Source organism: Acetobacter orleanensis, from assembly GCF_001581005.1.
Lineage (GTDB): Bacteria > Pseudomonadota > Alphaproteobacteria > Acetobacterales > Acetobacteraceae > Acetobacter > Acetobacter orleanensis.
On the sequence record NZ_LHZV01000065.1, the window covers coordinates 1 to 115343 of the forward strand.

Here is a 115343-nt window from a genome sequence, read left to right on the forward strand (position 1 = left end):
GGTCTCCACAGCCCTGCCCGCCACTCATGCGCCAGCCCTGCTTGTGCCAGATACAGTGCCGCAGCCTTCGCGGACTTTGCGCAGTCAGCCCTCAGCAACATTGCTCCCACTGGGCGCTGTTCCGCCGCCGGGCCAGCGGATTGCACTGGCGGATGATGCCGCCTTCTCATTTCTATACGGCCATCTGGCTTTGTTCTGGCGACAGGCCGGGGCGGAACTGGTGCCGTTTTCTCCGCTGGCGGATGAAGCGCCTGATCCATCCTGTGATGTCTGCTGGCTACCCGGAGGGTATCCAGAACTGCATGCTGGCAGGCTGGCCGCCGCAGAGCAGTTTCGGCATGGTCTCGCCGCGTTTGCCAAAACCCGGCCTGTACACGGGGAATGCGGGGGCTTTATGGTGCTGGGTGAGGCGCTGGAGGATGCTCAGGGCACCCGGCACCGAATGGCTGGTCTGCTGGGCCATGCCACGTCCTTCGCAAAGCGGAAGCTGAATCTGGGCTACCGGGAGGCCACGCTACTGGGCCCGTCCGTGCTTGGGCAGGCTGGCACCATTCTGCGCGGGCATGAATTTCATTACGCAACGGTGCTGGACGCCGGGGTGGACGCTCCGCTGGCGCATTTGCGGGCAGGGGATGGTATGGACCTTGGCCCGTGCGGTGGACGTCGCGGGATTGTGTCCGGTTCATTTTTCCATGTGCTGGCTTGTGGTGCTTCGGCCCCGCCCCCACATTCCCCCATGTCTCGTAGCGGGTCTGCCTGAGGAGAGAAACATGGCGCAGTCTTTCCCTGTTTTGTTAGTGCGCCACGCACCCGTTATGGTGCCGGACGGTGTGTGTTATGGGCGGCAGGATGTCGCCCTGCGTCCGGGGTGGGAAGGGGTGACGTCCGGGCTGGCCGTTCTGGCGCAGGGTGCGGTCTGCCGGGTGCTCTATACGTCTCCCGCCGCACGATGCCAGCAGATGGCCCGCAAACTTGCCGCCTCCGCAGGGATGGAGTTGCGGGTTGATGCGCGGCTGGCGGAAATGGATTTTGGGGAATGGGAAGGCCAGCCATGGCACGAGATTGACCGTGGCCTGCTGGATGCATGGGCAGCAGACCCGGAAGGCTTTGTGCCACCGGGTGGGGAGAGTGGTCGTGCATTGTGCCGTCGTGTTCTGGCGTTCTGGCAGGATGTGCAGCAGGAACGCACACCGGTCTGTGTGCTCTCCCACGGTGGTCCGCTGCGGGTACTGAGCGCGCTAGCGGCTGGCACGCCACCCGCTTTGCTGGCTCCATCCATGCCGCAGGGCTTTGCCAGATTGTTTATGGTCAATGCGTCCACGGGCCTCCTGCCCGAAGTACCGGATGGTGCCGAGCCTGTGGCCAAAGTTCAGTCCGGCATTGTACCGCTCTGGACAACGACGCATGAGGCTCGCCTGACACAGGCTGAAGCCAGCAGTGCATTTGCAAAACCCGATACAGGATCAGCCCTCTCATGACGTCTGCCGTGCCACCCTCTCCAGAAAGTGAAGCCGCTCGCCATCGCGAGAAAATGCAGAAGCGCAAAGCCGTGCAGGATCAGGAAGTGGCTGGCAAGCAGATCGAAAAGGGCCTGCTGATGGTTCATACCGGGCCGGGTAAGGGTAAATCGACCGCTGCCTTCGGTCTAGCTTTGCGCACAGTGGGTTACGGCCGCCGCGTGGTGGTGGTGCAGTTTATTAAAGGCGCGTGGGACACGGGTGAACGGCGCGCGCTGGAACGGTTTGGAGACCTTGTGGCGTTCCACGCTCTGGGCGAGGGCTTTACATGGGAAACACAGGACCGCGCACGGGACATCGCCGCTTGCCAGCAGGCATGGGCCGTAGCGAAAGAGGCGCTTTCCCGCCCGGATGTTGCGCTTGTGGTGCTGGATGAATTGAATATTGCTCTGCGATATGATTATCTGCCGTTGTCCGACGTGCTGGCGGCTTTTACAGCGCGCCCGCCCGGCCAGCATGTGGTGGTGACAGGCCGAAACGCCAAACCGGAGTTGATTGAGGCGGCGGATCTGGTCACGGAAATGGCTCTGGTCAAACATCATTTTCGGGATGGTGTGCGGGCGCAGCAGGGCGTGGAGTTTTGAGCGCACGTGTTCTCATGGTGCAGGGAACAGGCTCAAGTGTCGGCAAATCAACTCTGGTTGCGGGTCTGGCGCGGGCTTTTACCCGGCGCGGCCTGCGCGTGCGGCCTTTTAAGCCGCAAAATATGTCCAATAATGCGGCTGTTACCGCAGATGGCGGAGAAATAGGCCGCGCACAGGCGCTTCAGGCCCGGGCCTGTGGTGTGCGCCCTACTGTGGATATGAATCCGGTTCTGCTCAAGCCTCAAGGCGAGACTGGCGCACAGCTTGTTGTGCGCGGGCAGGTGCGCAGCAGCTTAGGTGCACGGGATTATCAGAATCGCAAGGACACGCTTCTCCCCGTTGTGGTCGAAAGTTTTCAAAATCTGGCGGCACAGGCGGATATTGTTCTGGTGGAGGGGGCTGGCTCAGCGTCTGAAGTCAATCTCCGCGCGCGGGACATCGCCAATATGGGCTTTGCGGAAGCTGTCAACGCACCAGTTGTTCTGGTAGGCGATATTGATCGCGGTGGAGTTATTGCCAGTCTGGTTGGCACACAGGTTGTGCTGCCCCCGGAGGATTCTGCCCGTATAAAAGGTTTTATTGTCAATAAAATGCGTGGTGATCTCTCCCTGTTTCATGATGGAATGGATTTTATCGCGCAGCGCACTGGCTGGGCGGCTCTCGGTCTGGTGCCGGACCTCCCATCTGTCCGCACACTTCCTGCGGAAGACGCCGCCGACCTGCTGACCAATCTGAAAGCAGCCAGTGCAGCGCGTCCGGTTGCGCGTTCCGCACCCAGTCCAGCCGCAGCCCGCTGCGTGGTTTCCTCAGTTGGGAACGCAGAAGAGCCTTACACAGCCTCTTCCAACGCAACGCCTGTGTACAGTCCTGTGCATAACGGGGGTAAGAGGCCAGAAAGCCCCTTGCGCATCGCTGTGCCACTCCTACCAATGATTGCAAATTTTGACGATCTGGACCCGCTCTGTTCAGAGCCGGGTGTGCTGATCCTTCCCGTGCCGTGCGGAGAACGTCTGCCGGAGTGTGATCTTGTCCTGCTTCCCGGCTCCAAAGCCACACTGACGGACCTCGCAACCCTCCGGGCAGAAGGTTGGGCGGACGCCATAAGGGTGCATGTCGCCCACGGCGGGCATGTGATGGGGATATGCGGAGGCTATCAGATGCTGGGTCAGAGCGTTGCGGATCCGCACGGCACGGAAGGGCCATCCGGCACTGCCCCCGGCCTCGGTCTGCTAGCCGTGGAGACCGTGCTGAGCGCGACGAAGCACCTTCAGGACATCTCCGGCACACTTGCAGGCACGGACCTTCCAGTTTCTGGCTATGAAATCCATACAGGCCACACCACCGGCCATGACCGCAGCCGCCCGCTGCTGGTTCTGAACGGGGTCGGAGAGGGCGCGGGTTCCACCTCGGGTCAGGTTTATGGCACGTATCTGCACGGTATTTTCGGGCATCGTGCGGCCCGCATGGCCCTGTTGGCCCGCGCTGGCGGGGCGGCGTTTCGGCCCGGCGGCGTCTGGTATCAGGCTAGTCTGCCCGAGCATCATGATACACACGTGGAGCAGGCGCTTGACAGGCTTGCCGACCATCTGGAAGCCCATATTAATCTGGATGTGCTACTCTCCCTTGCAACCGTGCCCGACTATAAGAGGCTGTTTCAAAAATCTCCAAGGTCAGTCTGACAAATCTTTGCCTGTCGGAATATGGTGCTTTTTTGCCCTATGCCACAGTATCGCGGCTGTAAGACCGCTCGTGCAGTATCAATCTCCTGCCAGTCGTCATCTTGCGTGTCGTCAGTTCTGAACTGTTGTCGTAGTGCTCAAGGCTGATGTATCTGGAAAAAGCGATCTTGTTACAACAATTTGCGCCACACAGAGGTTTTTCGTCAGGCAATGGCGAGATGCAATGACGCGGCCAGAGCATAAAAAAATGCGACCTCTCGTGGAGAGAGGTCGCATTTCAGAGGATAACGGGTAACACGCCTGTCCGCCCGTATGCAGGTTTCAGGCGTGTCTGTCTCCGGGTTTCAGGGTGCTGACGCTGCGCGGGTGTTTGTGCCCAGACGATAGCCTTCACGCTTCAGAACCTGAATCGCCACTTCTGAATATTGCCCAGTCAGCGGTGTGACATTGGCAGGCGCACACCAGAAGCTGAGTGTAACGGCAATATTAGCTGGCTGCGGTAGGAAGCCAACAGACGGAGCCGGAGTTTTCAGAACCAGCGCATCATTTTCAACCGTGCTGAGCAGTAGGGCACGGGCTTTATCAAGATCATCATTATAATCAATCAGCAGCGTGACAGAGGTCTGAAGCTGGGTAGACTGAGAACTATTCACCACAATGTTGTTGGAAAGTGTGCCATTGGGCACATAAACCATCTCATTTTTTGCATCCCGCAGAATGGTGCGGAACATCTCGATGGATTCCACGGTGCCCGCGCTGCCACCAGCCACAATGGAATCACCCACCTTGAAGGGGCGGAACAGCAGGATCAGAACGCCACCGGCAAAGTTGGCAAGGCTTCCCTGCAACGCCATGCCCACGGCCAGACCCGCAGCACCTAGCACGGCCACGAAAGACGTCGTGGCAATTCCGACCATGGAGGCTACGCTGATCAGCAGCAGTGCCTTCATCAACAGGCCCGCAACACTCAGCAGAAAGCCCTGCAATGTCGGTTCAATATGGCTTGCCATCATCATACGGCCCATGGCGTGGGTGACCATGTTGATAATTTTCCAGCCAACCAGCAGCACAATAAGCGCGAGCACAACCTGCCCCGTGTAACTTAATACTGTCGGGAGCCAAGTGTTAAGCTGAAGCCACAATGAATTAACCTGATGTTCCATAATCGTTCCTGAATGATTTGTTCATAACGCGCGTGCCTTGGCGCACTTCCCTTCTTAGTCCTATGTATTCTGGGTAATTTCAAGGCGAGATATGGGGATAGTTTTTCTGGAGAGACCGGCTGGCGCGCCCAAGACTTCGAGAAAGTCGGGTTTCGTTTTTTTAACGACTAAAGTGATAGGCTTCAGGAAGACCTGAGTTAGTCTGACCTTTGTTTATACACTGGACAGATAGCCAGTTTCGTAACGGTCAAAATGATGCGACCAGTCACGAAGCGTTTATTGAGGCCACTCTGTTTTTTCGTCCAGTTCAATAAAAAAGGCGCGGCCTTTGGCAGGACACGCCTTTTTTAAATCAGATGAGCAGAAAATTATTTCTGCACAGCCCAGCCTGTCTCACGCAGGCGGAAGGACAGAAGGATGGCCACGACAATGCCAATGACCAGCGGGAGGAAGGCCCGGTGGAAGACGGTCATTGTGTCACCGCCGCCACCCATCAGGGCAGATACCATGGGGGAGAGAATACCCGTCGTGCCAAACACAAGGAAGTTCATCACACCTGCGGCTGTCCCTTTGACTTCCGGCGGGTTGACTTCCTTCATGGAAGAAAACGGGATCATCGCGGCACCAGACGCAATGCCCATCACCAGTGCGACAGAATAACGCGGCATGACACCCACCGGCACATACAGTGCGCAGAGAGAAGCGGCCAGCAGCACAACCGCGCCGCCAATCAGCACTGGTTTGCGGCGGCCGATCTTGTCGGAAATCCAGCCCAACAACGGGCAGCCAATCACCCAGCCAATCGGCACCATGGAAACGTCGGACGCAGCGAACGCCATGGAGACATGCTCACCCTTGTTGAGCATGGATGCGCCCCAGCCCAGTGCGCCAATGGTTGTTGGCACAAACAGCAGGCCACCAATAATCCCGGCATACCAGCTTTGCGGGTTTCCAAAAATGATCTTGAAGGGTTTTAGCAGGTTTTCAGCAGAGAGGTGTCCATGGTGCGCCGCGCTATCTCCGGAATCCCGCGGCATGACAAACCATGTGGCGATGGCCAGTGTCACACCAATCACACCAAAGCCCAGCCACACGGTCTGCCACGGCAGGTGGAAGGAACCGGCAGGGTCAATCAGAATACGGGTCGGTTTGGAGCCAAAAGCAGCCCCGGCCATACCAAGGCACTGGGTCAGCCCCACAAACAGCGCCAGCGTACGGGCAGGCAGATACCGCGCGGCAACGTAGGAGGAGCCCACAAAAGCGCAGATGGCTCCCAACGCCTGAATGACATACCCGCCGAGCCCAGCGGCCACACTCCCTTGTGCAAAAATCAGGCAGCCAACACTGGTAATGGCAATACCCACCGGCATGGTGGCATGTGCGCCGTAACGGTCCAGCAGAACACCCACGGCGAGTGCCGCCAGCGCATAAACAATGTAGTAAGAGGCAATCATCAGGCCGAGATGGCTGTTGCCCCAAGCCTGCGTCAGTTCATCCTGCATAATGCCGGGGGCAGAGCGGATGGCATACTGGTAGAAATAGAACAGGGCGCAAAGAAACCACGCCAGCACATAAAGTGGCTGTATTTTTTGCGGCTGGCCTGCCGACGCGCTTTGCGACTGCGGGGCCGCGCTGGGTCTGTTGGAAGCCGACATTGAAAATCGCTTTTCAAAAAAGTGCCGGCTACACCCCTTCTTTAGAGGGGCGTAGCCATGCAGGTTGACTTATTTTGCAGGCGGACGGCCGTTTGCTGTGGCCACATGGCGGCCCCATGAAATCAGCTCGGACGTGCAGTCATCACGCGGAATCACGCATTCGATCAGGGTCGGGCCTTCCTTGTTGTCCAGCGCGACCTTTACCGCATCAGCCAGTTCCCCCGCTGTTTTTGCGCGCAAGCCAATGCCTTTGCCATCTTCAGCGTTAAAGGTGTTGATGATGTTGGCGTAATCCCAGTTTTTGATGTTGTTGTACGGACCATCATGAATTTCAACTTCGATGGTGTACCCAGCGTTGTTGATCAGGAAGATGATAACCGGCAGTTTGCGGCGGATCATCTGCGCCACTTCCTGCGCGGTGAGCTGGAAGGAACCATCACCTACCATCAGAATGGTGCGGCGTTCCGGAGCACCCACGGCGTAACCAAAGGCTGCCGGAACGGACCAGCCAATATGGCCCCACTGCATTTCCAGTTCCACGCGGGCACCATGTGGCAGATTTGTCCGCATGACGTTAAACCAGCTATCCCCGGTTTCACCCAGAATGGTCGTGTCTGATGTTACAAGGCTCTGCAACGTCTGCTGGATGTCCGCGCGGGTCAGAACGTCATCACCGCTGCCGGTGGTTTCCACCGTTCTTTCGGTGTGGACGCGCTTATACTGAACCAGCGTGGAGTCTTTTTTAGGCTTGTTCTGGAAATAGGTTGCCAGACCTTCCAGCAGTTCCTTCAGATGGATATTATCAAAGGAATAACCAGCAACTTTAGAGATATTCTTGTCCAGAACAGCGACGTTCGGGCCTTTGGGCCAAGCTGTCCAGCCTTCGGTGGAGTAGTCGTTAAAAATGGGAGCCAGCGCAATGATGCTGTCCGTCCAGTTGAAGATTTCATTCACACCCGGTGTGGAGGCGCTGCCCCAATAGGTGCCCACATAAGCGGGGTGATCTTCCGGGAAGAAGCTTTTGGCAGCAGCCATGGTCGCCACAACACAGCCCAGAGCGTCAGCCAGTTTGACAGCAGCTTCTTCCGCGCCAGCAGCGCGCAGGCGGCTGCCGACCAGAATGGCGGGCTTTTCGTGCTTTTCAATGAACTCCGCAACAGCTTTTACGGCTGCATCCAGCGTGTCCTTGTCGGAAGCCGGAGCATCCACAACAGCACTGATGGGGCCGGGTGCGGCACAGGGTTGTGCGGACACGTTGCAGGCAATTTCAATATAAGCCGGTTTTTTCTCACGCAGAGCGGTGCGGATGGCGTGATCAATTTTTTCCGGCGCATCCTCAGCGGATGTGATGGAAACGGCAGCGCAGGTCAGCTTTTCAGCAATCTGGAGCTGGTAGGAATAATCCGTCGTGCCAATGGTATGGTGCAGGATGTGCCCGCTACCATGGTCATTGGAGTTCGGTGCACCGGAAATCAGGATAACCGGCAGGTTTTCCGCATAAGCGCCGCCAATGGCGTTCAGGGCGGACAGTGCGCCAACGCTAAAGGTCACAACCGCAGCGCCCGCACCGTTTGCGCGGGCATAGCCTTCGGCAGAGAAGCCGCAGTTCAGCTCGTTACAGCAGTAAACCTGCTCACAGTCTTTATTCATCAGAAGCTGGTCGAGCAGAACAAGGTTATAATCCCCTGCCACTGCAAAATGATGCTTCAGACCAATCTGGGCAAGACGCTCAGCAAGATAAGTGCCAACTGTATAAGACATCGAGTTCTCTCTCCTTTGGCGAGTATTTTGCAATTCCAGATTATTGGAACGGCAAATATCGGAAGGTGACGTAAACCGTGTTGCCCGATGTTGTCGGGTAGACACTGTTGTCGTGACCGTCATTGCCTCTGAAGGCAAACTTCCGGATATAGGTATATTGCAGGCCGCCCATCACGCTGCCGTAGCGGCCTTCAACAAAGTGCCACCAGCCACCGGCGGTCAGGGAGGCCAGCGTGCGGGTCTGGGCGTTACAACTGCCGAATTCCACGTCGCATCCGCCCAGATTAAGGTCATTCACCCCGTAGCCATACTGGGCGCCATCAGCCCCCATGTAGCGCTTGCGTCCGGCTGTCTCGATACCCCCGTAGGTGTAGAGCAGCACGGACTGGGAGGGGTGGCCGATAAGGCCGAGTGAGCCCATCAGTTCCGGCACGGGGGAAAGCACCCCGCGGGCATTGGGTGTTGTGTCGGGAATCAGGCTCGGCCCGTAGCGGCCAATGCCTTCCCCTGCCAGAATATTGCCTGCCATCTGGAGTTTTTTGGTCCCCAGCGGTGTTGTCATGCCCGCGCCAACGCCGCCACCAAACGTCGTGTGCTTTTTGGTAGTGGTCATGCCCGGTTCTACGGCAAGGGAGCGGAACCAGCGCGCCATGCCGAACACTTCATAATGCCCGAAGGACGTATCCACCGCCCCTTTCAGGATAACGTCTGGTGCGGGGTTGTAGGTGTATTGCGCACCCGGATTCAGCAACACACCGCCGCTGTTGGAATAATAAATGCGTGCGCCTGTTTTTTCTCCGTACGCCGCAGGCAGGGTGCTGCCGGAAGAGAGCGGGGAAGAAAAAGCGACGGTTGCCTGTGGGTCTTCCACTGAGAGGCCAAGCCAGTATTTTTCGTGCCAATCTTTCCCGATGCGAATTTGCGGCACACGGGTAAAGGTCACACCCGGAATCTGGTTGTTATCCGTAACCGCAGGGAGTTGTTCCTGCCGTGGGAGCAGACCTTTGGCGTAATTGGTGGACAGGCTCCATGCCTGCCCCATCAGGATATGGAGCCCCCAGTCTTTCTGGGTGAAGGTAAAATACCCCTGCCGCATGCGCGGTGTGTAACCGCTAATCTGCACACTGTTACTGGTGCCGGCAGCGCCAGCAAAATCGCTTTCCACATAAGCTTGCAACCGCACGGCTTTGGAAGGGTTAGCCTCCATCAGCACAGACATCCGGCTGAGCTGGGCGGACATACGCTCCTCGCTCAATCCATGATTGGGGCTGTTGGCGTAAGGGAAGTTGTTCCATGCCGTGGCGGGGCCGCTGGTCATATTGGAACTGCGCCAGATGTTGGAGAACTCTACAAAACCACCAAGCTTTACGGAAATGCCGCCGATGCTGAAAATCGGGGGCAGGCGATCCACATCTGTCTGGGTGATGGAAGAGGGGCTGGAGGAACTGAGGTCAATGCTTGACCGGGCAGAGCCGTTCTGCGGCTGCTGTGGCATCCAGCGGAACCCGGCAAAGCCTGACCCGCTATTAACAGGCGCGTGCTGAGTAGGACCGACCTCAACAGGCTGCGCACCACCGGAGAAGAGAATACCGGGGTCCGCTGGGCCATTTGTTTGCAAGCCGTAAGGTGCCTCTGGATAGGTATTCTGTGCGCTTGCCGTTGAATGGTTGCCTGTGGCGGCCAATTTTGTGGCATTAGGAACATGGGATGCGGCACCAGACCGCGCCGCCGCAACCTGATGTCCCTTTTGCGGGTGTTTTAATGCCTGCCGGTGTTCAATTGCCTCTACCTGCGCGGCCAGTTTACGCATCTGTTCTTTAATGGCGGCGAGTTCCTGTGCATCATCCGCATGCGCCAGCGAGGGGTCGCTCAGAACACAGGCAAGCGCAGTACCAAGCAGAAGCCGGGTATCCCTCTTTCTGGTGTCGCTAGAACCCCGGGGCACAGGCGGTTTCACACTCAATCCTCAGAAAATTATCAAACTTTATTATAGATAGGATTGTTTTCTGTGGAACGAGTAGAAGTCTCAATGATTCATATCAATATTACAGAGTGTTAATTATATCAAAAATAGCAGAAATTATTTTGCACGATATGATTTATAAAAACTGAGTATATACCAAAAAACCTTAAAATAAACTTTAGTGTCTTGTGACGCTTTGAAAACGAAGGAAAGAGGAAATTTAAGAGCGGATCAATGTGTTTTTAGAGTCATTTTCAAACGCACGAAAAGCTTTGAATTGATAGAGAATATTCATAAAACGTCAAAAATCTGTCATGCTCTCGCAGGGCACACTCCCTGCAAAGACTCGCATATTTTTTGCCATGCTGGGGCATTACGCGGCACACTCTTAAAAAATCCCGGCCGCATGTAGAAATTTCAGCGGTTAATCCACTGCCTGCGGGCCGGGTTGCGCTGTTCCCATCCACGTCGTTCCAGTTCGGGCGTGTCGGCTTGCTCTGCTGGATAACCGACGCACAGATAGGCCAGAAACTGCCAGTCTGGCGGCATGCAGAGTGTGCGGCTGGCCTCTGCGGGGTCCAGAATGGAAACCCACCCTAACCCGACCCCCTCCGCCGTGGCCGCCAGCCAGAAGGTGTGAATGGCCATAACGGCGGACCATACGGTTGTTTCCGGCATGGTGCCGCGCCCCAGCCCGCGCCCCTGCGCGGGGTTGGTATCACAGAACACGGCAATCTGATGGGGGGCATCATCCAGCCCGGCCAGCTTGAGTGTGGCGTAACGCTGGGCGTTGTCTCCGCTATGGCCGGTCAGGGCCTCCGCATTACAGCGGGAAAAATTTTCTCGGATGGCTGTTCTGCGAACCGGGCTGTCCACACGGACAAAGCGCCAAGGCTCGCTCAGCCCGACAGAGGGTGCCAGACAGGCGGTTTCCAGAAGGCGTAACAGTAAGGCCTCCGGCACGGGTTCCGTGCGGAAATGCCGCACATCCCTCCGCCATGTAAAAAGCTGGTCCAGAGAGGCACGAAAAGAAGGGGAAAAGAGCGGGGCTGTCATGCTGTGATCATGAAGAGAAGCGCGCCTATCAGCAAGCCTCCTCTCAGAATAAGGCAGGCACGCCGGTATAGCACCAGCCCCTTGTCCAGATCTTCCACCGTTGCGTCTGGCGTACCATCGCCCATCCACGCATCGTCCACCCGCACATCTTTATAGAGGCGTGGACCGGCCAGCCGTAGGCGCAGGACTCCGGCCATTGCCGCTTCTGGCCAGCCCGCATTGGGCGAGCGATGGCGCGGCGCATCCCGCCGCACAGCCTCACGCGCAGCAGTCCGGCGCTCTGCCGGGGCCGCTAGAATGAGACAGAATGCCGCAAGGCGGGAGGCAGGGAGGTTGACCGCATCATCCAGCTTTGCGGCGGCCCAACCAAAGGCGGCGTGGCGTGGGGCGAGGTGGCCAATCATGCTGTCTGCCGTATTGACGGCCTTGTAGAACACTGCTCCCGGCAGACCGAATATGGCAGCCCATAGCAGGGGGGCCACAATGCCATCTGAGAAGTTTTCGGCCAGACTTTCCAGTGCTGCTCGCACAATGCCCGCTTCATCCAGCGTGGCAGTGTCTCGCCCGACAATTTGCGCCACGGCCAGCCGCCCACCGGCCAGCCCATTCTGCCGCAGAGCAATACCCACAGCGCGCACATGCTCCCACAAGGATTTTTGCGCGACCAGCGTACAGGTTGCCACGGCCTGCACCCCTAGCATGAGAGGAGCGGGTAGAATCTGATAGCCCAGACCAAGGATTGCTCCGGTTATCCAAAGCGGTACGCCCACAATCAGCGTCAGCGCCAGCACACCCATCCAGCGGCGTTTCTGCTCGGAAAATTCCGGGCGGTTGAGTGCTGTGTCCAGCTTCTCTATTAGCGCGCCAATCCACATCACCGGGTGCCCAATGGCAGCCAGCAGGGCAGGCGGATACCCACAGGCGGCTTCCAGTAAGGCGGCAAGGGCTGCTACGGGAAAGGTGACGGAGAGAGGGAACATCATGCGGGCAGCAGACTCACTAAGCGGGCAGGCCGGAATAGACCCGACCGGAAGTACGCAGGGCAGGAAGCAGACCAAGAGGCAGGCCCGAAGCCCACAAGCCAGCCCGCAGACTACCACGCAAGCCCCGCTTGCGGCCATGACTACCTGCGTAGTGCCGCCCAAGTTTCCAGAATTGTCATCTTCTGGTTTGGCGGATGCTGCGGCTTTGCAGCCTTCCGTGTCTGCGCCTTTATCAGCCCCATCGCCCGTTACGCTGCCCGTCTTGCCGTCAAACCTGCCGCTGGAGCGTGTCCCTCTTCCTTCTCATGGCGGACAGGTGCGTGCCGTCATGGTACATTTTCCGACAGCGCCCCAACCATATTATGATCTTTCCACCGGCATCAGCCCCTATCCTTATCCTCTTCGTATGCCGGAAGTGTCAGTGCTGGCCCGTCTGCCGGAGGAGGAGGAAGAGGCCGACCTTCAAGCCGCCGCCGCCTTTGCTTACGGCCTGACACATCCCGACATGGTGGTGGCCGGGGCGGGGAGTCAGAGCCTGATCGCTCTCTTGCCACGCTTGCTGCCCGCGCAGCGCGTGTGCCTGCTGGGGCCAACCTATTCGGGCCATGCACAGGCATGGTATTTACAGGGGGTGCCAGTGCAGCAGGTGACGGACCCAAGCGCGCTGGAACACGCGGCCGAGCAGCCCGGCACCGTCTGCGTGGTCTGTAATCCGAATAATCCAGATGGGCGACTGATTGCATCTGAGTGGATGCATAGGCTGGCCGATCGTTGCGCGGAACACGGCAGTTTTCTGGTTGTGGATGAAGCCTTCGCGGATTTTGAACAGGAGAGCATCGCGCCCCTGCTGCCGCATCCCGCGCTGGGCGTGTTACGCTCATTTGGCAAAACCTATGGCCTGCCGGGTGTGCGTCTGGGGTTTTTGCTTGCCAACCCGGAGCGGGCAGCACAGGCGCGCGCGCTCCTTGGCTCTTGGTCGGTGGGGAGTCTCGCTCTGGCTGCCGGACGGCAGGCGTTACGAGACACCGCGTGGCTGCATACCGCCCGAGCGCAGGCCCGCGCGGCCCATACTCGCCTGACAACCCTTCTGGATGCGGCGGGCTTACCGCACACCGGGCAAGTCAGCTTGTTTACATTGGTGCTGCATCAGCTGGCGCCAGCACTCTGGCAGCATTTCTGCACATACGGCCTCGTGACCCGTATTTTTGCAGAGCAACCGGGGCGTCTGCGGGTCGGCCTGCCTGCGTCAGAAGCGGCATGGGCCCGGTTGGAAACGGCTTTGCAGGCATGGACTGCTTTACACGCAGGTGGCGCACCATGACAGTTCATTTGGCTTATCGGACTATCCGGCTTGTCTGCCTCACAACCAGTCTGCCAGACGCTATCACACAGGGCCGTATTCCACCCCGTGAGACCCAGAGCATAGCCCACATTCCAGCCGAAGCGGAGGCATTCTCTTTTCCGCCTTTGCGCACACCGCTACGTTTTACACACATTATTCTGGCGGAGGATTGCAAAGCGGTAGGTTTGCCCAGTGATTCCGCAGTGCCCATCACACGCACCACGGCCCTAAAGGATCGTGATTACGGCACATGGCATGGGCAGGCCTTGCGTGATCTGCCCTCCGAAGCACTCAGCGCATTGCTACAGGATATGGATTTTGCACCCCCCGAAGGAGAGAGTCAGCGTCAGTTTCAGGAGCGGGTCGCCCTATGGCTTGCCCTTTTGATACGCCCCGAGGAGGGAGAAGCTCAGGCCCAGCCGGCTGCAGAAGGAACCTTATTACCGCACACGCTCACGCTACTGCTTATCACCCGGCCCGCCGTGGTGCGTGCGATCGCGACCCATATTCTGCACGGCAGCCCGGAGATGGCTGCCCGACTGGACATTGCGCCCCAGACCAGAAGCTTGTTCACCCATCATGCTGGTCTGGGGCGTGTGCGGATGCTGGGTGCGCCGTAAAAGAGGCGTCAGGGTTGCGTCGGAGTGCTGCGTTCTGCGGACGCTGGATGAACGCTGTTATTTTTTACGGGTTTTAGCGCGGTAGAGAGACAGGACCAGCAGCAACTGCGTTCCAACGAGCCCGCCTTCCAGCAGCCCTCTTTCAAAGTCTGCAATTGGCAGGTTGACAACAAGGAGTAGCAGCATCGGAGCGAGGGGGATAAAAAACAGGGTTTTCAAGGGCGTGTGTTCAACAGCTTTTGCTTTGCACCGTGTATGCATTTTCCAGATCCTCTGCCGGCAAACGACTCACTAACAAACCGTAATAAAAAAGCTGGCATATCCGTTCTCACGGCGCAAGAAGATTTGTCTTCCGCTGTGTCAACGGCTCTCATGCTCCCGTAAGGCGCAACGCAAACTTGGTTCCGTCCCGATATACGGCAAATTTTGGTGTTTCATGCACAAGGTTGGCGGGTTTCAGCAGGGAGCGGGCAGCCTCCCATTCTTCAGGGGTGTGTTCGCGACTGTCGACACCCACCTGCCGGAGGCGGGCATAGCCAAACAGGGCATCGTCACTTATCTGCTGGCGTGGCAGAAGCTCTGCAAGATAGGGCATGCCTGCAATGGCGTTTTGCACAATGGGAGCCTGTGCCTCCGTGCCATAAACAAACAGATCATCCCCTTTCTGGAAACCGGCATCATCCAACTGGTTTGCCAGCCGTTCCGCCTGTGCTCTCTGGAACTGCTCTTGCGCCGTCATTGTGTTTCCAAAGCTGAAGGAAACCACATAGAAATAGAGGAGCGGAATAATAGCCAGCCAGCGGAACCTCTGGCCTACAGCGGTCTGAATGAAAAACAGATTGGCCAGAATGACGCAGCCCGAAAAAGCCATGAAAATGCGGGGCGAAAGAACCGTGTTGACTAGAATCAGCACAATGCCCGGCACAAGCAGCAAAAGCAGGAACGGCACACTCACCAGCACCACTCCATTCAGTTTTGCTATTATCCCTCTCCGCCGCATGGCGGGCAGCACGTCCGACCAGACACAGAACGCTCCAAGCACATAGAAGGCGCACAGGATAAGTCCCGGACCGCCATGCAGGAGAGATGCCAGAAGGAAAAACGCCTGCTGCACATTATCCCACAGTAAACCATGGAGCATGTTGTGCAGGCTCATGGTTTCACTACGAGGTGCGGCGTAAGAGCCACCTACAAAATGCCGGACAATGAGTACGTGATATGCCGCATAGGCTACACCCAGTGCGCCGACCCGCAAGCCCATGCCGCGCCATGCCGCCTTATCCTGCGCCTGTTGTGTGTCACTCATAAACAGCAGGACGGAGAGTGCTAGAAACGTGTTGAGCGCTGGCTGATAAAAACATAGGAGGGCAAACAGGAAAGCCGAGCAGGTGGCAAAATTCCGTCGGCCAGACCAGCCTTCCGGCACAAGTGCGGCCAGAACAGCGCAGGTCTGGGCCATAAGCATGGGCAATGCGTCGAATTTATAAGACAGATTTTCGAGAAAAAAAGGTTGGACCGCAAGAGGCAGAGCACACAGGCAGACGGACAGATCATCCATTCTGCGACCGCGCAGCAACCGTGCGGCCAGCAAGGCGCCGCTTCCTGAAAGTGCGAGTAAACCCAAAATCTGCCCCAGCGGGGCAAGATCGGGAATATTATGCGTGCGCAAACTCAGCGCGTTCATCAGGGCTGTCGAGAAAATTCGTCCGCTGTGGCTCCATGTGTAGCCATACAAAGCGCGGGCATTGTCATCCATATATGGCGCGTTGGCCAGAAAAATGGGGAGAGCAAACAGGCAGCTTAAAATGAAAAGCAACCAGACATGTCTGGTATGTAGTTTAGGCCAACTCTGGTCCATACCAGTCACGCGGCTCCTCTGGTCCGTAGGGTGCCGCTATTTGTTATCGCATCGTGAGTTGTTCAGAAAGAGCAGGAAGAGGGTGGCAGCCCTCTTCTGCGGTCGGGATGGAAAAAAGCCCTTAACTGCGGGCGCGTGTTGCCAGAAGGGGCGTGGCGAGTGCCCCGAAAATCAGCCCCATGCTGCCCCATAACACACATTGCATGCCAAGGGCGGCTTCTCGAAAGCGCCAGAGCACCACAGCCGGAAATCCATCCGGTACCTCATTCACATCCGGCAGACCAAACTGCACCAGTGCGACGAGCAGGATAAACACTGCTCCGCCACACAGCCAGCCGGTCCAGCTATCGCGCATCTGGGCCGCTTTTTGACCAATCAGGCAGGCAATGGCGGCCACACAGATGGAAAGGGCAATCATGACGAAATAGGTTTCCGTCCGCAACGCCAGTGAGGCCGGATTACCCACAGCGGGCGGGTTGGGCGGATATTTCAGGTCAGGTACCAGCACAACGGTCACAAAACCAGCAACCGCCAGCAGAAGCGCCAGCACACGGGGGGATGAGATGGACAACCGCCCATACGCAAAGGAAAATACCAGAGCAAACAGCCCGCCAAAGCCCACGCCATAAAGCAGTGTGGCTGTAGCCAGACCGTAGCTGGCCTGCACGGACCGGCTGACGAGCTCCGGTTCCGGTGTAATCCCTTCCGCCGCACTCCGGGCGGCCTCAAAAGCAATGGCTAGCGCAACCTGCGGTTCCCCAAAAATACGGGCAAATGCAAAGGCAAGTGCAGCCGCAAGGCACCCGGCAATCATGCCGCGTGCCAGCAAACGTCCAGCAATCATTAGAAAAAACCCTGCGGTTCAGTGGCAGGGAAAGCCCAGCAGATGGCGGCCATCATGCACAAACTCATGCACCTCATGGCCAGAAATCAGGGAGATAGCGCCTTGTTCAGCCCCGACAAAATACAGCATCAGCACGGATACCAGCAGGCCGAAAACGGCCCATGGCAGCAACGCGCCAACCGGAATGGCCACGGGGGCAGGGGCCGCAATGGCGCGTGCGCGGGGGGAGGAAGGGTGCATCATCAAACAGGCTCCGCTGGTAAAAACGCGTTCCGCGGTGGAGGAAAACAGGTGGCTGGAGGTCTGACTTCCCACGTTCAGAACGCGGATTACAGTGGCGCGACCGTGCCGGACTTGCACCGGCTTCTCCTTACTGTGCCATAGTGTGGCGGTGGCCTGCCGGACTGTCAATTTATTCAGTCGCCCGTTCGGCCTTGGTGCTGGTCAGGTCCCGCAGCAGTGCCACTCCCCGGCGAGGTATTTTTCGCCCGGAATTCTTCACAGCAGCGTCGTGAAACTTGCCAGAACAAAGCACTCGGTCAGAACGGCCACGGCTCCCAGCACATCGCCAGTATAACCGCCCAGCAACCGCCGGGCTGCAACCGTCACCAGCCCGCAGGCTGCAAGCGTGGCGGCAACAGACAGAAGCCCGATGTGCAGCACCATCAGGCGCGCATCATAAAATCCGCTTGCGTGAGGCCATATTTGGCGGGAGAGCGACAAAATTTTCCCAGAGGGCTGGATGCTGTTCCAGAGAGACATGACGCATGGACCGTCTGCCCATAGCCACGCCAACGCCCCAACACTTGCCCCGGCCAAAATCAACCCCAGCCAGAACGGTGTGCGCGGCAGCGGGCTGAGTGAGCGGGCCAGACCGTCTGGACGGGCAGGGGTCAGGAAGGCAGGCAGAACCAGTAACGCTGCCCGCGCCAGACAGCCGGACACGACCAATGCCAGCAGAACCATGCCAGCCGGAAGGGCCGCTAGAGATGAAGCACGCACCAGCAGGCTCAGGCTGAGGGCCAGCACACCGTAACTGCCAATCCGGCTATCCCGCATGATTTCAAGCCGACGCTCCCGCGAAGGCCCACCGCAGCCATCTGCCAGATCAGCCAACCCATCTTCATGCAGGCCGCCTGTCAGCACACATTGGACAGCCAGCGCCAATCCCGCCGCAGGCAACGGGGCTACATGCCCTAGCCGGAGGAGGCAGAAGATTGCGCCAATGAGAGCGCCGATTACAGCGCCAATCAGCGGCCAGCACCAGATAGAGCGCCCCATTGGCCAAGGCGCGGTGCTCACCCGTTGAGCGGGAGAAAGGAGCCAACCAGTGGGCAGTTGGGTCAATAAACTCAGTCCGCAGGCCATATCCAGCCGAAGTCGTGCACTAAAGGATTCAGCCGGACCGGACATGCTCATGCGCGGCCTGATACTGCTGCCTGCGCAAAAGTTGCCATCCCTGCATGGCACGCAACAGCCGCCCGCAGCAGCGGTACCGCCAGCGCCGCTCCGGAGGCTTCCCCCAGCCGCAGGCCAAGGTCTAGCAATGGGGCTAGTTCAAGCTGTGCCGCCAGTCGTGCATGGCCTGCTTCCGCAGAACAATGGGAGAGGCGGGTATGGTCCAGCCCACCAGATGCCGACGCTCGCTGTGCTCCAGCCATGAGGCGCGCGAGCGGTGCCACCGCCGCCGTGCAGACAAACCCATCTAGCAGCACCGGAATACCAAAATGTCGCGCAGCCAGTGTTGCCCCCAGTAAGGCGGCAAGTTCATATCCGCCCAGTCTGCGCGCAACCTCAAGGGCATCAAACTGAGGTGGTGTCCCATTTGTTGTCATGTCTGCTTTGTGGTGCGCCAGAGCAGCGTCAATCACCCGTGCTTTGTGTGCCACGCCGGAGGCATCCAGCCCGGTGCCGCGCCCAGCCCATTCCGAACCGCTCCCGCCGAACAGTCCTGCCGCCAAGGCTGCGGCCGCTGTGGTGTTGCCAATGCCCATCTCTCCCACACACAGCAGGTCACACTTGCGCGGCACGGCGTTAAATCCCGTCTGCACAGCTTCCAGAAAAGCCTCTTCCGTCATGGCCGGAGCCATCGTGAAATCTGCTGTTGCGGTGAGGTGCTGTACGGGTACCACGCGCAAAATCGCCCCTGCCACGGTGGCTAACTGGTTGATTGCAGCACCCCCTTGTTCAAAGTTCTGCACCATCTGAGCGGTCACAGTCTGAGGCCAAGGTGAGACCCCTTGCTGAACCACACCATGATTGCCCGCAAAAATTAGAACCTGCACCTGCTCAAGCCGAGGCAACGCCCGCTTCTGCCATCTGCCCAGCCATTGTGTCAGGTCTTCCAGTCGCCCCAGACTGCCCGCTGGTTTGGTCAACTCAGCCTCGCGCAGGGCAATTTGCTGTTGCACGGCGGTATCTGGCTCCGGCAGCGCAAGACAGGCCGCCCGCAGGGCCGCGAGTGACGAGAAAGAACCAGAGGATGAAGGGAGAGAGGTTGGTGGCATGACCCGCAATATATGCTGTTATAAGCGCCATACTGACATGGCAGCAGGAAAGCGGATAGCGCATGAACACCGTCACGCTCAAGGCAGACGCCGCTCGTCCGGCTGAGGAACAGCCGTCTTCTGCCCTTCCGTCTTTGGCTGTGCCGGGGGGGGAAGGGGCAGATTTTTCCGCAGGTCTACCCGGCACAACGCTGGTGTTGGGCGGTGCCCGGTCCGGCAAGAGCCGCCATGCGGAAGCTTTGATAATGGCCCTGCCTTCTCCGTGGATCTATCTAGCTACGGGCCGCGCGTTTGATGCGGAAATGCAGGAGCGTATCACCCACCATCGCACCAGTCGCGCGGAAGGCTGGCAGACGGTGGAAGAACCTTTCGCGGTGGCCGATGTTCTGCGTACGCATGCCACCCGTCCGCTGCTACTGGACTGTCTGACATTGTGGCTGACCAATCTGTTACTGGAAGAACGCAGCATTCCGGAGGCGACACAGGGGCTTCTTGCCGCGTTGGCGGAGCGTCGTGCTCCCACCGTTCTGGTGGGGAACGAGGTCGGTCTGGGGATCGTGCCGGAACACAAACTCGCCAGACAGTTTCGGGATGAGGCAGGCTTTCTCCACCAGCGTCTGGCCGCACAGGTGGGGAAGGTCCTGTTTATTGCAGCAGGTCTGCCGCTTGTTTTAAAGGCGCCGCCACCGGGTTGAGGCGGCGGCGCATAGGTTCAGATCTGGTCGACGGCTATACGGCCAATCGCCGGATCATCCGTAAAAAATCCGTCCAGCCCCATATCAAGATACCGGCGGATTTCCGCAACAGAGCCGGGCACGTTGCGGGCCGTAAGTGCATCGCCATTGCGGAGCTGGCGCGGCAGGAAATAGTTTTCCGGGCGGCAGGTATAGGCATGCACCAGCAGGCCAGCCGCATGGGCATCCGTCACCAGAGACGTCGGCTCAAGCCACCCCCCCTGTGCATCGCGCGGGATCAGATCGGTCAGGGAAGGGCCGATAACATCCGCATAACGCCGCACGGATTTCAGGCCCGCCGGGGTCATCAGGTCCCCAAAGGTGGTTTTGTCCCCTTTGGCGGCTAGATCCGGTGGGACGTCCGTGCGTTCACCCAGCAACAGCATCAGCCGCGCCTGCGGGTTGATGGCGCGGACATCCGCACCAATGCGCTGAAGGTTTCCGGTCTCGAAGGACTGTACTTCCAGCGGTGCGGTGCGGGTGTATTCATGGGCTGCAATGGTGCGGAGGAACAGGGCTTCCGGGTCAAACCCCAGCGCGTGGAAATGCGTGGAATGTTTGATTTCAGGAATAAGTCCCAGAATCCGGCCACGTGTGGCGGATTCCGCCGCCACAAAATCAATCATTTCCTCAAAGGTCGGAATGTCAAAATGCCCGTCGTAGCGGGTATTATGCACACGCAGGCTGGCCAGACGTTCTTTGGCTCGCAGAGTTTTTAATTCCGCGAGGGTAAAGTCGGTCGTAAACCAGCCGGTGGCTGTTCTGCCATCAATGGTTGCAGTGCGCTTGCGGCTGGCAAATTCCGGCCGCTGCGCCACGTCTGTTGTCTCGGCAATATTGGTTTCATGGCGGCAGATCATCACGCCATCTTTGGTCATGACCAGATCAGGCTCGATAAAATCCGCGCCATCCGCAATGGCTTTGGCGTAGGAGGCCAGCGTGTGTTCCGGCCGCTGGGCAGACGCCCCCCGGTGTGCGAACACCAGCGGACGTGGCGCGATGGAAGGAGCCGCATCCGCCCGCCGTACCCCGCCGCAGAATGCGGCGGCGCAGGAGGCAACCAGAACGGAACGGCGAGAAAAATGCTGCATCAGACCGCCCTTAGAACGTGGTGCTCAGCGTCAGGAAATACATCCGTGGCGCAATGGGGAACGCCGAATACTGGCCAGAGGCGTTGGTGGTGTTCAGCGTAGACCAGCCTTTTTCATTTGTCAGGTTGGTAATGTTCCCCTGCACATGCAGCGCGCGGATGTGGGGAATACCCTTAAAGTCATATCCGGCATTCAGGCTGAACAGCGCGTAGGCGCTGGCATGCAGATCGTTGGTGAAGGTCGTGTAGCGTTTACCCACCACGTCACCCACAAACTGCGCGTCAAAATTGCCCCAGCGGGTGGAGGCCACGAATTTTTCCGTCCAGTTGGGCACGCCCGCCACGTTCTTGCCGGCGGTCTGCACCGTCGTCGTGCCGTTCAGGTAGTTATCGTTGTAGGTCGATTTGTTATAGGACAGCGCGTTGTAGAAGGAGAAATGTGGGCCAAACTGCGCGGTGAAGGAGAAGTCCATCCCATCGGTGGAGACCGAGCCCACGTTGGTCAGCGTGGTGGCGCTGCCGATAATGGAAGAGAGCGTCTGCGTTGTGGCGACGGCCAGCAGACGGTTTGAGAAATGCACGTGGTAATATTCAAGCTGGCCGCTGATATTGGTCAGAGGGCCGGCGTTCAGGTGGCGGTTGGTCCGGAAACCGGTTTCATACGTCCAAGATGTTTCCGGCTTGCCATTTTTGCGGAATTCATCAAACGCCTGCTGGCTGGTCACACCCCACGGGGTGGCGTTGCCATAACCTGCGGCTTCAAAGGACCGCATGTTTTCCTGAATATTGGCAAACCACTGTTCATGCGGGGTGATATTCCACAGCGCACCAAACGCGGGCAGGAACGGTTTGACGGAGGCAATGGTGCCACCGGGCACGGTAATGGCGGTTTTGGGAGAAAGTGACCCCGGCAGACCTGCCACCGGCAATGTACCATTGGTATAAACCAGCTCGGACTTAAATCCGGCATTTAGCGCGAAATTCTTGCTAACCTGCCATGTGTCCTGCAGGTGCGTAGTCCATGTGTTGGTGTAAAAATTGTTGGTGTACTGGTCAATTAGTGCATTCTGCTGACGATCATACGGGGTGGTGGGGTTGCTGGCGCTAAACGGATACCAGCGGCGCGCCTGCGTGTTGTTGTTGCGCTCATACCAGCCGCCCAGTTCAATAGTGTGGTGGCCCAGATGGTAGTGCAGGTTGGTCATGATCCCGCCACGGTTATCCCAGTATTCCGTGGTACGGGTTGCAATGCCAGTGCCGCCAAACACGTTGGAAAGCTGGGCGGAGCTCTGGTTGGGGAAGTAGGAGGAGAATAGGGCCGGCAGACCCGCCGCAGTAATGGGGCCAGCCACCACGCCTTCACCCAGATCATGATGGTAATAGATCTGCGTGTCCCATTTCAGATTTTTTGTGAAATCATGGGACCACTTGGTGTACATTAAATAGTCTTCGCGCTGGGCTGCGGAATAGTAGTTTCTGTAGTTCAGGCCAGCATTTTTATATTGAGGAGAATTATTATAGTAATTGATGGCTTCCGACATGTTGGGATACATGAAGGGGCGGACATACAGGGAGCCGCCATTGGGCATTACAATGCTGTCTTCGTTCGGCTCGACCTTCTGTGCCCAGTCGAAAAACACGCTGATCTTGTTTTTCTCGTCTTCATGCACGAACTTGGCGTTGACCTGATTGCCCCCCTGATGCCCGGCAAAATCCCACGCCCGCGCATCCTGACGCCCCCATGAGACATAGGCGGAATTGCCGTTGCCAAAATCTCCAGTGTCAATTCGCGCAAAGGTGCGGAAGGTGGACCAGCTTCCGAAGGTCTGGTTCAACTGCCCACCAGCATGATGCAGCGGGTCCTGCGTGGTAAACTGCAACGTGCCGCCAAGGTTACTGGTGGAGGCCGTGCCCAGCGCGCCAGCACCTGTCGCCACGGAGGCCGAGCCGATGTTTTCACTAATGGCGGCGCGCTGTGGCGTCAGGCCGTTATAATTGCCATAATCCTGATCTCCCAGTGGCACGCCATCCAACGTATAGCCAAGCTGGTTTTTTGAAAAACCGTGGATGAACAGGGCGGAGTTTTGCTCGTTGTTGCCCCATGGGTCCGCATTGGTGAAGACAACGCCCGGCAGAATTTCCAGCGCCTTAAGCGGGTTGATACCCGGCAGGAGGCGCTGCATTTCCGCATGGCCTACTGTCTGTTCAGACCGGCTGTGACGGCCCGTGGCAATAATCTGTTCCGATTCCTTTGCGCGCGCCGGGCTTGATGTTTTCGCTGTCCGTCGTGGAACGCCAGTAACGCGGGGTGCAAGAGCCTGTGTTGCGCCATGCGTTGCCTTGACTGGCATAGTTTTTGCGGAGGCATGCTTTACTGCATGGTGGCTTTTTGAAACCGGCGCAGCATAGCCGGTTGAAAATGCCAGAGGAGAGCAGAAGAGCCACAGGGCGGCCCGACGAGACACAGGGAAAAGACGCATGGAGATATGACAATCCTGAAAAGGTTGGTGGATCCCGAATGGTCTCTTAAGAGAAAGCTTCACGCGATTGTGTTACAGTTTTATTGTAATGTTTTTTAAAATTCATTTTATATATTGATTGCTATTATTTCCGTTTTTGCTATTTTTATTCTGGTTTCTATGCTGCATTAAAGCCGATACAATTAAATTAACAAATGTTAATTATTTTTGTAAGCTGTATTTAGCAGAATTTTAGATACAAAATTTTTGAGTCTTTTATTTAGGTGACTTTCAATCTTGTCCGAAACAGCCACCCCCGTTCTTTCCAACGCCTCCGCACCGCAGGCTGATACTCCGGCTCAGGTGGTGTCGTCTGCGCCTGCTCAAACTGTGGCACAGTCATCAGGTACGCCCTCTCCGGCGAGTCAGCCTGCTTACCTCGCGCCTCCTGCACAGTTGGCGATGGAAGGTCCGCATGGCATTCGCTATGATTTCAACCTCGGGGCGCGAGTCTTTGTGCCTGAGCGGAAAGAGGGGAAATGGCGGGTCATCCTGCGGGATATGGATACAGGGAATATTCTCTTCAGTCATGAAGCCAACGGGGCTACGATTGCGTCCAGCAAACGCTATTATATCCGCTTCAAGATTGAAGTGATTGATATCGGGGCAGATGGTGTTGAGAGACCGGTTTTCGAGCATGAGTATGATGCGCGCGGTCAGGATGTTATCATCCAGCTACCGGTCGGCACGCTGGGAGATACGCTGGCATGGTTCCCCTATGTGGAACGGTTTGCGGAAGTGCGCGGCGCAAAGGTCACCTGCCTGCTCTCAGGTCTCATTCTCCCGCTGTTGAAGGACGCGTACCCTAATCTCACTCTTATGACCTCCGCTGATGCAGAGCAGGCAGGGATTGCAGCCAAATCTTACGCGACCTACTGCATCGGCCTGTTTTTTGATGATAAAGATTGCATCCAGCAGCCTACAGATTTCCGGTTTGTTGGCTTGCATCGCACAGCGGGTTACATTCTGGGTGTCTCTCCGCACGAGGAAGCGCCCCGTCTCCATCTTCCAGATGAAAGCCGGCCGATTGCAGAACCGTATGTCTGTATTGCGGTGCAGGCCAGTACTCAGTGTAAATACTGGAATAACCCCACCGGTTGGCAGGATGTCATCGCGTTTCTGAAGGAAAAAGGCTACCGGGTTATCTGTATTGACCAGAAATCGGTGCATGGCACAGGGCTTATCTGGAACCATATTCCACATGGCGCGGAAGATGAAACAGGTAATCGTCCACTGGCTGAGCGCGCGCGCTGGCTGAAACATGCGGATGCGTTCATTGGTCTCAGTTCCGGTCTTGCGTGGCTTGCATGGGCTGCGGGGACTGAGGTTGTAATGATTTCAGGCTTTACTCATCCCACCAATGAGTTTGAAACACCGTACCGCGTTATAAACTGGCATACCTGCAATTCCTGCTGGAATGACCCGAAGGAACGGTTTGACCATCACAACTTCTTGTGGTGCCCTCGTCATGAAAACACACCGCGCCAGTTTGAATGCACGCGTCTCATTACCAGTGAGCATGTTATCAATAAACTGAAAAAGCTGTTCGCCTGACAGTGTGTGGGGCACGCTACGTGCCTCTTGCATCCCTCTCGTGATGATGCTCTCTCCTTAAAGATCATAAGGCAACGCGATGTTGGCTTGTGCGTTGTTCCAAAAGGGGAGAAGCGCAATGTCACAGGATTTTATCAACACACAGCTTCTGGTGGCCGGGCAATGGCAAGACGCGGCGGATGGCCGCACTTTTTCTGTCTTCAACCCTGCAACCGGTGAGGGAATCGGTAAAAGTGCTCATGCCTCCAAGGCAGACCTCGCCTGCGTAACGGCAGGTGCCGCTCAGGGTTTTGCTGCATGGCGGGCCCTTACAGCGTGGGATCGCTTTGTCATCATGCGTAAAGCCGCCAATCTGCTGCGTGAGCGGGCAGAGAGTATTGGCCGCATCATGAGCCGCGAGCAGGGCAAGCCACTTGAGCAGGCCATTATCGAAATCAACGGAGCGGCTGGCGTTATAGAGTATTTCGGTGAGGAAGGTCGCCGCCTTCATGATACGCTTATTCCTCCGCGGGTGCCTAATGTGGAACAGCGCGTCCTGCATCGCCCGGTAGGGGTGGTCGCTGCGTTTACGCCATGGAATTTCCCCGTCAATCAGATAGCCCGGAAACTGGGTGCTGCTCTGGCTGCTGGATGTGCGGTGATTGTCAAGGCACCGGAAGACACCCCGGCCTCCCCTGCGGAATTGCTGCGGGCGTTCTGTGATGCTGGCATTCCTGCCGGGACTGTCTCTCTGGTCTATGGCGACCCGGCTGAAATTTCCGAATATCTTATTGCTCATCCCGTTGTACGCAAAATTTCTTTCACAGGGTCCACACCTGTTGGCAAACATCTCGCTGCTCTCGCGGGTGCGCAAATGAAGCCTGTGACGATGGAACTGGGTGGCCATGCCCCGGTGATCGTGTGTGAGGATGCGGATCTGGACGCTGCGGCACAGCGCCTGTGCGCAGCTAAATTCCGCAATGCCGGGCAGGTGTGCATCGCGCCGACGCGCTTCCTGCTGCATAAAAATATTGCCGCCAGTTTTGTGGACAAGTTCAAGACGCAGATGAACACGCTCAAAATCGGCTCTGGTCTTGATGCGGGTATCACCATGGGGCCAGTCATCAATGAACGCCGCCTGAAAGCTCTGAACGATCTGGTAGCTGATGCGCGGGACAAAGGGGCCACTCTCTGGCAGGCCGATGTGCCTCTTCCTAATAAAGGGTTCTTTTTTGCCCCAACACTGGTGCTCAACCCCAATTTGTCCATGCGGATGATGCAGGAAGAGCCGTTTGGCCCGATTGCCATAATATCTGAATTTACGGATCTGAAAGACGCCGTGCAGGAAGCTAACCGTCTGCCCTATGGTCTGGCCGCTTACGCCTATACTCGTAATGAGCGGACAGAGCGCCTGCTGGGTGAACAGGTGGAGGTGGGGATGATTGCCATCAATCATCATGGGCTGGGTGTGCCGGAAGTGCCTTTTGGTGGCATTAAAGAATCCGGCTACGGTACGGAAGGCGGCCCGGACGCTGTGCGGGCACACACATTGATTAAATTTGTCTCAACAGAGCAAGATAACAAGGCTCTGTAATCTGCACAATTCTGCTGTATTTTCAGCATAAAAAAGACCTCTTGAGGGGGCATTTCCACACACAGATCATGTGGAGCCATCCGTTACTTTGTAAAATAGTCCTGCTGATTTAAATTTTTAAAATCAGCAGGATTTTTTTATCCTGAAAACTCTCCAGACACCCTAACTTTCCCAGAGTGCTGATCAACTCTGGGTATGGAAAGTGTTTGTAAAGCAATCAGGCGTTATTGGAGATCAGATGGTATTTAAGTCGAGGAATGAGTTGATTGGATGATTTACACATTTTTTTATAACGAGCGGGAAAATTTTTTTCCTATCTATGAGAAAATTCTTATATCTCGGAAGGTGTTTTTTGGAAACCATCAGGAATGGCTTCAGGCCCTTCGGGTGGACCCGCAGGAAGACCGTTACGACCGCGACTGGAATCCGTTTTATATCGTTTCGATAGAAGAGGCGACGGGTACTATCGCCTCGGTTCGTGTATTGCCAACCACTGGCCCGACTATGTTGCGGCAGGATTTTGCCCGTTATTTTCCGGGCTGTCCTGATATTATCAGTCCTGATGTCTGGGAGCTTTCCTGGTTCTGCACCACGGCGGATACAGCGTCTCCGGTTGGCCGGAACTTGATGCTTGATGTCTTGAAAACTCTGTGTGACTACGCTCTTGCTAACGGGGTGAAGCAGGTTATTGGAACATACCCCCAGTCCAGACTGCGCCTTTATAGGCGTCTGAAAATATCTCCCTCTGTTATTCGCTGTGGTGATATTAATGGGCATGAGTTCTGCGTTAGTGTTCTGGACATCAACCTGCTGACATTGCGGCACCTGACGGAACTCCGGCTCAGTCCTTTTTGAAGATCCCTGCGTATTTGTAATGATCGAGCGATGATATACAGACGTATGCTGCTTATCTGGCCAAGACTATAGGATTAGAAGCAGCGCCATGACACGATTTAAACAGACGGCACCGACGTTCATACTGCCAAGAGTGTTGCAGGATCTTGTCTGGGCCATTACACAAGCCCAGACGCTTGAACAGCTTTCGGCTGTCTTGCTCTCAATTCCAGAAAAATGCAATATGCTTCATGTTGTTTATTATTTTTCTGGGTTAGGCGATAAATTGCTAAACCCGAGCAATTTTACCTGCACCAGCTATCCTGTAGAATGGCAAAAGCGTTACTATATGCAGGATTACATGCATGTGGACCCGGTCATGCAGCGGAGTCTGCAAAGCAGTCTGCCATTTGAGTGGCAACAGCTTGAAATTGAAAAAATACGCCGGGTTATAAAGTTTTAGCAGAAAGTTTGGATTTTGGCTTGGGTCAGGCTGCCCTGAGCGTTCCTTTGACAGGAGTGGACGGCTCGCGCGGGCTGTTTGTCATTACCAGTGCGGACCCGCATAAATTTGAAGGGCTGGCCCGTGTCAGCGCTGCACGGGATTATCAGATGTTGGCCAATTATGTGCATGAGGCCTATCTGCGGATCACGTCCTTTCGGTCTACTGGTGTGATAGACCTATCTGATGATGAAAAGTCCTGTCTGAAACTGGCGGCAGAAGGATTTCTGGGTAATGAAATTGCGCGAAAACTCAAGCTGTCAGAGTCGGTCGTGCGACTGTGTCTGCGCGTGGCCCGCCACAAGCTGGGAGCAGCCAGCACTGACATGGCAGTCCTCAACGCCATTCAGTTTGGTGTGCTTTAAACATGCTGCAAGTGCCTTAGCACTGGTCAGACTGTTTTAAGGTTTTTGTAGCTTTCCAGCGCTATGGCCCGCGCCTGCTTCAGGTCTACAATCGGGTGAGGATAGGTTGTGCCGGGCACAAAACGCAAATGGCGGCTAAGAGCCGCATCTATTTTCCACGGAGTATGAATCAGCTTATCCGGTAGGGCCGTCAGTTCTGGCACCCATGTGCGGATATAAGCGCCTGAAGGATCAAATTTTTCCGATTGCCCAACGGGGTTAAAAATACGGAACCAAGGGGAGGCATCAATGCCGGTTCCCGCACACCACTGCCAGTTCATGGCGTTTAGTGCCGGATCCGCATCCACCAGCCGTTCATAAAACCAGCGCTCGCCTTTCCGCCAGTCTGTTAGCAGGTGTTTGGTCAGAAAAGAGGCGACGACCATTCGTACCCGGTTATGCATGGTGCCGGTAGCGAGGAGTTCCCGCATTCCCGCATCGACCAGCGGGTAGCCGGTGCGTCCTTCCTTCCATGCGGTAAAGGCCTCTGCATCATTCTGCCACGGCATCTGGTCGAATTCGGAGCGTAGATTGCGGGTCGGCATATCGGGTTGATAGAAAAGTTGCATCCACCCAAAATCCCGCCAGCACAGTTCGGACAGAAACTTTTCCGTATTTGCATGGTCGCCACTGCGGGCTTGCGCCTGCCGCGCAGCGTGCCAGACCTGCCGGGGGGAAATCAGTCCGGCGCGCAGATAAGGGGAGAGGCCAGATGTGCCTTCTTGGTCCGGTCGGTCCCGACTTGTTTCATACTGCTCCAGCGTGTCTTCCAGAAAATTATCCAGACTGGTGCGCGCATCCTCCTCACTGCACGGCCAGTATTTTTTCGCCTCTGTTGCGTCGTTCGGCAACGTGGGTTGCAGCAAGGCTGCCGGAGCCAGATTTTTTTTAAAAGGCTTCGGTATCGGGGCAAATTCAATGGTAGGCGGGGCAGGCAGGGGGCGTCCGGGGTCGCCCAGTTCCCGCGCGGCTCGCCACCATGCCGTAAAAATTCGGTAGGGCTGCCCGGCTCCGGTCCTTACGGCCCATGGTTCATGGAGTAAACGGGCGGATAGCGAGTGGACGGTAACACCGTGTTCCGTCAGCGCGGCTTTCAGGTCCGTATCAATTTTTGTTCCGGTTGGATCATAGCGTCTGTTCCAGAAAACGTCTGTTACCTGAAAGGATTTCACAAGGTCTAGTACAACGGGAAGCGTTTCTCCGTGCGGGGCAAGTAGGGGCCCACCGTAATTATGGAGCGCGGTGGTTAATGCCTGAGCAGCCTGCGCAAGCCACCAGCCAATCACCCCTCCGGGCATGCAGGCCTCGTCCTGCACAGTGGCACAGAGCACGGGTTGTCCAGTGGCGCAGGCGGCATGCAGGGCCGGATTATCAGTCAGGCGGAAATCGTCCCGAAACAGGACAAGCACAGGGCGTTGGGAGGAAGATGTCATATCGGCAGAGTGCCGTCCTTCTTCTGTTTAGGCAACGGTTGGCGCGGGTCGTGGGAGAAGGGCTCGCCTAATGCAACCGTTTGTCGTTCCTGCCGTTAAAATCCTCTTCGTGCAGCGTGTGGAAAAATCCGTTAGAATACGGCAGACCCTCTCCATAAATAGCCAGAAGAAAAAGGAGTACTCCGCGCATGACCCAGTCCTGTTCCCCCACCGGATGTGGTCCGCTTACACCAGAGCAGGAACATATTCTTAAAGACCACGGTACGGAATATCCGGGGTCTAGCCCGCTGAATCATGAAAAACGTCCCGGCCTGTATCATTGTGCAGGGTGTGGCCAGACCTTGTTTGAGTCCGAGACCAAATATGAAAGTGGTAGCGGCTGGCCGTCTTTTTATGATGCCGTGCCCGGTGGTGTGGAAACCACGCAGGACACGCGTCACGGCATGGTGAGGACGGAAGTGCACTGCGCGTCCTGCAAAGGGCATCTGGGCCATGTCTTTCCAGACGGCCCGCTCCCCACAGGTCTCCGTTATTGCATGAATGGTCTGGCGCTTGATTTTCAGCCCTCTTGATTCCCGATCGGGCCATCCTATGTCCAGACCTATGACATATGCTCATACTATGGCCGGAAACGGCTCACATCACGCCGGGCCGCATACTGCGGAGGATGTCGCGCAGCGCCTGCGCCGTATCCGACGTCTGGCTTGGATTTTGGATGCCGCTTTCCGTTTACCGGGCACGCGTTTCCACGTGGGGGTCGATGCTCTTGTCGGCCTGCTGCCGGTTGGTGGCAGCGTGGTGATGGGCTGCGTCTCCCTTTATATCGTGTGGGAAGCGTGGCGTTTGCGCGCGCCGACAGGCTTGCTTGTTCGCATGATGGCAAACGTGCTGCTGGAAACGGCCGTTGATACCATTCCTGTGGTGGGGGATCTGTTTGACGCCGCTTATAAGGCCAATCTGCGCAATGTCGCTCTTCTGGAGCAGTATTTCGGGCATACACCCGGCCACACGTCGTAAAAACGGCGGATTTAGTGCGGTTGGGCTCCTATACCCCGGGTAAATAGGGCCCAAGCCTGCTCAAAAAAACTATTGCGTGCCGTAGCACTCTCTAGCGCCGTCATACCCAACAGATGCTGTTCTATCGCCCAGCCGGTTAACATACCCGTCCAGAGGCGGGCCGTAATGCAGTCGGCATGCCCGGCTTCAATCTGCCCGGCGGTTTCTGCCGCCTTCAGTAAGCGTATAAAATTCGCGTAAAACGGCTCGTCAATGTTTTCAACCGCATAGTCAATCAAGTTCGGATAGCGGTATCCATCTGCAATCAGAATACGATACGTGCTGAGTGCATCCGGCTGCAACACAAAGTCGAGCATCAGACGGCTGACATGCTTCAGTTCCTGGAGTGGGTCCTTCAGGGGTGTTTCCGACATGCTGCGCAGCACGGAGGCACAAAGATTGGTAATCACGGCTTTGAACAGCGCTTCTTTGGAGGCATAGCGTCGGTAGAGAGTCTGTTTGCTGGCGGACGCCTTACGGGCAATCTGGTCCACGGATGTCCCGGCGTAACCGTGTTCAACAAACAGGCTGGCGGCTACTTCCAGAAGGTGCTGGTCCAGTTGCTCCGTTCCGTAAGGCGTGGGCCGCCCGCACCGACGCTTCTTTCCCTCAAGGCAGGGATGCTCCATGTCCAGATGACTGGCAGCGTCAGATTTTGTCATAAAGCAACGGGCCTCAGGGAGCAGACGGGAAAAGCGTATCATATTATTTCGGAAGAGTGCTTACTCGCGTGTTTGAGCGCGAAACACAAGGCAGTGACTGCCTATCAGCCATCTTTTTCTATCATGCCCGGATCTGCCATGCTGATAAAGCTTTTCCTCACTTTGTCAGGTATGTGTGACATTTCACTCTCTCGCGTAGCGGCATAAAGCGGCGCAGGATCACGCAAGGCTGCCTCGGCATCTGGTAAGAGGGGCCGGGCAGCAGGAGAAGCACAACACCATGGCGCCGCCCCTTTCAGAAACACAGGATATATCAGGCAGTCCTGCCGCTCCCGCTGCGCCACCCACAGGCCCGCACCCTGCTCCGCCTGTGGGTGAGCGGCCCTCTGCGTCTGAAATCCCTGCTCTTGCTGCAATACAGACACTGGAGCACACGCTGGCGCGGTTTTACCGGCTTGTTGTGGTGGTTGTTGTGTTGGCCGTGCTTGGACTTATTATCAGCACGGGCGGTCCGGTGTTGATGGTTGTCTGTGCGTCCGCACTGGTAGCGGTGGTGCTGCATGGTGCGGCCCGTTGGATTACGCACCTCTTGCGTTTGCCAGAATGGCTGTCCGTACTCCTTTTGGTACTGGCTTTGATCGTGGCGGCCTCCGTGCTTGTTAAGGTCTTCGGGCCGGAAATTATGGTGCAGGCCGGGCATTTGCGCACGGCGTTGGTCTCACAGATCAGCACTTTGCATGACCGCCTGAATGGGGGCGCTTTTGGCCGTTTGATTTTGGACCATGTGCCTCAGTCTCTGGGTGGAAACCAGAGCGGGGCCGGTGGCCGCACGCAAGGGGTGGATTTTGCGGGGTCCATGACCAATGTGCTGACGTCCACTTTCGGCTCCGTCGGCACTATGATCGTCATTGTCATTGCCGGGATCTATTTTGCGCTTTCTCCACGGCTGTATGCCAACGGGATATTGAGGCTAACCCCAGAGAGGCACCGCTCATTGGTCCGCTCTCTCCTGCAAACCATTGCGCACACCCTTTCCGCATGGGTCGCCGGGCAAATGCTGGATATGACGGTGGTTGGCGTGCTGACATGGCTCGGCCTGTGGACCATCGGCATGCCTTTGGCTTTGCCTCTTGGGCTGGTAGCGGGCACAGCCAACTTCATTCCGTATTTAGGGGCATTTGTGGGCGCTATCCCTGCTTTGTTGATAGGCCTCTCCGTCGGCACACAGGAAGCGTTAATGGTGCTGGGCCTTTATACGGTCATTCAGGCGTTTGAAGGGTATATTATGTCTCCCTTTATCCAGAAGCGTGCTGTTAGTATGCCGCCAGCACTCACCATTCTCTCCCAGACCATTTTTGGTGCCTTTCTTGGCCTGTGGGGTTTTATTTTTGCCTCGCCCATTACGGCAGTTCTGCTAGCCGTCGCAACGCGCCTGTCCTCTCCGCTCAAAGAAAAAGATATGCTGTAAATCGCCCCTTTCTCCGCCTGCGTGCATGCTGCATAGGGAACGCGGACGACCGTGCAAAAGGGATAAACCGGCATGAACACGCGCAAGCCATTGGATGCAAAAGCCACCACCTTGATGGTAGGACTGTGCTTCTGCTTTGGTCTGCAACAGGTCGCCCTCAAAGCCTCAGCGCAGGATATGGCTCCGGTCCTGCAAATTGCCTTGCGTTCCGGCTTGGCTGCTCTGCTTGTGGTAGCCCTCATGCTTTCACGCCGTGAACGGTTTGTGCAGGTTGCACAGACATGGAAGCCCGGTCTGGCCGTGGGAGTGCTGTTCTTTCTGGAATATCTGTTTCTGGGGCAGGCCTTGCACTATACCTCGGCCTCCCGCTCCGTTGTCTTTCTTTACACTGCGCCTATTTTTACGGCGCTCATCCTGCATTTTCTGGAAGTCTCGGAACGAATGGCGCCTCTCCAGTGGGCGGGTATTCTGTTGGCTTTTGGCGGGATTGGCACCGCATTCTTTGGCCACCATACTGTAGCTGATACTGGGGGCGGGCAGGAGGCAGCTTTGTCATGGCTGGGAGATGTGTTGGCCCTGCTGGCCGGAGCAAGTTGGGGCGTTACAACCGTTGTTATCCGTATGTCCGGTCTTGCGAGAGTGCCCGCCAAGCAAACCCTGCTGTACCAGCTTGTGGGGGCATGCCTTTTACTGTTTCCAGTCGCTTTGTTGCTTCATCAGACAAGTGTGACCGTAACACCCATTCTGTTGCTCAGTCTGGTGTATCAGGTGTTTGTTCTCTCTTTCGTGGCGTTCCTGCTGTGGTTCTGGCTTTTGCGCCATTATCAGGCGTCGCGCATTGGTGTTTTATCTTTCATGACGCCCTTATTCGGCGTGTTGTTGGGAGCGGTGTTGCTGCATGAACCTGTGGAGCCGGGCTTTGTGTCTGGTGCGGTGCTGGTTGTTGCCGGGCTGGTTTTGGTCAGCGGGTATGGGTGGATTAGTCAAAGTCTGAGAAAAATCAGACTGGCCGGTAAAGGCTAAAAGAAAGTATCACATCGCTGAGACATGGCCCGATTTTTGCCCTGTATCTGTGCATAAAGGTGGTAATCGGCGCTTTTTTGTGCCTGTTTACTCTCTTTCTCGCCTTACCCCTGTTTCAGGAACCGGCCATGACCCTTCCCTCCGAGTATGCAAAATTCAAAACCCTCAGTCCGTTTGAGTTGAAAGATCAGCTTATCAAACTGGCATCCGGTCGGGCACAGCGCGCCATGCTGGATGCAGGGCGCGGCAACCCCAATTTTCTGGCTACACTTCCTCGGCAAGGGTTTTTTCAACTTGGCCTTTTTGCGAGTGCGGAATCCGAACTTTCTTTTTCCTATATGGCAGAAGGCGTTGGTGGCTTCCCCAGACGAGACGGAATAGAGGCGCGTTTCAACGCTTTCGTGGCAGACCACAAAGATGCACCCGGCGTTGCCTTCCTTCGCCGTGCACTCTCTTACGTGCGGGATCAGCTTGGTCTTTCTGCTGAAGGCTTCTTGCAGGAAATGACAGCGGGTATTCTGGGGTGCGACTATCCCACACCGCCACGGATGCTGAAATATTCGGAGCAGGTCGTGCGGCATTATCTGCTGCGCGAAATGGCAGGCGGCACCATGCCAGATGCCACAACGGATCTCTTCGCGCTGGAAGGCGGCACGGCGGCCATCAGCTATATTTTTGCTTCCTTGCGCGAGAATGGTCTGATCAGCCCCGGTGACAAAGCCGCCATCGGCATGCCTGTTTTTACGCCGTATGTGGAAATTCCGGAGCTTCGGGACTACCAGTTGCAGGAAGTTCCGGTTTACGCTGCGCCAGAAGCAGGATGGCAATATCCAGACAGCGAACTGGACAAACTGCTAGATCCAGCCATCAAGGTTTTTCTGGTGGTCAACCCCAGCAATCCGCCCTCGGTCAAAATGAACGATGCCGGGCTGGCCCGTATTGCAAACATTGTGAAAACCAAACGCCCAGACCTTATCATCGTCACGGATGATGTTTACGGTACTTTTGCAGATAATTTCAGGTCTCTTTATAGCGTATGCCCAGAAAATACCGTTCTGGTCTATTCTTTTTCAAAATATTTTGGCTCTACCGGCTGGCGACTAGGCGTTGTCGCCACGCACACGCAAAATGTGCTAGATCGCGCGCTGGCGGCTCTGCCTGAAGAGGAGAAGGAGGCGCTGGACAAGCGCTATGCTTCCCTTACACCGGATGTGCGTGGTCTGAAATTTATTGACCGTCTAGTAGCTGACAGCCGTAGCGTGGCGCTTAATCACACAGCAGGCCTTTCCACGCCCCAGCAAGTGCAGATGGTGCTGTTCGCTCTATTTGCTCTTATGGATGGGAGGGAAGCTTATAAAACCGCTTTGAAAAACCTGCTGCACCGACGCGAAATTGCACTTTACCGAGACCTCGGCGTCCCTGCACCCAATGATCCCGGCAGCACGCATTATTACACGCTGATAGACCTTAGCAACGTTGCCACCCAGCTTTACGGCACCCGCTTTGCCCGCTGGTTGATGACCCGCGTGGATTATCAGACAATCCTGTTCCGCATTGCGGAAGAAACCGGCGTGGTTCTGTTGCCGGGCGTTGGGTTCGCAGTGCGTCGCCCTTCAGCCCGCGCGTCTCTTGCTAACCTGAACGAATATCAGTACGCGGCCATTGGTGCTGCTCTTCGTCGTATGGCGGACGAGTATTACGAACGCTATAAACGTGAAAAAGCGACTGATGGAGCAGAACATAAAACAACAGGTCAGGACGTATCCTGACCTGCTATTCTGGTAAAAAATAAAAAAATTAGTGTCTGAAGTGTGAGTATTTTGAATACGCTTCAGAGTGAAAAAGCGCCACTCCCGTAAGAGTGGCGCTTTTTTAGTGGCTTAAGCGGAGAGTGCCATTGCCTGAGCTGTCAGTTCAGGCTCAACGCGATAAGCTTCAGCTGCATGTACTGTAATGATCAGCATACCCATTTTACTCTGTGTCTGTGCAGACAGCGGCAGCAAGGCATTGCCGTCGGTCCAGACAGGAGCGTTCTGACTGTTGCTTTCATACCAGCCATCCTGCGCGGCAGTTAGATGAGTCGTGATCCGACGCTGAACCGTGCTGCCAATGAAGCGGATTGTGCTGACAGATACGCCCAGAGCGCGGCGATCATCCACAAACGGTCCAATCACGTCGCTAGGACGGCTGGTGCGTGACACGATCCTGACAGCGTCTACGCCAGCCGGAAGCATGAAGCTATAAGCCCCATTGTCGTAACGGATCGGCCGAATGACAGCACCATTGCTCATGATGAGGTGTAGGTTTGCTTCCCGCGTCATTACTGGAACGCTGGTAGGCATCTGGCATCCTTCGACAACGCTTTCACGAGCTTCCAGAGCGTGGAACAAGGGTTCAACCACATTACGGGCCACGCATAGCGGCGCTGCGGCATCTTCTTCCCAGTTGCGTGTGCCGATAGCACGCAGTGCTGCAACAGCGCCTTCCTGACGGAAGGAGGAACGGTTCCCCGTATCAAGATAGCTTTCAGTCAGCATGCCATCCGCAGTGATGACGGAATGCTCTTCTGTTTCTACGTGGTAATAATCGTAAGACGTAATGCTTGTATCGTAGAAAATGGATCGACCATTGACCAGCATACGCACAGGAACAAAGCGTTCTTCAAAGAAGAGGCAATGTTCAGGCGTAATCAGCATATCTTTGTAAGGAACGCCGTCTGAAATGGCATTTTTGAGCACTCGTACAGGATAACCGGCCTCGTCTACCGGAACGCTAGAGCGTGCGGTAGTGTGTGCTTTGGCGACCCAGACGACGGATCTGGTGACTTCGCGATTATTCTTCCAGTCAAATACTGAAATCTGTGTGCCTAGAGAGATATTTTCAATCGCGACATCGCCGTTGGGTGTACGGATCATGCTGCCGGACAGGAAGCAGGCTGTAAAATTACCATCTTCAATCAGCCAACCATGGTTGGATGGGTCTTCCACAATCTTGGTTGTGGAGGGCACGTATCCTGCCGCTGGCGTAATGCTGCCGTAGGTTACTGTCTGGCCGTTCGTAAGTTTGACGGTGAGCGTATAGGAGGTATCGTCTGAGTTTGGCGTGTAAACCGCAGAAACAGGTTTTGCAGTCAGGTTTGCAATGCCGAATATGGTGTTTTGAGAAACACCGTTCAGCACAACATTGCCCGCATTTGCTTTATCGCCAGAATCATTAATATAGACGGTGTTCACCGTTGTGGGGTCAACGTTAATGGTGACGGCGCTTGAGTAGCTGATCCCGGGCTGAGCAAACAGCGTGCTGTTCTTTGCCATATTGATCGTGCCGCCCTGTACCCAGACAGGCTTATCCACGGTTCCAAGTGAGGCGTTGATCAGATTCAAAGTGCCACCGTTGTTCAGGGCACCGTTATCCAGGGTTACATTCCCCTGATTGTTCATGATGGTAATCGTGCCACTCTCACGATTCATCGTGACGCCACCCAGTTCAACATTGGATGGAGTGTCAATAATGATGCTGCCGCTATTTTCAAAACCAGCGGTGGCAAACACGTTGCCGACGTAGCCGGAGCCCGCCTGTGCGGTAATTTTCAGAACACCGCTTTGCCAAATGCTCAGGCTGCGGATCTGGTTATAATCGGCGACATTATCAACAACAATGCTCGGTGCAGCTGTGCTGTCCATGACACCGATATTGACGTCCGCATTCTGCTGGGATTGCGGGATGGGGTTGTCAGTCCAGTAATCCGTATTGGACGTGTCAACAACGTGCCCATTGCTATCAAGAAGTGTCCAGTTTTTGAAATCGTTCCAGTCGCTGGAGTTCGCACCCGTCCACTGCCAGCTCATATCGTGTTGATGGAAGCTTTCAGGTGTACTGATATACTGGGATGTATCACCGCCAGCATTGGTTGCGTTTGTTGCAACCGCTGTCATCTGCTGATGGAGAGAGTTGTCGGTGTAATGACCGCCTGTTCCACCAATAGATGAGGTGTCTTCAATATCCCAGCCAGATGTAGCGCTATCCTGAACAATGGTAAGCTTCGCGGGAGGCGTATAGCCTTCTGCCATATGGAGAGCATTATATGTCAGATTACTGCCATTAGCCATCGTGATTTGAAGGGTATAAGACCCATCTTGATTGGCTGTATATGTAGCAGACGTTGGGGCCGTGTTTAGTCCAGCAATACCAAAACGAGTGTTTTCTGAAACACCATTGATAACGGCTGTCTGATTATTTGTGCCGTCGATCCCTGTGTTCAGGAAGCCATTATCCTGCATGTAAATTGTATTAACTGTTGCAGGATCAACGTTGAGAGTGGCTCCGTAACCGGAGTTCAGGAAAATACTACTATTGTTTTGGAGGTTGACCGTCCCACTGACCCAGACTGGCTGGCCTGCATTGCCAAGAGATGCGTTAATCAGATTAACAGTGCCACTGCTGTTCAGGTTACCATCATCAAAAATCACATTTCCATGATTGTTCATGATCGTGATTGTGCCGTTGTCACGATTCATAGTGACACCGCCAAAATCTACACGAGACGGCGTATCCACAATAATTGTGCCATCGTTTTCAAAACCTGCAACGGCAAAAACATTGCCGTGGGTTCCGTTGGATCCCTGAGCGGTAATTTTGAGTGTACCGCTTTGCCAGACGCTCAGGCTACGGAACTGGTTATAAATAGGCGCATTGGCAACAATCGTAACGGGTGATGTCGAATTCCCGCTGGCCCCTACGTTAACGTCAGCATTCTGCTGTGACTGCGGAATTGCCGGTGACCCAGTTGTCGATGTGTCTACAACATGACCGGCACTATCAAAAAGCGCCCAGTTTTCTGAATTGCTCCAATCCCCGGTTGGACCGCCTACCCAACGCCATGACATGTCATGATGATGGTAGCTTGTCTCACCATTTTGATACTGGTCAACACTACCGCCTACGGAGACTGAATTGTTTTCGATTTGTTGAAAGTCAACAGATGAAATTGGTGTCTCGCCCATCTCATATTTCCTAATTTATGCAAATGGGCATTAATTAATATTCTAAATATGGATTTATGTTTTTCTTGAACTAACAATTCTTATCAGATATTAATTTTATCGTTTTTTTAACAATAAAAACACGATGCGTTGTGTTTGCATAAATCAGGATTAAAATTAATACGAATCTAAATTATGAAACATTTTCGGGCATGTTGAGGGCGGTAACATTCTTAAAAAAATCGGATATGCACGGGTGAGCACCATAGGGCAAACCCTTGATACACAAATGAAAATCTTAGAAACACACGGCTGTGAAAAAATCTTCTGTGAAAAAGTCAGCGGTGCTGACGCACAGCGTGAGCAGCTTCGAAAAATGGTTAGAAGTCTGAAAAAAGACGATGTTGTGATCGTTGCAAGGATTGATCGTCTTGCAAGAAGCACATTTGATTTATTCTCTATCGTTCAAAATATTACGAAAAAAGGTGCTCATTTTTATTCTTTATCCGAGCCTTGGGTTGATACGAATACCAGTACCGGCCGTCTGATGCTCGCTGTTTTAGCTGGTCTCGCAGATGTTGAACGCGATCTCATTCGGACACGTACAGCAGAAGGTCGGGCCAGAGCGATTGAGCTAGGTAAACGTATGGGTCGTCCGTCTAAGATGACGCAGCTGGAAAAACAAGAGATTGTCCGGCGCCGGTTGGGGGGGGACTCTTTGAGAGTGCTGGCTCAAGATTTTGGAATCAGCGTTTCAACTGTTTCCAGACTGACACTTGAGAGGACCCGTTTTTCTGTCTAAAAATTAGATACTAATTTTCCTGCATTGAAATAGGAATGTATTCATAATTAATTATGCAATGTTTAAGTGTATTTAATAACAAAATATATTTTCTTAAAGAATATGAAAATTTTTCTTATTTAAAGATATTTTCTATATCTAATTGTTTCAAAAATAATATGATAAATATTATCAAACATATTAACCTTAACGCAGTATTATTTTTAAAACAAAAATAGATGTTTAAGAATAATTTATAGACAAAATAAAACGTGATTCGGACTCCTGATCGACTCATTAGGGGGCATGCCTTTGCAGCAGTCGATAGGCGATATTTTTCGGCAAGAAACCAGTGAAGGAGAGAATATGCATCGTGTATGCGAATGATCTCTCTGTTGAGTCATAACGCCTTCAGTCTTTCACGGATCCTTAACCACTATAAAAATCGTATGATAAAAAATTAATCATAAAAACAATAGTATTTTATATTGCCTCATTGACGACGTAATTTATCCTCGATATCACAAAGGCTAAATACACTAAATATGGTCGTTATATTATGATTTCACCAAGAGGATTTGTTTTAATCGGAACTGTTCTCACCTCTTGCGGGATGAGTACGGCTATTGTGCATGCACAGGGAGCGACCGGTAAGGTGCTGCCGGAACTGCGCAAAACAGAAAAGAAAAGGGCTCCTGCCAGTTCTCTTCTTCCTTCCGGAAAGCTTCAGCGCAGACAGGCAGAACATGGGAAACCGCAACTCGCTGAACGAGAAGAACTGGAAGTGCATGGGAGTGCCACGCCCGCGTTCTCCGGCGGCGCGCTCGGAAGAAAAAGGCCTTTGGATACGCCTTTTTCCATTCGTACTGTTACGAGCGCGGAGATACAGGAACGTCAGGTGAAATCCTTGTCCAGATTACTATCTCAAGACGCATCAGTTGTCACCAATGGGGACACTTATTCCTTTAACGCGTATAGCGTAACGGTGCGTGGTGTGCCGCTGGATGATTACAATGGTTACAAAATTAACGGCTCTCCGTTTTATATGACAACGGTTGAACTGCCTCTGGAAAGCTTTGAAAATGTTCAGCTTCTCAAGGGTGCGTCAGGCTATATGTATGGCTTTAACGCTCCGGGTGGGATCATCAATTATCAGACCAAGAAGCCAACGGAGCAAAGAAGCTTTGAGGTCGATGCGGGTTATAGCTCAGCCGCTATTGCCAGCGAGCATATTGATACGGGCGGTAGGTTGTTTAACAAGGTTTTTGGATATCGTTTAAATTTAACGCATGAAAAGGGCGAGACCTATAATGGCTCACATGTAGAACGGTATTCCGGTTCTCTGGGGGTGGATGCGCGCATAACCGAAAATCTGCTCTGGACAGCGGACGCTATCTATCAAAACAGAAAAATACGTGGTCTGGTTCAGGATTTTTTTATTGATCCCACAACCTATCCTTCAAACAGTCTGCCGGATGCTATCAGCGGGCATAAGGACCTAAACTCCTATCCCGGTTCCATGTTCACGTCGCACGTCCTGTTTCTGACGACAGGTTTGAAATGGGATATTAGCAGAAGCTGGAAATTCCACGTAGATTACAGCCATAGTCAGGATTGGCGCTCTTATCAGAGTGAATGGATGTCGCTTAAGGGCAGGGAAGGAAATTATGACTCCTACCTGTCAACAGACCCACGGAGTTGGTCAGACTATAATCAGGCACAGGGTATTCTGGAGGGCTGTTTTCATACAGGGTTTGTAAAACATGATGTAACACTCGGAGCAACATGGCAGGGGTTAGAAAAATATCTTCCCACTCGCACCGAATATGTGAATATTGGTTCGCAAAACATGTATGCACCGATCATCTCCCGGCCATGGAGTATTGATAATGAGTCGCCTGTTTACCGGAATTACCGGTCAGATCAGGTTGGCCTTTTCCTGAGTGACACGGTTACATTTACACCACAATGGTCGCTTCTGGCCGGGGTGCGTTATACCAATTTCCGGCAAAACAGCTACAGCGCAGAGGATGTTAGGACGGCGACGTATAAGGTTAATCCCGTAACCCCGACGGTTGCCTTGCTGTATCACCCGGTGCGAAACATGACTGTTTATGCCAGTTATGTGCAGGCACTCGAAAATGGCGGCACAGTGGGCAATACCTACAAAAATGCCCGCCAGACGCTGCCACCCATCCGGTCTGATCAGGTGGAAGTGGGGGCTAAAATTTCACGTCGAACATGGGATCTGACGGGGGCGTTGTATCGCATCACGCGCGGTGCGCAATATGCAAATACCGATAATTACTATGTTTCTAATGGAATGCAGGTTTATCAGGGATTTGAATTGAATGGCCATGTAGACCTTCCCTTTGGCTTTGTGGTGACTGACAGCTTGGGGATCGAGGCATCAAACTATAAAAAGACGGACCCATCCATCCAAGGCCACACAGCAGAAGCCATTCCAACGTTCCAGAATATGTTTACACTCACAAATAATATTCAGGCGGTACCGGGACTGTCTGCTTCAGCAGAAGTACATTATACCGGCAGAATGTGGGGGGATGCTATGAATGTTTATCACATTCCCGGTTATACTCTGCTCAACTTGCGGGCCAGCTATCGCACGCATATCGGAAAACATCGCATAACCTTCAGGGCAGAGTTGGATAACGTTGCCAACGCGCACTACTGGGGCGTTTTGGCTTCCGATTACTTTTACGTTGGAGCGCCGCGGTCAGTCTATCTCAATGCTCGATTTGATTTATAGAAAAACCAACCAAACGTAAGTGCTGGGAGTGTCTTCCCGTGGAAGCGGGAAGACACTCCTCTTTTAGTTAGTCGTTCTTCCCAAACGCTGGGCGGGTGGCTTCAAACAGGAACCATGTGCGGCGTTCCGTCTCATCAATCCAGTTTTCCAGCAGGCTGGCGGTTGCGACATCATTCGCGTCGTCGCAGACAGCATGCACTTTACGCATCCGGGTGGTCAGCGCCAGATTGTCCTCTCGCAGTTCAGCAAGCATGTCTTCCGGCGTCACATACAGTGCGTCATTATCAGAAACCTGCGTGCGGCGGGCGATTTCTCCAATGGAATGGAGCGTTGTACCGCCAATCTTGCGGGCGCGCTCGGCCATCGGGTCCGTCATGGCAAAAATCTGTGCGCTTTGCTCATCCAGTAGCAGATGATAATCGCGGAAGTGGCGACCGCTCATATGCCAGTGGAAATTTTTTGTTTTCACATACAATGCAAACACGTCAGCCAGCGTATCAGCAAGACCTACCGCAACTTCTTTAACGGCATCGGCCTTCAGGTCAGTCGGTGTGCCCAGATATTCGCGGACATGGGCTTCTTTGGCTGTCGGAGTAGTTTTCGTCATGAATTTCGTCCTTCTTGGCTCAGGCGCTACACGTGCAGCGTTCTGCTGTTACAACTGACGTGGTGTGACAAAAGTTCCGTTACAAGAGAGTTGGAGGCAGGCATGTCTGCTGCACAAGGATCATGACGGTTTAATATCCGCTCTGTAGCCAAAGCCGCGGCAAATGGAGGAGGCTCAGGCGCTCAGCACTTCAGCCTGCGCCATAGCCGGAAGGGGCAGAGATGCTGCAATGGCCGCGGCTTCGGCAGCCTTATGCTGCCTCATCCGCATTTCTTTTAGCATACAGACTACGCCGGGCACGCAATTGCCACACTGGGCCTTGCAACGCTTGGCAGCATAAATTTCACTGGGGCGGGTGGCGCCATGAGCGACAGCGGATTCAACATCTTTATGAGTCAGGCTGTTACAAGAGCAGATAACCATTCAGAAAGCCCCATATCTCTGATGAGAGCCTGATTAAAAGCACGAATGAGAATTATTCGCAATATATTTTTACAAGGGGAGCCTTACCGGCTACACCCCCCTCGGTTGCGGCCTATGCATATGCGTCCACCTTGAAGAATCATCCGCACAGGGAAGTCGTTTCTTTCCGTCAGTATGCAGGCAGGAAAATGATAAAGGGTAGGCGGCAAATATAGGCGATCATGAGAGAGGGGAGCGTCAGCGTCAGTTTTTCTCATTGCGCTTATTAGCGGGAGTATTGCTGTATTTTTTCTGCGCGTGAATCTCCGAACGTGCAGCGCCTCACAGTAAAATTGATACTAAAAATATAATAAAACCGATTTTATAATTGGGAGTTATGCTATTTTTTCTTAAAATCAGATTTAATAAATTTTTTTATAACACAATAATATTTTTTTTAAAAGATTTATGAATAATGCCAATTCTATTCTCTGCGGAATTCTATTGATTCCAGCGAGGAAGGAAACGCATGAATGCCATCGTTGTGACGGCGCTTAAGCGACCTTACACATTTATTGTATTGTCTCTGCTTATTCTCGCTTTTGGTGTGCTGTCTCTCTTCAAAGCGCCGACCGACGTGTTTCCGAACATCCGGATTCCCGTCGTGTCTGTTGTGTGGACATACGGTGGCATGCTTCCCGAGGAGTTTGCTGGCCGTATCACCTATAACTATGAGCTCGCCGTAACCTCCACTGTGGAGGGCATAGAGCATATGGAGAGCAACTCCTATTACGGCAGAAGCATCGTCAACATCTACTTCCAGCCCGGCACGGATATTGGGGAAGCGGAAGCCGAAGTCACCGCGATTTCCCAGACTGTTATCAAACAGCTTCCTGATAATATCCCGGCCCCTATGGTCATGAAGTTGGAAGCCTCCTCCGTTCCGGTTCTGGCTCTTCAAATCACGTCTGAAAAACAGACACCGTCGGATTTGTATAAAATTGCCATGACCCGCATCCGTCCCGTTCTGGTGACAGTGCCGGGGGCGGTTCTGCCGCATCCGTATGGCGGTATGGACAGCTTCATCATGGTGTCGCTCAACCAGAAGCAGCTTCAGGCGCATCATCTCTCAGCCATGGATGTGCAGAATGCCCTGCGGAAACAGAACATCGTGCTTCCGGCAGGGGACCAGAAAATCGCGACAACCGACTGGATGGTGCAGACCAACGCGACCCCCCGCTCCATGAAGGAACTGGGTGACGTTCCGGTCAAACGTGTCGGCAACGCCGTTATTTATGTGCATGACGTCGCTGAAGTGTACCGTGGCGGCCATCCGCAGACCAACCTCGTGCTGGTCAAGGGGCGTCAGGGCGTGGAGGTTGTGGTCATGAAAAGTGGTGACGCCTCAACACTGGATGTTGTGGCACGCACCAAGGAACTTCTCCCCCGTATTCAGAAACTTGTTCCGCCGGACGTGCATATTTCCATCTTGAGTGACGCCTCCATTTTCGTGAAAGACGCCATCAAGGACGTTGTGCGCGAAATGGTTACAGCGGCCATTCTGACGGGGCTTGTGGTTCTGTTGTTTCTGGGGTCATGGCGGTCCACGCTTATCATCGCCACCTCCATTCCGCTGGCCATTCTTTCTGCCATTATCTGCCTGCTGCTCTCCGGTCAGACCATCAATGTCATGACGTTGGGCGGTCTTGCACTTGCGGTTGGTATTCTGGTGGATGACGCCACCGTCATGATCGAAAATATCGATACCCACCTTGAAGAAGGCAAGGAACTGGAAACTGCCATTATTGACGCCGCCAACCAGATTGTGGTGCCAACTCTGGTCTCAACATTATGTATCTGTATTGTGTGGACACCGCTTTTCCGTCTGAGCGGCGTTGCGGGCTGGCTCTTCATGCCCATGGCGGAAGCCATTGTGTATGCCATGCTGGCCTCCTTCATCCTGTCACGCACACTGGTGCCGACCATGGCCAAATATCTGCTGGCCGGGCAGGTGCATCCGGGTCTGCATAGTGATGAACATCTTGCGCTGCCCAAAGGCGTTCTAGGGCGTTTCCAGAACAAGTTTGAGCATGCTTTCCATACATTCCGTGGTGCTTACGGCCGCTTTCTGGAGCGAATTGTTACAAAGCGTGGCCGGTTTGTTGCGGTGTTTCTCGGGCTGTCCGTGCTGTCTCTGGGACTGTTTTTGGTCAACGGGCAGGACTTCTTTCCGGAAGTCAAATCCGGCATGATGCAGATGCACATGCGCACCCCGCTGGGGATGCGGATTGAAACAACGGGCCGCATTGTCTCTCTGGTAAACGATCGGATTGAGAAGCTTCTGCCCGGTAAGGTTGCCGGTATCATTAATAACTGCGGACTGCCGGAAGGGCCGCATAATCAGGCCTTTATTCCGACACCTTCCATCGGCACGCAGGACTGTGACCTATCAATTTCCCTCAAGAATGAGGAATCTCCTGTCTGGGACTATCGCAAATTGTTACGGAAGGATCTGTCCGAGCAATTTCCGGGCAGCGCGTTTACCTTCCAGCCTGCTGATCTGACCGACAAAATTCTGAACTTTGGCTCACCCGCGCCGATTGACGTTCAGATTTCCGGTCCGGAACTTCAGAGCAACTATCAGTATGCCCGCCTTCTGGTGAATAAATTGCGGGCTATCCCCGGTTCTGCGGATGTTGTCATCCAGCAGACCATGAAAACGCCTACTCTGTTCGTGCAGGGCAACCGGACGTTCGGTCAGGCCACAGGCATGACGGAAGCTGACATTGCCAATAACGAACTGATGACTCTTTCAGGCAGCCAAACGGTCGATCCGCAATACTGGCTCGACCCGAAAACCGGCATTACCTTCCCACTCAACGTCTATGTCTCGCAAGATCAGCTAACCCACTATAATGATTTGCTGACAATCCCTGTTGATAAAGGAGACAGTGACCCTAAAGGGACGGACATGCAGCTTCTGGGCAGCATCAGCACGATAACGCCTACGGGCACGCCGGGGCAGGTGTCTCACTATAACTCGATGCCGGAAATCGATGTCTATGTCTCAACAGAAGGGAGCGATCTGGGCGCTGTCCTGAAACAGGTCAGACAGGTGGTGGCTGATACGCAGCACGACCTGCCGCAGACAGCGGTGGTGGATGTTCGTGGTCAGGCTGTCACCATGCATGGCGCGTATATGGAACTGGTTGCCGGACTGGTTGTGTCCATTGTGCTCATCTACATGCTGATTGTGATCAACTTCCAGTCTTGGATTGATCCTTTCATTATTATCTCAGCACTGCCCGGCGCGCTGGCAGGGATCGCATGGAGCCTGTTCCTGACACAGACACGCCTTTCCGTGCCCGCTCTGACGGGGGCTATCATGTGCATGGGCACGGCCACGGCCAACTCCATTCTGGTCGTCTCATTTGCCAAGGAACGCATTGCCCTACACGGCAATGCGCTTGTTGCCGCAGTCGAGGCCGGGTTTGGTCGTATTCGCCCGGTTATCATGACGGCTTCTGCCATGGTGATCGGCATGGTGCCGATGGCCACCAGTAATTCGCAGAATGCGCCGTTGGGGAAAGCTGTTATTGGCGGCCTTATTCTAGCGACTGTTTCAACGCTTCTGTTTGTTCCCTGCGTTTACGCAATTTTTCACAATCGCTCTCACACAAAAAAATCGGATCCGTCTGAATCGGGTCATGACAATGGGCAGGAGGCCGTCTGATGTCCACTCTTACAAAAAAACGTCTGTTTGTCGGCTGCCTGTTGTGTGTGCTTGTGGGATATGTGGCGTATCTGGAAGTGCAACACCTGCATAGTGAGGTGACATTGCAGGCTGATGCAGCACATGCCAGCGTGCCCGATGTTGCCGTGGTGCAGCCCAAGCCGGCCCCGCCCACATTGTCCATGACACTGCCGGGCAATATCAACGCTTGGTATGAAGCGCCTATTTACGCGCAGGTCTCCGGCTATGTGAAAATGTGGTATAAGGACTATGGCGCGGCCGTCAAAAAGGGTGATATCCTCGCGGAAGTCAACGCACCGGGACTGGATGCACAATATGCACAGGCCAAGGCTGACCTTCAGGTAGCACAAGCCAAATATGGTCTTGCAACCGTGACCGCCAATCGCTGGCGTTCCATGGGAAAATCTCAGGCTGTCTCTGGGCAATCTGTTTCCGTGCAGAATGCTAATGAACAGTCAGCGCGTGCGGCATTGGAAGCGGCCCAGCATAATGTGGACCATTATGATGCTCTTGAGCAGTTCAAAACCATTGTTGCCCCGTTTGACGGCATCGTAACGGCCAGAAATATCAGCGTGGGTGACTATGTGGGCGCTGGGAGCGGCAATATGAACGCCAACGGCACGGCCAGTGAACTGTTCACTGTAGCGGATACGCATGAAATGCGTCTTTTTGTCTCGGTGCCAGAAGTGCTGTCCTATGTTCTGAAACCGGGCCTGAAAGCGCGTGTTACAGTGCCGCAGTATCCCAATAAGGTGTTTACGGCCAACTTCCTGACCATCGCCAAAGGGTATGATCCCAACACGCGTACGGCGGTGACGGAATTTACCATTGATAATGCGGATCAGAAGTTGTGGCCGGGCACGTTTGCCTCTGTATCTCTGTCTGCTCCGGCAGAGGGGGGTATTTATACCATTCCAACGGGAGCCTTGGTCTTTCAGGAAAAAGGTATGCAGGTTGTGACAGTTGATGCGCAGAACAAGGCGCATTACAAAAACATCACTGTGGGCCGTATGTCTGATGCCTATACGGAAGTGGATGCAGGTCTGAGCCCGACAGATCATGTCATCAACAATCCCCCGGCAGATCTTCTGGAAGGCCAGACTGTGCGCCTGAGTGTGCCGGAAAAAGGCTATCTTACAACTGCCAGCAGCAGCGATGACGAGGAGGATGACGAATGAGCCTTGTTTCCAAACATCCTCATAACCCGTCTGGTAAGAATACGCTGATGCCAAACAGATATAAGGTTCCTTTCGGAAAAACCCTTTTCCGGCGTAAAAACGTGCAAGGCGTCACACTTGTCGCCCTTACGGCGCTGAGTGCGTGTGATCTGGCCCCAGCCTATCAGGCTCCGCATTTTGTCGTGCCAGCCTCATGGCATGGGCAGGGGCTGTTCCGGGAAGCCCAGCCGCAGGATACAGTTCTGCGGTCGGACTGGTGGACATTGTTTGCAGACCCAACGCTCTCCACGCTTGAAGCGCAGGCAATGGAAGGGAATGCGGACCTGCAAGCGGCTGCGGAGCGGTTTATTCAGGCACGCTCCATTGTCATGGAGGCGCGGTCTGATCTGTTGCCGCATTTCGCATTGGCTTTTGGGTCAAGCAACAACAAAAGCTCTTCAGACAGGCTGTTTCGTTATAAAGGCCCGATTACAGCCACAGATGAATTTTATGGCGGAATGGCAAGCTGGGAGCCGGATATCTGGTCTTCCATCCGTAACCGCGTAAGGGCTCAGAAATATTACGCGCAGGCACAGGCTGCGGAATATGCTTCTGCTCGTCTTAGCTTGCAGGCGGAACTGGCCACGGATTATTTCGTTCTGCGTGGGCTCGATGCCCAGAATGCCATCTATACTCAGTCCATCGCCTATTATCAGAAAGCTCTGCGTGTCACGCAGACACGGCTTGATTATCAGGATGCCACGGGTATTGATGTCGCGCGTGCTAAAAACCAGCTTTACATGACGCAGGCGCGCCAGCTTGATGTGCAGGCGCAGCGCGAGGTGATGGAGCATGCGATAGCCGTTCTGGTCAATGCATCACCGTCATCCTTCCATATTCCAGAAGTTGCCAATCAGGATCAGGCAGAGCCTGTTTTCCCGCTCGGTATGCCATCGGAATTGCTGGAGCGCCGGCCAGACATTGCGGTGGCAGAGCGCGAAATGGCGCAGGCTAACCGGGCTATCGGCATAGCGCGTGCGGCGTTCTACCCACATGTCTCCTTCAACGCCAATGGCGGGTTTGATGCCAACGGGTTTGATCTGGCCAATCTGGCAAATAGCATGTGGTCTTATGGAGCGTCCGTTACCATGCCGCTGTTTGAAGGGGGACTGCGCAGAGCCCAGCTTCAGCGCACATGGTCAAACTATCGGGAAACACGCGACCATTACCGCATGTCCGTCCTGTCCGCCTTTAAAGACGTAGAAAACGGCCTGTCCATGACAGCACGGCTAAGAGCGGAAAACGTCCGATTAAAACAGGCTGTTGATGCCGCCATGCAGTCCCAGACCCTGACCATGACACTTTATAAAGGTGGCGCAGATGGGTATCTGGATGCCCTGATTGCGCAGGTCAACACGCTGGATGCGCGGATTGAGCAGGCACAGGTGCAGTCCCGTGCGCTACAGGCCGCAGTCAGCATGGTGCGCGCACTGGGCGGTGGCTGGAATGATAAACTCCTCCCCACACCAGACCAGACCATGACCTTCACTGGCTTTCAGTATGACGGGTTACACCATCCCCTCTCGGTCGGCGGCGTTGACTCCCCGCCAAACTCGGAACAGTACGAAAACCTGATGACAACAGGCCCTAAAATGCCCGCATTGAGCCAACCACAGACGGTGACTTCAAAAGCGAAGGCCCCATAAAACATCAGGACTTAACAACAAATTAGACTCTTCCGGATAATGCGTTTGTAAAAAAGGAAAATACGCCTTCGCATTATCCGGCTTTTTTCTTATTTGGCAGTTCTGTATCCGATAAACAATCTAGCGCAATTATGTCAGTCTTTTTCATTGACTGTATCTGATTGGTTTTTTGGACGCCTCATTTGCCCATATCGTCAGCCAAACCAATACGTGGCGAGAGAGGGGTGTTTGGCGCACTTCCCTACAGTATCGAAGCACTTCCCCGCCTACGGGCGTAAATCCACACCAGATAGCCAATTCTGTGAGCATGGCGTAGGCTCGGCGGCGAGGGTTTCTGGTAGAAAATTGGCAAACTTTGAATCAAGAGTGGCAAGCCCAATCTTAACTCGTTGTTTTTATTAAATTTTGTATGAAAGTGGTGGACCCGAGAGGATTCGAACCTCCGGCCTTCAGATTCGGAATCTGACGATCTATCCAACTGATCTACGGGTCCGTGGGCTTCTCCCTAGCGCAAAGGCGGGGGGCTTGCCAAGCCCGTATTGTGGGGAGAAGGGCAATTTCCTCACTCAATCGCGGCAAACAGGTTGGAAAACCCCTCCGGTACTTGATTGTCCAAACTTCGGGCCGGAGTGTGTCATTCCCGACGTTAAGAGTCGTGTGTGTCTCGCCGACAAGCATACTACCCGAAATCCGCCTCCTTTCGCGTGATGCAGAGCAGCCCGGCCTTGCGGCGGGAGCGCGTCTGTTCTTATCTTGCCTCTTGAGGTTGTCTGGCTGAAATCAAGAGGATTATATTCATGCTGAAATTTCGCCCCGTCTTTCTGGCTCTAACCGGCTGTCTGGCTCTTTCAGCCGTATTGCCGAAGGCAGAGGCCGCACCGGCTCTTTCCTCTGGTCAGATTATGGTGCCACCCGGCCCGGCTCCCATGACAGCCACAACAGCAACCCCCGGTGTGCTGGATTATGATGGTATTCCGACAGTTGAACACGCTTCTGCCGAGAATGTCGGGGGTCTCATGTATTACTGCTACGCCCACCATCTCGTAACGGACACTACCGTTCGCACGCTTGGCCGCCAGCTTGCCGCGCGCGAGGGTATTCGCGCCAATCCGGCCTATGCTTGGGGCGGGCAGGGGCAGCTTATGCTCAGCCCGACGGTTATGTTTGACATCACAACGCTCAACCGAGATCAGCAGGAAGCTGTTTGCAGCCGCTCCGCCTTGCGCGGCCCGGCTCTTCTGGCGCAATAGCGCACGTCTGTGAGTGCCCCTGATCACCGCCTGACGGCGGAAGACCTGCTTTCTGCTGCTACCGGCTTGCTGGCGGCAGAGCAGGACCCACTGGCTAATATGGCCAATCTATCAGCCCTGATTTTTGAGGCTCTACCTGATCTCAACTGGGCGGGGTTTTATCTGTATCGGGCAGACGCATCCGCATTGGCCACCATTTTTACGTTAACCGGTTCCACTGTGCCGAGCGGCCAGCCTGTTACTGCGCAAAGACTAACAGAAGCGCAGTCCGACGCACTGTTAGTTGCATCGACGCGAGGCGAACTTGTGCTCGGCCCGTTTCAAGGGCGTGTGGCCTGCACACGTATTGCCATGGGGAAGGGCGTATGCGGTACGGCGGCACTGTCTCGCGCGACGCAGCGTGTGCCGGATGTACACGCTTTTCCCGGCCATATTGCATGTGACACTGCCTCCGCGTCTGAAATTGTCATACCACTGGTGTTGAGCGGCCGTCTGCTGGGGGTGCTTGATCTTGATAGCCCCCGTAAAGACAGATTTTCCTCCGCGGACCAGCATTTGCTGGAAACACTGGTTGCAGCATTCCTCGCAACGCTGCCAGTGAGCGCATAAAAATTAGCGCATCAAGTATGGAAGCATAAAATCGCCGCAGATTGCCGCCACCCTCCTCTTTGAGGTAAGATACACCTCAGATCCGCTCTCTTGTGGGGCGGAAGATAAGGAAATTTACATGCGTCGATTGATCACTCTGAGCGTGCTTGCCGCTCTGGCTGGCACCACGGTAACGACCGCGCAGGCAGAGCCGGGCGGTTGCCTGAAATACGGTGCCGTGGGGGCTGTGGGTGGGCATGTTGCTCATCATGGCGTGCTGGGTGCTGTGGGTGGGTGCATTACGGGGATGTATCGCCGCCACGTTTACCGGAAAGAAGCCAAGCAGAAGGCTGCCCTGTATGATCAGGAGCATCCGGGCGCAAAAGGAAACTACGCTGAAAAAGCGACCGCTTATGATGTGGAACATTCCACTCAGCCGGGCAAAATGAACCCGGATGCCGCACCGCAGACTGGCGCTCAGCCCGCGCCGCAGGGTCAGACAGCGCAGCCCCAGCAGGGCGACACGCACATCTGATACACGCCCCTCCGCCTGCGTTTTGTGGGCGGAGGGGTGAAGTCTTAACTCATGCGTTGCTTCCGGAAGCCTCTGACACAGGACGTTCTGGCGCAGGATAAAACAGCCTCATGTTTTTCTGGCTAAAGGCGCTGTTGTCTGGCTTGATTATTGCGCTTGTTTCCACGATTGCCCGCCGCTATCCGGGCCTTGGCGCTTTGGTTGCCTCTCTCCCTCTTATTTCCGTCTTCGGGATGATCTGGCTCTGGCTGGAAACCAAAGACCCCACGCGTATGGAAGCGCATGTGGGCGCAACGTTCTGGTACGTGCTCCCCTCCCTGCCCATGTTTCTGCTCATCCCGTTGGTCATGCGTCATGGCGTGCCGTTTTGGCTGGCGCTAGGGGCGGGGTGTGGCGTGACGATTCTGCTTTATCTTATAATGGTCTGGCTTGCCCCGAAGCTGGGCATTCAGATGTAGGCGGCAGGCGTAGCTACTCGCTCTTTGCCAGCCAAGCCCGCACTTCACCGCCGGGTGCTTTCTGGGTGTGCAGCTTCAGGTAAAGGCGTCCGTCAAGCAAATCCTGCTCCGTCTGGGAACTCAGCATGACACTGCCGCTTAGCGGGCTTTTATAGGGGCCGCGGACAGTGACTTCCGGCGGTCCGTCGTGGCCGGGTAGAGCAGGACCATGCAGATGCGCAATGGTCACGGGCCCGCTCAGGCCTTCCCACGTCACGGTATAACGCAGCACATGCGCGCCGGGATAATAGAGCGCCATCACGTTTCCATGCGCGTGGGTCGACGCACCGTGTTCCGCTTCAAGTTTTCCAGAAAATAACGTGCTCTGCTGGGCCCGTGCTGGCGTTACTAGCGCGCCTGTGCTGAGGAGGCCAAGAGCCAGTAAGGCACTGAAAGCCGGTTTGCGGAGCAGAGTCATCACAGCAGATCCCATATAACGTCACAAGCTGAGTCAGCCTGCCCAAGATGCAGGCATCACCGCAGCTTCAAAACGCATAAAACAGGGGGCCGTTGCCGCTGCTTACAAAACGTGAACGCTTACTCGAAGTCCCGCAGCACGCCTTCACGGTCAAATGGGCGGTCTGGCGTGCGGCTGAAATGGACGCGCGGCTGGGTGCCGTCCGCCTTTATTTTTTGGCGCAACGTTGCAAGCCAGCGCTCGGTTGCGGCGTCCCGCTGGAGGGAGGGGGAGGAAGTTTCTGGTCCGGGGCGGGAAGACTGAGGCATCATCTTGCTCACAAGATAGAAGGAGGTCTGGCACTCTCCTACACCCGTTCCCCTCCCTGCGGGTGTGACGCTTTTTTGAAATCACCGCGTCCTGACGCCTTCAGCCGCCTTTCAGTAAAAAATAGCGAGGCCATAATTGTCTAGCGTACCGGGTGCTGGTTCAAACTCTGTTCCAACCATGCTTTCGCCGCGTTCTGCGCCATGTCTGGGGCCACCTGCACCTCATCAGGTTCAATCGGGCCTTCATAGCGCCTGCCTGTTCGGTCCAGCTCAAAAAATGCGGCAACGGCCAGCAGTCCACCGTCCGGTAGCCGGAAGCTTTTGTTCCCTGTGGTCTGACCATGCGTCGGGGTGCCGAAAAAACGCGTGGCCGGTCGGCCTTTCAGTGCAATCGCCACAGCCTCGCCCGCGCTGGCTGTATGCGGGCCAATCAGCACCGCTACAGGCAAGTGGGACAGGTCTGGGGTGGTCATATGCTCTGCCGCATTTTGCGTCCCGGCCCGCCAAGGGGAAGAGCGTTTTCCTGCTCGGTTCTCAAAAAACCCTAGATCATTCGGGCCAAGTAGTGGCTTTAAAGCCTGAAGCATCGGCCACATATTTCCACCGCTATCTCCGCGCAGATCCACAATCCATCCGCGTATTTCGGGCGCTTGTGCAAAATGCTGCTCTGCTGTTTGGATAAATGCGGTCAAAGCCTCAGGGGCATGTGCGGTAAAAGAGGGAATGGATATCAGGCCAATATCAGAAGAAATTTTCTGAAAACTTGGCATAAGGGGTGTCCGGTCCGCCATCCTGCGGCGCGTGACGGGTGGCATGACAAAACTGTGCCCGTCCTGCAAATCAGCCAGCAGGCGCCGCATTGCGGCATAAACATCGTCGACTGATCCTTTTGCAGCCAGATCAAGCAGAGGCTGCGTGCGGGTTTCCCAGTCAATCAATGGAGCATGCAGCGCGTATGTTCGCACGGCATCAAGCGCAAAGCGCATGGTCTGCATTGCAAGAGGCTCCGCGGCTTTGTCAGGGGTCGCGGGTGGAGAAAAATAAGCGTCAAGCCCACAGACAGCCACCGTGCCCGGTCCTTTCATCATTACGCCATAAACCAGTCGCGTTGTGTGCGATGGCACCAGCAACGTGAGCGTGCGGGACAGGTTTGCTCCGGTTCCGCGCACTGGATTATTTTCGGTGTTTGTCAGCGCAATTTGCTTCGGGCCGTCGTAAGCCCCCGCCCACAGCCCGGCCCCTACCGATACGTTCTGCGCATTGAAGACAGCATGCACCTGCACGACCTTGTTTTGTAAATGGTCTGCGGAGAGCATGCTCCGTGTTGCGGCATACTGGTTTGGGGCTGCTGTAGCGGACTGGAGTGTTACAGAGCTTTTACCATCAGAGCAGGTCGTCCCAGCCGCTAAGGTAAACTGATGCTGTGGATCAAACAGTGACCGCTGGACTGAGTCCGCAAAGCAAAGAGCCGGCTGCATCAGGCAGGTGTAACCTGCTGTTAAAAGAACTGTCTTATTGAGTGATTTTTTCACAGGTTATCCCCGCGTCTATTTTTGCCGCCGGTCAATCAAGGACAGCCCATCACAAATCGCCACCATGGCTAGTATGCATCTGTTGAATTCAACTTCGTGCCCGCCTGTATGCCGAGAACGCTCAAACCAGTGGTCATTCCGAAAAGACCGGCCAGAATAAAAACTGGCCCGCAGGTGCCGTATGTGTATTCTTTCCTCTGGATACTGGGTTTGGTTGGTGATGCGCACATTACAAAAATAAGACACAGTCCATTTTACGCACCTCGCATCCTTTTGTTGACGCACCGCACCCGAACCCCGTAAAAGGCCCCGTTCCAAAACCGCAATGCCCCACCCGGCGCAGTCTTATTGAGCGCCGGAGGCGCTGCCTGCTATGTCCCCATCCCTTACGTTTGCCGATCTCCCTCTGGCGCAGCCTTTGCAGGACGCGCTGGCCGAAGCCGGTTACACCACCCCCACACCCATTCAGGCTCAGTCCATCCCGCTGTTGCTGGAAGGGCGGGATCTGCTGGGTATGGCGCAGACTGGCACTGGTAAGACGGCATCTTTCGTGCTGCCGCTGCTGCACCGCATGGCGCAAAACCCGTGCCCGGCACCCAAAGGCGGTGCGCGTGTGCTGGTTCTGGCGCCCACGCGGGAGCTTGTCTCCCAAATTGCGGATGGCTTTGAAACATTCGGACGGCATCTGCCCTTTACTGTCACGACCATTTTCGGTGGTGTCAGCCCGATGCATCAGATCAACGCTTTGAAAAACGGCGTGGATGTTATCGTTGCGGCTCCCGGCCGCCTGCTGGATCTGGTCACGCAGGGCGAGTGTGATCTTTCCCAGCTTGAAGCTCTGGTGTTGGATGAAGCCGACCAGATGCTTGATATGGGCTTTGCAAAACCCATCGAACGCATTGTCGCCGCGCTGCCCAAGACACGCCACACTATTCTGCTGTCCGCGACAATGCCTAAATCCATTGCGACTCTGGCCGAAAGCCTGCTGAATAATCCAGCAAATGTTGAAATCGCACCGCCTTCCACCACGGTGGACCGTATTGAGCAGTCCGTCATGTTCATGGATGCGGCACACAAGAAGGAAGCTCTGCTGGAGTTGTTGCGCACCCCCGGCATGGGGCAGGCTGTGGTGTTTACGCTGCAAAAAAATATTGCAAACGAGGTCTGCGCTTTTATCACCGAGGCGGGTATTACGGCGGAAGCCCTGCATGGCAACAAATCACAAGGCCAGCGTGAGCGCGCTTTGGAGGCTTTCCGTGCCGGGACGGCACAGGTTCTGGTGGCTACAGATATTGCAGCGCGCGGGATTGATGTTGATACTGTCACGCATGTTTTCAATCACGATCTGCCAAGTCTGCCGGAGAGCTACGTGCACCGCATTGGTCGCACGGGGCGGGCAGGGCGTAACGGATACGCTATTACGTTGTGCGATGCCGAGCAGCGCGCATGGCTGCATGATGTCGAGCGCGAAATTGGCCGTGCCCTGACCATTCATGTCGAGCATCCGTGGCATTCTGAAGAAGCCCGGACTTCTACTAAACGTCCTCCGGTTCTCGGTGGTGGTCCGGTTAAGCAGATCAAGCCGCAGAAAGTCCGCGAACGCAAAATCTGGACTGAAGAAGAAAAAATCGCTGCACGTGATGCCGCCAAAGCAGCCCGCGTTAACGCCTGAGGCGAGTAAGAGGGCTGAAGCACCGTATAAGGGGTGCTTCAGCCTTCCCTCAGCCTTTTAAAAAACCTGCCGCAGACGTACGGTTTTCTTGTCCTCTGTTTCCAGAACCAGCGCCGTGCCATCCATCCGCCAGTGCGTTGCCGCACGGGTCAGGCTGGAAAACTGCCGCGCCAGTGCATCGCGGCGGCCGGGGCAGGCCATTAGAGTACTGAGGCCACCTTGCGGTGCGGCCTTAACATGACCATTCTTGCCAAATTCCAGACCACCCACATAGCGGTTGCATCCATCAGAGCCGGATACCTTGCCGCTGGCATTAATATCCAGCGTCGGGGCCATATCCGGCGCGCCTGCTTTCAGGCCGGGCTGGTCCGTCGTGCGGTCCGTGTCAGAGGGGGCTTTGTTGCCATCCGCCAGTCGGTGTCCGTCCAGCGCTGTGACTACCCAGCGCGTATCGTTCAGGCTGGTGGGCGCGAGTGATGCCCCACCACAGCCGGTCAGTGTCCGGCCCTGTGTTACAATCCGCACCGTATCGGCATAATTCTGGCCGCTCGTGCTGTCGGAGCAGGCTTTGGCTGTGACCTCAACCCGCATCGCCTGCGCCTCATAGAGACGGTCCCGGCCTTCCGCATGGGCATGCAACACCGGGCCTGCAATGCGCGGTTTGTCCGGCGTTTCCAATGTCAGCATGTTCTGCGCCAGCGTCATATGCCAGAATGGTTCATTGCCAGAGGCCTGATATACGCCGTCCAGCTTGCCGGAAACCGCCACCGGCTGTCCGGCGTCCTGCCCGGCACAGCCTGCTACGAGCCCGACCAGCCCCAGTGCCAGCACACCTGCGCGCATGGCCCGCCGTGGCCTATGCCGCAGTGTCTGCTCTGCCCGCGTCTGCTGTATGGCGGTCTGCGCCTGCGCGCTTGCTTTAATCCTGTGCATCCGGTTTCTCAATATCCTCTGGCCAGTCTTTGCTGTCTCTGTGCGGTGTGGCATACCTGACATACCCCGGTCTCTTGGGGGAATATCTTACTGCCCTTTCACCGTGCAGGGCCAGCCTGCCGTTAACGCAACAGTCTTGGCACTGTTGCTCCATTCTCGTTTTTACAGGAACAAGTTTTCATTCAGGCTTCCGCACCGTGACGCTTCTGCTTTGTGCATGGTATGCTTGCTCTTCCAGACACGGTTATCAGAGCCAAGAGAGGGAGGGCGCCATGCCCGAGAGTAGCATCGCGCAGAAAATCGCTATTGGTTTATGCAGCCTGCTGCTGGCTATGGGGACACTGGCCGCAGGTATTTACTGTGCTGGTCAAGCCTCAGATCTTCTGCTGCATACGGCCAGATGGCAGGGGCTGAGCCATTATAGCAGCCTACTGATTGTGCCGCTGGGCCTCGTGCTTTATCTCAGGCACCGCAAACGCGGCCAGAAGCCGGAAAGCGTAAAGGATGATCCTTATGGCGGCCTGCGTTAAGAAATCAGCGAGAGCAAGACAAAACAAACCCGAAAGACCATCATGATTATTCAGGGCTATAATTTTTTCTGCGATATGCCCGATGATATGCGCTACCTGCGAAACAGCACGCCGGATGAGAATTTTATTGAAGAAAACATGATCTTCATTCTGCCGGAACGTTTAAAGAAGTTCCGTAAAAATCTCTGGCATGTTCGTAGAAATGCCGGGGCAACACATATTTATATTCCGCTGTTCCGCGTCAAAACCATTCTGGAGCATGACCCTGTTCCGCAGGGGTATGAAGGCCCGCTGGATGTGTTCCCTTTCTACACCCATACGTCCAAACGCCGCAGCCGCGCGCTGGACTACTATTTATTATTTATCTTCCGGCATAAAGAGACCTATGTGCAGTGCAAATCCCTTCTTAAACCGTAAAGGTTTTCAAAACTCTCATCATCCCTAAAAGGTTTCCTTAAACGCTTGCTGCACGCGCCACACGCCCTTTTGTGAGTCATGCGGGGATTGTGCCGCTTCCGATTGAATGGGAGCGTTAGCTCTCTTTTTCAGTCGCCAGACAGCCGGGGCGTGTGCAGTGGCGGTGGTGGAAGTCGTGTTTGCCATCCCATGAGCGCTGGAGTGTCCAGTCAGACCAGCGGTGCCCGAGAAGGTGGCAGATCAGGCGTGAGCGGAACCATCTCATGAGTTTGGTCTGCTAAGAGCCTGTTCCAGCCATTCGGCGACCGCAAACAGGTGTTCATCGCCCATATGCCGGCCCATGGCCATGAGGCCTACAGGAGCAGAGCCCTGTTCATGGCAGGGGAGGCTGATGGCGCAGCGGTCCAGAAAATTGGTGACTGTCGGGTTGCGCAGAAGCAGGAGGTTGGTCGCTGCGTAATGGCCCTCATCGTGCAGATCGGCAATGCGTGGCGCGATGATGGGCACTGTGGGCATCAGAATGGCGTCATACCCGTCCAGTCTTTCGGCTGCTTTGGCAATCAGGGCGCGGCGGCGCAGTCTGAGTGTAATATAGTCCACGGCAGTTTGTTCCTTGCCGCGTAAAATGCGTTTCAGCACAAATGGATCATAAAGGTCCGCGTGTTTTTCAATAAGTTTTTCGTGCCATGTGAGGGATTCTGGCGCAGGGAAACCGCCCAGCGCGTTGATGTCCGGTAGAGTATCCAGTTCCGGAAAACTGATGTTTGTCAGGATAGCTCCGGCCTGTTCAAGCCTGCGCAAGGCGTGCTCATAGGTGCGGGCTACCGTGGCATCCAGACCTGTCGTTACGTAAGTGCGTAACACGCCCAGACGTGGCGCACTGGTCATGCGCGGTGCCAAGGTGTCTGACAGTGTCACGCTCTGCCCGGACAATATACGGTCTGCCGCCCAGCAGCAGGAGACGGTGCGGCCCAGACTACCAACGGAATCCAGCGTAAAAGAGAGGGGGACTGTGCCTTCTGTGGAAATGCGCGAGGCAGTGGGCTTATAGCCCGTCAGACCAGTGAGCGCCGCAGGAATACGGCAGGAGCCTCCCGTGTCGCTCCCAATGCCGAGCGCCGCCATGCCATCGGTCACGGAAATAGCGGTTCCGGAGGAAGACCCGCCCGGAATACGGCGGTTGGCTCTGTCCCACGGGTTGGCGGGGGTGCCTGTGTGTGGGTTGATGCCAATGCCCGAGAATGCAAACTCGGTCATGGTCGTGCGGCCAATAGAAATCAGCCCGGCTTTGCGCAGGTTGGCAATGGCCGGGGCATCCTGTCTAGCCGGAGCGGCGTGTTCGAGAACGCGGGAGCCTGCTTTGGTTACGGACCCTACTTCGTCAAACAGGTCCTTCACGGATACAGGCAGGCCGGACAGGGCGGGAACCGGATGGCCCTGTTTACGACGTTGATCGCTTTCATCCGCAGTCGCGCGGGCGGACGCAGCGTGAATGGCGACAAATGTACGCGGGCCTTCGCCCTGCGGGTCCGTTATGCGGTCCAGAGCCTGTTCCACTAAATCCCGGCTGCGGAGTGTGCCGTCTGCCAGAGCCTGCGCCATGGAAAGGAGCGAGTGAGGGGCTGCGGGCATGAAAGGCAAACTCCGTCTTGAATATTCCGCACCCTGCGGGCGCTGAAGCTAGGTGCAGGATAGGGTCAGGCTACAGGGGCCGTATCCTTCAATGTGACAACCAGCGGCACATGGTCGGACGGACGGTCCATGGCGCGTTCTTCCTTGTCCGGCACCGCATCAATCAGCCGTTCTGCAACGCGGGGGGAGAGCAGGGCATGATCAATCCGCAAGCCGCAGTCGCGTTGCCATGCTCCAGCCTGATAATCCCAGAAGGTGTAAGCCGTGCCTGTGGGGTGGACAGCGCGCAGGGCATCCGTCAGCCCCAGCCAGACTAGTTTGCGCCATGCCGCGCGGCTTTCTGGCCGCACGAGGGCGTCATCCGGCCCCAGCGCGCCGGGGGCGCAATCTTCCGCAGTGGGGCAGACGTTATAGTCGCCAGCCAGTATGAAATCTGTGTCCGCGTGCAGGAAAGTCCGTGCGCGCTGGGCGAGCGCCTCGAAAAAAGTCAGCTTCGTTGCATAACCGTCTTCTCCGCCTGAGTTTCCGTTAGGCAGATAAAGGTTGCCGAGCGTCACACCCTGCGTACGCACTTCCACGTAGCGGGCTGCCGGGTTGTCAAAGCCCGGCAGATGGTCAGAGGTGGTTTCAAAAGCCCCTCGCACCAGCGTGGCAACGCCGTTGTAGGATTTCTGCCCGACGACGGCGCACTCATACCCGGCTTCCCGAAAAATATCCGCCGGAAACTGTGCGGTCTCACATTTGATTTCCTGCATCATCAGCACATCCGGTGTGTGGCGCTTGAGCCAGTCCAGAATGAGGTCTTGCCGTTGACGGACGGAATTGACGTTCCAACTCGCGATTTTCATGCGACGGAAAAGCTCGTGCCACACCCACAGGAGGAGGCTGCGTTCGGGTTGTTCACCGTGAAATGCGCGCCCATCAGCTTGTCCGCAAAATCCAGTTGGGCTCCGGCGAGCAGATCAAGGCTCACCGGGTCCACCACCACCAGAGCCTCGCCCTTGTCCAGCCGGATGTCATCTGGGGCGACATCCTCCGGGCCGATCAGCCTGAACTGATACTGGAAGCCGTTGCAGCCCCCGGCCTCCACCGCCACGCGCAGGGCGGCAGGCGGGGCTTTCCCGTCTGTGGCGGCAGACGCGGTGCGGGTTGCGATAACGCGGGCAATGCGCGCGGCTGCGGCATCGGAGACGGAGAAGGGCTGAGGCATGATCTGCTGGGTCATGCTTTCTAGATAGCGTGCGTGCGCATGAGTTTGAAGGGGCAGGGCGCGCGCATGGTCAATTTTAACGCAATGTCCTAGTGTGCGCGTTCTGTGAGCGGGATGCAGAACCGCCCACGTCAGAGCAAGCAGGACCGGAAGACTTATGGGACCACAGGCTGTCGCACAGAAGTTTCTCGCCCCCTATGCCGTGCAAGTGGCAGCGGGGAGGGGCCGCCGTCTGCATGCGGAAGAGGAATCCCTCACCCGCTCTCCCTGGCAGCGGGACCGGGACCGCGTGGTGCATTCCTCCGGGTTCCGGCGGCTGCAATATAAAACGCAGGTGTTTATTAACCATGAGGGTGATTTTTTTCGCACCCGGCTGACCCATTCTCTGGAAGTGGCTCAGGTGGCGCGCTCCATGGCGCGGTATCTGCTGCTGGATGAGGACCTGACGGAAGCCGTCGCTCTCGCGCATGACTTAGGTCACACGCCCTTTGGCCACGCAGGGGAAGAAGCTGTTGCTGCCCAGATGCAGCCATGGGGCGGGTTTGACCATAACACACAGGCCTTGCGGCAGGTGACGTTGCTGGAGCGGCGTTATCTGGCGTTTGATGGCTTGAATCTGACATGGGAAACGCTGGAAGGGTTAGCCAAACATAACGGCCCGGTGCGCAATCCCTCAGAACGTCTGCGTGAGATTGATGCGCAATGGCCGCTTGATCTGGGCACATATGCCTCAGGAGAGGCACAGGTGGCGGCGCTGGCGGATGACATTGCCTATCACGGGCATGATCTGGATGACGGCGTGAAGTCCGGCCTGCTCTCGCTGGATGATCTGGTGGATGTGCCTCTGGTGGGCAAGGCCTTGTGGGAAGCGCGCAAACTGGCGGCGGATCTCCCCGCTGGAACACCGCATACAAAACAGCGTATCCGGCATGAAATGGTCCGGCGTGTGATCCATGCTCTGACAACGGATGTGCTGGTCTGTACCCGCCAGCGGCTGGCCGATATGGTCCCGCAGAGCGTTGAGGAAATTCGGGCGGCGTCTGAGCCCGTTGTGGCCTTCAGTCCCGAGATGGCGGACGCGAACAAAGGGATTAGAAAGTTCCTGTTTGCAAAGCTTTACCGGCACTGGCGCGTCAACCGCATGACCTATAAGGCCAAGCGCGTGACGGGTGAGTTGTTCACCATTTTGGTGGAGTCGCCCAAATTGCTGCCTGATGGCTGGCGTGAGCCCGCACTGGCAGGGGATGACGCCGGATTACGGCGGACTGTGGCCGATTATGTCGCCTCCATGACGGATCGCTACGCGATGGAAGAACATCGCCGGTTGACTGATCTGTCCATAGCAGGCTGAAAACGCGGTTCTACCGCTTTCTTTGGGATCTTGAGTGTAATGTCAGACTGTTTGTTCCAGCGTTATCGTCACCACGTTCTGGCCGCCGTACGGGCGATGCTGCCTGATGTGTCGGAAGAAACGCTGGCCCGTGTGGAAGTCACCCCAACGCGTGATGCGGCCCATGGGGATATGGCAACCAATGCGGCTCTGCTGCTGGCCAAGGCGGCCCGCCGCAAGCCTGCTGACATTGCAACGGACCTTGTGGCTGCGCTGGAAAAGGTTGAAGGCGTTGCCCGCGTGGCGGCTGCCGGGCCGGGTTTTGTGAATATTACCCTGACCCCGGATGTGCTGCGCGCCATTCTGCCTGATGTGTTGAAGGTCGGGGAAGCCTATGGCGAGTCGCAGTCCGGCGCGGGTGTGCGGGTCAATGTGGAATATGTGTCCGCCAACCCTACCGGTCCGATGCATGTGGGCCATTGCCGTGGGGCCGTGGTGGGGGATGCGCTGGCAAACCTGATGGCCAAGGCCGGGTTTGACGTCACCAAGGAATTCTACATTAACGATGCCGGGGCGCAGGTGAAGGCGCTGGCATGGGCCGTGTACTGGCGTTACCTACAGGCGCTTGGCACGACCATGACGGAAGAGGCATTTGGTGCCCTGACGCCGACCGGCCTGCAATATCGCGGTGAGTATCTGATCCCGGTTGGGGAAGCGCTGATGGCCCAGTATGGGGACAATCTGGCGGAACCCGGCGCAAATCCGGCCCCGGAATTGACATGGCTGGACACGGTGCGCGACTTCGCCGTAGCGCAAATGCTGCTGGCGATTAAAGATGATCTGGCGGCCCTTGGTGTGCATCAGAACGTCTTTACGTCAGAAGCGCAGGTACTGCGGGATGGCGTGACGGATGCCGCCATCGACACGCTGGAAAAGCAGGGTCTGCTGTATGAAGGCGTGTTGGAGCCCCCCAAAGGCAAACTGCCGGAGGATTGGGAAGAGCGCGAACAGCTCCTGTTCCGCTCCACGCAGTTCGGGGATGATGTGGACCGTCCGATGCGCAAATCGGACGGTACCAACACCTACTTCGCCAATGACATTGGCTACCATGCGGACAAGGTGGCCCGTGGCGCGCAGATGATGGTGGATGTGTGGGGCGCGGACCATGGCGGCTACGTCAAACGCATGAAGGCCGCCGTGCGCGCCGTGACGAACGATACCGTGCCGCTGGAAGTGGTGCTGTGCCAGATTGTGCACGTTCTGCGCGATGGTCAGCCGGTTAAAATGTCCAAACGGGCAGGCACGTTTGTCACATTGCGGGACCTGATTGATGAAGTAGGCAAGGATGCCGTGCGCTTCACCATGCTGACCCGTAAAAGTGATGCGCAGATGGAGTTTGATCTGGATCTGGTGGTGGCGCAGAAGCGTGATAATCCGGTCTTTTACGTGCAGTATGCCCATGCGCGTTGCCGCTCAGTGCTACGGGCCGCGCAGGAAGACGGCACGTATGTGGCCGTCACACCGGAGGTTCTGGCAACCGTGCCGCTGGATTGCCTGAATTCCGATGCAGAAATGGCGTTGGCCCGCCGGATGGCGGAATGGCCGCGTCTGGTTGAGGCCGCCGCCCTTGCGCGGGAGCCACACCGCGTGGCCTTCTATCTGGCGGAACTGGCGGGTGATTTTCACGCGCTGTGGAACCGTGGGCGGGATGATGCGTCTCTGCGCTTCCTCCAGCCTGATGCGCCGGACGCCACCCGGGCGCGGCTGGCGCTGGTTGCGGCAACGGCAACCGTTATCCGGTCCGGGCTGGCTGTCATGGGCGTAGAGCCTGTGGAGGAGATGCGTTAATGAGCGAAAACGACAAAGGGTCTTTTGACGAGCGGATTAGCCGTGCGCGGGAACGCATGAGCACGGATTATGATGTGCCGCCCCCCCGCCGTTCGGCTGCTTCTGCGGGCAATGCTGGCGGAGGCGTGATTTCCCAGTTTCTCAGCAGCGATACTGGCACACGCCGACTGGTTTATGGTGCGGCCGGACTGGGCGGCCTGCTGGTGCTGGGCATTGGTGGCTGGGCGCTGATGGGCCACCACCAGAGCGGTGTGCCCGTACTCGGTCCGCCGCCTGTTGCCATGAAGACCAAGCCGGTTGATCCGGGCGGGATGCAGGTGGACGGCCTGAGCACTCCGGAGGCGGATGATGGGCAGGCGCATCCGGTGCCTGCGCCGGAAAAGCCTAATCCGGGAGCGCTGGCCGCACAGTATGGCCAGCAGGCTGCCAAAACGGCTGCCACCGACGCAGAGGGGGCAGCCCCCGGTGACGTGGCGTCTGCGGATCAGGCAAAAGTGCCTGCCGCGGGTAAAGACGTTGCCGCTGCTTCTCCTTCTGGGGACGCCTCCGCACCGGCAACATCTGCAACAGCCGGTGGCGCACCGCAGGCTGAAGCCTCGCCGCAGCCGGAAAGCCTGCCGGATTCCAGCGCCGGTGTTGCGGATGACTCTGCCACAGGAGATGCCGCGGCCAGTGCTCCAGTCGGTGCCTCTGCCCCTGCCGCGGTGCCTGCTGCTCCCGTGCCAGCCAAGGTAGCCCCCAAGCCGGTGCCGAAAAAGGTAGCTCCTGCGGAAGAGGCTGAACCTGCGCGGAAGCCGGAGGAGAGCCGACCTGTGGCAAGCGCAAGCACCGGGGGGAAATACCGCATTCAGTTGGCGGCCCTCCAGAGCGAGGCGCAGGCTCAGCAGGAATGGAGCCGCCTGAAAACGCGTTATCCGATGCTGTTTGCAGACCGCACGCCAGTGATTGAAAAAGTGCAGCGGGACAACGCGATTTTCTACCGTCTGCGGGTTGGCGGGTTTGCCTCCGTCGCGGAAACGCGCACGTTCTGTAGTGCTGTGCGTGAGCGTGGACTGGGCTGTACGCAGGTCCATTAAGGGCAGACAGAATGGATGCCGCGCAGCCGACTGACAGCGTGCAAGACCTGACTCTCTCGGAGCCTCTGCCTGATCAGGCAGAGGTTTCTGGTCTTTCTGCGCCCGTAACGGCAGGCGCGACTGCGGACGGTGGTGTGCCGCGCGTGCCCCTCCTGTCGCTGAACGGATTTGAAGGCCCGCTTGACCTGCTGCTGGATCTTGCGCGGGCGCAGAAGGTTGACCTCTCCCGCATTTCCATCCTGCAACTGGTGGAACAGTATCTGGCGGTTGTGGACTCCGTTCGCAAAGTGCGGCTGGAACTGGCGGCAGATTGGCTGGTGATGGCCGCATGGCTCGCGTGGCTGAAATCCCGCCTGCTCCTGCCAGCAGAAGACGAACTGGCTGCGGAAGGGGAAGACGCCGCCGAACTTTTGCAGGAGCGGCTGATAGAACTGGCCTGCATGACGGAACTGGCCCGCTGGCTGGAGACAAGGCCGAGGCTTGGGCGGGATGTTTTTGCCCGTGGCGAGAGTGAAAACCTGATTGAAATTGACCGCTCTGGCCTTGCACTGGATATGCCGCAACTGATGCGCGCGTATATGGCGGCTATGCGGCGCACAGCCCGCAAGCGGATTTATGCGCCACGCACCATCCGGTTCTGGACCGTGCAGGATGCGCTCTCCCGCCTGACACGTCTGCTGGGTAAAACACCGCCGGGTTGGAACAGTCTGGACGCCTTTCTGCCCGAGCAATTGCCGGAAGAAGGTGTGGGGGAAGACGCCATGCGTCAGCGCCGTGCTGCTGTGGCGGGCACGCTGATTGCAGGGCTGGAACTGGCCAAAAGTGGTCGGTTGGAACTGCGGCAGGATGAAACCTTTGGCAAAATCCTTCTGCGCCCGCAGGAGGTGCAGGAGCCTCTGCTTGATGATGAGGAGGTGGATGCTGAAGAAAGTGTGCAGGGTGGCGCTCGCTCTGGCCACACGGCGGTGCAGGGAGAGGAAAAACCGGGGGTGCTCCCGGAACAGACCGAACCGAGCGACACCCGCCCGCCCGCCGACGCGGAGCATGACAAGACACCCGGACGCAGCGCACGGGGCACAGTTAGGGAGACCCCATGAGCGAAACACCAGAGCAGATTGCGCACAGCGCACAGGGTGAGGCCGGTGCGGTGGACGTCATCGCGGCGTTGTCTGGTGCCGAACCACATGCGGCAGACGTAGGCTTTACGGTGCCGGACGATGCCGTGCGTCTGGCCGAGGCGCTGATTTTTGCCGGCACCGAGCCAGTCAGTCTGCGGCGTCTGGCCGAATTGCTGGAACTTCGGCAGCTTGTGCCGGAGGGTGTGGAGGATTTGGGGGCGTTTGTCGGGGCTGTTATGGCAGCACTTGTCACGCAGTATGAAGGGCGCGGCGTGGTGCCGGTGGAAGTAGCCGGTGGGTGGCAGTTTCGCACAGCGCCTGATCTGGCGCCCGCTCTTACCCGTGTTCTGGAAAAGCCTCGCCGCCTACCCCGCGCGGTGATGGAAACGCTGGCAATTATTGCCTACCACCAGCCCTGCACGCGTGTGGAAATTGAAGAAATTCGCGGCGTCAGCCTTGGTCAGACTGTGCTGGATACGTTGATTGAAGCGTCTCTGGTGGCTCCACGAGGGCGTAAGGAAGTGCCGGGCCGCCCGGTGTTGTGGGGCACAACCCCGGATTTTCTGCGGCATTTTGGTCTCCGGGCTTTGTCTGATCTCCCCCGGCGTGAAGAATTGCTGGTCGATGTGCCCGATACGCTAACGTCCAGCAGGGTATCCGCGCAGGATGCTGCTGAAATGCAGGAGAGTGCGGCGGACGAAAGAGAAGACGTCAGCCAAAAAGCATTTGCGGACTCATCGTCCGAAGAAGACCTCTTGACAGAACAGGTCGGTCAAACTGCTGGAGAGCCAGAGCCAGAGCCAGAGCCAGAGCCAGAGCCAGAGCCAGAGCGGCAGGTGGCCGAAGGTTCTTCGGTAGAAATGGAAGCGACGGATGCTTCAGGCGCACGGTTCGCTGGAGATATGGTCGAAACAGACCCGGATTTAACACCTGCGGATGAGGCCGGTGATGCGTCTGATCTGGAACGCTGAGTGGATGCAGGAGTGTGCTCAGCCAGACCTTTTGCCGTGTTGGACACAGATGCCGGAGCCGGAGCGGTTCCCGAGCCGCAGCGGTCGTGATAGATCTGCGTCCATGCTGAAGGGTGGTCCTGCGGATGTTTGATTTTGCCTGGTCGGAAATTGCGCTGATAGGGGCGGTGGCGCTGGTCGTCATTGGTCCGAAGGATCTACCGGTCGCTATTCGCGGGCTGGCGGGATTTGTGAAAAAAGCCCGCAAAATGGCCAGTGAATTTCAGTCTCACGTTGATGAAATGGTGCGCGAAGCGGACCTGACCGAAGTGCGGGACCATGTGCGGGATTTACGCAATCTGAACGTGCGTGGCCGGATTATGAAAGCCATTGATGGTGATGGCACTCTGGCGCGGTCTTTTGAGGAACCGTCCGGTGTGCGTCCGGCAGGCCCACGCGGGCTGGACGCGCCGACCCGCCCGACCGCACTTGGCGGGACAACGGGTGGGTCCACCGCCATGCTAGAAGAGCGCAGCCTCGGCCTGCCAAGCCTGCCACCTGTTACGGCAAGCGGCAGTGCGCTGGATGACCTGAATCCGCTGGTGGAAGATGAAGTGGTGGACGCTCCGGCGGAACTCCCCCCGAGCCACGTGCGGCGGATTATCAGGGAGCGCGAGCGGCTGTTTCCGCCCGCCATTCTGCCCCCCGTGCGGCTGATGCACGGGCAGCGGCGTGTGGCACCGGGGCCAGTAGCACCGGGATCAGTAGCACCCGGCCAGATGGCTGACGGCACGGAGGCTGGACGCGGGCTATGAAGGAGAACGAACCCGTGCAGGATGATCCGATTCATGATCAGCCAATGCCGCTGATTGACCATCTGCTTGAACTGCGTCGCCGACTTTTATGGTCGGGTGCTGCGTTTCTGCTGTGCTTTGCCCTGTGTTACCACTTTGCGGGTGACATCTATCTCTTTCTGGCGCGCCCGCTGGGCGAGATTATGCGGCAGCAGGGTGAACAGCCGCACCTGATTTACACCGCGCTGTATGAGGCCTTTTTTACCTATATCCGCGTGGCGTTTTTTGGGGCGGCATTTATGTCTTTCCCCATTATTGCCATTCAGGCATGGATTTTTATTGCACCCGGCTTGTACCGTTCGGAAAAGCGGGCTTTTGCACCGTTTTTAATAGCAACGCCCGTTCTGTTTCTGCTGGGGGCGGCGCTGGCCTATTACTTCATTTTCCCCATTGCGTGGCGGTTCTTCCTCTCTTTTCAGACACCGGGCAGTTCCGGCGGTGTGCAGATTGAACTTCAGGCCAAGGTGTCTGAATATCTCTCGCTGGTGATGAAGCTGATCATGGCGTTCGGTGTCGCGTTTGAACTGCCGGTGGTGCTCACCCTGCTGGCGCGGGTGGGTATTGTAACGGCCGATATGCTCAGGCGCTTCCGCCGGTATGCCATTGTGGGGGCGTTTGTGATTGCCGCCATTCTCATGCCGCCGGATGTCATTACGCAGGTCGGGCTGGCAGTGCCGCTTGTCCTGCTTTACGAAATTTCTATTCTGGCAGCCCGGCTTGTTGAACCGAAAACCAAGCCGGACCCGCTGTCTGACCAGACCACCCCAGAGGAAGAGGCTTCCTGATCCATGCATGATATCCGCGCCCTGCGCGCAGACCCTGCCGCTTTTGATGCTGATCTCGCGCGCCGCGGGATTGATCCTGTCGGGCAGAAGCTTGTTTCATGGGATGAGGAGCGGCGTCAGGCCCAGACCGCCCTGCAGGAAAAGCAGGCGCGCCGCAAGGCGCTGGCGCGTGAGATTGGCGCTCTGAAACGCACGGAGGGCGATAGCAGCGCGCTGGAAGCCGAAGCCATTACCATTCGTTCGGACATGGAGCATCTGGAACTGCGCGTAGCGGATCTGGATGGTCAGATTACCGACCTTCTGGCCAGTCTGCCCAACCGCTTGGACGCATCCGTACCGGATGGGCCGGATGAGACGGCTAACGTGGTCCAGCATGTTTGGGGCACGCCGCCGGAGTTCAGCTTTACCGCGCGCCAGCATTTTGAACTGGGGGAAGCGCTGGGGCAGATGGATTTCGGCACGGCCGCCAAACTGTCCGGCGCACGGTTTGTGGTGCTGCGGGGGGCGCTGGCCCGTCTGGCCCGTGCGCTGGGGCAGTTCATGCTGGACCAGCATACGGATGAAAACGGGTACGAGGAAACACAGGTGCCCGTGCTGGTGAATGATGCCGCCATGTATGGCACGGACAAACTGCCCAAATTTGCCGATCAGTCCTTCCGCACGGAAGATGGTCGTTGGCTGATCCCTACGGCGGAAGTGCCGCTGACGGCCTCTGTCGCCGGAGAGATTCTGGAGACCGCCACGCTACCGCGCCGCATGACCGCGCTGAGCCAGTGTTTCCGCAGTGAGGCCGGGTCTGCCGGACGAGACGTGCGCGGGATGCTGCGCCAGCATCAGTTTGAAAAAGTCGAAATGGTGTCCGTCACCACGCCGGAGGAGAGTGACGCGGAGCATGAGCGCATGACGCGTTGCGCTGAAAGCATTCTGGAAAAACTGGGCGTGCCTTATCGTCGCGTGTTGCTCTGTGCAGGAGATACCGGATTTGGTGCCGCCAAGACGTTTGATCTTGAAGCATGGTTGCCGGGGCAGGGCGCGTGGCGTGAAATTTCCTCCTGCTCCAACACGCGGGATTTTCAGGCCCGCCGTATGAACGCCCGCTTCCGCCCGCAAGGTGGGGGTGCGCCAGTGTTTGTGCATACGCTGAACGGTTCCGGTCTTGCGGTTGGTCGGACACTGATTGCCGTGATGGAAAATGGCCAGAATGAAGATGGCTCCATCACGGTGCCAGACGTTCTGCGTCCCTACATGGGTGGCCTTGCGCGGATTAGCTAAAACGCTCCGTCTGTTTCTTTGAGCGCCGCAGTTTGCAAAGGGTTTTCAGCCTTTGCGGACTGCGGCGTTTTTGCTGTCCCGCTTGTTGTGGGTGGTTAGCGTAAAGGCGTGTGTCCTGAGGCTTGAAGCTCTATGGGTGGTGACACGTAGCGGTTGAGGATGTCACGGCATCGGTGCGCCGCTGCTGCGGGGGGCGGAGACCAGTTCGGGAATACGGAGTGCCTCCCCCGGCTGCCGCGTGTGCGGGGTAGAGGTCTCCTCCATACTCTCGGTGTCTGCTGGGGTTGGCACAATCAGCGTGGTGGTCTGGCGTGGTCTTGCCGTGGGGGACTGCTCCAGCCCCGGTATTGCGCCTGCTGCGATCAGGGCGCGGAGGATAGCGCTGTGCCAGAGGATTTCCGCACGGTCTCTCACCAGATCAGCCGTGTAGGCGGCCTGTCGTGCCCGCAGTGCATCATCCAGAGAGTTTTCCTGCATTTTCCATGAGCGTTCCAGCAAATCGGCCCGCTTGTCCAGTTGTCGCGCAGCGTTCTGAGCGCTTTTGAGGGCTGCGGCAGCGGAAGCCAGACGAGCGCGAATTTGCACCAGTTCCTGCCGGACCATGCGGCGGGCCAGCGTTTCCTGCGTTTCCGCTGCGGCCACCCGGTTACGGGCTTCCGCAAGTAGCGGGGCGTTATGCACGGCACTGGGCAGAGCCATGGTAAAGTTCACGCCCACACGGGTATCCCACGGGCTGCCATATTGTGCTTCATGAATGGCCCCCACACCGATTTCCGGATTGGGCATGAAGGACCGACGCGCCAGAACCAGATCCGCTTGAGCGGCGGCGGTTGCCTTCTGTGCAGCGCGCACTCGTGGGTCATTCTCTTCCACTGTATGGGCAACAAGTCGTGTTTCAGCACTTTCCGGGGCAGAAAAAGCCTGAATGTCCGGCACAACGGGAGTGCCCAGTAGCGCGACCAGCCCGGCGGTTGCGGTTTGTGCTTCTTCCTGCGCCATGGCGGCATCGGTCTGGGCTGTGGCCAGAGCAGCTTCGGCCATTTGCTGGTCCGCCTGTGTCACTTCCCCCGTACGCGCAGCAACGGCCATATGTTCGCTCAGGCGTGTTGCGGCAGTAGAAAGGGCCATCGTGGTAATAACCCGCTTGCGGGCCAGAAGGACGGTCGCGGATGCATCCAGCAGGCGGACGGCAAGGGCCATATGCTCAGCACTGGTGCGCTCAGTCGCGGCTTCCGCATCTGCTCGCGCCAGTTTGCGGGTGGCGCTGCCCTGCCCCGGCAACCAGAGTGGTACGCTTACCCCGCCCTGATAGGTTGTATAGCCAATATTGGTGCCAATAGCGTGGTCATCAAAATAGGACCCGGAGAGGGAAGGCCCACCAGCAAACCAGCTTCCGGCGGCCCGTGCGCGGGCTTCGGCCGAGCGACGGTTTGTCCCCAGTTCCGAGCGCAGCGGGTCCTGCGCCCATGCCATGGCGAGTGCATCCGGGAAGGAGAGGCTGCTACGGGGGGACGCAGCCTCGCTGACGGACGATGGCCCACTCTGCGCATGGGCGGCGTGCAGAGTGCCGAGCACCATCAACAGAACAAGGCAGCAGCGGGAAGCCTTCATTAGATTTCATACACCCCGGTCAGAACATGGTGTTTCCCCTCCAGTGGCCTCCGGTCAGGAGAGTCGGGGAAGGGAGGAAGCAAGGACGTGCCGGAGTTCTGCATACAGCTTGAACCTGACAGGACGCTGAACATGCCAGAAGGAAGCCCGCCCGTCTCCTGCCGGGGATGATAGCGTGCGCTCGTGGTTAGAAGAAAGTGTCCTCATTTTCCTCAGACTCTCCGTCTTGAGTCTTGTCGTTGTGGGGCTGCGGAGGTGTTGGTGGGGTGGGCGTGGTGGCCTTATGCGGGAGCGAGACAGACCCGATTCCATCAATTTGCTGTGTCAGAGACTGCGGGGTGCTGGTCAGTTTCACGGAGCCTGCGCCGTCTATGGTCAGCTTGAGGCTATCCGTATGGCCGTGGGCTTTCACATGCGCAGCCCCGTTAATGACGAGGTTCAGTGTCGGCTGCTGGTAGTCCTGCACATCAAGTGTGCCAAAGTCGTTCAGCGTAAGGGTGTTCAGGGCCGGCGCGGTAATGGTGACGGTCAGAGAATTGTTGCTCCAGTGGGTATGGTGGTCCTTGCTTTCGGCCATATCCAGCGTGTTGCCCTGCAAGGTGACGCGGTTCACCAGCCTTTCAGACCCTTTGACCGTAATGCCCGGCTTCTCCCCCTGTGTGTAGATAATTCTGGCGGGCAGATTGAGGGTCAGGGCGTTGCTCCCTTGCCAGTCCAGAGTGCGGGTGGTGGTGGGGCCTGTGGGTTCCGTACCTGCCCAGTCCAGCGTCCATTGTGTTGACGGGAAGAGGAGCGGTCCGCGGACGGTTGCCATACCAAAGCAGAGGGCGGAGAGGGCTGCGCCGCCCAGCGCGATCATTGTAATGCCACGGATCATGGAGAAATTCCTTGAGGAGCAGGCGGATTAGGACGGGTTGGCTTGTGTAATCAGGCGATAATGGGCGCGGCCGTAGCGTATGAGCAGATTGATGACGCCGATTGTAAACAGCGCGCACACGGCCACGATGGAGGCCCCGCCACTGGCCATGCCAAGGCTGATCAGCACGCCCTGAAGCCAGTCTCCGTCAAAGCCGGGCAGCAGGCTGATCAGGGCGAAAGGCAGCATGATGCTCCCCGCCAGACAGATGCAGGCTCCCGCAATAAAAAATGCCAGATCAATGGAGCCCACAGTCAATAACACTGGCAGCACGACCAGCAGATCCAGCGCGGCCAGCCCCAGCACGCCGACAATCGCACCCAGAGCATTGCCGAGGCTCCGTTCATCCTCCCACCGGCGCATGCCAGTCTCAGCCCTGACTTCCCGCGCCAGACGTGAGGGGTCTCCCAAGGCTGTGGCAATCTCGCTTTCGGAGCGCCCCGCTGCGCGGCCTTCATCAAAATGCGCGGTATATTCGGCAAGAATATCCTCAACAACAGAATGCGGGAGGCCTTTCAATCCTGCGCGCAGCTTGTCAAGGAACATCTGTTTGCTGTTCATGCCTGTGTGTTCCTTACGGTTTTTTGGACCGTCAGAGTGGTTGGAGTGGGAGAGGAGGCGGCCGGAGCAGGGCTGGGCGTATCGTCAGAGCCTAAAACGGCGTGGACAGCTTTGGTAAAGGCCGTCCACGCAGTGCGCTGACTGTTCAAACTCTGCCGGCCCTGTTCCGTCAGAGTGTAGTATTTACGAGGCGGCCCGGAGGGGGATTCCACAAAATACGTGGATACAAGACCATCTTTCTGCATACGACGCATAAGCGGATAGATAGTGCCTTCTCCCATATCAATGGCGTCAGACAGGCGGCTGGCAATGTCATATCCGTATGAATCTGCCTTCGCGAGAAGAGCAAGCACACACAGTTCCAGCACGCCTTTCTTGAACTGAACAAGGTTGGGTTCCACGGCTTTTCCTGTTCTGGAGGCACCAAAGGCCCGCACTGGGTTGGCACGGACGACTCGTTGGTGGCTTTCGATAGCTATTTAATACAAACCAGAACTGACTATTGCAAGGTAGTGGTTTATAAAAAATTTGTGCCATGTGCACCATGGAAATGCGTGTCTTTTGGGCTGCCGGACAGGTTTATAGCCCGAGGTGGCAACCGGATGCGGAGAACGCATCAACGACATGCGGACTGGCTTTGGTGTTTGTGTTTTTTATGGGCCAGCCGAAGTAGGAAGAAATGCCTGCACGATCATAATCTATAAAATGATTAAGTCCGCATTTTTGCAAAATGGCGTGCATGTCCTGTGGGTTGAAGCGACTAAGCCACGGCTCTCCAACGGAGGCAACAAAGGCACTCCGCTCTTCCATGAGCTGTCTGTGCGAGCCTTCATAATTTTCGAGCGGTTCACCATAATCAAAGACAATTTCGGAACCAGAGAGGCTTGCAACAAAACGCAGGGTGTTTTCGATCGCTTCCTGCGTCAGATACGGCACAACGCCTAGCCACGAGAAAAAAGCTGGTATGGCAAGGTCAAAACCAGCCTTAATCAGGCAGGAGCGGAGGTTGTCCTGTTCGAAATCCACAGGAACGAACGTCAGGGACTGCGGCACACTCAGTCCTAATTGCGTAAGATGCGAACGCTTCCAGTCCTGCATAAGTGGCCGATCCACTTCGAAAACAGTGAGACCACTCTTTACATGCGGATTGCGAAGGCCGAGCGTATCAACGCCGCCTCCCATGACAACGGCCTGTCTTATGCCGCGCTGTACCGCTTCGGCCAGCTTGTCTTCCACGATGCGGCTGCGAATGGCCATGAAAAGACGAAAGCCTTTTTCCCCTTCCTTATCGCCTTCCGTGGCGAGAACATCAGCCGTTTCACCTGCAATCTGGAGTGCAAGAGGGTCAGAAAAGACCGCGCCCTTTTCCAATATCTGGTGTTTCGCTCGATGTCGGGCGACGCGCCATGCGGTTACACTTGGGCAGGCGTTTGCCATGGCATTTCTCCGGTCAGGACTGGGTCTGATCAGGACAGCACTGACTCAGGATATCGATCAATTCACTTTGCAGACTATCAGACGCGCAAATAATCCATACATGGTCGAAATAGTGCGGGCCGAGATGTGGGGAGGGGGTGTTATGTGGACGCTGGTTGGGGTCTTAAAAGACGATCACCCATAATAAAAAATCCTGTCCGGAAAAGATTCCGGGCAGGATTGTAAAAATCGCGGTCAAAAGAGAAAAATCAGGAAACCTGCTTGACCCAGCCATGTGTGTCTTCCGCACGACCATACTGGATGTCGCACAGGGCTTTGCGCAGGGCGGTGGTGATTTCGCCTGTTTTGCCGTTGTTGATCACGCAGGTGCCTTCAGCACTTTTCAGGGTGCCGATAGGGGTCACAACCGCTGCCGTGCCGCAGGCAAAAGCTTCTTTCAGGCGGCCGGATTTTGCATCGGCATAAAGCTGGTCAATGGCGTAGGGTTCTTCACGCACGGTCAGGCCTTTGTCCCGTGCCAGTGTCAGCAGGGAATCCCGGGTGATACCGCGCAGAATGGTGCCTTCCAGCGGGGGGGTGAGAATGGTGCCGTCATCAAACACCATGACGATGTTCATGCCCCCCATTTCCTCAATCCATTTGCGTTCAATGGCGTCAAGGAACAGTACCTGATGGCAGCCATTGGCTTTGGCTTCCATCTGAGCTGTCAGGCTGCCAGCATAGTTACCGCCGCATTTGGCTTCACCCGTGCCACCGCGGGAGGCGCGCACCGTGCGTTCTTCCACCCACACGCTGACCGGGCCAGCATCTTGCGAGAAATATTCTCCAGCGGCACAGGCAATAACCAGAAACTTGAACTCTGCGGCGGGCTTTACGCCCAGCGCGGCTTCTGTCGCAATCATGAAGGGGCGGATGTAGAGCGTGCCGACATCGGCTGCCGGAATCCAGTCCTTATCAAGTGCTACCAGTTGCGTTACGGCATCCAGAAACAGCTCTTCCGGCACCTGCGCCATGGCCATACGTTCGGCGGAATGGCGGAAGCGGCGGGCATTGGCGTCCGGGCGGAACAGCAGCGCCTCACCATTGGGGGCGCGGTAGGCTTTCATGCCTTCAAAAATTTCCTGCGCGTAGTGCAGGACGGAGGCGGCGGGGTCCAGCGTTAGCGGCTGGCGCGGCAGGATTTGCGGTGTGTGCCAGCCTTTACCTTCCGTGTACGTCACAACAGCCATATGTTCGGAAAAAACGCGGCCAAAACCGGGGTTGGCAAGCAGGGATGCCCGCTCAGCCGGAGAAGCCCGGTCGGCTTTTGGCGTAATCTGAAAAGCGGTTTTGGTAGGGGTGTTCATGAGGTCTGGCGTCTCCGCGGCCTGCTGTGCAGTCTGTCTGTGCCTGCATTGACAGCGTTTGTTGCGATGATGGCGTTAAATAACATGATCATAAGTGTGTTGCCAGAGCGGGGGCAGTGTCCCCATATCTGCCTTTCCCATACGGTCTGGCTGTTTTTTGCCTGCGAGACCCGGATATTCCTCCACTGGCTGTCATGATGAAGGGCCTTTGCAATGACCTCCTTTTCCCTACGGCAGACCTACAGCCAGTTGCCGGACCATTTTTACGCCTCTGCGGTGCTCACGCCGGTTGCAGCGCCTCGGCTCATCAAACTGAATGGTCCGCTGGCGCAGTCACTGGGGCTGGACGTGGATTGGCTTTCCGGGCCGGACGGTCTGGCCATGCTCTCGGGCTCGTGTATGCCGCAGGGGGTGCAGCCGGTAGCGTTGGCCTATGCCGGGCACCAGTTTGGGCATTTCGTGCCGCAACTGGGGGATGGCCGGGCGCTTTTGCTGGGGGATGTGACGGATGCCAGCGGTCAGGTGCGGGAGATACAACTGAAAGGCTCTGGCCGGACGGCTTACTCCCGCCGAGGGGACGGACGGGCGGCACTCGGACCAGTGTTGCGGGAGTATGTGGTGAGTGAGGCCATGGCCGCCCTTGGCGTGCCCACAACCCGTGCACTGGCTGCGGTTATCACGGGGGAACAGGTGATGCGGGAGACGCCTTTGCCGGGCGCCGTGATTGCCCGCGTAGCCAGTAGCCACATCCGGGTGGGCACGTTCCAGTTTTTTGCCGCACGGCAGGATCTCACCGGGCTGCGGGCGTTGGCCGACTTCGCTATTGCCCGGCATTATCCCGATGTCGCTCAGGCTCCTGCGCCTTATCTGGCCTTGCTGGAGCGTGTGATTGCAGCACAGGCGGATCTGGTCGCGCAGTGGATGCTCAAAGGCTTTATCCACGGTGTGATGAACACCGATAATATGGCAATCTCTGGCGAGACGATTGATTACGGCCCCTGCGCCTTCATGGAACAGTATGATCCAACCACGGTGTTCAGCTTTATTGATGAACGAGGGCGCTACGCCTACGGCAACCAGCCGAGTATGGCTCTGTGGGACCTCACGCGTCTGGCAGAAGCACTTTTACCACTACTGGCAGAGGATGAGGAACAAGCGGTGCCCGTTGCGCAGGACGCGCTCGGCGCGTTTGAAGGGCGTTTTCAGGCAACCTATCTGGCGGGCTTCCGCGCAAAGCTGGGCCTTAAAACAGAGCAGGCCGATGATACGGACTTGTTCCGCAGCCTACTGGAAACCATGCAGGAAACGCAGGCAGATTTCACGCAGACTTTCCGTGCTTTGAGTTCAGAAGGAGCGATCAGCGGGGAGAATGTGCCAGAGCTGCTCGCAGCCTTCGGCCCATGGTTGGCCCGTTGGCGGCAGCGGTTAGCCGGGGAAGAGGAAGGCACAGTTTCAGCGCGTGTCGCTGCAATGCAGAAGGTCAACCCGGCCTTTATCCCGCGCAATCATCTGGTGGAAGCGATGATCAGGGCTGCGGTGGATGAGGGGGATTTCTCGAAGTTTGAAGCGTTGCTCGCCGTCTGCACCCGTCCGTATGACGACCAGCCGGGGAAAGAGGCTTATGCCCGCCCCGCGCAACCCAGTGAGCGCGTGCGCCATACATTTTGCGGGACCTGACCCCTGACCAGCTCTGGTCAGACAATCCCGTCTACGCTCACAAATTTTCTGCCATCCGCGCTTTCTTCCACACGGGCCTGCACGCGATAAACTTCCCGCAGCAGGTCCGGCGTTAGCACACTGGCTGGCGGCCCGGAGGCAATGATCTGGCCTGCGTGCAGAACAGCGACAGTGTCCGCCCTATTCAGAGCAATATTCAGGTCATGCAGCACCAGCACTGTAACAAGCTGATGGGCTGTAGTTTCCCGCCGCAGAATATCCATTACGGCAAACTGGTGGTGCAGGTCCAAAGCACTAAGGGGTTCATCTAGCAAAAGACCTTGCGGTTTGCGGCTGAGTGCCTGCGCCAGCCCCACCAGTTGCCGTTGCCCGCCGGAGAGTTCATCCATGGCCTGCATGGCAAGATGGGGAATGCCAAACAGGGTGAGACTATCCAGCGCGGCCTGAATGGTCTCTTCCTGTGGCGTGCCAGACGCGGGGGCGAGCCGCCCTGCATGAGCGGTGTGGCGCGCCGCAATCAGTGCCTCCAGCACCGGCAGATGCACCGCAGCAGGCAACGCCTGCGGCAGATACAGGCACCGCGCCGTGCGGTCTTGCAGGCTCATGCGGGATAATTCCGCTCCGTTCAGCGTGACGCAGGCGGAAGAGGGTACCAGTCCGGCCATGGCGCGCATCAGGGTGGATTTCCCGCTGCCGTTTGGCCCCAGTAGAGCGCACACCGTGCCGGGCGTGAACGGGCCTGCCGTTACATCCTGCAAGACGGTGCGTCTGCCATACCGCACGGTAACGTGCGTCGCATTCAGGCCAGTTTGGTGAACGGGCGGTGCTGTCATGACAAACCACGCTGGCGTAACACAATGCTGAGAAAAAACGGAATACCCACTAATGCTGTGACAATCCCGGTGGGAATAATCACGCCGGGGATCAGCATTCGCGCTGTCACGGAAGACAGCGACAGAATGAGTGCCCCCACCAGCATGCTGCCCGGCAGGTAAAACCGATGATCTTCCCCCAGCAGCCTGCGGGCAATATGGGGGGCCACCAGCCCCACAAACCCGATAATCCCGACAAAGGACACAGCGAGCGCAGACAGCAGACTGACCCGCAGCAGAGCGCCCCGGCGCACGCGCGGTACATTGACGCCCAGACTGGCGGCCCGTTCTTCCCCCATACGCAGGGTAGTCAGGCTCCATGAGGCCCGAAGAGAGAAGGGAACAACCAGCGCCCCAAGGGCTGCCAGTAGACCAAGTTTGGGCCATGTGGTGCGCGTGAGACTGCCCATGGTCCAGAAGACCAGATCCTGCAAGGCGTCCTCACTGGCCATAAACTGCATGAGGGACACCAGCGCCTGAAAGGTAAAGACCAGCGCTATGCCAAACAGTACCACCGTGCTGGTGCGGGCGTGGCGTAGACGCCCCACGACATCAAGAAGAAAGACCGAGCCAATGGCGCAGGCAAAGGCGTTCCCCGCAATAAGCCATGTATCCGGCAGACCCGGAAAATGCAGCCCCAGCACAAGAGCGAGGGACGCCCCGAACGCTGCCGCCGCCGAGACCCCGAGCGTAAACGGGCTGGCCAGCGGGTTGGCCAGAATGGTTTGCATTTCCGCGCCACTCAGCCCGAGGGCCGCGCCCACACAGACGGCCATCAGCGCATAAGGCAGGCGAATCTGCCAGACAATAATCCGCTGGCTGTCCGGCACCATGGAGGGGTGCAGGAGTGTGTGAAGTAATTGCGTGGGGGATAACCCTGCCGGGCCTAAAGAAAAATCCAGCAGTACCGAGACCAGAATAGTCCCGCCCAAAACAGCTAGAATACTCAGCCGCCGTGTTAGTAACGCCTGATAGGCTGCTCTGATCCGAGCAAGGGAAACCGCGTCGGGTGAAAGCGGAGCGCCGGGAGGGCTGGGAACTGTCATGGATCAGGATGCGTCCGGCAACGCCTCTATCAGGCCAAGGCTACAGGAGGGAAATCAGGTTCTTGAGTATGCCTAGCACCTGTTGCGGTTTGATAAAACTCTTTGGTCGCAATGCCGGGTCGCCCTCGGCGGCGTGACAGACTGATGCCGACGCGCCGCCGAGGACGATAAATTTTTAGGTAAAGAGTGCTCTCAGCGTTGAGCGAGCATGGCTTCGAGCTTTTTCTTTTCTTCTGTCAGAGCATGAACGTGCTCCGGGTTGTTTTTTTCTGCCCGAGCCAGATCGCGCTCCACTTCTTTCAGTCGGTGCGCGAGGTTTACTGCGGAGGGTTCGTGATGTGTCGTCATGGTCTTGCTCCTATTTCCGGTCCAGCACCTTGCGGGCGAGGGTCACGATATCGGCTTTCTCCACGCCTTCGGGGTTATGGCGTGCTTTTTTGGCAATCTCGCGTTCCTGCTCAGAGGCATGTTCACCCCCTTTGAGCACGAAGTCCGCCAGTTCCGTCACCTCTGCTTTTGTCAGCAGTTTGGGTTCCTTGGTGGCCCGTTCGGCGAGAGCATGCAAACTGCTTGTTTCGTGTGGAAGCTTGTCAGTCATGGTGATCCTGTCCTGTGCTGAAATGCGTTTTACAGAAGAAAGATATGGGAACGCGATCAGACGGATAACAGGGGGACTAATGCGGGGCAGGAATGCGCATGAGCACGTTCTTCGCAAATTTGCCTCGTCGTGGCTTGGTTATGTCGGTTTTTTGTTGGCGGGGGCAGAAGTGCGAGCAGGAATAGCTAGAGCGCAGTCCGTGCGGGGATGCTCTCTCTCAACGGGCTAAATATCCATCCTATTTCTGGTGGCCCTATAATTGGCTTCGGCGGTCAAGAAAGATCGGTTTTCCGCTGTCTGTGCCTGAGCCTGAAACACGGGGTATGAGGGAACATTAGACATATTCAATTTTCTAATGTGTCGCTGGCAGCCGCCGGATACACAATGCGATTCTGTTCTGTCTCGACTGCGGTAGGTGTCAGGTCTGCCTTCTCGGCTTTTGTCATAGACAGGATATGAAAGACGGTCTGGTGATTGACCAGAAGGTAATCGGTCACGATGCGCCTGTGGCAACGCCACCAGAGGACTTCCGCGCACATCAGGGCGACTGTTTCTGTCCGGCCCATTGTGATCAGCTTTTCAAGACCGCGATGGAAATCATCTCCCAAAGCGTAATCGGCATAATTATGAAAACTCTGGACCCGCCAGTAAGCATTTGTGTCAACGGGCACAGTTTTACTGCGTGGGCGGCGGCCGCCCAGTTCAGGAATGTGAGTGTAGCCAATGCCCTGAGTGTGGAGTTCCGTTATCAAGGCCTCTCCATCAAAGTCACGATTGCGCCGGGAATAGGGGAAAGCCCGTACATCGGCAATCTGTGTCACTCCATAATGGCGCAGGAGTGCTATGAAATCTTGCAAAGAGTGCGTTGAGTGTCCGATGGTATAGAAAGTGTGAGGCGTATTAATAACAGAATTCCTATTTTCTACGCATGTCGGAAGGAAACGCAGCTCATGCAGTCACAGAGTTTCGAAATCGGTGATGTTGTCACATGGAACTCGGAAGCTGGCTATGTCAGTGGCCGAATTAGAGCTATCCACACCACGCCATTTGACGTCAATGGCTATCAGCACCATGCAACGGCGCAGGAGCCCCAATATGAAATTGAGAGCCTGAAAACCGGGCATGTCGCTTTTCATAAAGGCGGAGCGCTGACTAGAGTTGACTGATGATGCAAGGCTTTTTTGAAGCGGTAGCCTGACGGAAGACTGACATTCCTGCGGGCCTTGTTTCTGTTCTTACAATCGGTCTCGCATTTACGAATGCTGTCAACGCAGTGATGCAATAAGGCCTGACTGCGTGGCATGTCGTGCGGGTTTTGTCCTGCGAAACCGAGCATGGTCCATTTTGCGCAGTGCCGCTCTCTGGCTATTGCCCGTGCAGGAATGCTTAAATGCTTACAGGGCGCCCCGCACTTGAACACTTGCTTGAATGTCGTGCAGGAAGTGGATGCTGTCTGTTGGATCTGTTTTCGAGATCCCGACAATCAGCGTGCCCTGTTCTTGACGGCGCGGAGGATAAAAGGCTTTTACTCGCCCGCTCTCTCCGTCTGTCAGGAAGTAAAAAACTTTGACGCAACCCGGCTCGCCTCAGCCCGATTCTGCTTCTGCTGGTAATGCCTATGGCTCAACGCTGGTTTTTACCGCAACTGAAGACCATGCGGGTGACCGGGTGGACCGTTTTGTAGCCGCGCAATCTGGCACGTTATCCCGCTCACGGGTCAAAGCACTCATTGAGGAAGGACATTTGACCGGCAACGCCGCCCCCGTGACGGAACCGGCGGAAACCGTAAGGCTCGGTATGACTTATGTGTTGACCATTCCTCCCGCCGCCCCCGCCACACCGGAAGGGGAGCGCGTGGCGTTTGATGTTCTGTATGAAGATGCAGACCTGATTGTGCTCAACAAACCCGCAGGCCTTGTGGTGCATCCCGCACCGGGAAATGAGACTGGCACGCTGGTCAACGGCCTGATCGCGCATTGCGGGGAGAGTCTGAAAGGGATTGGCGGGGAGAGGCGGCCCGGCATTGTGCATCGGTTGGACAAGGATACCTCCGGCCTGATGGTTGTGGCCAAAACGGAACAGGCGCATTTGGCACTGTCAGCCGATTTCGCGGCCCGAAGGATAGACCGCGCCTATCTGGCCTTCTGCTGGGGGTGCCCACAACCAGCAGAAGGTGAGTACGAAGGCGATATCGGGCGCGATAAACGCGACCGCAAACGCATGACGATTGTAACACACGGCGGAAAGTGGGCGTTGACGCGTTACCGTACGCTTCAGGCGTTTGACATGGGTGCTGCCCTTGTCCAGTGCCGTCTGGCAACAGGCCGCACACACCAGATCCGCGTGCATTTTTCGGCCAACGGACACCCATTGATAGGGGACCCTGTCTATCTGCGGCGTATTCCGGCCGCAGCCAAAGGACTTTCCGCAGCTGCAAAAGCGGCGGCGCTGGATTTTCCACGGCAGGCGCTCCATGCCGCCCGTCTTGGGTTTACGCATCCGCGCACCGGAGAGCAGATGCTGTTTGAAGCCCCTATGCCAGACGATATGTTGGCATTAGGGGCGGTTTTGGGTTTGATCCCCGCAAAGGCCGTTATTGTCTGAGCAGACGGAACCTCTCAGCGTAATTGGCGTTCAGGCCCAGCACAGACGCTCCGGTATGGTAGCGAGTCTGTCGGTCTGTTGTGTGGGGTAATCAGAGTTATACGCACGGTGGATGGCGGATTTATGAGGGTTTTCTTGACACAGCCCTTATTCCGGCGCACCGTCAGCATCCTTTCTGATCCAGCCTGTAGGGCTGTCAGGACGGATGTTTCTTCGCTCGTGCTGCCCATTCGGGGGGCGATGGAAGAAGACAGTCAATTTTCGTCCGCTTGTAACCGGAAACTTGCCGAGTTTTAAGCAACGCCTATCAGATTTTTACGGAACCTGAGGCGCTGCAGGGAGCTTTCCAGTTAAGAGGAGTGCTCAGTTATGGTCTCGCCTGTTATCAATGTCGGTCCTGAAAACAATCTTTCAAGATACCTTCAGGACATCCGCAAATATCCCCTGCTCACCCCGGAAGAAGAACTCCGTCTTTCTCATTTGTGGAAGGATGAGGGGGATGTAAAGGCCGCGCACAAACTGGTGACCTCTCACCTGCGGCTGGTTGCAAAAATCGCTATGGGGTACCGGGGATATGGTCTGCCGGTGAACGAACTCATCAGTGAAGGCAATATCGGCATGATGCAGGCCGTGCGCCGGTTTGACCCAGATAAGGGCTTCCGTCTGGCGACGTACGCCATGTGGTGGATCCGTGCGGCTATTCAGGAATATATCCTGCATAGCTGGTCCTTGGTGAAAATGGGCACCACGGCAGCCCAGAAAAAGCTGTTCTTCAACCTGCGCCGCCTGAAAGGGCAGATGCAGGCCATTGATGACGGGGATCTCCAGCCCGAGCAGGTGAACAAGATTGCCACTACGCTGGGCGTGTCCGAGCAGGATGTGGTGAACATGAACCGCCGCATGGCAGCGCCTGACCACAGTCTGAACGCGCCCATGCGGGCCGATCAGGATAATGAGTGGCAGGATCGTCTGGTGGATGATCATGTCAATCAGGAAGAGACCTACGCGGAAAACGAGGAGCTTTCCGGTCGTAAGGCGCTTCTGGCCAACGCCATGGGCACGTTGAACGAGCGGGAACGGCATATTTTTACGGAACGTCGCCTGACGGATGAGCCTTCCACGCTGGAAGATCTGGCGCATCACTATGGTATCTCGCGCGAGCGTGTCCGCCAGATTGAAGTCCGGGCTTTTGAGAAAGTTCAGGCTGCCATGAAGAAAGAGGTTGAAGCGCGCCGTGGAGCCGCACAGGAAGGCTAACGCCTTTCTGAAAGCAGTTATTGATGACAGTCCAACGCGCGTTTCCAGATATTCCGGTGCCTCTCACCGGAGAGCATGTTCAGCTTGTTCCCCTCTCGCCTACGCACTGTGCTGCGTTGCAGCAGGCTGTGCAGGATGGGGAGCAGTGGAAGGTCTGGTGCACATCCGTGCCTCAGCCAGACGCCATGGCAGCAGATATTGCGCGGCGTCTGGACCTGCAAAAACGTGGAACTATGCTGCCTTATACGGTGGTCAGCCTGCCCGATAACCGCGTTGTCGGCATGACGAGCTTGATGAATATTGATAAGGCCGGGCCACGCGTAGAAATTGGCTCCACGTGGTATGCGGCCAGTGTGCAGAGAACGGCTCTGAATACGGAAGCAAAGCAGCTTTTGCTGTCCTATGCGTTTGAAACGTTGGGTTGTCTGGCTGTGGAGCTCCGCACGCATGTCCTCAATCAGCGGAGCCGCCGGGCTATCGAGCGGCTTGGGGCAAAACTGGATGGGATTTTGCGTTGCCATCAGCGGTTGCCGGATGGATCACTCCGGGACTCCTGCGTGTATAGTATCACCGCTGTGGAATGGCCTGCTGTGCGTAGCCATCTGCGCTGGTGTCTAACAGAAAAATATCAGCGCGGCTGAGAGTGGCGGTCTTGAAAGAGAGGCGCGGACGGAAAGCGTCTTTCTTCAGGCGCGCGCAGCGTCCTGAATGAAGAAGGTTGCATCCGTCCGGCCATTCCACGTTTCTGAGCGCAGATAACCAGCCAGATGGACAGGCGGGCGCGTGCTGTCTTCCAGTGCTGTGGCCAGCGGATTATCGTTCGCACGGAACAGCAGGGCTTTCAGGCGCCCGCCATCCTGTCCCTTCAGCAGTAGGCGAAGCGTATTGCCATCTCGGCCAATCCGGTCAGACCGGATGATCTGCGCGTTGGAGACTGCAATCAGCGGCTCCGCATTGCCCGCGCCAAATGGGGCGAGCATGGCCAGATTTTCTGCCAGTTCCACCGTAGCACCCGAGACAGAAAGGGCTGTATCCAGTGCGACGTCCACCGTATCCGGCAGAGTGGCGGCATCGGCTAACCGCTCGTCTAAAAAGGCGTGGAAGCGTTTAATATTTTCAGCCGGCAGAGAAAACCCTGCCGCCATGGCGTGTCCACCACCACTGGTCAGCAGTCCGGCCTGACGTGCCGCGATAATCACAGTGCCGAGGTCCAGCCCCGGCACAGACCGGCCTGAGCCTTTCACGGAGCCGTCTTCCTGTTCCGCCCCAACCAGAGCGGGCCGGTTGAACTGTTCCTTGATCCGGCCAGCGACAATCCCGACCACGCCGGGGTGCCAGTCTTTGCCCGCCAGAAAAATGACAGGATGGCCTGCCTCGCGCTGCTCGGCCGCCTGCGCCATGGCACGATCCAGAATCTCGGCTTCCACGCCTTGCCTGCGGCGGTTTACGGCGTCCAGTCGCTCCGCCATGGTGCGGGCATCATGCGCGTCTGTGCTGCGGAGCAAGGTCAGGCCCAGCCCGGCCTCGGCAATGCGTCCCCCCGCATTAATACGCGGGCCGAGGGCAAAGCCACAGGTAAAAGCATCCGGCGCTTTGGTGACACCGGCAATGTCCATCAGCGCATTCAGGCCCATGCGCTGGCGGCGGCCCATAATTTTTAACCCCTGCTTGACAAAGGCGCGGTTCAGCCCATGCAGCGGCATGACATCACACACCGTGGCGAGAGCGACCAGATCAAGCTGGTTCAGCAGGTCAGGGGCTAGCTGTGCGTTATGAAACCATCCGGCGGCGCGTAGGTCCCGGCTGGTGGCGACGGCCGCCAGAAAGGAGAGGGCTGCTGCACAGACATGGCCAAGGCCAGAGGTGCAGTCTGGCCGGTTCGGGTTCACGGTTGCCAGAATGGGGGGCAGGGCGTCTTCTGATTTATGGTGGTCCAGAACAATCAGGTCTGCCTTGCCAGTTACTTCTCCCAGCACAGACCCGGCAGCCGTGCCGCAATCCACACAGATAATGAGGGAGGCACCTCGTGCCACAAGCCCTTCCAACGCGGGGACGTTCGGGCCGTAGCCCTCCGTCATGCGGTCTGGAATATGGGTGTGGACGATAATGCCGAGGTCTTCAAAAAATGATGCGAGGATGGCAGAGGCGCAGGCGCCATCCACGTCATAATCCCCGAAAATACCGATGGTTTCCCCTTGCTGCACTGCCAGAGCCATGCGGGCCGCGGCTTTGTCCATATCCTGCAAGCTGGAGGGATTAGGGAGAAGGGCACGGAGTTTCGGGTCGAGAAAATGGGCGGCCTGTTCCAGCGGAATACCGCGCAGGGCCAAAAGCCGCCCGACAATTTCCGGCAGACCTGCTCGCTGGGCAATGGCAGCGCCCATGCGGAGCAGGGCGGGGTCTTCCACCCCGTCCCGCCACACCCAGCGGCGGCCTGTCAGGCTGCTTTCCACGCCAAGGGCCGCACGGGCCTCTGGCATGGCAGTGAGCGGACTCATTTTTTCAGACACAAGGACATTCATATCGGACAATGAATGCCTTATTGCGGGGTCCATGTTTTAGTTTTGAAGTTATGATAGCCTTCAACAAACCGCACCGTGCCGGACTTGGAGCGCATAACCAGTGAATGCGTCACCGCGTGGTTAGGGTAATGGTGAATACCCTTCAGCAGTGTGCCGGAGGTTACCCCTGTGGCGGAGAACAGGACGGACCCAGCTGCCAGATCATGCAGGCCAAGCTTACGGTCCGGGTTTTTACCGGGGTTCATGGTCTTGGCGCGTTCACGCTGGCTGTCATCTTCAAACAGCAGGCGGCTCTGCATCTGGCCATTTACGCAGCGGATAGCCGCAGCAGCCAGAACGCCTTCCGGTGCGCCGCCAGAACCCACGTAAATATCGACCTGACTGGTATCAAGACATGCGGCAATGGCGCCAGCAACGTCACCATCCGTCAGCAGGCGGACGCGTGCGCCGGCTTCCCGTGCTTTGGCAATCATTTCTTCATGCCGGTCACGCTCCAGCGTGCAGAGAACAAGGTCACGCACAGCCTTGCCTTTGGCTTTGGCCAGATTGCGCAGATTGTTCTCGATAGAGGAATCAAGGTCCACCACGCCGTCCGGCAGGCCCGCGCCGACAATAATTTTGTCCATATAGACATCAGGCGCATGCAGGAAGTTGCCGCGCTCAGCCAGAGCCACAACCGTAATGGCGTTGGGCATGTCTTTGGCGCACAGGTTTGTGCCTTCCAGCGGGTCTACGGCGATATCCATCTCGGGACCGCCTGAGCCGACTTTTTCACCGATATACAGCATCGGTGCTTCGTCCATCTCGCCTTCGCCGATCACCACGGTGCCATCAATGGCCACGGTGTCAAACGCTGTACGCATGGCTTCAACCGCGGCGCCATCGGCATCATTCTTTTTGCCACGGCCCGTCCAGTGGGCGGACGCAAGAGCAGCGGCTTCCGTTACACGGACCAGCTCAAGGGCAAGGTTGCGGTCAGAAACCACAAAACTCGGAATCGGCTCATTCGCATCAGACATTCTGGAGATAATCCTCTTTTGTTTAAGGCAGGGGCCAAGCTCTGGTCAGAACAGGCTCAGTCCGTTTCAATCCGGATCATCACCGGCGTATCCGTGACAACATCCAGACCGTCAATGCGTGTTACGGCATCCTGCATTGCGGCTTCGGACGTCTGGTGCGTGACGAGCACCAGCGGCACGTAGGGGTCAGCATCATTCTGCTCCGGTGTGTGCTGCAACATGCTGCGGAGAGAAACGCCGCAATCACGCAGAACAGCCGTGATGTCCGCAATCACACCGGGGCGGTCTTCTACTAATAAACGTAGATAGAACGCGCCGGTGCCTGCGGAAACCGGGTTAGCCTGCAAAGGAGGCGTATCTGTGGCCTGCACACCCCAGACCGGGATGGTGTGGCCACGGGCAATATCAATCAGGTCCGCCGCAACCGCGCTGGCGGTGGGGCCAGCCCCGGCGCCGCGTCCTTCAATCATCAGGCGGCCAGCAAAGGCGCCTTCCGCCACGACGGCGTTAAACACGCCATCCACCTGTGCGATGGGGGCATTTTCCGGCACAAGGCAGGGGGTTACGCGGGCTTCAAGCCCGGTCTCACCCATACGCGCCATGCCGAGCAGCTTGATGCGATAACCAAGCGTGCGGGCAAAGGAGAGGTCCAGCGCGCCAATGCGGCGGATGCCTTCTACATGGACGGAGTTAAATGCAACAGGCCTGCCAAAGGCGAGGCCCGCCAGAATGGTCAGCTTATGGGCGGCATCCAGACCATCAATATCCGTGGAGGGATCGGCCTCGGCGTAACCCAGTTGCTGAGCATCAGCCAGAACGGTGCCGAAGTCTTTTCCGGTTTCCCGCATCACGGTCAGGATATAGTTGCAGGTGCCGTTCAGAATCCCGCCAATACGCAGCAGGCGGTCCGCCGCCAGCCCCTCACGCACCATTTTAATGGCGGGAATCCCGCCAGCAACAGCGGCTTCAAACAGCAGAGGGGCAGATTTTTCAGCACTCAGCCGGGCCAGAGCCGGGCCATGGATGGCGAGCAACGCCTTATTGGCCGTGACAACCGGCTTACCGGCGGCAAGGGCGGCTTCCACCACGGCGCGGGCCGTGCCTTCTGACCCACCAATGAGTTCAACCACCACATCCACATCCGGGTCAGCCACCAGATCGGGGGCGTTTTCATACCAGCGCAGGCCGGACAGATCGACCCCACGGTCCCGCGTGCGGTCCCGCGCGCTGACGGCGGTGACGTGCAGGGGGCGACCGGCGCGCGCCGTGACCAGATCGGCATTGGTGTTCAGCAGGCGGATAACACCCGCGCCAACCGTGCCGAGACCAGCGATACCAAGACGAAGAGGAGCAGTATGAGAAGAGGTGGAGGAAGAGGACGTCACGATTCAACAGACTCCGGCTTGCTGGCGGAAGAAGGAGGCGCTTTTACGCCATGGGCAGAAAGAAAACCACGGATGGCGCGGGTGGCCTGACGCAGGCGTTGCGTGTTTTCCACCAGTCCGATGCGCACATAGCCTTCCCCATGTTCACCAAACCCAAGACCGGGGGCCACCGCGACGCCTGCTTCTTTCAGCAGAAGTTTGGAAAACTCTACGCTGCCCATCTCACGGAACGGTTCAGGGATAGGGGCCCATGCAAACATGGAGCCTTCCGGCGAGGGTACAGCCCACCCACCGGCATGAAGCCCGCGGATCAGCACATCCCGGCGCTCTTTATACAGAGCGCGGATATCGGCCACACAATCCTGCGGGCCGTTCAGCGCGGCGACGGCAGCGACCTGAATGGGGGTAAACGCGCCATAATCCAGATAGGATTTAATGCGGGTCAAAGCCGAAATCAGCCGCTCGTTGCCTGCCGCAAACCCCATGCGCCAGCCCGCCATGCAGTAGGTTTTGGACAGGGAGGTAAATTCAACCGCAATGTCCTTAGCACCCGGCACGGCCAGAATGGAGGGCGGAACCAGATCGCCAAAATAGATTTCCGCGTAAGCAAGGTCAGACAGAATGAAAATTTCTTCCCGCCGGGCAAACGCCACCAGTTCCTTGTAAAAATCTAGATCCGCCAGATAGGCCGTGGGGTTGGACGGGAAATTGACAATCAGCGCCGTGGGCTTGGGCACGGAATGGCGCACCGCGCGCTCCAGTGCCCGTAGCATCGTGTCATCCGGCGTTGCGGGAATGGAGCGGACAGAGGCTCCCGCAATAATAAAGCCGAACTGATGAATGGGGTAGGACGGGTTGGGCACCAGAATGGTGTCACCGGGGCTGGTAATGGCGGCGGCCAGATTGGCCAGTCCTTCCTTGGAGCCCAGCGTGGCGATGACTTCCGTATCCGGATTGAGCTTCACGTTAAAGCGGCGCTCGTAATACCCCGCCAGCGCCTTACGCAGGCCGGGGATGCCTTTACTGACAGAATAGCCGTGCGCGCGTGGGTTCTGCACACTTTCAATCAGCTTTTGCACAATATGGGGCGGGGTGGGGCTGTCCGGGTTGCCCATGCCGAGATCAATAATATCCTCGCCCCGCGCTCGGGCTGCCGCTTTGGCCTGATTAACAGAGGCAAAAACATAAGGCGGCAGGCGGCGGATGCGATGAAATTCTTCGGTCATGGACGTCAGATGCCCTTGATGGGAAAGAGGTCAGACCCGCACGATTGCGGGGAAAAACATAGTAATGACAGAAACGGGACAGGCAACAGTCCCGGCCGGATAATCTGGTGCGCGTGGTAAGATTATTCGGCCGGTCTCGCTGCGGCGGTGTGTGTTAGGGCGTGGTGGCAATCCGTGCGCCCATGCCAAACGCATCGCCCCGAATGTGGATGGCGGAGGCCGGGACGTTCAGGCTGATGAGCTTTTTGGCGATCGTCTGGGCGCGGAGCAGCCCTAGCTGCACGGCGTCTGCCTGATCCTGCGCATCCAGTGAGGCAGCCGAGCCAAAGCCACGGACGTAAAAAGGACCGTGCGGTGTTTTGGCCACCAATTTTGTAAATGTGTCATCCTGCCCGGAGGAAATCTGGTCGGACTGCGGCACACAGTGAATGGCCGTACCTTTGGCGTCAGACAGGTCGTAATTCGGGCGTATAGCGTCCGGCAGGTAGGCATCCGAGGGGACATCAAAGCCGGGGAAAGCGGGCGGAGCAGGTGGGCCTGAGGGAATCTGCGGAATGGCGCTGGGCGGCGTAGGCTGCGTTTGCGCGGTGGATTTAACCTCCGGCATCCCGATTTCCGGCATGGCGACTTCCGCATCTTTCTGCTCGCCGTCCGTCGTCTGCCTCGCTGTTTTTCCAGCACCCGGAAGCATGTTCGAACCGGGCGATTTGGCAGAGGGTAGCGTGGGCTTGCCGTTTTTGCCAGCTGTTGCCCCAGTCTGAGTGGCGGCCTGATCTGACGGTGCCTCGGCAGCGTCCATAATGGCTCCGCTCGTGCCTTCAGGGAGTGTGGCTGGCTGTGGTGCCACATTCGTGCCTTGTGCCGGTGTGGCTGCTTTTTTGGGCGCGGCAGCGGCACCCGGCGGTGGCGGGATTTGCGGCATGAGTGTGCCGTTGGCCGCAACCGTGCGGTACGTCAGGTTGCGGTCCCGAATCAACTGCTGCGTGATGAGCGTGCGGGCCTGAGGGGAGGGCACATCCGGCGTTGTAGTCGGGGTCAGCCCGACATGCGGATACGGGTCATAAATACCCGGCGGCGGGGGGCGTTGGGACGCAATAACGCCGCCGCGCATATGCTGCATCCAATCAAGCGTGGTATCCAGCGGGTCTTTGTGGCTGCATCCTGTCAGGCAGAGCACCCCCGCCGTGACCAGCAGCCCGGAGCGAAACGGATGGCTGGACTGAAAAGCCATGAACACACGGTGCCGGAAAGGCCGGTCCTGTTCGGGGCACGCTTGCTGCATGACGTGACGGTTGCTCCGCTGGCAGAGTGAAAAACAGGGGGCACTCTACCCTCTTCCCGCCGTTGTGGCGAGATAGGGGATCACCCCCGTATGATTGCCCCTTGGCACGGGCGCGCAGGCAGAGCAGGATAAGAGACATGAACAGAGACACAGAACATGCGGAGACTGGCATGACGGGCATTTCCCCCTGCGACCCCATTCGGCTGGATGATGACACTCCGGAGTCTCCGGACGCACCGGAAAAAGAAGACGCCAAAACCCCGGCCGCCCCGGAAGGGGAGCTGGAAAGCAAGCTGTTCAAGCAGCGTAAAGTGCTGATTTTCGGCGGGATTAACGATAAAGTTGCCCGTGATGTGACGGCACGCCTGCTGGCGCTGGCTGGTGAGTCGGACAAGCCGATTGATGTCTACGTCAACTCACCCGGCGGCCATGTGGAAAGTGGCGACACCATCCATGACATGATTCGCTTTGTCGATTCGGTGGCTCCGGTCAACCTGATCGGCACTGGCTGGGTCGCTTCCGCCGGGGCGCTGATTTTTGCCGCCGGGCATAAAGACCGCCGCTTCTGCCTGCCCAACACGCGCTTCCTGCTGCATCAGCCGATGGGCGGTGTGCGTGGCCCGGCTACCGATATTGATATTGAAGCGCGCGAGATCATCAAAATGCGTGAGCGTCTGAACCGCCTGTTTGCGCGTGAGACGGGCCAGACGTACGAAAAAATCGTCAAGGACACCGACCGCAACCACTGGATGTCCGCAAAAGAAGCCATTGAGTATGGTCTGGTGACAAAGATCATTTCGAAGCTTTCCGACATCCACTAAACGGGAAACCCGCGCTCCTCTTTCCCTCCGGGGGAGGGGGAGGCAGTTTGTTGTCCCGGGTCCTGCGCCACCCGCTCCCGCCGTATTCAGGGGCGGGTGGCGCAGCGCCCCCAGTAAACGGGTTCCTACCATGGGTTCTCTCAGCGATATTTACTCCCGCCTGCCTGACAGTGTGGATGACCTTCCCCCGCCGCCCGATAACGCGGCTGTTGTGGAGGCTGATTATAAGGCCCGCCATTGGGTCAGTCCCGTTAAAGGTCCACTCAAGCCGGGGTCTGAGGCGCATAAGAAGGCCATTGCGGCCATGTTCCGCGAAACCTTCAATCCGTATCGACCCTCCGTGATTGACTGGCCGAAGCTGGACCCGGAAACGCTGCACCGCATTACCTCCCTGCCCATCTGGGATATTGCCGTGCAGACGGAAGGCAAGGCCCGGCTGCGCATGGCGGCTTATGCCCGTCTGGTCAAAGACCCGGATATTAAGGATGCCATCTCCCGCAATGCGTGGGAGGAAAACCGGCATAAGGAAGTCCTGTCCAAGCTGGTTGAGGCTTACGATATCAAAATGGCCCCCGAGCCAGCGTATATCGAGCCGAAAGATGTGGAATGGGCTTACCTTGTCACCGGCTTTTCCGAGTGCGTGGATAGCTTCTTTGCTTTTGGCCTGTTTGAACTGGCTCAGCGTTCCGGCTTTTTCCCGCCGGAACTGATTGAGACGTTCGAGCCGGTTATGCAGGAAGAATGCCGTCACATCCTGCTGTTTGCCAACTGGCTGGCGTGGTATCGGGCTGTCATGCCGTGGTGGCGTCGTCCGTTTTTTGAAGCAAAGGTATGGGCTGTCTGGGCATTCCTTGCCTATGAACGTATGAGCCTTGCCTCTTCTGTGGATGATAAAGGTGAAGTCCATACGCAGGACAACAACTTTACAGTCACCGGTGCAAAAGACATTGCCGACATCCAGCTAGACCTGCCGGACTTTATGGATCTGTGTCTGGAAGAAGATGACCGGCGCTTTTCGGGGTATGACCCCCGCCTGCTGCGCCCCACAACGGCACCGGCCATTGCCCGTGTGATCCGTGACGTTGGGCGCGGGTGGCAGTTTGTGTCCGGCTTGGTACGCGCCAACCGGCCCTGATGAGCCTTGTGCGGGCAGGGAAGAGACCTTGCCCGCAAATTTTCTGATCCTGCTTGAAAAAATCAGATGTGATGGCTGGCCGGATGTTTTTGGGCTTGAGCAGGCGGCTCTGTAACGCTCACCGAGATACTCTGGCGTTGGGATAATAAAGCCACCCTATTTCAGGCATAGGGCTACATGCCAGACCGGGTTTGTCGGCATTTGAAACACGCGTTCAGAGCCTGACGGACGTAAAAGACCTTCTGAAAAAAGATGACGGGCCTTATGATTTCCGCTTCATGCGCGCATGGGGATCAAGCGGGATTTTTATAAGCACCTGATGGAAGGGCTTATCGCTTTGGAAGAGCGTGTCGCGCGCATAATCCTGCGGCCTGAATATGAAACTACGCGCCGCGTCGCTCTGGTTATCAAGTAGACGTTGCGTCTGGCCATTGCTAACGGCTTCCAGTCTGGCATGGGGTGCGACGGACACGATCAGCCGGTGCGCATCGGGCAGCATGAAAGCAACAATCACGCCCACCACGTCTTCCATGCAGTTATTAAGCTGTTGCAGCCAGTGGCGGGCTTGCGCATCGGTAAAATGGTCGGGTTGTGGCGTGCTGACGGCAATCTGGAAGGTGAAGCCAATAAAATCACCGGGGAGGAGGTTCGCCATCAAGGGCGGGTTTTCATCCCACAAGACGCGTGTGAGTGGCACGGTCAGTTCATCATTTTCCGCATTGAACAACGGGATTGCGCCATTCTTGGTTTGCAGATGCAGCCCCGTGTCCTTGAGCGGCGTATCCTTCGGCTGGAGTCTGCCGAGCACATGCAGGGAAAGACCGGCACGGTCCTGTTCCGGGAAGGCGTTAAAGCGGTTGAACACACGAGCGACTGCCCGATAACTCTGCACGGTTACGGGGCGGGCGGCATGCACTTCTATATTTTCCGGTTGGGGCGTTTCTGCCTGCGTCGGAGAGAGCGCACTCAGGCAAGAGGTCGCCAGCAATCCAAAAAAACCGTGCTTGCGCATGAGAAATCGCCTCGCGGTGGAGAAAAACATCGCGAATTCTATAGCGCGTTTTTCCCGCACATAAAAAATCTCTCTTGCAAGAAAGCTGTGGCGGTTGATCTTACTGCGTGTTTTCAGTCGCGCCAGAGTTGCGCCCGGCGTGTGCTTGCTCCCGGCTTTAAAGGAAAGCGGTGATTAAACCGCGTTGCTGTAGCGCCGATACTGGAAGGCAGGCGGTGTGATGGGTCGTTCCGTGATAGCTTGCTCTACGCGTTCATGCGCCGGGGCGCGATGGCAGACCGGGTCCGTTGCGTCTGCATTGCCTGCCAGCGCCAGAGCCTGACAGCGGCAGCCGCCCCGGTCATCCTCTTTAAAGGCACAGCTCTGGCAAGGTTCGGGCATCCAGTCTGTACCGCGATACAGGTTGAATAACGGCGAGTCCTGCCAGATTGAATCCAGAGAGTGCTCCGTTACGGAGGGAAACGTCAGGCCGGGAATACTTTCCGCCGCATGGCACGGCAGCACCTTGCCGGAGGGCGAAATATTCAGAAAACGCTGCCCCCAGCCGCCCATGCAGGGCTTGGGGCGCTCGGCGTAATAGTCGGGCGTTACAAAATCAATGGCGATCCGATTGCCGAAGCGTGTACGGGCCTCTGCCACAGCCTTTTCCGTGGCTTCCAGTTGCGCGCGGTCTGGCAGCAGAGCATCCCGGTTTAGCAGGCCCCAACCATAATATTGCGTGTGGGCAATTTCTACACGACGCGCGCCAAGCTGTTCGGCAAGATCCAGCATAGCCGGAACACGCTCGGCATTCTGCCGGTGGATAACAAAGTTCAAAGTGAGCGGCAGACCGTCTTCCACAATCAGGCGGGCCGCTTCCAGCTTTTTGGCGTGCGCACCTGCCATGCCACCAATCCGCTCGCCTTCCTGCGCGTCAGCATCCTGAAAAGAGAGCTGGATATGGTCCAGCCCGGCCTCCGAAAGGCGTTTCAGGGTATCCGCATTCAGCAAGACGCCGGACGTAATCAGGTTGGTGTAAAGCCCCAGAGACACCGCGTGGCGGACCAGATCTGCCAGATCAGGCCGCGCCATCGGTTCGCCACCCGAAAAATGGATCTGCAAAATGCCCATGGCGGCGGCCTCATCCAGCACACGCATCCATGTTTGCGTATCCAGTTCCCCAGCGCGTGGGTCCAGCTGGAGCGGGTTGGAGCAGTAAGGGCATTGCAGCGGGCAGCGGTGCGTCAGCTCCGCCAGCAGGCTCATGGGGGCAGGGGCTTTGGGTGCGCCAGATGTTGTCATGCCAACAGCAGAACCTGTTTGTCCGCCAGTTCCTGCGTCATGCTCAGCACATCCTGCACAATGACATCTCGGGGGGCGGAAAACTTTTCTGTCAGTTGGTCAATAATCTGACCGAGCGAGTGCTTGCCATTCACCAGTTGCAGGATTTCAGCCGCCACAGCATCCGCCAGAAAGGCGCGTTCCGGGGCTTGTACAAACCATTGCTCCCGCACACGGTCATATTGCAGCCGCGTGCCACGAACAAAGCGCGGCACGTTGCCTTCCGTAATACCAGCAAGGGAGGTCATGCCTCCCCCTCAGCCGGGCGGAATGCTCCCGGCGGAATCCGGGCCGGGGTGACATAGGCGTAATCCAGCGCATCCAGCATGGACCACAGCACCCCACATTTGAACTTCAGTGCGCCAAGCACGGCCTGCTGCTCCGCCACGGTGCGGGCATGCTCCTTGACATAGGCCAGAGCAAAGGCGGAATCCTGCGGGGCCTGCGTCAGACGCGGGGCGAAATACGCCAGTGTTTCTTCTGTAATGAAGGGGTAATTCCGCAACATTCCAGAAACACGTTCACTGATGATGGTGGGGGAGAACAGTTCTGTCAGAGAAGACGCGATGGCTTCTAGAATGGAGCGTTCGCGCACAAAATGCACATAGGCTTCCACTGCAAAGCGGGTGCCGGGGAGCAGACCTTCCAGAGATTCTACATAGGCGCGGTCCAGCCCCAGACCATCCGTCAGCTTCAGCCAGCGAGCCACGCCGCCTGTACCGGGTTCTGTGCCGTCATGGTCAATCAGCCGACGGCGCCACTCCCGGCGGAGTTCCGCCGTGGGCAGGCGGGCTAGAAGCGTCGCGTCTTTGGCGGGAATACTGGCCTGATAATAATAGCGGTTGAGAGCCCAAGCCTGCACCTGCCCCTTGGTCAGCTTTCCATCATGCAAAGCGCGGTGGAACGGGTGCAGGTTATGGTAGCGTTCAGCCCCAATGGCCCTTAAGGCGGCTTCCAGTTCTGTGGGGGAAAGCAGCCGGTCTGTCATAATGTTATCCTCATGCCGTCATAGGCAACATCCCAGCCTGCATCTTCCGCCTGCTTGCGTTCGGCTGAGTCGGCCAACAGAATGGGGTTGGAATTATTGATGTGGATCAGGACTTTACGCCCCACATTCAGCGGGCGGAAGGCGGCAATGGTGCCATCGGGTTCGTCCGCAATGGACATATGGCCCATCCGGCGGCCTGTCTTGGCACCCAGTCCGGCCCGGACCATTTCATCATCCGTCCAGAGTGTGCCGTCAAAAAACACCACATCCGCGCCGTTCAGGCGTTCCCGTAGGGTGTCCGTCATCATGGCGCAGCCGGGAATGAACAGCGCGCGATGCTGGCCGTCCGTGATCTCCAGCCCGATGGTTTCCCCGTTAGTCATGATTTCAGCAGGGTTTTCGCCGCGCTCCGCATAAAGCGGCACTTTGCCGGGCACGGAAAACGGTGTGACGCGCAGATTGCCCGGCATGAGGGAAAGCGGCTGGTCCAGCGTCATGGTATGGCGCGGTACCAATGTGCGGTCCAGCGCATCAAAAATCGGGTTGGCATCTAACTGGGCCAGAACAGGTGCGGTGGCATACAGCCCATAGGCCTGCCGTTCCCGCATGGTTAGCAGGCCGGTAATGGCGTCAATTTCGCCACTTGTCAGCACCACGCCGGCAATGGGAGTGGAGCGCAGACCTGTTTTGGGGTGCAGCGCCGGAGTCTGGTTGATCTGTGTGCGGAGATCAGGCGAGGCGTTGAGGATGAACCAGTGTTCACCATCTCCGCTTACGGCAAGCGAAGCCTGTGTGCGGGCCGGAGCGTTGGGGTCTCCAGAGCGGGCGCGCTGGCAGCCCGGAGCATTGGAGTTCCACTGAGGAAAGCCGCCACCTGCGGCAGCGCCTAGAACGAGAAGATCAAGCATACGCGGCTTTTTAGAAAATAAATGCCGCCAGAGTAACCCCATGCGGGCCGCACTGGCGGCAGAAAAGCTTATTGCTAAGTCTTATTTCTTCTGGCCGCAAACGTAGCTGTTGATTTCGGCGCCAAGCGGGATTTCGGTAATTTTCGGTGTTGTCCAAGCCATGGGAACTCTCCGTATTCATAAGATTATGCGTCATGCGGTCTCTCGCTTCTGGCAAGAGCCGGAAAGAGGATAACCGCGCTGCACGAGTGTGAGCAAAAGCAGGATACGCGCAACCCTGAGTGTGGGAATGTGGGGTCTTTTTCATGTTTTTCACGGGAGTGTGAACACATCCCTTTTTGACCAGCGAGGACTCAGAACGACCGCTCTACCGGGTAATGGATGTCCTGTGTGAACGCCATGATTTGCTATTTCCGCCGCAGAGCTTCTAAAAACGGCCCGGCGTGATGTGCCGTTAGGTGGTGCTGTCGGGCAGGGGGAAAGCGTGAGGGCTGATGAATAGCCAGATCAAGGCGTTGTTCGGGCGGGTGTTTAAGAACACGAGCTATCTGCTGAGTGGCAGAGGGGCCATGGCAGTGCTTGCGCTGGCCAGCACTGCCTTAGCTGTTCGGACTCTGGGGTTGGAAGATTACGGCATTCTGCTGCTGATGAGTTCGTTCGTCATGTCCTGCGCGGTCGCAACACGCTTTCAGGCTTGGCAACCTTTGCTGCAATATGGCCTGTCTCTCTACAAAGCGGCTGATAAAAGGCCTTTTCAAACCCTTTTTCGCCATTGTGCCCTGCTGGATGCGCTTGGCGCGGTCATGGGGTTGGCCGTTGCATTTTTCTCCAGTCTCTGGCTGGAGCATCTTTCGGGCTGGGCAGCAGCCTACGGCCATATTCCACTATGGTACATGACGGTTATCCTGTTCATGAACACGGGGTGCGCCATGGGTATTCTGCGGCTGGCCAACCGATATGAACTTGCTGTTCTGGCAGATACTGCGGGGTCCGCCGTCAAGTTTGCAGGGTGTGTTGCCGGTTTTTTTCTGCACTGGACTTTGCTGGATTTCCTGATGGTCTGGTACTGCTCCACCGCCGTGGCGTTTGTGTTGGATTACGGGCTGGCCGTGGGGGTTATGGCGCGCACGGATAAGCTGAAGGGCTTTCGGGTGGTCAATGTACCGTGGCTCAGCCCAATCAAGGGCATTTGGCGGTTTACGTTCTCCACCAGTCTGGATCAGGCTCTGGGGCGCCTTGGCTCCCGTCTGACGGTGCTGATTGTAGGCGCGGTGCTTGGTCCAGAAAGTGCGGCCATTTACAACGTGACATGGCAGATTTCAGACGGCATGGCCCGTCCAGCCCAGATGCTCACCCCAGCCCTGTATCCGGAGCTTGTGGCGCTACGGGACAAGCGGGACTGGGCGTCTATCCGTCAGGTGACCAATCGTATTTTGCAGGCGTTGGCCATTTTCTCTGCTGTGGTGCTGGTGGTGGCAACCTTTGTGGGGCCGTGGCTCCTGCATCTGCTGCTGACAGTTCCGTGGACAGGCACCCGTACCCTGCTTTTGCTGATGACCGTTACTGCCATTCTCGACTTGTGGGATGTACCGCTAGAACCGCTTCTGGTGTCTCTGAACAAGGCGCATCAGATTCTCATCGGGCGTATGGTGACAATGTGCTTCTCCCTCCCTCTGTTGTACGTGCTGGCGCGGTCATGGGGCATGACCGGCGCAGGGCTTGCTACCCTGCTGAGTGAGTTGGCCATTCTTCTCACACGCCTTGGTCCCTACCTTATTATGAATCGGAACAAGTCCTTTGGGGGCAAGCCGGAGGTCTGAGCGTAGAAACCCAGAGTGGGAGGAGAGGACCTTGAGCCAGTCAGCATTGTCCGCACCTGTCTGGATTCTGGATACAGGCCGCCCCGGAGAGCGCGCACAGTGCCAGACACTGGCGCAGGCTCTGGGATTACCGTTCAGGCATGTGCCGCTCGGTCCGGAGTTTGCGCCGCCTGCGCAGTGGCCAGAAACAACCGGGCTGCGTCTTATCCTGTCTTTTGGGAATGCTGTGCAGGCCGCCTGTGCTCTTCGGGAAGCCTGTGCACTCAGGCCGTTGCTGGTGCATATCGGGCGACCAAGCCATGTTCCCGCGAAAGACCTCGATCTGATTATCGCCCTGCCGCAGGATGATTACCCTGCGGGGCCGAATGTGTTGAAGGTCAGTTGGCCGTTTAATGGTGCGTCCCTTGTGCCAGACGCGGACCAGATGCAGGGGCAGATGCAGGCGGGAACCATTGTTATGTATGGCGGGCCGTCCCGACAGTTCGGCATGGGGCTTACGGAAACAGAGCGGTTGTTACGCTTTGCCCATGCATTGGCCGAAGCCAATCAGGAGACCCTGCATCTTATTACCAGCCCCCGCACGACGCCCGAGGCTGTCGGGTGGTTGCGGGAACTGGCAGCAGCCTGCGGCGCTATGCTGCATCTTTTCAGACCGAATGATGACCTGTTCAAAATCTTTCTGCACACAGGCAGCCGGTTTGTGGTGACAGCGGATAGTGCGTCCATGTTGGCCGAAGCCTGGCGCAGCCGAGCTCCTGTCTGGCTTTTCCCATTGCCGCAACGCCAGACGCTGATGTCCCGATTGCAGGAAGGGGCGGATGCGGTAGGACTCCGGCCCCTCCGCTACCGGCTTATCCGGCGTGGTGTTTTAGGGAGTGGTGCTAGCTTCATGCGTTGGCACCGGGCATTGCTTCGCTCTGGGAAAATCCGCTGTGCGGGACGTAATCTGACAGCGGAGGATTTACGCTGGAGCCCGATGCAGCATCAGCCCGACACAGACCTGATCCAATGCCAGCACCGTATTCTGGCGCTTCTTCAGGCACTTCCCGGCTTTACTTGAAAAAATGTCGGAAAGTTAATCAGGAATACCGTCGCGTTTACAGGCGTGAGGCTTAATCTGCCAGCAAGGACACTCTCGTTGCTGGTGGACTCATCTCCGATGGAAAAAATAATGACCTCATCAGACGCTCTGACAGAACAGGCCATTCTGGACGGCACGTGTGCTGTTGTTGTGACGTATGGTCATCGCCTTGCGTTTGTTGAGCAGGTTTTGCACGCAGCGTTTCAGGCGGCTGCCGGGCATGTCATTCTGGTGGATAACGGGACAGAGCAGGGTGTTGCATCCAGCCTGAAAAGCTGTGCTGCCGCATGGGGGGCTGACCGGGTCACCTCTATTCGGCTGGAGCATAACGGAGGGTCCGCCGCAGGGTTTGCCGCAGGCATTGCCGCTGCGGCACAAAGAGCACAAACCCGGCATATCTGGACACTGGATGATGACACGGTTGCTTTGCCGGACGCCCTGAAGGCTCTGGCTCGCACATGGCAGCTTATGGGGGCAAATCCGTCCAACTGTCTGGCAAGCTTTCGGCAGGATAAGCGCACCTACGTCAAGCTGGTGAACAAGAATAAACCCAACGCCATTCAACCAAATTCCTTTTTTGGTTTTTCTGCTCAGGCACCGTTTCAGAAAAAAAATGTCGCCGTCTGGCAAAAGGATGGGCTTGAGTGCCGCAGTATGGAAATGGGCGCTTATGGCGGCTTATGGTTCCATAAAGACTGGGTGCAGCGTATCGGCTTGCCGGATCAGCGCTTTTTTCTTTATTTTGATGATTACAACTACACATTACGTATCACCCATCAGGGTGGCGCACTCTGGATGTGCCGGAACAGTGTGCTGACAGATCTAGAACAATCGTGGACGCAGACGTCTTCCTGCCTGCACCCGTGGTTGCAAGAGCAGGAGGGAATGCGTCGCCCCTATTTCGCTTTGCGGAATCGCGTAGTGATTGAACAAAACAGCATTGACTGTCAGCCAGTTTACTATCTGAATATGGTTCTGTTCTTGATTGTTAAAGTGCTGTGCCGTACACCGGGCAGCCTTGTCTGTCACGCTTTGCACCCACTCAGGATGATGCGCCGCTGGCGTGTGCTATTGGGTGCTATTCAGGATGGTCTTTCTGGAAATTTTGAGAACAAAATTCTAAAATAATAAGAGCCACTAAAAAAACGGCATGCCAGTAAAAGCATGCCGTTTAGAAACGTCAAAAAACGTTTTGGCTGTTATTCAACGCCAATCATAACGTCTGACGCCTTTACAAGAGCAGTCGCCTGCTGGCCGATTTTTAGGCCCAGATCAGCCACGGCTTCATTCGTGATGGAGGCCATCATTACAACGCCACCGGGTAGTTCCAGACTGATATGAGACGTGGTCGCGCCCGGCTGAATGGCAACAATTTTACCGGCAATCTGGTTGCGTGCACTAATTTTCATCGGAGAGTTCCCTCAGGTTTTTTACGTCTGGCGAGCATAGCCGCTTATTTGTTTCCCTGCGAGGTACTGCCGGAGTATGGCAGGTCCTCCAGCCGAGAAAACGAAGATGGAGAGTGTAAATTTATCGAGCGAAGTTTACTCTTCCCGTGAGCATTATTTAATGAAAACAAGGAGTTAAAAAGGCAGGTGGTGGAGCTAAGGGAAGCAGAACAATCTATAGATATCATATAGTTAAAGAGTAAACTGACATAAAATCCAGATATTATATATCAATGACTTATAGATAAATTGTAAACTCATCCGAGCTTGTTGATGGACACGGGTGGCCTGCATATAATAGGCCACCCGCAAGAAAATTTATCCCGCCTGCACTTTAGCGTTGGCGGCATCCAGCGCAGCCTGAGCTACCTGCCATTCTTCCGCCGTGGGGGCGCGGCCCTCTTTAATGGGGGCCAGCAGGCTCTTGATGTCAGACATGATGCTCGGCGCTGCCTCTGCAAGCTGCTCGATGGCGGAGATGGCGATGGTGATGTATTCGGGATTCATGGCGTTTTCCAAAAAAAAGAAAGAGGAAGGGGGGCGGTATTAGTGACACCCCTTGGAACTGGCTGGTTAGTGGGCCGGGACGAGCTTCTGCGCGGCCTGAAAAGCTGCCTGCGCAGCCTCAATCTCAGCCTCAATCAGCGGATCACCCGCCTCAGCAGCGGTCTGGAGCGGCTTGATCTTGTCATGCGCGACTTGAAATGCGGCTTTGATCTTGCCAACCGCAGCAGGATCTGCCGCCGGGTTGCGCTCATAGGCAACAGCGAGATCCGCCGTGGCATCGTAAGACTTGCCCAGAGCATAGACCGTCTGCTGGCGCTGGACTGCTGCCGAGACATTGGCATCGCTTTTGCAGGCAGCCACGCTGACGCAGGACAGGAGCAGCACACCAGCCAGTGCGCCGCGATAGGTGGATTTCAGTTTCATTTTGCGGTTTTCCCATAAAAAAGCCGCCTCAGAGGGCGGCGTGAAAAAGGGTCGGAATAATAGTCCGCCCCTTACGAGCTGGCAGGTCAGGCGGGCTTGCTGGTGGAGGATGCCTGCGCAGTGATGACAGAGGCAGCGGTTGCCAGCAGCGCGCCACCCGGCACGGTATCGGCAATGATCTGCGTTGCGGCCGGACCAATGTCCCGGTGCGTGCTGAGGGCATGGACCACCTTGAGCAGATCATCACGCTCACCAGCAATCCGGTTGAGGATGGCGGACTGTGCGGAGCCAGTCTTGCCGCTATTATCACTCGCCAGCAGCGGCAGGCAGGTGCCCAGTAAAGCAACAGCCGCGGCATCCGGCAGAACATGGAACCACGAGGCAATGCCCGTGCCAATGATGATACCGCCAGCAATCAGCGTGGTGGGCTGGCGCAGGTAAGTGGAGATTTTGGAGAGGGTCATACGTTTGCTTTCACGCGGGCCAGCTCATTGCGGTTGAGTTGGTCTGCGGTGGTGGTCGGGGGAATGGATGGTGAGGGGGTGGCAGCAGGCACATGGCCGGACGTGGCTCCGGTGTAGATCAGCCACTCTGCATGCCTGCGGGCCGTCAGGCCGGGCAGGGTGATCAGGTGGCCGTCCTTATGGGCGTGATTCCACAGCAGGAGCTGCTCACCGGCTGCAAGATCCTGCCCGCTATTGAGCAGACGGAGCAGGGTAGACCCGGCAATGGCGGATGTGCCTAGATTAAACTGCCAGTCCAGCAGCGCGCCCTCCTTATTGGGGGTGAGCGCCACATGCACGAGCTGCCGCAGTTTGTAGCGCAGGCCTGCCAGCGTGAGCATGAGCAATGCCTCTGCCTGTACCGCCGTTATGGCAGGCGTGAGGCGCGTCACGGCGGACCCGTTGGCCAGGCAGCGGTTGCCGTAGCCAATGGTCCAGTAACCCGCCGGACAAATGTAGGGCTTGAGGCGCAGGCCCTCGCACTCGCGGGCGAGACCCGCCGCGATGAAGATAGAGTCATTCATTGGGGATTCCGGATACAAAAAAAGGCCGCGTCATGCGCGGCCGTGGGTGGACGATTTTACAAGAGGTCCGGAAGAATTAGTCCACCGGACCACAAAAGCCCCGGAAATCCGCCATTATGGCTGGACTAGTTTCCGAAAGAGCTTTTGCAGTCCGGTTGACAGGATGCGGCTCTGTGGTTGTCAGTGCCCCAGACTATGCAGGGCCGTCACAATCCCGCTACCAAGTGCGCTTCCCAGAATGGTCAGGCTCCCATTGACGACGGCCCGTGTCGTGCTGAGCCGTTTGACCAGCGCAGTCAGGTCAGAAATCCCCTTCCGCACCCCGTCAAACTGCCCGTCAACATCGGCCTGATAGGCGAGAAATTCCGGTCGGGTGATCGTGTTAGAGTCAGACATGCTCTTCTGTCCTTCAGGCATAAAAAAAGCGGCTCAGAGCCGCTCGGTGATGGTGAATGTTGTCTGTTGCCGCAGGGCGGCCCCGTAGGGATTACTAAGGTCTCCGCTCTGGATGCGGCCGTATAGGGCGCGCATGTTCAGGGTGGGAGGATCAGCCGCTGGGTCTGGGATAAACAGGACATTGGTGCCACTGGCAGCCATGTAAGCAATCTGCTCCAGCACCGGGACGTCCGCCAGATCCAGAGATTCATGATCCACCACAGCCTTGCGCCGCATCCAGCCGGGCGAGATAAACTCAGCCCCGGCCATGCCGGTATTGACCGTCTGCCCGGTGTCCATCCCGGTGGTGGATTTGGTGCTCATGTTGCGCACCGGCTGCCAGATCGGCCCGACATAGGCCAGAGAAATGGCGATGTAGCTTTCCGTAACCGTGCCGTTGGACGTGACAGAGATTTTCACCGTATCCACCGTGATTGGGTTCGGGGCCACATGCACAAGTTGAGCTGGCCCCACACCACTCAGCGTGGCGAAACTGCCACCTGCCGAATAGACCTGAGCGCCGCCATTAGATGCCGTGATCTGCCATGTTGCCCCCTGCCCGAGATTAGATCGCCCCACAAAGAACGCTTGTATCTGCTGGGCTGCTGGCCACTGCGCCTGAAACCACGCTGTTTTATTGGTATCCCCCACGGACCAGAACGCCGCCGTGTTGTTGCCCTGATCCGTCGCCACCTGGCTGACGGCAAACTGCGGCAGGCCGTAATAGGAGGCAGAGCCTGTCAGGGATGCCCCCTTGAGCAGATTATTCAGCCCGAACGCACAGTTTGCCATTAGACCAGCACCGTAAAGGTGACTTCACCCGCGCTGGACCCACGGTAAGACTCCCCCACAACCAGCCCGCCCGCTCCGGTCCGCAGGCCATCCACGTTTGCATAAAGAATCATGTTGGACCCAATTTTGAAATCCGCCAGCCGTGCGAAAGGCAGAGTGACGTGAAACAGCCGCCGGTTTGGCTGTGTCCAAAGCTGATTGATGACGTTAGCCACCACCTGCGCCGCATCTGAATTCTGAAAGGCAGTCAGCACATCCGGCGGGCTGACAACCTCCAGAGTTGGCGCATCCGTTCCCACCGTGACGGCTGAGCGCGCCGTGCCAATGGACGGCACCGCCGCTTTCGGGCTGACATTGCTGCCCGTCAGCACGGTATAATTCCTTGCGTAGGTGCAGCGGCCGCACGTGAATGGCAGAGCAAGTTCCGAGGGCAGATCAGCCTGCCGGATATCAATCACCTCATCCGGACGCACAGCAAGAGTAACCCACAGGTTTGGCACCAGTGACAGGAAGGCCGGTGTGATCCCAATCAGCCGCAGGGTGCCATCCCGGTCATAGGTCAGCTTGCGCAGTGTGCCCTGCAACAGGGTGGTAACCATATCGGCGCCGGTGTAGCTGCTGCTGCCATCCCAATAGGCTCCGGCATCACTCGGCACCGCATGGCCAGCCACCGCATCAAACGGGTCTGCCCAATTTGCCGCGATGGTAGAAGCTGGAATGCCGACGTCCTGCACCAGCACCTGCCGCAGCACATCATGCAGGCGGGAGACGTGCGTGCCATCCGGAAACAGCCCGGTGGCGCTGATCGTAATGGGATAGACCGGCGTGCCGCCCAACCGGACAAACGTGCCCCGGCTGCTTGCTTCCACCACGTAATGCCCGGCTGCAGGATCTGCGCTGGTGATATCCTGCACCATACCGCCGTAGGACCAGCTTCCAGCAGTTGACGTGCTTGACCACGCCCCCGGCACACCGCCTTCAAAGACTGTCAGATTGGGCATAGGTGTTCCGGAAACGTTGCCGATCTGCACCGGCGCGTCCGATATCTGATAGATCTGATTGACGGTATCAACACACACAGGCGTCATGCCTGTAGCGAATCCCCTTAGCCGCGGCTTTACCTTTCCGGAGAGGGTGGACGTTCCTTCCACCCCGCCTGTTCCAGCATAGATTTTCAGCGGCAGGGACCGCGTGAGGGCAGCAGGTGCCGAGAGTGTCAGCGTGCCCTGCGTGGCCCCGGTGCGCCATGCTGACGCACTGCCAGTAAACAGGGGCAGGCAATCAGAAAGCGCCGGGTCTATCCACCAGCCACGGGCAGCATCATAGGTGCGCAGGCCAGTACGGAACGCGATGTCTGCCGTGTGGTTCAGCACATTGCAGGAATCCGCCACGCCCGGTTCCAGATTGACGGTCAACTGCCCGAAGGTCTGGGTCAGACCGGTGCCGGACACGGTGATGTCCAGTTCCCGGTCCATGTCCGGACAGGCCGCCAGATACGGCGGATAAGGACAATGCGCCGCCGTATCCACAAAACCTGTGTCAGACAGAGTGGTGGTCGTGCGGGAAGCCACCGGCCCGAAAGCCAGTGACCCGATAAACATCCGCTGCTGCATTGCTTCACCTTATGCTGCTTGCTTAAATTCCGGGAGGATACGCGCAAGTCTGGCAATGCCTTTTGTAGTTATGACAACTTGCGCACGTGGATGAATATGACCTTCACTGTCACGCTGGTCATAATGTTTATAATCCACGTATCCTGCCTGAGTTTTGTCGGCATATCCAATCCATGGACCACTGCCGCCCTGACGGTAAATCCACTTCATTTCATGTAGGAGTGCGATAAATTTGCGCTCAGGCCAGCCCAGTTCTTTTGCAGCCTGACGCAATGTCATCAGCCCGTCCATGCCTGCAATGCGATCATAGGCTTTTGCCTTGGGAGCCACGATGGCAAAGGCTTCACGAATGATGGCGTTGGCCTGCTCTGTTTGCTGCGTCACCAGCGCGTCAAAAACCCTAATGATCATGAGATGAAAGGCAGGGCTGATCCACATGGCGTAAGCGTAAATCAGTTCTTTGCAAGCATAGGTACCGGGAGAATTCCCGCCGGTCACAATAGATAATGGGCCACTTCTCACATCTGAGAAGTGGGAGATTTCCGCCATTAAATCGCGTGTTGTATCTAGCCGCAGAAAGTTTGCGGGCTTTTTTGCGGCCTTTCCACCAGATGCCTTATGGCAATCATTTAGACAATAACGGCCTTCCGCATCCTGACGTATGGCAACGCCCATGATGGCGACAGGGCTACCAAGGGGCGAAGTGTTTACATGATTTTGCATCAGATCATTCTTTCGATATCGTCCATCAGGCCAAAGACAAGCTTCATTTCGGTTGCTTCACGGCTAGCCTGAAAATCATCAATGTAATCAGGTAAATAATCCTGTATTACCTGAATTTTCGCTTTGAGACCGGTCAGCGTATTTGCTTGGTGCGCCTCAATATTTTTCATTATTACCCACTGCTTTCCGACCAGATTATCCATCTGTTCGTCTGTCCCGTCGTAGCCCAGAGCCGCTATTTCATTGGCTATGGCGAGATAGGCGGAGCAATGGCGTAGAAGAACTGCATCCGAGCCCGATTCCGCCTCAACCGGACGGGTTCCGGCCGCTAAAAGCGGAATAGTCGCAATTCCTGCGAGAAATTTGCGCCTTACTGTGTTATGGGTGCTCTCAGCCTGATGCACTGGATAAAATCCTTCCGCATTTGGTGGTACCGGCATCAGGGGAACTGCCGCCAAGCTTGGCCCCTGATGCCATTTCAATCTCTTCTAAATCCCTCAGAATTCTTAGGACTTCTCCATTCATACTTCGGCCATTCTGAATGGCCCGCTGGTGAAGGTAGTCCCGGATTTTTTCTGGAATTCGCATTGTAAAGGTGCGCGTCTTGGCCACTTCTGCTCCTTGTGCGTTCAAAATGGATGCTGTGTTTATAGGATGCGTTCATTTTGAACGCAAGTGGAAAGTGTAGCCATTTTGGGTTATCGCGATACTTATGACCGACCAAAGAGCATCTCTGACGATTCGTATGCCGCGTGCGCTTCTTGATCGCCTTAAGGAAGCTGCCGATGCTCGCTCACATTCCATGAATGCCGAGATCGTACAGCGGCTAGAGGCTACTTTATTTGAGCCAGAAGAAGCAGCAGACGGCACCCTTCGTTTCACCGCACCTGACGAGGTTATGGAGAAATTTCAGAAAGCCGTCTTTGCATTTGAAGGCTTTGAGAAACTTGCCAGCCAAATGGAAGAAAGTGCCGCGAAAATTCAAAAATATATTGAAGAAAATGAGATAAAATCAAAGTATAACATTGAGTAACTCCTATCAGGCCGCAGCCTTGCTGTTCTGGAAACGGATTTCAGACTGAAGCTGCTGCACGGCTGCTTCGAGCCGCCGCAGGCTTCCATCCAGTGTTGTAGTCTGGTCCTCAGTAATCTTCCGCATGGCGTCCGCTGTCAGATCTCCCGTGCCGATTGAACCAAGATTTTGCAGCATGGTTACAATCTGCTGGTAGTCTGACGTGTAGCCAATTCCCCCGCCATTGAGCGCTTTGCTCAGGCTCAGAAATGTCTGCATGTCATTCTGGATGGACCCCAGCGCGGTGCTGTTGCCACTCAGAGCCGCCTGATAGTCCGCATGCAGATTATCATTGGCAGCTGCATACTTGTCCGCAGCAGACAGAGGTGATGCATCCGACATGCTCAGGCCTTTTGCGTAATCCGTCAGACTGCCGAAGGTGGAGGCGAGAGACTGGTTTGCCTGATCCAGTATCTGCTGCTGCTTCTGCGCGGCCTCCTGCGCCGCCTCTGCCGCCTTGTCCGCATAGGTTTTCTGGATCTGCAACCGTTCGGCACCCTGTGTCTTTTCCAGATTGGACAACTGCTGCTGATACGTCACGTTATCCGCATAGTTATCCCCCAGATAAGACCGCCATTCATCCTGAAGGGACTGGACAGCCTGCGCACCACTCACCTGCTGATTGAGCAGGTCAGCACCTTGCTGATCCCCTGTTGCGGCCATGTAACGCGCCGTCACCGACTGGTCTGACTGGCTCAGTTTGGTGTTTTCATTGGCGATCATCATGCCCGCAATGGCGTTGCCCTTATCCAGCAGGTTCTGGGCATTAACACCGTAGGAGGCCGCCGTGTTCGCCGCATCCTGATATTTCTGCTTCAGGTCATCCACCTGCTGCATCAGGCTTTCAGAGCCAGCGGTTGTGACGTTCAAGAGCCCCGGCATGGTTGTGCCGAAAAACTCCTGAATGGCCTGAAATTTGCTTTGCAGATCATCCGTGCTGAGTGTCTTGCCGTCCAGCGTGGACAGGGCAGTGGCCATGTCTCCTGTGTAGCCATTGAAATGATCAACCGTCACATGGCTGGCATCATCAAACCGGCTGACGGACACCTTCATACCGTTCAGCGTATCCGCCAGCGTTTTCAGGCTTTCAATATCCTGCGTATAGGTGCTGACACTATCGAAGGACGAGGGCATGAGCTGCTGCAAGGCCATGTTCAGCGTCTGGTCAGAACTGTTCAGCTTCACATCAGGCAGCAGGTCTTCCAGCGTAGTCTGGCTGGTTTTCTTGCCCTTTTTGTAATGCCCAACGGCCCCAAATGAGCCATCTGCCACGGTAATTCCGGACGCCCCTAGCACATCGTTAATGCTGGTAATGTCCTGCACCAGACCAGCCGTAACGTCATTATCAGACCGCTTGACCCGTGTGCCTCCGGTGGCGAGTTGTCCATTTTGCGCAATAACGTCCGTATAGGCGTAGTGGCTTTTGGCAAACAGCCCTTTGAAGACACTGTAAATCATCGTACCAATGCCCACTGCAGCGCCCGCGATGCCAGCGTAAGAGCCGATTGTGCCCACAGTACTGCCCAGACTGCTGAAAATACCGCTTCCATCCGCAGCCTTGCCAGCAAACAGATTATCCAGAGCAGATGCCTGTTTGACGCCTGCCAATGCCATGACATCCCCCGTAGGTGCCCAGCCGGAACCGGGCATTGCACTCTGGGTGACCTCATTACGGTAAGCCTGCTGCTGCCCGACGGACAGGCCGGACAGAGACCCCAGAACCCCCAGAGACGCACTGCCGGACGATCCGCTGCCAGAGATCAGGTTTGTTACGTCTGACAGCGTGGTGCGCGTGCCTCCATCGATGGAGTTGAGCAGCGGATTGATCAGCGCAAATTTGACCAGCAGAGACGCAATCTGCGTCTCCACACCCTTGAGCATGTTTTTGAACGACATGCCGCTTGACGTGCCCTGAAGGAATCCTTGCGTAATCCCGCTGCTCAGTTCGTCCGCCATACCGGAGATGCTGCCGGTTACGTCCTGCACGACCTGCTGCTGATGCTCGTATTCCGCAGAGGCCTGCGCGATCTGCGCTGTCAGATCAACATAGTCTTGAGCCTCCTGCGGCAGGATTGCACCATACTGCCGGTGCATCTGGATTTCTGCCTGCATGCGCGCCAGCATGACCTGCCGGGCCTGAGCGTTCATCCCCAGACTATTCGTCTCTGCCTGCACCATCGACAGGTTGTCCTGCAGCCCGGTGTTCTGCTGGATCTGCTGTGCTCGCTGCTGGGCATCGGTCAGGCTGTTGAGAGCCGTCACACGTTTATTGACGGCATCCGCAAACTGCTGGGAGTGCGGGTCAAAGTTTTCCAAGGCCTCATTGTAGGCCTGCTGATAGTTTGTGGCGTGCTGGATCTCCTGCGCGGAAGAGCCGGCCACAGATGCAATGGCCTGCTGAGCCTGTGACTGTCGCTGTACCGCCACCGTGCCATCGTCATATGCCGCCGCAAGCTGGCGCTGTTTTTCTTTCAGGGCATCAGTCAGGGCAGCCTGATCGACACCGGTGCCACGGGCCTGTGTGCCAAACTGAGCCACAACCTCGGCCATGCTCCGCCAGTAACCCGTCTGGGAGTTAAGACCTGCGTCCTGATCCTTGAGCCCCTGTGTAATCTGCTCCTGCGGGGTAAGGGTATTAGCCAGAGCGATGCGGGCGTTCGTGATGTGCTCTGCTGTTTCAGACCAGTCCTTTCCAGCTTTTTTCTGAGTATCCTCCAGCGCCTGCTGCTGCTGGATATAAGCCGCAATCTCTTTCCTGCTTTCTTCGACACTCCCTGTGCTGTAACCGCCGGCATCATTGGCGGCCCCGCCCGTCAGAGAGCGCTGGTCGTCAATAACGGCAGCAGATTTTGCATGATCATTCGCCGCACCTTCCGATTTTGGCGCAACATTGCTGTATGTCTGGTCCTGCCACTGCTTCCCGCTGCTTTCCGCCATGGCAATCATTTTCATGATGTTGGCGATACCGGGTGACGTACCGAGCTTTTCCGCCTCGGCATCAATGCGCCCGGAAATCACCGGCGGAAGCTGAGAAACAACCTGCTGACCCAGCTTGCTGATATAGGCATCTGCGTTTGCACTGCCGGGTGTGGCCCCACCATAGAGAGACAACGCACTCCGGACATTTCCCGTCTGTTTCAGGAAACTCTGGAAGCGCGTGATCCCCTCATCAATATTACCATCCAGCGTTGTGGGATCATATTTCGATTTATAATCCGTGTTGATCTGCATCAGGCCAACCATCTGCGGATGGTCTTTGTTAACCGTCAGAGATGTTCCGGAAACATTCCCAGAAGCGGAAACCGGCGCTGTGCCCGCTGCATATTTAAAATCACCCTGAGCATACTTGCCTTGCGTGAGATTAAGCAGATCCGTAACGCCCTCAACCAGATACTGGCCAATAGCCAGAGACAGGTCTTTGATTTTATCAGTGACTGGATCGGCCGCTTTCCTCAAATTTTCCATGGCACGCTGGAACGGCGTCAGGCTGTCCTCATATGCCCCTTTGGTGGCAGCCGTCAGCTTGTCCATCACCAACGCATAAGCGTCACCCTGTCGCCCGGCGGCCTGCAGGTTTTTAACCTGCTCTACCAGCGCCTGATCCACACCGGGCAGATGCTGCTTATACAGCGCCTCGATCTCGGCGGCCGGATTTTCCATGGCGGTTTTAACCGCCTTCAGCCCATCTTCCAGAGAACCGAATACGGCGCCAATATCCCGCGCCATACCTGCGATAGACTGGATATCGGCTGACGTGCCGTTGAAATTATAGGTACTGCCGATGCTGGTTGCAGCCGTGCGGGCAGTTTCGTCCGTCCAGCCGGGCTGACTGCCCAGATCTTTGGACGCAGAGGTAATGGTGCTGGCCATAGCAGCCGCATCAGTACGCGTGGACCGGAGTTGCTGGCTCAGCTTTGCCAGCTTTTCCGCTTCGCTTTCGGCATATTTACCCAGCTCATACAAAGCCAGACCACCGGCCGCACCAGCCGCGACCAGACCGGCAGGCCCCATGATAAATGAGCCGACACGCTGGATGGACGCGCCGAAGCCACCCATGACCTGCACCATGTTGGGTACCTGATAGAATGCCGCCTGCATGGCGCTGCCGCCAGCCAAAATCTGGTCAAAGAATTTATGGGCCTCGTCCGCCAGAATTCCGACCTGATAGGATTCCAGCTTAGCCAGACTACCACCCCGGCTTTCAGAGGCACTCAGGGTATCATGAGCCCGTGCGGTTTCAAGTAAAGCGGCTTTCTGGGCCTGATATGCCGCAACCTGCTTTTCCGCATCCTGAATAACCGCACTTTTGACGGCGCTATCCATCTGGCTGTCTGGCATTGCCTCAGCCTGCGCCCTTAGATCATCCAGCCGCGTTTCGGCCGCCGTGAGCTGGAGCATGACCCGTGCCAACTGACTGCCTGACCGACCCAGCCGAAGGAATGCCTGATTGCTCCGGTCTGCACCCGCCTGCAAACCTGTAAAGGTTGCGGCTTCCAAGCGTTCCAGATCCACCATTTCACCCGCAGTCAGACCGGCTGCATTTTTGATGGCGGCCAGATCGTTCTGCATTGCCTGCGCCTGCGGATTACCCGCAGAAACAGACGGCGTGGAGACGGCTGACGGGATGCTGACGGCAGCAGCCGGGTTGCTGGCCTGAGACGCATTCAGGGCATCTTGCGCAGCCTTCAACTGACGCACCCGGTTCTGCTCTTCTGTCAAATCTGCCGATGTATGCTGAATCTGCGCATCAATCTGCGCCAATTCCTGCGTTAGCACTGAAGTATCCAGACCGCCGGACATGGCTTTCTGCGCCTGATCCCGCAGGTTTTCCTGCAAGCCGCTCAGGCGCATCAGCTCTTCGGTCAGAGAGGCTACGCGGGAGGTCGCACGGGTGCCCAGCGTGTCAAATGCCTCCACTGCTCCGGAAGCGCCCTCCCTCAGTGTGCGGGTGGCAGCACCGGCAGATGCATTCATGCCATCCAGTGCAGAGGATACTGCTCCCGCCTCGGTCCTGAGGCTGTCCAGCCCCTCGCTGATCTTATCAGTCTGGCGGCTGACACCCCCCATATCAGGAGCCTCAACCGTGACCGTGCTGCTGGCGCTCAGAGACAGGTCAGGCGTGCTGATGCCCTCCATGGCCTTCTGCCCGGCCTGTGCCATCCGGGTGACGTCCTGTATGCCTTTCTCAGCTGCGTCAGAGACACTGTGCAGAGCCGGCACAACCGCTGCTGCTGCATCTTCCATGCCATGCAGATGCTCAGAGACGCCTGAGAATGCGGCCGCCTGATCCTGCGTCTGCGCAATACTGGCGGCCGTGGCGGCATTGGTTTTGGTCTGGGCCTCAGTCTGTCCATCCAGAGCAGCCCGCAGGCCATTCAGAATGGCATTGCGTTCACCCAGCGCGCCATTCCATGCATCTTCTGCAATAGATGCTGCCCGCAGTCGTGTCTGCACCTCTTCCAGTTCACCGGCAACACGGATGATTTCCGTATTGACGCGCTCAAGCCCCTGTGTAGCACCGCTGGAATCCACACCCGCAGACAGCGCCTGCTGAGACTGCG

At 56.7% G+C, this 115343-nt stretch carries 105 protein-coding genes, 1 tRNA gene and 4 pseudogenes (1 of these 110 running past the window's edge); 48 read left to right on the forward strand and 62 right to left on the reverse strand.

Annotated elements, in window-relative coordinates; all coding sequences use genetic code 11:
• From AD949_RS09970 to AD949_RS09985, 4 genes and pseudogenes are all read left to right on the forward strand, one after another.
• Positions 1-760 (forward strand): annotated as a pseudogene (locus tag AD949_RS09970) (hypothetical protein); the annotation flags it as partial.
• A gap of 10 nt (positions 761-770) precedes the next feature.
• Positions 771-1328: pseudogene (locus AD949_RS09975) on the forward strand (histidine phosphatase family protein); the annotation flags it as partial.
• Between the two features lie 146 nt (positions 1329-1474).
• Positions 1475-2101, forward strand: a complete 627-nt coding sequence (cobO, locus tag AD949_RS09980) for a cob(I)yrinic acid a,c-diamide adenosyltransferase (RefSeq protein WP_048835551.1) — start codon at positions 1475-1477, stop codon at positions 2099-2101.
• A 14-nt stretch (positions 2102-2115) separates the two neighbouring features.
• A complete protein-coding gene (locus tag AD949_RS09985) occupies positions 2116-3780 on the forward strand; it encodes a cobyric acid synthase (protein ID WP_048835550.1) in 1665 nt (554 codons plus the stop codon).
• 344 nt (positions 3781-4124) lie between these two features.
• Here AD949_RS09985 and AD949_RS09990 read toward each other — a convergent pair whose 3' ends face one another.
• From AD949_RS09990 to cbiB, 6 genes are all read right to left on the reverse strand, one after another.
• A complete protein-coding gene (locus tag AD949_RS09990) occupies positions 4125-4943 on the reverse strand; it encodes a mechanosensitive ion channel family protein (RefSeq protein ID WP_048835549.1) in 819 nt (272 codons plus the stop codon).
• Positions 4944-5311: 368 nt separating this feature from the next.
• Entirely contained in the window at positions 5312-6598 is a 1287-nt protein-coding gene (locus AD949_RS09995; protein ID WP_244463327.1) for an MFS transporter, read from the reverse strand.
• A gap of 69 nt (positions 6599-6667) precedes the next feature.
• Positions 6668-8359 (reverse strand): alpha-keto acid decarboxylase family protein, encoded by a 1692-nt coding sequence (locus AD949_RS10000; protein WP_048835548.1) that lies wholly within the window; start codon positions 8357-8359, stop codon positions 6668-6670.
• Positions 8360-8399: 40 nt separating this feature from the next.
• Positions 8400-10316: a hypothetical protein gene (locus AD949_RS10005; protein WP_048835547.1), complete on the reverse strand. Its 1917-nt coding sequence runs from the start codon at positions 10314-10316 to the stop codon at positions 8400-8402.
• Between the two features lie 423 nt (positions 10317-10739).
• Positions 10740-11378 (reverse strand): 5,6-dimethylbenzimidazole synthase, encoded by a 639-nt coding sequence (bluB, locus tag AD949_RS10010; protein ID WP_048835546.1) that lies wholly within the window; start codon positions 11376-11378, stop codon positions 10740-10742.
• Entirely contained in the window at positions 11375-12361 is a 987-nt protein-coding gene (cbiB, locus tag AD949_RS10015) for an adenosylcobinamide-phosphate synthase CbiB (RefSeq protein WP_048835545.1), read from the reverse strand. The genes bluB and cbiB overlap by 4 nt, the downstream gene beginning before the upstream one ends.
• Positions 12362-12548: 187 nt before the next feature.
• Here cbiB and cobD point away from each other — a divergent pair, with 187 nt between their 5' ends.
• Together cobD and AD949_RS10025 are read left to right on the forward strand one after the other, a co-directional pair.
• The gene (gene cobD / locus AD949_RS10020) at positions 12549-13682 is read left to right on the forward strand and encodes a threonine-phosphate decarboxylase CobD (protein ID WP_371277362.1); all 1134 of its coding nucleotides are present in this window, start codon (positions 12549-12551) and stop codon (positions 13680-13682) included.
• Positions 13679-14323: a histidine phosphatase family protein gene (locus AD949_RS10025; protein WP_048835544.1), complete on the forward strand. Its 645-nt coding sequence runs from the start codon at positions 13679-13681 to the stop codon at positions 14321-14323. The genes cobD and AD949_RS10025 overlap by 4 nt, the downstream gene beginning before the upstream one ends.
• A 57-nt stretch (positions 14324-14380) precedes the next feature.
• Here the strand turns inward: AD949_RS10025 and AD949_RS10030 are convergent, their stop codons facing one another.
• From AD949_RS10030 to cobT, 6 genes are all read right to left on the reverse strand, one after another.
• Positions 14381-14584, reverse strand: a complete 204-nt coding sequence (locus AD949_RS10030; RefSeq protein ID WP_048835543.1) for a hypothetical protein — start codon at positions 14582-14584, stop codon at positions 14381-14383.
• Positions 14585-14693: 109 nt separating this feature from the next.
• The gene (locus AD949_RS10035; protein WP_048835542.1) at positions 14694-16181 is read right to left on the reverse strand and encodes a glucosyltransferase domain-containing protein; all 1488 of its coding nucleotides are present in this window, start codon (positions 16179-16181) and stop codon (positions 14694-14696) included.
• Between the two features lie 121 nt (positions 16182-16302).
• Entirely contained in the window at positions 16303-17022 is a 720-nt protein-coding gene (locus tag AD949_RS10040; RefSeq protein WP_048835626.1) for a CbtA family protein, read from the reverse strand.
• A gap of 21 nt (positions 17023-17043) precedes the next feature.
• Positions 17044-17268, reverse strand: coding sequence for a CbtB domain-containing protein (locus AD949_RS10045; protein WP_048835625.1), 225 nt, complete (start codon positions 17266-17268; stop codon positions 17044-17046).
• A gap of 255 nt (positions 17269-17523) precedes the next feature.
• The gene (locus AD949_RS10050) at positions 17524-18444 is read right to left on the reverse strand and encodes an adenosylcobinamide-GDP ribazoletransferase (RefSeq protein WP_141325370.1); all 921 of its coding nucleotides are present in this window, start codon (positions 18442-18444) and stop codon (positions 17524-17526) included.
• Positions 18441-19532 carry a nicotinate-nucleotide--dimethylbenzimidazole phosphoribosyltransferase gene (cobT, locus tag AD949_RS10055; RefSeq protein ID WP_048835540.1) on the reverse strand — a complete coding sequence of 364 codons (1092 nt, stop codon included), beginning with the start codon at positions 19530-19532 and terminating at the stop codon, positions 18441-18443. Before cobT ends, AD949_RS10050 begins: the two co-directional genes overlap by 4 nt.
• Before the next feature lie 62 nt (positions 19533-19594).
• Here cobT and cobU point away from each other — a divergent pair, with 62 nt between their 5' ends.
• Complete coding sequence (gene cobU / locus AD949_RS10060) at positions 19595-20227, forward strand: bifunctional adenosylcobinamide kinase/adenosylcobinamide-phosphate guanylyltransferase (protein WP_082064656.1); 633 nt, start codon at positions 19595-19597, stop codon at positions 20225-20227.
• A 17-nt stretch (positions 20228-20244) separates the two neighbouring features.
• On the opposite strand, the gene AD949_RS10065 is transcribed toward cobU, so the two are convergent.
• Positions 20245-21357 (reverse strand): glycerophosphodiester phosphodiesterase, encoded by a 1113-nt coding sequence (locus AD949_RS10065; RefSeq protein WP_048835539.1) that lies wholly within the window; start codon positions 21355-21357, stop codon positions 20245-20247.
• 10 nt (positions 21358-21367) lie between these two features.
• A complete protein-coding gene (locus AD949_RS10070) occupies positions 21368-23836 on the reverse strand; it encodes a TonB-dependent receptor (protein WP_048835538.1) in 2469 nt (822 codons plus the stop codon).
• A gap of 342 nt (positions 23837-24178) precedes the next feature.
• On the opposite strand from AD949_RS10070, the gene AD949_RS10075 reads away from it, so the two are divergent.
• The 5 genes from AD949_RS10075 (at position 24179) to AD949_RS10095 (ending at position 28703) form a co-directional block, all read left to right on the forward strand.
• Positions 24179-25429, forward strand: a complete 1251-nt coding sequence (locus AD949_RS10075; RefSeq protein WP_048835623.1) for an autotransporter strand-loop-strand O-heptosyltransferase — start codon at positions 24179-24181, stop codon at positions 25427-25429.
• Positions 25430-25547: 118 nt separating this feature from the next.
• Positions 25548-27002, forward strand: coding sequence for an NAD-dependent succinate-semialdehyde dehydrogenase (locus AD949_RS10080; RefSeq protein WP_048835537.1), 1455 nt, complete (start codon positions 25548-25550; stop codon positions 27000-27002).
• Positions 27003-27272: 270 nt separating this feature from the next.
• Entirely contained in the window at positions 27273-27857 is a 585-nt protein-coding gene (locus AD949_RS10085; RefSeq protein WP_048835536.1) for an acyl-homoserine-lactone synthase, read from the forward strand.
• Between the two features lie 88 nt (positions 27858-27945).
• Positions 27946-28299: an autoinducer binding domain-containing protein gene (locus AD949_RS14645; protein ID WP_082064655.1), complete on the forward strand. Its 354-nt coding sequence runs from the start codon at positions 27946-27948 to the stop codon at positions 28297-28299.
• Between the two features lie 47 nt (positions 28300-28346).
• Positions 28347-28703 carry a LuxR C-terminal-related transcriptional regulator gene (locus AD949_RS10095; RefSeq protein ID WP_257007533.1) on the forward strand — a complete coding sequence of 119 codons (357 nt, stop codon included), beginning with the start codon at positions 28347-28349 and terminating at the stop codon, positions 28701-28703.
• Between the two features lie 26 nt (positions 28704-28729).
• On the opposite strand, the gene AD949_RS10100 is transcribed toward AD949_RS10095, so the two are convergent.
• Complete coding sequence (locus tag AD949_RS10100) at positions 28730-30175, reverse strand: cryptochrome/photolyase family protein (protein WP_048835533.1); 1446 nt, start codon at positions 30173-30175, stop codon at positions 28730-28732.
• A 188-nt stretch (positions 30176-30363) separates the two neighbouring features.
• Here AD949_RS10100 and msrB point away from each other — a divergent pair, with 188 nt between their 5' ends.
• Positions 30364-30747 carry a peptide-methionine (R)-S-oxide reductase MsrB gene (msrB, locus tag AD949_RS10105; RefSeq protein WP_048835532.1) on the forward strand — a complete coding sequence of 128 codons (384 nt, stop codon included), beginning with the start codon at positions 30364-30366 and terminating at the stop codon, positions 30745-30747.
• 19 nt (positions 30748-30766) lie between these two features.
• The gene (locus tag AD949_RS10110; RefSeq protein ID WP_371277360.1) at positions 30767-31192 is read left to right on the forward strand and encodes a DUF4112 domain-containing protein; all 426 of its coding nucleotides are present in this window, start codon (positions 30767-30769) and stop codon (positions 31190-31192) included.
• Between the two features lie 11 nt (positions 31193-31203).
• Here the strand turns inward: AD949_RS10110 and AD949_RS10115 are convergent, their stop codons facing one another.
• Complete coding sequence (locus AD949_RS10115) at positions 31204-31893, reverse strand: TetR/AcrR family transcriptional regulator (RefSeq protein WP_244463325.1); 690 nt, start codon at positions 31891-31893, stop codon at positions 31204-31206.
• 280 nt (positions 31894-32173) lie between these two features.
• On the opposite strand from AD949_RS10115, the gene AD949_RS10120 reads away from it, so the two are divergent.
• The 3 genes from AD949_RS10120 to AD949_RS10130 all read left to right on the forward strand — a co-directional run bounded on the left by AD949_RS10120 (position 32174) and on the right by AD949_RS10130 (position 36153).
• Positions 32174-33361, forward strand: coding sequence for an AI-2E family transporter (locus AD949_RS10120; RefSeq protein ID WP_082064653.1), 1188 nt, complete (start codon positions 32174-32176; stop codon positions 33359-33361).
• A gap of 72 nt (positions 33362-33433) precedes the next feature.
• Positions 33434-34384, forward strand: coding sequence for a DMT family transporter (locus AD949_RS10125; protein ID WP_048835530.1), 951 nt, complete (start codon positions 33434-33436; stop codon positions 34382-34384).
• 128 nt (positions 34385-34512) lie between these two features.
• Positions 34513-36153, forward strand: a complete 1641-nt coding sequence (locus AD949_RS10130) for a bifunctional aspartate transaminase/aspartate 4-decarboxylase (RefSeq protein WP_048835529.1) — start codon at positions 34513-34515, stop codon at positions 36151-36153.
• 111 nt (positions 36154-36264) lie between these two features.
• Here the strand turns inward: AD949_RS10130 and AD949_RS10135 are convergent, their stop codons facing one another.
• The gene (locus tag AD949_RS10135; RefSeq protein ID WP_048835528.1) at positions 36265-39387 is read right to left on the reverse strand and encodes a Hint domain-containing protein; all 3123 of its coding nucleotides are present in this window, start codon (positions 39385-39387) and stop codon (positions 36265-36267) included.
• A 208-nt stretch (positions 39388-39595) separates the two neighbouring features.
• On the opposite strand from AD949_RS10135, the gene AD949_RS10140 reads away from it, so the two are divergent.
• A complete protein-coding gene (locus AD949_RS10140; protein WP_048835527.1) occupies positions 39596-40168 on the forward strand; it encodes a recombinase family protein in 573 nt (190 codons plus the stop codon).
• Between the two features lie 538 nt (positions 40169-40706).
• On the forward strand, positions 40707-42917 hold the full coding sequence (locus AD949_RS10145; RefSeq protein ID WP_244463324.1) for a TonB-dependent siderophore receptor: 2211 nt from the start codon (positions 40707-40709) through the stop codon (positions 42915-42917).
• A gap of 67 nt (positions 42918-42984) precedes the next feature.
• On the opposite strand, the gene AD949_RS10150 is transcribed toward AD949_RS10145, so the two are convergent.
• Both AD949_RS10150 and AD949_RS10155 read right to left on the reverse strand, forming a co-directional pair.
• On the reverse strand, positions 42985-43524 hold the full coding sequence (locus AD949_RS10150; RefSeq protein ID WP_048835526.1) for a Dps family protein: 540 nt from the start codon (positions 43522-43524) through the stop codon (positions 42985-42987).
• A gap of 174 nt (positions 43525-43698) precedes the next feature.
• On the reverse strand, positions 43699-43947 hold the full coding sequence (locus tag AD949_RS10155) for a (2Fe-2S)-binding protein (protein ID WP_048835525.1): 249 nt from the start codon (positions 43945-43947) through the stop codon (positions 43699-43701).
• Between the two features lie 508 nt (positions 43948-44455).
• On the opposite strand from AD949_RS10155, the gene AD949_RS10160 reads away from it, so the two are divergent.
• From AD949_RS10160 to AD949_RS10170, 3 genes are read left to right on the forward strand one after another with little or no spacing between them, the layout of a single operon-like run.
• Positions 44456-47659, forward strand: a complete 3204-nt coding sequence (locus AD949_RS10160) for an efflux RND transporter permease subunit (RefSeq protein WP_048835524.1) — start codon at positions 44456-44458, stop codon at positions 47657-47659.
• Positions 47659-48858, forward strand: a complete 1200-nt coding sequence (locus tag AD949_RS10165; RefSeq protein WP_048835523.1) for an efflux RND transporter periplasmic adaptor subunit — start codon at positions 47659-47661, stop codon at positions 48856-48858. Before AD949_RS10160 ends, AD949_RS10165 begins: the two co-directional genes overlap by 1 nt.
• A gap of 47 nt (positions 48859-48905) precedes the next feature.
• Positions 48906-50543, forward strand: coding sequence for an efflux transporter outer membrane subunit (locus AD949_RS10170; RefSeq protein ID WP_048835619.1), 1638 nt, complete (start codon positions 48906-48908; stop codon positions 50541-50543).
• Positions 50544-50959: 416 nt separating this feature from the next.
• Here the strand turns inward: AD949_RS10170 and AD949_RS10175 are convergent.
• Positions 50960-51036, reverse strand: a tRNA-Arg gene (locus tag AD949_RS10175).
• A gap of 304 nt (positions 51037-51340) precedes the next feature.
• Between AD949_RS10175 and AD949_RS10180 the strand changes: the two genes are divergently transcribed.
• From AD949_RS10180 to AD949_RS10195, 4 genes are all read left to right on the forward strand, one after another.
• Positions 51341-51793 (forward strand): hypothetical protein, encoded by a 453-nt coding sequence (locus tag AD949_RS10180; RefSeq protein WP_048835522.1) that lies wholly within the window; start codon positions 51341-51343, stop codon positions 51791-51793.
• Positions 51794-51802: 9 nt separating this feature from the next.
• Positions 51803-52402, forward strand: coding sequence for a GAF domain-containing protein (locus tag AD949_RS10185; RefSeq protein ID WP_048835521.1), 600 nt, complete (start codon positions 51803-51805; stop codon positions 52400-52402).
• A gap of 118 nt (positions 52403-52520) precedes the next feature.
• The gene (locus AD949_RS10190) at positions 52521-52916 is read left to right on the forward strand and encodes a hypothetical protein (RefSeq protein ID WP_048835520.1); all 396 of its coding nucleotides are present in this window, start codon (positions 52521-52523) and stop codon (positions 52914-52916) included.
• Between the two features lie 110 nt (positions 52917-53026).
• Complete coding sequence (locus AD949_RS10195) at positions 53027-53374, forward strand: DUF3147 family protein (RefSeq protein ID WP_048835519.1); 348 nt, start codon at positions 53027-53029, stop codon at positions 53372-53374.
• Between the two features lie 13 nt (positions 53375-53387).
• Here AD949_RS10195 and AD949_RS10200 read toward each other — a convergent pair whose 3' ends face one another.
• From AD949_RS10200 to AD949_RS10210, 3 genes are all read right to left on the reverse strand, one after another.
• Positions 53388-53831, reverse strand: a complete 444-nt coding sequence (locus tag AD949_RS10200; RefSeq protein ID WP_048835618.1) for a CHRD domain-containing protein — start codon at positions 53829-53831, stop codon at positions 53388-53390.
• A 119-nt stretch (positions 53832-53950) separates the two neighbouring features.
• Complete coding sequence (locus tag AD949_RS10205) at positions 53951-54151, reverse strand: hypothetical protein (RefSeq protein WP_141325372.1); 201 nt, start codon at positions 54149-54151, stop codon at positions 53951-53953.
• Positions 54152-54279: 128 nt separating this feature from the next.
• Positions 54280-55617 (reverse strand): S41 family peptidase, encoded by a 1338-nt coding sequence (locus AD949_RS10210; protein ID WP_052944544.1) that lies wholly within the window; start codon positions 55615-55617, stop codon positions 54280-54282.
• 427 nt (positions 55618-56044) lie between these two features.
• On the opposite strand from AD949_RS10210, the gene AD949_RS10215 reads away from it, so the two are divergent.
• Positions 56045-57343, forward strand: coding sequence for a DEAD/DEAH box helicase (locus AD949_RS10215; RefSeq protein WP_048835517.1), 1299 nt, complete (start codon positions 56045-56047; stop codon positions 57341-57343).
• Positions 57344-57400: 57 nt separating this feature from the next.
• Here the strand turns inward: AD949_RS10215 and AD949_RS10220 are convergent, their stop codons facing one another.
• Positions 57401-58276 (reverse strand): META domain-containing protein, encoded by an 876-nt coding sequence (locus tag AD949_RS10220; RefSeq protein ID WP_244463323.1) that lies wholly within the window; start codon positions 58274-58276, stop codon positions 57401-57403.
• Between the two features lie 272 nt (positions 58277-58548).
• Between AD949_RS10220 and AD949_RS10225 the strand changes: the two genes are divergently transcribed.
• Together AD949_RS10225 and AD949_RS10230 are read left to right on the forward strand one after the other, a co-directional pair.
• Positions 58549-58806, forward strand: coding sequence for a hypothetical protein (locus AD949_RS10225; protein WP_048835516.1), 258 nt, complete (start codon positions 58549-58551; stop codon positions 58804-58806).
• A 42-nt stretch (positions 58807-58848) separates the two neighbouring features.
• On the forward strand, positions 58849-59223 hold the full coding sequence (locus tag AD949_RS10230; protein WP_048835515.1) for a hypothetical protein: 375 nt from the start codon (positions 58849-58851) through the stop codon (positions 59221-59223).
• Positions 59224-59338: 115 nt separating this feature from the next.
• Here the strand turns inward: AD949_RS10230 and AD949_RS14145 are convergent, their stop codons facing one another.
• From AD949_RS14145 to AD949_RS10245, 4 genes are all read right to left on the reverse strand, one after another.
• A complete protein-coding gene (locus tag AD949_RS14145) occupies positions 59339-59488 on the reverse strand; it encodes a hypothetical protein (RefSeq protein WP_156475928.1) in 150 nt (49 codons plus the stop codon).
• Entirely contained in the window at positions 59485-60855 is a 1371-nt protein-coding gene (locus AD949_RS10235; RefSeq protein ID WP_048835514.1) for an amidase, read from the reverse strand. Before AD949_RS10235 ends, AD949_RS14145 begins: the two co-directional genes overlap by 4 nt.
• 65 nt (positions 60856-60920) lie before the next feature.
• A complete protein-coding gene (locus AD949_RS10240) occupies positions 60921-61703 on the reverse strand; it encodes an exodeoxyribonuclease III (RefSeq protein ID WP_048835513.1) in 783 nt (260 codons plus the stop codon).
• The gene (locus AD949_RS10245) at positions 61700-62080 is read right to left on the reverse strand and encodes a HesB/IscA family protein (RefSeq protein WP_082064651.1); all 381 of its coding nucleotides are present in this window, start codon (positions 62078-62080) and stop codon (positions 61700-61702) included. The genes AD949_RS10240 and AD949_RS10245 overlap by 4 nt, the downstream gene beginning before the upstream one ends.
• 142 nt (positions 62081-62222) lie before the next feature.
• Here AD949_RS10245 and AD949_RS10250 point away from each other — a divergent pair, with 142 nt between their 5' ends.
• The 8 genes and pseudogenes from AD949_RS10250 (at position 62223) to serS (ending at position 71298) form a co-directional block, all read left to right on the forward strand.
• Complete coding sequence (locus AD949_RS10250; RefSeq protein WP_048835512.1) at positions 62223-63416, forward strand: deoxyguanosinetriphosphate triphosphohydrolase; 1194 nt, start codon at positions 62223-62225, stop codon at positions 63414-63416.
• A 39-nt stretch (positions 63417-63455) separates the two neighbouring features.
• Positions 63456-65243, forward strand: coding sequence for an arginine--tRNA ligase (gene argS, locus AD949_RS10255; RefSeq protein ID WP_048835511.1), 1788 nt, complete (start codon positions 63456-63458; stop codon positions 65241-65243).
• On the forward strand, positions 65243-66319 hold the full coding sequence (locus tag AD949_RS10260) for an SPOR domain-containing protein (protein ID WP_048835510.1): 1077 nt from the start codon (positions 65243-65245) through the stop codon (positions 66317-66319). The genes argS and AD949_RS10260 overlap by 1 nt, the downstream gene beginning before the upstream one ends.
• An 11-nt stretch (positions 66320-66330) precedes the next feature.
• A pseudogene (locus tag AD949_RS10265) lies at positions 66331-67251 on the forward strand (segregation and condensation protein A); the annotation flags it as partial.
• 233 nt (positions 67252-67484) lie between these two features.
• Positions 67485-68075: pseudogene (gene scpB / locus AD949_RS14750) on the forward strand (SMC-Scp complex subunit ScpB); the annotation flags it as partial.
• A gap of 458 nt (positions 68076-68533) precedes the next feature.
• On the forward strand, positions 68534-69202 hold the full coding sequence (gene tatB, locus AD949_RS10275; protein ID WP_082064648.1) for a Sec-independent protein translocase protein TatB: 669 nt from the start codon (positions 68534-68536) through the stop codon (positions 69200-69202).
• Entirely contained in the window at positions 69199-70026 is an 828-nt protein-coding gene (tatC, locus tag AD949_RS10280; protein ID WP_048835509.1) for a twin-arginine translocase subunit TatC, read from the forward strand. The genes tatB and tatC overlap by 4 nt, the downstream gene beginning before the upstream one ends.
• Positions 70027-70029: 3 nt before the next feature.
• Positions 70030-71298 carry a serine--tRNA ligase gene (gene serS / locus AD949_RS10285; protein WP_048835508.1) on the forward strand — a complete coding sequence of 423 codons (1269 nt, stop codon included), beginning with the start codon at positions 70030-70032 and terminating at the stop codon, positions 71296-71298.
• 162 nt (positions 71299-71460) lie between these two features.
• Here the strand turns inward: serS and AD949_RS10290 are convergent, their stop codons facing one another.
• The 6 genes from AD949_RS10290 to AD949_RS10320 all read right to left on the reverse strand — a co-directional run bounded on the left by AD949_RS10290 (position 71461) and on the right by AD949_RS10320 (position 77169).
• Entirely contained in the window at positions 71461-72909 is a 1449-nt protein-coding gene (locus tag AD949_RS10290; protein ID WP_244463322.1) for a TolC family protein, read from the reverse strand.
• A gap of 187 nt (positions 72910-73096) precedes the next feature.
• Positions 73097-73786 (reverse strand): GIN domain-containing protein, encoded by a 690-nt coding sequence (locus tag AD949_RS10295; protein ID WP_048835507.1) that lies wholly within the window; start codon positions 73784-73786, stop codon positions 73097-73099.
• Between the two features lie 27 nt (positions 73787-73813).
• On the reverse strand, positions 73814-74386 hold the full coding sequence (locus AD949_RS10300; protein WP_048835506.1) for a DUF1700 domain-containing protein: 573 nt from the start codon (positions 74384-74386) through the stop codon (positions 73814-73816).
• Positions 74383-74787, reverse strand: a complete 405-nt coding sequence (locus tag AD949_RS10305; protein WP_048835505.1) for a PadR family transcriptional regulator — start codon at positions 74785-74787, stop codon at positions 74383-74385. Before AD949_RS10305 ends, AD949_RS10300 begins: the two co-directional genes overlap by 4 nt.
• Positions 74788-74965: 178 nt before the next feature.
• Positions 74966-75823: a class I SAM-dependent methyltransferase gene (locus tag AD949_RS10310; RefSeq protein ID WP_048835504.1), complete on the reverse strand. Its 858-nt coding sequence runs from the start codon at positions 75821-75823 to the stop codon at positions 74966-74968.
• Between the two features lie 248 nt (positions 75824-76071).
• Positions 76072-77169: a branched-chain amino acid aminotransferase gene (locus AD949_RS10320; protein ID WP_048835502.1), complete on the reverse strand. Its 1098-nt coding sequence runs from the start codon at positions 77167-77169 to the stop codon at positions 76072-76074.
• A gap of 213 nt (positions 77170-77382) precedes the next feature.
• On the opposite strand from AD949_RS10320, the gene AD949_RS10325 reads away from it, so the two are divergent.
• A complete protein-coding gene (locus AD949_RS10325; RefSeq protein WP_048835501.1) occupies positions 77383-78846 on the forward strand; it encodes a protein adenylyltransferase SelO in 1464 nt (487 codons plus the stop codon).
• 17 nt (positions 78847-78863) lie between these two features.
• Here AD949_RS10325 and AD949_RS10330 read toward each other — a convergent pair whose 3' ends face one another.
• From AD949_RS10330 to AD949_RS10345, 5 genes are all read right to left on the reverse strand, one after another.
• The gene (locus AD949_RS10330) at positions 78864-79679 is read right to left on the reverse strand and encodes an ABC transporter ATP-binding protein (protein WP_048835500.1); all 816 of its coding nucleotides are present in this window, start codon (positions 79677-79679) and stop codon (positions 78864-78866) included.
• On the reverse strand, positions 79676-80764 hold the full coding sequence (locus tag AD949_RS10335; RefSeq protein ID WP_048835499.1) for a FecCD family ABC transporter permease: 1089 nt from the start codon (positions 80762-80764) through the stop codon (positions 79676-79678). Before AD949_RS10335 ends, AD949_RS10330 begins: the two co-directional genes overlap by 4 nt.
• 192 nt (positions 80765-80956) lie before the next feature.
• A complete protein-coding gene (locus tag AD949_RS14240) occupies positions 80957-81112 on the reverse strand; it encodes a hypothetical protein (RefSeq protein WP_167334769.1) in 156 nt (51 codons plus the stop codon).
• A 10-nt stretch (positions 81113-81122) separates the two neighbouring features.
• Complete coding sequence (locus AD949_RS10340; RefSeq protein WP_048835498.1) at positions 81123-81362, reverse strand: hypothetical protein; 240 nt, start codon at positions 81360-81362, stop codon at positions 81123-81125.
• A gap of 344 nt (positions 81363-81706) precedes the next feature.
• Positions 81707-82183 carry a DUF488 domain-containing protein gene (locus tag AD949_RS10345; protein ID WP_244463321.1) on the reverse strand — a complete coding sequence of 159 codons (477 nt, stop codon included), beginning with the start codon at positions 82181-82183 and terminating at the stop codon, positions 81707-81709.
• 129 nt (positions 82184-82312) lie between these two features.
• Here AD949_RS10345 and AD949_RS10350 point away from each other — a divergent pair, with 129 nt between their 5' ends.
• The 4 genes from AD949_RS10350 (at position 82313) to AD949_RS10365 (ending at position 85864) form a co-directional block, all read left to right on the forward strand.
• The gene (locus tag AD949_RS10350; protein ID WP_048835496.1) at positions 82313-82528 is read left to right on the forward strand and encodes a hypervirulence associated TUDOR domain-containing protein; all 216 of its coding nucleotides are present in this window, start codon (positions 82313-82315) and stop codon (positions 82526-82528) included.
• 463 nt (positions 82529-82991) lie between these two features.
• On the forward strand, positions 82992-83966 hold the full coding sequence (locus AD949_RS10355) for an RluA family pseudouridine synthase (RefSeq protein WP_048835610.1): 975 nt from the start codon (positions 82992-82994) through the stop codon (positions 83964-83966).
• 369 nt (positions 83967-84335) lie between these two features.
• Positions 84336-85223 (forward strand): RNA polymerase sigma factor RpoH, encoded by an 888-nt coding sequence (rpoH, locus tag AD949_RS10360; protein ID WP_048835495.1) that lies wholly within the window; start codon positions 84336-84338, stop codon positions 85221-85223.
• Between the two features lie 23 nt (positions 85224-85246).
• On the forward strand, positions 85247-85864 hold the full coding sequence (locus AD949_RS10365) for a GNAT family N-acetyltransferase (RefSeq protein WP_048835494.1): 618 nt from the start codon (positions 85247-85249) through the stop codon (positions 85862-85864).
• Positions 85865-85909: 45 nt separating this feature from the next.
• Here AD949_RS10365 and recJ read toward each other — a convergent pair whose 3' ends face one another.
• The 5 genes from recJ to AD949_RS10390 form a co-directional block, all read right to left on the reverse strand.
• The gene (gene recJ / locus AD949_RS10370) at positions 85910-87721 is read right to left on the reverse strand and encodes a single-stranded-DNA-specific exonuclease RecJ (RefSeq protein WP_048835609.1); all 1812 of its coding nucleotides are present in this window, start codon (positions 87719-87721) and stop codon (positions 85910-85912) included.
• 41 nt (positions 87722-87762) lie between these two features.
• A complete protein-coding gene (gene glpX / locus AD949_RS10375) occupies positions 87763-88764 on the reverse strand; it encodes a class II fructose-bisphosphatase (RefSeq protein WP_048835493.1) in 1002 nt (333 codons plus the stop codon).
• A gap of 56 nt (positions 88765-88820) precedes the next feature.
• Positions 88821-90149, reverse strand: a complete 1329-nt coding sequence (locus AD949_RS10380; protein ID WP_048835492.1) for a homoserine dehydrogenase — start codon at positions 90147-90149, stop codon at positions 88821-88823.
• Positions 90146-91375 carry an LL-diaminopimelate aminotransferase gene (locus AD949_RS10385; protein ID WP_048835491.1) on the reverse strand — a complete coding sequence of 410 codons (1230 nt, stop codon included), beginning with the start codon at positions 91373-91375 and terminating at the stop codon, positions 90146-90148. The genes AD949_RS10380 and AD949_RS10385 overlap by 4 nt, the downstream gene beginning before the upstream one ends.
• 154 nt (positions 91376-91529) lie before the next feature.
• Complete coding sequence (locus tag AD949_RS10390; protein WP_244463320.1) at positions 91530-92657, reverse strand: hypothetical protein; 1128 nt, start codon at positions 92655-92657, stop codon at positions 91530-91532.
• A gap of 137 nt (positions 92658-92794) precedes the next feature.
• Here AD949_RS10390 and AD949_RS10395 point away from each other — a divergent pair, with 137 nt between their 5' ends.
• Both AD949_RS10395 and AD949_RS10400 read left to right on the forward strand, forming a co-directional pair.
• Positions 92795-93478: an ATP-dependent Clp protease proteolytic subunit gene (locus tag AD949_RS10395; RefSeq protein ID WP_174766765.1), complete on the forward strand. Its 684-nt coding sequence runs from the start codon at positions 92795-92797 to the stop codon at positions 93476-93478.
• A gap of 130 nt (positions 93479-93608) precedes the next feature.
• Positions 93609-94613, forward strand: a complete 1005-nt coding sequence (locus AD949_RS10400) for a ferritin-like domain-containing protein (protein ID WP_048835490.1) — start codon at positions 93609-93611, stop codon at positions 94611-94613.
• Positions 94614-94875: 262 nt separating this feature from the next.
• On the opposite strand, the gene AD949_RS10405 is transcribed toward AD949_RS10400, so the two are convergent.
• The 6 genes from AD949_RS10405 to pqqA all read right to left on the reverse strand — a co-directional run bounded on the left by AD949_RS10405 (position 94876) and on the right by pqqA (position 99003).
• Complete coding sequence (locus AD949_RS10405; RefSeq protein ID WP_141325374.1) at positions 94876-95625, reverse strand: hypothetical protein; 750 nt, start codon at positions 95623-95625, stop codon at positions 94876-94878.
• A 174-nt stretch (positions 95626-95799) separates the two neighbouring features.
• Positions 95800-96906, reverse strand: a complete 1107-nt coding sequence (pqqE, locus tag AD949_RS10410; protein ID WP_048835488.1) for a pyrroloquinoline quinone biosynthesis protein PqqE — start codon at positions 96904-96906, stop codon at positions 95800-95802.
• Entirely contained in the window at positions 96903-97193 is a 291-nt protein-coding gene (gene pqqD, locus AD949_RS10415; protein WP_048835487.1) for a pyrroloquinoline quinone biosynthesis peptide chaperone PqqD, read from the reverse strand. Before pqqD ends, pqqE begins: the two co-directional genes overlap by 4 nt.
• Positions 97190-97933 (reverse strand): pyrroloquinoline-quinone synthase PqqC, encoded by a 744-nt coding sequence (gene pqqC, locus AD949_RS10420; protein WP_048835486.1) that lies wholly within the window; start codon positions 97931-97933, stop codon positions 97190-97192. Before pqqC ends, pqqD begins: the two co-directional genes overlap by 4 nt.
• Positions 97930-98841 carry a pyrroloquinoline quinone biosynthesis protein PqqB gene (gene pqqB / locus AD949_RS10425; RefSeq protein ID WP_048835485.1) on the reverse strand — a complete coding sequence of 304 codons (912 nt, stop codon included), beginning with the start codon at positions 98839-98841 and terminating at the stop codon, positions 97930-97932. Before pqqB ends, pqqC begins: the two co-directional genes overlap by 4 nt.
• Before the next feature lie 81 nt (positions 98842-98922).
• Positions 98923-99003: a pyrroloquinoline quinone precursor peptide PqqA gene (gene pqqA / locus AD949_RS13840; protein WP_043550231.1), complete on the reverse strand. Its 81-nt coding sequence runs from the start codon at positions 99001-99003 to the stop codon at positions 98923-98925.
• Positions 99004-99335: 332 nt separating this feature from the next.
• Here pqqA and AD949_RS10430 point away from each other — a divergent pair, with 332 nt between their 5' ends.
• The 3 genes from AD949_RS10430 to AD949_RS10440 all read left to right on the forward strand — a co-directional run bounded on the left by AD949_RS10430 (position 99336) and on the right by AD949_RS10440 (position 102870).
• Complete coding sequence (locus tag AD949_RS10430) at positions 99336-100661, forward strand: lipopolysaccharide biosynthesis protein (RefSeq protein ID WP_244463319.1); 1326 nt, start codon at positions 99336-99338, stop codon at positions 100659-100661.
• Between the two features lie 31 nt (positions 100662-100692).
• Entirely contained in the window at positions 100693-101721 is a 1029-nt protein-coding gene (locus tag AD949_RS10435) for an ELM1/GtrOC1 family putative glycosyltransferase (protein ID WP_048835483.1), read from the forward strand.
• A gap of 111 nt (positions 101722-101832) precedes the next feature.
• Entirely contained in the window at positions 101833-102870 is a 1038-nt protein-coding gene (locus AD949_RS10440) for a glycosyltransferase (RefSeq protein WP_048835606.1), read from the forward strand.
• A gap of 71 nt (positions 102871-102941) precedes the next feature.
• On the opposite strand, the gene AD949_RS10445 is transcribed toward AD949_RS10440, so the two are convergent.
• The 11 genes from AD949_RS10445 to AD949_RS14755 form a co-directional block, all read right to left on the reverse strand.
• Complete coding sequence (locus AD949_RS10445) at positions 102942-103151, reverse strand: TOBE domain-containing protein (protein ID WP_048835482.1); 210 nt, start codon at positions 103149-103151, stop codon at positions 102942-102944.
• Between the two features lie 357 nt (positions 103152-103508).
• Positions 103509-103697, reverse strand: coding sequence for a hypothetical protein (locus AD949_RS10450; RefSeq protein ID WP_048835481.1), 189 nt, complete (start codon positions 103695-103697; stop codon positions 103509-103511).
• Between the two features lie 66 nt (positions 103698-103763).
• Positions 103764-104120: a hypothetical protein gene (locus AD949_RS10455; protein ID WP_052944543.1), complete on the reverse strand. Its 357-nt coding sequence runs from the start codon at positions 104118-104120 to the stop codon at positions 103764-103766.
• A gap of 86 nt (positions 104121-104206) precedes the next feature.
• Positions 104207-104584 carry a hypothetical protein gene (locus tag AD949_RS10460; protein ID WP_048835480.1) on the reverse strand — a complete coding sequence of 126 codons (378 nt, stop codon included), beginning with the start codon at positions 104582-104584 and terminating at the stop codon, positions 104207-104209.
• Positions 104581-105147, reverse strand: coding sequence for a lysozyme (locus AD949_RS10465; protein ID WP_048835479.1), 567 nt, complete (start codon positions 105145-105147; stop codon positions 104581-104583). Before AD949_RS10465 ends, AD949_RS10460 begins: the two co-directional genes overlap by 4 nt.
• Positions 105148-105327: 180 nt before the next feature.
• Entirely contained in the window at positions 105328-105543 is a 216-nt protein-coding gene (locus AD949_RS10470) for a hypothetical protein (RefSeq protein ID WP_048835478.1), read from the reverse strand.
• A 33-nt stretch (positions 105544-105576) separates the two neighbouring features.
• Positions 105577-106374 carry a hypothetical protein gene (locus tag AD949_RS10475; protein WP_048835477.1) on the reverse strand — a complete coding sequence of 266 codons (798 nt, stop codon included), beginning with the start codon at positions 106372-106374 and terminating at the stop codon, positions 105577-105579.
• Complete coding sequence (locus AD949_RS10480) at positions 106374-107987, reverse strand: hypothetical protein (RefSeq protein WP_048835476.1); 1614 nt, start codon at positions 107985-107987, stop codon at positions 106374-106376. Before AD949_RS10480 ends, AD949_RS10475 begins: the two co-directional genes overlap by 1 nt.
• Positions 107988-107996: 9 nt before the next feature.
• Positions 107997-108710 carry a phage antirepressor KilAC domain-containing protein gene (locus tag AD949_RS14580; protein ID WP_052944542.1) on the reverse strand — a complete coding sequence of 238 codons (714 nt, stop codon included), beginning with the start codon at positions 108708-108710 and terminating at the stop codon, positions 107997-107999.
• Positions 108710-109168 carry a hypothetical protein gene (locus AD949_RS10490; RefSeq protein ID WP_167334767.1) on the reverse strand — a complete coding sequence of 153 codons (459 nt, stop codon included), beginning with the start codon at positions 109166-109168 and terminating at the stop codon, positions 108710-108712. Before AD949_RS10490 ends, AD949_RS14580 begins: the two co-directional genes overlap by 1 nt.
• Positions 109101-109298, reverse strand: coding sequence for an Arc family DNA-binding protein (locus AD949_RS14755; RefSeq protein WP_082064646.1), 198 nt, complete (start codon positions 109296-109298; stop codon positions 109101-109103). The genes AD949_RS10490 and AD949_RS14755 overlap by 68 nt, the downstream gene beginning before the upstream one ends.
• 124 nt (positions 109299-109422) lie before the next feature.
• Here AD949_RS14755 and AD949_RS10495 point away from each other — a divergent pair, with 124 nt between their 5' ends.
• Entirely contained in the window at positions 109423-109743 is a 321-nt protein-coding gene (locus AD949_RS10495; RefSeq protein WP_082064645.1) for an Arc family DNA-binding protein, read from the forward strand.
• Positions 109744-109749: 6 nt separating this feature from the next.
• Here the strand turns inward: AD949_RS10495 and AD949_RS10500 are convergent, their stop codons facing one another.
• Positions 109750-115343, reverse strand: the 3' portion of a protein-coding gene (locus tag AD949_RS10500) for a hypothetical protein (protein WP_052944541.1). The gene runs 298 nt beyond the window's last position; only the last 5594 of its 5892 coding nucleotides appear in the window; its start codon lies off the right edge, out of view; the stop codon is at positions 109750-109752.

Coding starts and splice junctions, on each gene's coding strand:
- cobO (WP_048835551.1), top strand. CDS start 1,475: ATGACGTCTGCCGTGCCACCCTCTCCAGAAAGTGAAGCCGCTCGCCAT.
- AD949_RS09985 (WP_048835550.1), top strand. CDS start 2,116: ATGGTGCAGGGAACAGGCTCAAGTGTCGGCAAATCAACTCTGGTTGCG.
- AD949_RS09990 (WP_048835549.1), bottom strand. CDS start 4,943: ATGGAACATCAGGTTAATTCATTGTGGCTTCAGCTTAACACTTGGCTC.
- AD949_RS09995 (WP_244463327.1), bottom strand. CDS start 6,598: ATGTCGGCTTCCAACAGACCCAGCGCGGCCCCGCAGTCGCAAAGCGCG.
- AD949_RS10000 (WP_048835548.1), bottom strand. CDS start 8,359: ATGTCTTATACAGTTGGCACTTATCTTGCTGAGCGTCTTGCCCAGATT.
- bluB (WP_048835546.1), bottom strand. CDS start 11,378: ATGACAGCCCCGCTCTTTTCCCCTTCTTTTCGTGCCTCTCTGGACCAG.
- cbiB (WP_048835545.1), bottom strand. CDS start 12,361: ATGATGTTCCCTCTCTCCGTCACCTTTCCCGTAGCAGCCCTTGCCGCC.
- AD949_RS10025 (WP_048835544.1), top strand. CDS start 13,679: ATGACAGTTCATTTGGCTTATCGGACTATCCGGCTTGTCTGCCTCACA.
- AD949_RS10030 (WP_048835543.1), bottom strand. CDS start 14,584: ATGCATACACGGTGCAAAGCAAAAGCTGTTGAACACACGCCCTTGAAA.
- AD949_RS10035 (WP_048835542.1), bottom strand. CDS start 16,181: ATGGACCAGAGTTGGCCTAAACTACATACCAGACATGTCTGGTTGCTT.
- AD949_RS10045 (WP_048835625.1), bottom strand. CDS start 17,268: ATGATGCACCCTTCCTCCCCCCGCGCACGCGCCATTGCGGCCCCTGCC.
- AD949_RS10050 (WP_141325370.1), bottom strand. CDS start 18,444: ATGAGCATGTCCGGTCCGGCTGAATCCTTTAGTGCACGACTTCGGCTG.
- cobT (WP_048835540.1), bottom strand. CDS start 19,532: ATGCCACCAACCTCTCTCCCTTCATCCTCTGGTTCTTTCTCGTCACTC.
- cobU (WP_082064656.1), top strand. CDS start 19,595: ATGAACACCGTCACGCTCAAGGCAGACGCCGCTCGTCCGGCTGAGGAA.
- AD949_RS10065 (WP_048835539.1), bottom strand. CDS start 21,357: ATGCAGCATTTTTCTCGCCGTTCCGTTCTGGTTGCCTCCTGCGCCGCC.
- AD949_RS10070 (WP_048835538.1), bottom strand. CDS start 23,836: ATGCGTCTTTTCCCTGTGTCTCGTCGGGCCGCCCTGTGGCTCTTCTGC.
- AD949_RS10080 (WP_048835537.1), top strand. CDS start 25,548: ATGTCACAGGATTTTATCAACACACAGCTTCTGGTGGCCGGGCAATGG.
- AD949_RS10085 (WP_048835536.1), top strand. CDS start 27,273: ATGATTTACACATTTTTTTATAACGAGCGGGAAAATTTTTTTCCTATC.
- AD949_RS14645 (WP_082064655.1), top strand. CDS start 27,946: ATGACACGATTTAAACAGACGGCACCGACGTTCATACTGCCAAGAGTG.
- AD949_RS10100 (WP_048835533.1), bottom strand. CDS start 30,175: ATGACATCTTCCTCCCAACGCCCTGTGCTTGTCCTGTTTCGGGACGAT.
- msrB (WP_048835532.1), top strand. CDS start 30,364: ATGACCCAGTCCTGTTCCCCCACCGGATGTGGTCCGCTTACACCAGAG.
- AD949_RS10110 (WP_371277360.1), top strand. CDS start 30,767: ATGTCCAGACCTATGACATATGCTCATACTATGGCCGGAAACGGCTCA.
- AD949_RS10115 (WP_244463325.1), bottom strand. CDS start 31,893: ATGACAAAATCTGACGCTGCCAGTCATCTGGACATGGAGCATCCCTGC.
- AD949_RS10120 (WP_082064653.1), top strand. CDS start 32,174: ATGGCGCCGCCCCTTTCAGAAACACAGGATATATCAGGCAGTCCTGCC.
- AD949_RS10125 (WP_048835530.1), top strand. CDS start 33,434: ATGAACACGCGCAAGCCATTGGATGCAAAAGCCACCACCTTGATGGTA.
- AD949_RS10130 (WP_048835529.1), top strand. CDS start 34,513: ATGACCCTTCCCTCCGAGTATGCAAAATTCAAAACCCTCAGTCCGTTT.
- AD949_RS10135 (WP_048835528.1), bottom strand. CDS start 39,387: ATGGGCGAGACACCAATTTCATCTGTTGACTTTCAACAAATCGAAAAC.
- AD949_RS10145 (WP_244463324.1), top strand. CDS start 40,707: ATGATTTCACCAAGAGGATTTGTTTTAATCGGAACTGTTCTCACCTCT.
- AD949_RS10150 (WP_048835526.1), bottom strand. CDS start 43,524: ATGACGAAAACTACTCCGACAGCCAAAGAAGCCCATGTCCGCGAATAT.
- AD949_RS10155 (WP_048835525.1), bottom strand. CDS start 43,947: ATGGTTATCTGCTCTTGTAACAGCCTGACTCATAAAGATGTTGAATCC.
- AD949_RS10160 (WP_048835524.1), top strand. CDS start 44,456: ATGAATGCCATCGTTGTGACGGCGCTTAAGCGACCTTACACATTTATT.
- AD949_RS10165 (WP_048835523.1), top strand. CDS start 47,659: ATGTCCACTCTTACAAAAAAACGTCTGTTTGTCGGCTGCCTGTTGTGT.
- AD949_RS10170 (WP_048835619.1), top strand. CDS start 48,906: ATGCCAAACAGATATAAGGTTCCTTTCGGAAAAACCCTTTTCCGGCGT.
- AD949_RS10180 (WP_048835522.1), top strand. CDS start 51,341: ATGCTGAAATTTCGCCCCGTCTTTCTGGCTCTAACCGGCTGTCTGGCT.
- AD949_RS10190 (WP_048835520.1), top strand. CDS start 52,521: ATGCGTCGATTGATCACTCTGAGCGTGCTTGCCGCTCTGGCTGGCACC.
- AD949_RS10195 (WP_048835519.1), top strand. CDS start 53,027: ATGTTTTTCTGGCTAAAGGCGCTGTTGTCTGGCTTGATTATTGCGCTT.
- AD949_RS10200 (WP_048835618.1), bottom strand. CDS start 53,831: ATGACTCTGCTCCGCAAACCGGCTTTCAGTGCCTTACTGGCTCTTGGC.
- AD949_RS10210 (WP_052944544.1), bottom strand. CDS start 55,617: ATGCAGCCGGCTCTTTGCTTTGCGGACTCAGTCCAGCGGTCACTGTTT.
- AD949_RS10215 (WP_048835517.1), top strand. CDS start 56,045: ATGTCCCCATCCCTTACGTTTGCCGATCTCCCTCTGGCGCAGCCTTTG.
- AD949_RS10220 (WP_244463323.1), bottom strand. CDS start 58,276: ATGCACAGGATTAAAGCAAGCGCGCAGGCGCAGACCGCCATACAGCAG.
- AD949_RS10225 (WP_048835516.1), top strand. CDS start 58,549: ATGCCCGAGAGTAGCATCGCGCAGAAAATCGCTATTGGTTTATGCAGC.
- AD949_RS10230 (WP_048835515.1), top strand. CDS start 58,849: ATGATTATTCAGGGCTATAATTTTTTCTGCGATATGCCCGATGATATG.
- AD949_RS14145 (WP_156475928.1), bottom strand. CDS start 59,488: ATGAGATGGTTCCGCTCACGCCTGATCTGCCACCTTCTCGGGCACCGC.
- AD949_RS10235 (WP_048835514.1), bottom strand. CDS start 60,855: ATGCCCGCAGCCCCTCACTCGCTCCTTTCCATGGCGCAGGCTCTGGCA.
- AD949_RS10240 (WP_048835513.1), bottom strand. CDS start 61,703: ATGAAAATCGCGAGTTGGAACGTCAATTCCGTCCGTCAACGGCAAGAC.
- AD949_RS10245 (WP_082064651.1), bottom strand. CDS start 62,080: ATGACCCAGCAGATCATGCCTCAGCCCTTCTCCGTCTCCGATGCCGCA.
- AD949_RS10250 (WP_048835512.1), top strand. CDS start 62,223: ATGGGACCACAGGCTGTCGCACAGAAGTTTCTCGCCCCCTATGCCGTG.
- argS (WP_048835511.1), top strand. CDS start 63,456: ATGTCAGACTGTTTGTTCCAGCGTTATCGTCACCACGTTCTGGCCGCC.
- AD949_RS10260 (WP_048835510.1), top strand. CDS start 65,243: ATGAGCGAAAACGACAAAGGGTCTTTTGACGAGCGGATTAGCCGTGCG.
- tatB (WP_082064648.1), top strand. CDS start 68,534: ATGTTTGATTTTGCCTGGTCGGAAATTGCGCTGATAGGGGCGGTGGCG.
- tatC (WP_048835509.1), top strand. CDS start 69,199: ATGAAGGAGAACGAACCCGTGCAGGATGATCCGATTCATGATCAGCCA.
- serS (WP_048835508.1), top strand. CDS start 70,030: ATGCATGATATCCGCGCCCTGCGCGCAGACCCTGCCGCTTTTGATGCT.
- AD949_RS10290 (WP_244463322.1), bottom strand. CDS start 72,909: ATGAAGGCTTCCCGCTGCTGCCTTGTTCTGTTGATGGTGCTCGGCACT.
- AD949_RS10295 (WP_048835507.1), bottom strand. CDS start 73,786: ATGATCCGTGGCATTACAATGATCGCGCTGGGCGGCGCAGCCCTCTCC.
- AD949_RS10300 (WP_048835506.1), bottom strand. CDS start 74,386: ATGAACAGCAAACAGATGTTCCTTGACAAGCTGCGCGCAGGATTGAAA.
- AD949_RS10310 (WP_048835504.1), bottom strand. CDS start 75,823: ATGGCAAACGCCTGCCCAAGTGTAACCGCATGGCGCGTCGCCCGACAT.
- AD949_RS10320 (WP_048835502.1), bottom strand. CDS start 77,169: ATGAACACCCCTACCAAAACCGCTTTTCAGATTACGCCAAAAGCCGAC.
- AD949_RS10325 (WP_048835501.1), top strand. CDS start 77,383: ATGACCTCCTTTTCCCTACGGCAGACCTACAGCCAGTTGCCGGACCAT.
- AD949_RS10330 (WP_048835500.1), bottom strand. CDS start 79,679: ATGACAGCACCGCCCGTTCACCAAACTGGCCTGAATGCGACGCACGTT.
- AD949_RS10335 (WP_048835499.1), bottom strand. CDS start 80,764: ATGACAGTTCCCAGCCCTCCCGGCGCTCCGCTTTCACCCGACGCGGTT.
- AD949_RS14240 (WP_167334769.1), bottom strand. CDS start 81,112: ATGACGACACATCACGAACCCTCCGCAGTAAACCTCGCGCACCGACTG.
- AD949_RS10340 (WP_048835498.1), bottom strand. CDS start 81,362: ATGACTGACAAGCTTCCACACGAAACAAGCAGTTTGCATGCTCTCGCC.
- AD949_RS10350 (WP_048835496.1), top strand. CDS start 82,313: ATGCAGTCACAGAGTTTCGAAATCGGTGATGTTGTCACATGGAACTCG.
- rpoH (WP_048835495.1), top strand. CDS start 84,336: ATGGTCTCGCCTGTTATCAATGTCGGTCCTGAAAACAATCTTTCAAGA.
- AD949_RS10365 (WP_048835494.1), top strand. CDS start 85,247: ATGACAGTCCAACGCGCGTTTCCAGATATTCCGGTGCCTCTCACCGGA.
- recJ (WP_048835609.1), bottom strand. CDS start 87,721: ATGAGTCCGCTCACTGCCATGCCAGAGGCCCGTGCGGCCCTTGGCGTG.
- glpX (WP_048835493.1), bottom strand. CDS start 88,764: ATGTCTGATGCGAATGAGCCGATTCCGAGTTTTGTGGTTTCTGACCGC.
- AD949_RS10385 (WP_048835491.1), bottom strand. CDS start 91,375: ATGACCGAAGAATTTCATCGCATCCGCCGCCTGCCGCCTTATGTTTTT.
- AD949_RS10390 (WP_244463320.1), bottom strand. CDS start 92,657: ATGCAGCAAGCGTGCCCCGAACAGGACCGGCCTTTCCGGCACCGTGTG.
- AD949_RS10395 (WP_174766765.1), top strand. CDS start 92,795: ATGAACAGAGACACAGAACATGCGGAGACTGGCATGACGGGCATTTCC.
- AD949_RS10400 (WP_048835490.1), top strand. CDS start 93,609: ATGGGTTCTCTCAGCGATATTTACTCCCGCCTGCCTGACAGTGTGGAT.
- AD949_RS10405 (WP_141325374.1), bottom strand. CDS start 95,625: ATGCGCAAGCACGGTTTTTTTGGATTGCTGGCGACCTCTTGCCTGAGT.
- pqqE (WP_048835488.1), bottom strand. CDS start 96,906: ATGACAACATCTGGCGCACCCAAAGCCCCTGCCCCCATGAGCCTGCTG.
- pqqD (WP_048835487.1), bottom strand. CDS start 97,193: ATGACCTCCCTTGCTGGTATTACGGAAGGCAACGTGCCGCGCTTTGTT.
- pqqC (WP_048835486.1), bottom strand. CDS start 97,933: ATGACAGACCGGCTGCTTTCCCCCACAGAACTGGAAGCCGCCTTAAGG.
- pqqB (WP_048835485.1), bottom strand. CDS start 98,841: ATGCTTGATCTTCTCGTTCTAGGCGCTGCCGCAGGTGGCGGCTTTCCT.
- pqqA (WP_043550231.1), bottom strand. CDS start 99,003: ATGGCTTGGACAACACCGAAAATTACCGAAATCCCGCTTGGCGCCGAA.
- AD949_RS10430 (WP_244463319.1), top strand. CDS start 99,336: ATGAATAGCCAGATCAAGGCGTTGTTCGGGCGGGTGTTTAAGAACACG.
- AD949_RS10440 (WP_048835606.1), top strand. CDS start 101,833: ATGACCTCATCAGACGCTCTGACAGAACAGGCCATTCTGGACGGCACG.
- AD949_RS10445 (WP_048835482.1), bottom strand. CDS start 103,151: ATGAAAATTAGTGCACGCAACCAGATTGCCGGTAAAATTGTTGCCATT.
- AD949_RS10450 (WP_048835481.1), bottom strand. CDS start 103,697: ATGAATCCCGAATACATCACCATCGCCATCTCCGCCATCGAGCAGCTT.
- AD949_RS10455 (WP_052944543.1), bottom strand. CDS start 104,120: ATGAAACTGAAATCCACCTATCGCGGCGCACTGGCTGGTGTGCTGCTC.
- AD949_RS10460 (WP_048835480.1), bottom strand. CDS start 104,584: ATGACCCTCTCCAAAATCTCCACTTACCTGCGCCAGCCCACCACGCTG.
- AD949_RS10465 (WP_048835479.1), bottom strand. CDS start 105,147: ATGAATGACTCTATCTTCATCGCGGCGGGTCTCGCCCGCGAGTGCGAG.
- AD949_RS10470 (WP_048835478.1), bottom strand. CDS start 105,543: ATGTCTGACTCTAACACGATCACCCGACCGGAATTTCTCGCCTATCAG.
- AD949_RS10475 (WP_048835477.1), bottom strand. CDS start 106,374: ATGGCAAACTGTGCGTTCGGGCTGAATAATCTGCTCAAGGGGGCATCC.
- AD949_RS10480 (WP_048835476.1), bottom strand. CDS start 107,987: ATGCAGCAGCGGATGTTTATCGGGTCACTGGCTTTCGGGCCGGTGGCT.
- AD949_RS14580 (WP_052944542.1), bottom strand. CDS start 108,710: ATGCAAAATCATGTAAACACTTCGCCCCTTGGTAGCCCTGTCGCCATC.
- AD949_RS14755 (WP_082064646.1), bottom strand. CDS start 109,298: ATGCGAATTCCAGAAAAAATCCGGGACTACCTTCACCAGCGGGCCATT.
- AD949_RS10495 (WP_082064645.1), top strand. CDS start 109,423: ATGACCGACCAAAGAGCATCTCTGACGATTCGTATGCCGCGTGCGCTT.